The organism is Pseudomonas serbica, from assembly GCF_028823535.1.
Classification (GTDB): domain Bacteria; phylum Pseudomonadota; class Gammaproteobacteria; order Pseudomonadales; family Pseudomonadaceae; genus Aquipseudomonas; species Aquipseudomonas serbica.
Genome location: NZ_JAQIYM010000020.1, coordinates 1 through 106796, shown reverse-complemented (window position 1 = coordinate 106796; position 106796 = coordinate 1). Strand labels below are relative to the sequence as shown.

93 protein-coding genes and 3 pseudogenes are annotated in these 106796 nt (G+C 59.9%); 35 read left to right on the top strand and 61 right to left on the bottom strand.

Annotation, left to right across the window (positions count from 1 at the left end; genetic code table 11):
- Positions 1 to 67 precede the first annotated feature (67 nt).
- Entirely contained in the window at positions 68 to 3022 is a 2955-nt protein-coding gene (locus NQL71_RS27060) for an RHS repeat-associated core domain-containing protein (protein WP_274643654.1), read from the top strand.
- Between the two features lie 83 nt (positions 3023 to 3105).
- Here NQL71_RS27060 and NQL71_RS27055 read toward each other — a convergent pair whose 3' ends face one another.
- Both NQL71_RS27055 and NQL71_RS27050 read right to left on the bottom strand, forming a co-directional pair.
- On the bottom strand, positions 3106 to 3855 hold the full coding sequence (locus NQL71_RS27055; RefSeq protein WP_248687101.1) for a response regulator: 750 nt from the start codon (positions 3853 to 3855) through the stop codon (positions 3106 to 3108).
- 51 nt (positions 3856 to 3906) lie between these two features.
- Positions 3907 to 4191, bottom strand: coding sequence for a helix-turn-helix transcriptional regulator (locus NQL71_RS27050; protein WP_274643653.1), 285 nt, complete (start codon positions 4189 to 4191; stop codon positions 3907 to 3909).
- A gap of 344 nt (positions 4192 to 4535) precedes the next feature.
- Between NQL71_RS27050 and NQL71_RS27045 the strand changes: the two genes are divergently transcribed.
- The gene (locus tag NQL71_RS27045) at positions 4536 to 5723 is read left to right on the top strand and encodes a pyridoxal phosphate-dependent aminotransferase (RefSeq protein WP_248687107.1); all 1188 of its coding nucleotides are present in this window, start codon (positions 4536 to 4538) and stop codon (positions 5721 to 5723) included.
- Positions 5724 to 5849: 126 nt separating this feature from the next.
- On the opposite strand, the gene NQL71_RS27040 is transcribed toward NQL71_RS27045, so the two are convergent.
- The 7 genes and pseudogenes from NQL71_RS27040 to NQL71_RS27015 form a co-directional block, all read right to left on the bottom strand.
- Positions 5850 to 6827, bottom strand: a complete 978-nt coding sequence (locus tag NQL71_RS27040; RefSeq protein ID WP_274643652.1) for an NAD(P)-dependent oxidoreductase — start codon at positions 6825 to 6827, stop codon at positions 5850 to 5852.
- Between the two features lie 13 nt (positions 6828 to 6840).
- A complete protein-coding gene (locus NQL71_RS27035) occupies positions 6841 to 8136 on the bottom strand; it encodes an MFS transporter (RefSeq protein ID WP_274643651.1) in 1296 nt (431 codons plus the stop codon).
- A gap of 96 nt (positions 8137 to 8232) precedes the next feature.
- Positions 8233 to 9219, bottom strand: a complete 987-nt coding sequence (locus NQL71_RS27030) for a sugar kinase (RefSeq protein WP_274643650.1) — start codon at positions 9217 to 9219, stop codon at positions 8233 to 8235.
- Positions 9212 to 9994 (bottom strand): sugar phosphate isomerase/epimerase family protein, encoded by a 783-nt coding sequence (locus tag NQL71_RS27025; protein WP_274643649.1) that lies wholly within the window; start codon positions 9992 to 9994, stop codon positions 9212 to 9214. The genes NQL71_RS27030 and NQL71_RS27025 overlap by 8 nt, the downstream gene beginning before the upstream one ends.
- A 167-nt stretch (positions 9995 to 10161) precedes the next feature.
- On the bottom strand, positions 10162 to 11190 hold the full coding sequence (locus tag NQL71_RS27020) for a LacI family DNA-binding transcriptional regulator (protein WP_274643648.1): 1029 nt from the start codon (positions 11188 to 11190) through the stop codon (positions 10162 to 10164).
- 128 nt (positions 11191 to 11318) lie between these two features.
- Positions 11319 to 11410: pseudogene (locus NQL71_RS36890) on the bottom strand (AraC family transcriptional regulator); the annotation flags it as partial.
- Between the two features lie 76 nt (positions 11411 to 11486).
- On the bottom strand, positions 11487 to 12128 hold the full coding sequence (locus NQL71_RS27015; RefSeq protein ID WP_248687098.1) for a DUF1345 domain-containing protein: 642 nt from the start codon (positions 12126 to 12128) through the stop codon (positions 11487 to 11489).
- Positions 12129 to 12354: 226 nt separating this feature from the next.
- Between NQL71_RS27015 and NQL71_RS27010 the strand changes: the two genes are divergently transcribed.
- On the top strand, positions 12355 to 14616 hold the full coding sequence (locus NQL71_RS27010) for a fibronectin type III domain-containing protein (protein WP_248687097.1): 2262 nt from the start codon (positions 12355 to 12357) through the stop codon (positions 14614 to 14616).
- 79 nt (positions 14617 to 14695) lie between these two features.
- Here NQL71_RS27010 and NQL71_RS27005 read toward each other — a convergent pair whose 3' ends face one another.
- Positions 14696 to 17794 (bottom strand): multidrug efflux RND transporter permease subunit, encoded by a 3099-nt coding sequence (locus NQL71_RS27005; RefSeq protein WP_274643647.1) that lies wholly within the window; start codon positions 17792 to 17794, stop codon positions 14696 to 14698.
- A 14-nt stretch (positions 17795 to 17808) separates the two neighbouring features.
- Complete coding sequence (locus tag NQL71_RS27000) at positions 17809 to 18966, bottom strand: efflux RND transporter periplasmic adaptor subunit (protein WP_274643646.1); 1158 nt, start codon at positions 18964 to 18966, stop codon at positions 17809 to 17811.
- 292 nt (positions 18967 to 19258) lie between these two features.
- Between NQL71_RS27000 and NQL71_RS26995 the strand changes: the two genes are divergently transcribed.
- From NQL71_RS26995 to NQL71_RS26985, 3 genes are all read left to right on the top strand, one after another.
- Entirely contained in the window at positions 19259 to 19960 is a 702-nt protein-coding gene (locus NQL71_RS26995) for a response regulator (protein ID WP_046820048.1), read from the top strand.
- A 4-nt stretch (positions 19961 to 19964) separates the two neighbouring features.
- Positions 19965 to 21263 carry an ATP-binding protein gene (locus NQL71_RS26990; RefSeq protein ID WP_248687095.1) on the top strand — a complete coding sequence of 433 codons (1299 nt, stop codon included), beginning with the start codon at positions 19965 to 19967 and terminating at the stop codon, positions 21261 to 21263.
- 111 nt (positions 21264 to 21374) lie between these two features.
- Positions 21375 to 21653 (top strand): hypothetical protein, encoded by a 279-nt coding sequence (locus NQL71_RS26985; RefSeq protein WP_046820047.1) that lies wholly within the window; start codon positions 21375 to 21377, stop codon positions 21651 to 21653.
- A 14-nt stretch (positions 21654 to 21667) separates the two neighbouring features.
- Here the strand turns inward: NQL71_RS26985 and NQL71_RS26980 are convergent, their stop codons facing one another.
- From NQL71_RS26980 to NQL71_RS26945, 8 genes are all read right to left on the bottom strand, one after another.
- A complete protein-coding gene (locus NQL71_RS26980; protein WP_274643645.1) occupies positions 21668 to 22429 on the bottom strand; it encodes an anti-sigma factor family protein in 762 nt (253 codons plus the stop codon).
- On the bottom strand, positions 22426 to 22911 hold the full coding sequence (locus tag NQL71_RS26975) for an RNA polymerase sigma factor (protein ID WP_080957121.1): 486 nt from the start codon (positions 22909 to 22911) through the stop codon (positions 22426 to 22428). Before NQL71_RS26975 ends, NQL71_RS26980 begins: the two co-directional genes overlap by 4 nt.
- A 65-nt stretch (positions 22912 to 22976) precedes the next feature.
- Complete coding sequence (locus NQL71_RS26970) at positions 22977 to 23510, bottom strand: tetratricopeptide repeat protein (protein WP_046820045.1); 534 nt, start codon at positions 23508 to 23510, stop codon at positions 22977 to 22979.
- 160 nt (positions 23511 to 23670) lie between these two features.
- Positions 23671 to 24624, bottom strand: coding sequence for a D-2-hydroxyacid dehydrogenase family protein (locus NQL71_RS26965; RefSeq protein WP_166619524.1), 954 nt, complete (start codon positions 24622 to 24624; stop codon positions 23671 to 23673).
- Positions 24625 to 24637: 13 nt separating this feature from the next.
- On the bottom strand, positions 24638 to 25660 hold the full coding sequence (locus NQL71_RS26960) for an alpha/beta fold hydrolase (RefSeq protein ID WP_166619523.1): 1023 nt from the start codon (positions 25658 to 25660) through the stop codon (positions 24638 to 24640).
- Positions 25661 to 25742: 82 nt separating this feature from the next.
- Positions 25743 to 26177, bottom strand: coding sequence for a YqaA family protein (locus NQL71_RS26955; RefSeq protein ID WP_046820267.1), 435 nt, complete (start codon positions 26175 to 26177; stop codon positions 25743 to 25745).
- Positions 26177 to 26623, bottom strand: a complete 447-nt coding sequence (locus NQL71_RS26950; protein WP_046820043.1) for a DUF411 domain-containing protein — start codon at positions 26621 to 26623, stop codon at positions 26177 to 26179. Before NQL71_RS26950 ends, NQL71_RS26955 begins: the two co-directional genes overlap by 1 nt.
- A 212-nt stretch (positions 26624 to 26835) precedes the next feature.
- Positions 26836 to 26973, bottom strand: coding sequence for a hypothetical protein (locus NQL71_RS26945; protein WP_162837849.1), 138 nt, complete (start codon positions 26971 to 26973; stop codon positions 26836 to 26838).
- 156 nt (positions 26974 to 27129) lie between these two features.
- On the opposite strand from NQL71_RS26945, the gene NQL71_RS26940 reads away from it, so the two are divergent.
- Entirely contained in the window at positions 27130 to 27318 is a 189-nt protein-coding gene (locus NQL71_RS26940) for a hypothetical protein (protein ID WP_046820042.1), read from the top strand.
- A 22-nt stretch (positions 27319 to 27340) separates the two neighbouring features.
- Here NQL71_RS26940 and NQL71_RS26935 read toward each other — a convergent pair whose 3' ends face one another.
- Positions 27341 to 27712: a fe2+ zn2+ uptake regulation protein gene (locus NQL71_RS26935; RefSeq protein WP_046820041.1), complete on the bottom strand. Its 372-nt coding sequence runs from the start codon at positions 27710 to 27712 to the stop codon at positions 27341 to 27343.
- Positions 27713 to 27975: 263 nt separating this feature from the next.
- Here NQL71_RS26935 and pvdQ point away from each other — a divergent pair, with 263 nt between their 5' ends.
- Positions 27976 to 30321 carry a bifunctional acylase PvdQ gene (gene pvdQ / locus NQL71_RS26930; RefSeq protein ID WP_274643644.1) on the top strand — a complete coding sequence of 782 codons (2346 nt, stop codon included), beginning with the start codon at positions 27976 to 27978 and terminating at the stop codon, positions 30319 to 30321.
- Positions 30322 to 30376: 55 nt separating this feature from the next.
- Here pvdQ and NQL71_RS26925 read toward each other — a convergent pair whose 3' ends face one another.
- Both NQL71_RS26925 and NQL71_RS26920 read right to left on the bottom strand, forming a co-directional pair.
- Entirely contained in the window at positions 30377 to 31378 is a 1002-nt protein-coding gene (locus NQL71_RS26925) for a FecR family protein (RefSeq protein WP_274643643.1), read from the bottom strand.
- A 96-nt stretch (positions 31379 to 31474) separates the two neighbouring features.
- Complete coding sequence (locus tag NQL71_RS26920) at positions 31475 to 36310, bottom strand: M35 family metalloendopeptidase (protein ID WP_274643642.1); 4836 nt, start codon at positions 36308 to 36310, stop codon at positions 31475 to 31477.
- Positions 36311 to 36507: 197 nt separating this feature from the next.
- On the opposite strand from NQL71_RS26920, the gene NQL71_RS26915 reads away from it, so the two are divergent.
- Positions 36508 to 37548 carry an Ldh family oxidoreductase gene (locus tag NQL71_RS26915; RefSeq protein ID WP_274643641.1) on the top strand — a complete coding sequence of 347 codons (1041 nt, stop codon included), beginning with the start codon at positions 36508 to 36510 and terminating at the stop codon, positions 37546 to 37548.
- Positions 37549 to 37606: 58 nt separating this feature from the next.
- Here NQL71_RS26915 and NQL71_RS26910 read toward each other — a convergent pair whose 3' ends face one another.
- Positions 37607 to 37924 carry an ElaB/YgaM/YqjD family protein gene (locus NQL71_RS26910; protein ID WP_046820036.1) on the bottom strand — a complete coding sequence of 106 codons (318 nt, stop codon included), beginning with the start codon at positions 37922 to 37924 and terminating at the stop codon, positions 37607 to 37609.
- A 163-nt stretch (positions 37925 to 38087) separates the two neighbouring features.
- Between NQL71_RS26910 and NQL71_RS26905 the strand changes: the two genes are divergently transcribed.
- A complete protein-coding gene (locus tag NQL71_RS26905) occupies positions 38088 to 38339 on the top strand; it encodes a hypothetical protein (protein WP_008061409.1) in 252 nt (83 codons plus the stop codon).
- A 275-nt stretch (positions 38340 to 38614) separates the two neighbouring features.
- Here the strand turns inward: NQL71_RS26905 and NQL71_RS26900 are convergent, their stop codons facing one another.
- Positions 38615 to 39523, bottom strand: coding sequence for a LysR family transcriptional regulator (locus tag NQL71_RS26900; RefSeq protein WP_046820035.1), 909 nt, complete (start codon positions 39521 to 39523; stop codon positions 38615 to 38617).
- A gap of 84 nt (positions 39524 to 39607) precedes the next feature.
- Here NQL71_RS26900 and NQL71_RS26895 point away from each other — a divergent pair, with 84 nt between their 5' ends.
- Positions 39608 to 40531 carry a carbon-nitrogen hydrolase family protein gene (locus tag NQL71_RS26895; RefSeq protein WP_166619518.1) on the top strand — a complete coding sequence of 308 codons (924 nt, stop codon included), beginning with the start codon at positions 39608 to 39610 and terminating at the stop codon, positions 40529 to 40531.
- A gap of 80 nt (positions 40532 to 40611) precedes the next feature.
- Here NQL71_RS26895 and NQL71_RS26890 read toward each other — a convergent pair whose 3' ends face one another.
- Entirely contained in the window at positions 40612 to 42069 is a 1458-nt protein-coding gene (locus NQL71_RS26890) for a nucleobase:cation symporter-2 family protein (protein WP_274643640.1), read from the bottom strand.
- A gap of 92 nt (positions 42070 to 42161) precedes the next feature.
- Positions 42162 to 43055, bottom strand: a complete 894-nt coding sequence (locus tag NQL71_RS26885; RefSeq protein WP_274643639.1) for a LysR family transcriptional regulator — start codon at positions 43053 to 43055, stop codon at positions 42162 to 42164.
- A 101-nt stretch (positions 43056 to 43156) separates the two neighbouring features.
- Between NQL71_RS26885 and NQL71_RS26880 the strand changes: the two genes are divergently transcribed.
- Together NQL71_RS26880 and speB are read left to right on the top strand one after the other, a co-directional pair.
- Positions 43157 to 44248 carry an extracellular solute-binding protein gene (locus NQL71_RS26880; protein WP_274643638.1) on the top strand — a complete coding sequence of 364 codons (1092 nt, stop codon included), beginning with the start codon at positions 43157 to 43159 and terminating at the stop codon, positions 44246 to 44248.
- Between the two features lie 13 nt (positions 44249 to 44261).
- Positions 44262 to 45221: an agmatinase gene (gene speB, locus NQL71_RS26875; protein WP_248687085.1), complete on the top strand. Its 960-nt coding sequence runs from the start codon at positions 44262 to 44264 to the stop codon at positions 45219 to 45221.
- A gap of 110 nt (positions 45222 to 45331) precedes the next feature.
- Here speB and NQL71_RS26870 read toward each other — a convergent pair whose 3' ends face one another.
- Positions 45332 to 46384, bottom strand: a complete 1053-nt coding sequence (locus NQL71_RS26870; RefSeq protein ID WP_046820029.1) for an aldo/keto reductase — start codon at positions 46382 to 46384, stop codon at positions 45332 to 45334.
- Between the two features lie 168 nt (positions 46385 to 46552).
- Here NQL71_RS26870 and zapE point away from each other — a divergent pair, with 168 nt between their 5' ends.
- From zapE to NQL71_RS26855, 3 genes are all read left to right on the top strand, one after another.
- Complete coding sequence (gene zapE, locus NQL71_RS26865) at positions 46553 to 47671, top strand: cell division protein ZapE (RefSeq protein ID WP_274643637.1); 1119 nt, start codon at positions 46553 to 46555, stop codon at positions 47669 to 47671.
- Between the two features lie 18 nt (positions 47672 to 47689).
- Positions 47690 to 48271, top strand: a complete 582-nt coding sequence (locus NQL71_RS26860) for a DinB family protein (protein ID WP_274643636.1) — start codon at positions 47690 to 47692, stop codon at positions 48269 to 48271.
- A gap of 144 nt (positions 48272 to 48415) precedes the next feature.
- The gene (locus tag NQL71_RS26855) at positions 48416 to 48907 is read left to right on the top strand and encodes a GNAT family N-acetyltransferase (RefSeq protein ID WP_046820026.1); all 492 of its coding nucleotides are present in this window, start codon (positions 48416 to 48418) and stop codon (positions 48905 to 48907) included.
- A gap of 148 nt (positions 48908 to 49055) precedes the next feature.
- On the opposite strand, the gene NQL71_RS26850 is transcribed toward NQL71_RS26855, so the two are convergent.
- From NQL71_RS26850 to NQL71_RS26835, 4 genes are all read right to left on the bottom strand, one after another.
- Entirely contained in the window at positions 49056 to 49274 is a 219-nt protein-coding gene (locus NQL71_RS26850) for a hypothetical protein (protein WP_046820025.1), read from the bottom strand.
- Between the two features lie 106 nt (positions 49275 to 49380).
- Positions 49381 to 51621, bottom strand: a complete 2241-nt coding sequence (locus tag NQL71_RS26845) for a TonB-dependent siderophore receptor (protein ID WP_274643635.1) — start codon at positions 51619 to 51621, stop codon at positions 49381 to 49383.
- 159 nt (positions 51622 to 51780) lie between these two features.
- The gene (locus NQL71_RS26840; protein WP_046820023.1) at positions 51781 to 53526 is read right to left on the bottom strand and encodes a phosphoethanolamine transferase CptA; all 1746 of its coding nucleotides are present in this window, start codon (positions 53524 to 53526) and stop codon (positions 51781 to 51783) included.
- A gap of 199 nt (positions 53527 to 53725) precedes the next feature.
- Positions 53726 to 53902 carry a DUF6026 family protein gene (locus tag NQL71_RS26835; RefSeq protein WP_162837848.1) on the bottom strand — a complete coding sequence of 59 codons (177 nt, stop codon included), beginning with the start codon at positions 53900 to 53902 and terminating at the stop codon, positions 53726 to 53728.
- A gap of 274 nt (positions 53903 to 54176) precedes the next feature.
- Here NQL71_RS26835 and gnd point away from each other — a divergent pair, with 274 nt between their 5' ends.
- Complete coding sequence (gene gnd, locus NQL71_RS26830; RefSeq protein WP_077183308.1) at positions 54177 to 55157, top strand: phosphogluconate dehydrogenase (NAD(+)-dependent, decarboxylating); 981 nt, start codon at positions 54177 to 54179, stop codon at positions 55155 to 55157.
- Complete coding sequence (zwf, locus tag NQL71_RS26825) at positions 55154 to 56677, top strand: glucose-6-phosphate dehydrogenase (RefSeq protein ID WP_046820021.1); 1524 nt, start codon at positions 55154 to 55156, stop codon at positions 56675 to 56677. The genes gnd and zwf overlap by 4 nt, the downstream gene beginning before the upstream one ends.
- A 119-nt stretch (positions 56678 to 56796) precedes the next feature.
- On the opposite strand, the gene nhaB is transcribed toward zwf, so the two are convergent.
- From nhaB to NQL71_RS26810, 3 genes are all read right to left on the bottom strand, one after another.
- On the bottom strand, positions 56797 to 58299 hold the full coding sequence (gene nhaB / locus NQL71_RS26820; RefSeq protein WP_077183309.1) for a sodium/proton antiporter NhaB: 1503 nt from the start codon (positions 58297 to 58299) through the stop codon (positions 56797 to 56799).
- 78 nt (positions 58300 to 58377) lie between these two features.
- A complete protein-coding gene (locus NQL71_RS26815) occupies positions 58378 to 59667 on the bottom strand; it encodes a hypothetical protein (protein ID WP_274643634.1) in 1290 nt (429 codons plus the stop codon).
- A gap of 283 nt (positions 59668 to 59950) precedes the next feature.
- Positions 59951 to 60217 carry a hypothetical protein gene (locus NQL71_RS26810; protein WP_166619508.1) on the bottom strand — a complete coding sequence of 89 codons (267 nt, stop codon included), beginning with the start codon at positions 60215 to 60217 and terminating at the stop codon, positions 59951 to 59953.
- A 342-nt stretch (positions 60218 to 60559) separates the two neighbouring features.
- On the opposite strand from NQL71_RS26810, the gene NQL71_RS26805 reads away from it, so the two are divergent.
- On the top strand, positions 60560 to 61885 hold the full coding sequence (locus tag NQL71_RS26805; RefSeq protein WP_046820017.1) for a sigma-54 dependent transcriptional regulator: 1326 nt from the start codon (positions 60560 to 60562) through the stop codon (positions 61883 to 61885).
- Between the two features lie 57 nt (positions 61886 to 61942).
- Here the strand turns inward: NQL71_RS26805 and fapF are convergent, their stop codons facing one another.
- The 8 genes from fapF to pnuC form a co-directional block, all read right to left on the bottom strand.
- Positions 61943 to 63223, bottom strand: a complete 1281-nt coding sequence (gene fapF / locus NQL71_RS26800) for a fibril amyloid transporter FapF (protein ID WP_274643633.1) — start codon at positions 63221 to 63223, stop codon at positions 61943 to 61945.
- Between the two features lie 46 nt (positions 63224 to 63269).
- Positions 63270 to 64016, bottom strand: a complete 747-nt coding sequence (gene fapE, locus NQL71_RS26795) for a fibril amyloid subunit FapE (protein WP_274643632.1) — start codon at positions 64014 to 64016, stop codon at positions 63270 to 63272.
- 48 nt (positions 64017 to 64064) lie between these two features.
- Positions 64065 to 64745: a fibril amyloid maturation endopeptidase FapD gene (gene fapD, locus NQL71_RS26790; protein WP_046820014.1), complete on the bottom strand. Its 681-nt coding sequence runs from the start codon at positions 64743 to 64745 to the stop codon at positions 64065 to 64067.
- A gap of 61 nt (positions 64746 to 64806) precedes the next feature.
- The gene (gene fapC / locus NQL71_RS26785) at positions 64807 to 66321 is read right to left on the bottom strand and encodes an amyloid-like fimbrin subunit FapC (protein WP_077183313.1); all 1515 of its coding nucleotides are present in this window, start codon (positions 66319 to 66321) and stop codon (positions 64807 to 64809) included.
- 51 nt (positions 66322 to 66372) lie between these two features.
- Positions 66373 to 66945, bottom strand: coding sequence for a fibril amyloid subunit FapB (gene fapB / locus NQL71_RS26780; RefSeq protein WP_046820012.1), 573 nt, complete (start codon positions 66943 to 66945; stop codon positions 66373 to 66375).
- 1 nt (position 66946) lies between these two features.
- Positions 66947 to 67384 (bottom strand): functional amyloid chaperone FapA, encoded by a 438-nt coding sequence (gene fapA, locus NQL71_RS26775; protein WP_080957113.1) that lies wholly within the window; start codon positions 67382 to 67384, stop codon positions 66947 to 66949.
- Between the two features lie 332 nt (positions 67385 to 67716).
- Positions 67717 to 68241 (bottom strand): AAA family ATPase, encoded by a 525-nt coding sequence (locus tag NQL71_RS26770; RefSeq protein WP_046820010.1) that lies wholly within the window; start codon positions 68239 to 68241, stop codon positions 67717 to 67719.
- Positions 68238 to 68801, bottom strand: a complete 564-nt coding sequence (gene pnuC, locus NQL71_RS26765; protein WP_046820009.1) for a nicotinamide riboside transporter PnuC — start codon at positions 68799 to 68801, stop codon at positions 68238 to 68240. Before pnuC ends, NQL71_RS26770 begins: the two co-directional genes overlap by 4 nt.
- A 276-nt stretch (positions 68802 to 69077) precedes the next feature.
- Between pnuC and NQL71_RS26760 the strand changes: the two genes are divergently transcribed.
- Complete coding sequence (locus NQL71_RS26760) at positions 69078 to 69908, top strand: undecaprenyl-diphosphate phosphatase (protein WP_046820008.1); 831 nt, start codon at positions 69078 to 69080, stop codon at positions 69906 to 69908.
- Positions 69905 to 70333, top strand: coding sequence for a DUF1294 domain-containing protein (locus NQL71_RS26755; RefSeq protein ID WP_046820007.1), 429 nt, complete (start codon positions 69905 to 69907; stop codon positions 70331 to 70333). Before NQL71_RS26760 ends, NQL71_RS26755 begins: the two co-directional genes overlap by 4 nt.
- Here NQL71_RS26755 and NQL71_RS26750 read toward each other — a convergent pair whose 3' ends face one another.
- Entirely contained in the window at positions 70334 to 70693 is a 360-nt protein-coding gene (locus NQL71_RS26750; RefSeq protein WP_274643631.1) for an MmcQ/YjbR family DNA-binding protein, read from the bottom strand.
- Positions 70690 to 71598, bottom strand: coding sequence for a LysR substrate-binding domain-containing protein (locus NQL71_RS26745; protein WP_274643630.1), 909 nt, complete (start codon positions 71596 to 71598; stop codon positions 70690 to 70692). Before NQL71_RS26745 ends, NQL71_RS26750 begins: the two co-directional genes overlap by 4 nt.
- Positions 71599 to 71727: 129 nt before the next feature.
- Between NQL71_RS26745 and NQL71_RS26740 the strand changes: the two genes are divergently transcribed.
- Together NQL71_RS26740 and NQL71_RS26735 are read left to right on the top strand one after the other, a co-directional pair.
- The gene (locus tag NQL71_RS26740; RefSeq protein ID WP_046820004.1) at positions 71728 to 72339 is read left to right on the top strand and encodes an FMN-dependent NADH-azoreductase; all 612 of its coding nucleotides are present in this window, start codon (positions 71728 to 71730) and stop codon (positions 72337 to 72339) included.
- 181 nt (positions 72340 to 72520) lie between these two features.
- Positions 72521 to 73558, top strand: a complete 1038-nt coding sequence (locus tag NQL71_RS26735; protein WP_166619502.1) for an alpha/beta hydrolase family protein — start codon at positions 72521 to 72523, stop codon at positions 73556 to 73558.
- Between the two features lie 24 nt (positions 73559 to 73582).
- Here NQL71_RS26735 and NQL71_RS26730 read toward each other — a convergent pair whose 3' ends face one another.
- Together NQL71_RS26730 and NQL71_RS26725 are read right to left on the bottom strand one after the other, a co-directional pair.
- Entirely contained in the window at positions 73583 to 74770 is a 1188-nt protein-coding gene (locus tag NQL71_RS26730; protein WP_166619501.1) for an MFS transporter, read from the bottom strand.
- Positions 74771 to 75049: 279 nt separating this feature from the next.
- Positions 75050 to 76636, bottom strand: a complete 1587-nt coding sequence (locus NQL71_RS26725) for an ABC-F family ATPase (protein WP_274643629.1) — start codon at positions 76634 to 76636, stop codon at positions 75050 to 75052.
- Between the two features lie 491 nt (positions 76637 to 77127).
- Between NQL71_RS26725 and lpxO the strand changes: the two genes are divergently transcribed.
- Complete coding sequence (gene lpxO / locus NQL71_RS26720; protein WP_046820000.1) at positions 77128 to 78027, top strand: lipid A hydroxylase LpxO; 900 nt, start codon at positions 77128 to 77130, stop codon at positions 78025 to 78027.
- A 90-nt stretch (positions 78028 to 78117) separates the two neighbouring features.
- Here the strand turns inward: lpxO and ku are convergent, their stop codons facing one another.
- A complete protein-coding gene (gene ku / locus NQL71_RS26715; protein ID WP_166619500.1) occupies positions 78118 to 78978 on the bottom strand; it encodes a non-homologous end joining protein Ku in 861 nt (286 codons plus the stop codon).
- A gap of 197 nt (positions 78979 to 79175) precedes the next feature.
- On the opposite strand from ku, the gene NQL71_RS26710 reads away from it, so the two are divergent.
- The 3 genes from NQL71_RS26710 to ilvA all read left to right on the top strand — a co-directional run bounded on the left by NQL71_RS26710 (position 79176) and on the right by ilvA (position 81969).
- A complete protein-coding gene (locus tag NQL71_RS26710; protein WP_046819998.1) occupies positions 79176 to 79502 on the top strand; it encodes a hypothetical protein in 327 nt (108 codons plus the stop codon).
- Positions 79503 to 79547: 45 nt separating this feature from the next.
- Positions 79548 to 80696, top strand: a complete 1149-nt coding sequence (locus tag NQL71_RS26705) for a PQQ-dependent sugar dehydrogenase (protein WP_274643628.1) — start codon at positions 79548 to 79550, stop codon at positions 80694 to 80696.
- A 259-nt stretch (positions 80697 to 80955) separates the two neighbouring features.
- Positions 80956 to 81969 carry a threonine ammonia-lyase, biosynthetic gene (gene ilvA, locus NQL71_RS26700; RefSeq protein ID WP_274643627.1) on the top strand — a complete coding sequence of 338 codons (1014 nt, stop codon included), beginning with the start codon at positions 80956 to 80958 and terminating at the stop codon, positions 81967 to 81969.
- Positions 81970 to 82012: 43 nt separating this feature from the next.
- On the opposite strand, the gene eco is transcribed toward ilvA, so the two are convergent.
- The gene (gene eco / locus NQL71_RS26695; RefSeq protein WP_274643626.1) at positions 82013 to 82495 is read right to left on the bottom strand and encodes a serine protease inhibitor ecotin; all 483 of its coding nucleotides are present in this window, start codon (positions 82493 to 82495) and stop codon (positions 82013 to 82015) included.
- A 301-nt stretch (positions 82496 to 82796) separates the two neighbouring features.
- On the opposite strand from eco, the gene NQL71_RS26690 reads away from it, so the two are divergent.
- Complete coding sequence (locus NQL71_RS26690) at positions 82797 to 83069, top strand: DUF1652 domain-containing protein (protein WP_046819995.1); 273 nt, start codon at positions 82797 to 82799, stop codon at positions 83067 to 83069.
- Positions 83070 to 83174: 105 nt separating this feature from the next.
- On the opposite strand, the gene NQL71_RS26685 is transcribed toward NQL71_RS26690, so the two are convergent.
- Positions 83175 to 83447, bottom strand: a complete 273-nt coding sequence (locus NQL71_RS26685; RefSeq protein ID WP_274643625.1) for a DUF2790 domain-containing protein — start codon at positions 83445 to 83447, stop codon at positions 83175 to 83177.
- A 343-nt stretch (positions 83448 to 83790) separates the two neighbouring features.
- Between NQL71_RS26685 and NQL71_RS26680 the strand changes: the two genes are divergently transcribed.
- Positions 83791 to 85092 (top strand): OprD family porin, encoded by a 1302-nt coding sequence (locus NQL71_RS26680; RefSeq protein WP_274643624.1) that lies wholly within the window; start codon positions 83791 to 83793, stop codon positions 85090 to 85092.
- A 45-nt stretch (positions 85093 to 85137) separates the two neighbouring features.
- Here the strand turns inward: NQL71_RS26680 and NQL71_RS26675 are convergent, their stop codons facing one another.
- From NQL71_RS26675 to NQL71_RS26630, 10 genes are all read right to left on the bottom strand, one after another.
- Positions 85138 to 86082 (bottom strand): carbohydrate kinase family protein, encoded by a 945-nt coding sequence (locus tag NQL71_RS26675; protein WP_274643623.1) that lies wholly within the window; start codon positions 86080 to 86082, stop codon positions 85138 to 85140.
- 13 nt (positions 86083 to 86095) lie between these two features.
- A complete protein-coding gene (xylB, locus tag NQL71_RS26670) occupies positions 86096 to 87592 on the bottom strand; it encodes a xylulokinase (RefSeq protein ID WP_248687063.1) in 1497 nt (498 codons plus the stop codon).
- Positions 87593 to 87748: 156 nt separating this feature from the next.
- On the bottom strand, positions 87749 to 89221 hold the full coding sequence (locus NQL71_RS26665) for a mannitol dehydrogenase family protein (protein ID WP_274643622.1): 1473 nt from the start codon (positions 89219 to 89221) through the stop codon (positions 87749 to 87751).
- A 15-nt stretch (positions 89222 to 89236) separates the two neighbouring features.
- Positions 89237 to 90340, bottom strand: coding sequence for an ABC transporter ATP-binding protein (locus NQL71_RS26660; RefSeq protein WP_077183874.1), 1104 nt, complete (start codon positions 90338 to 90340; stop codon positions 89237 to 89239).
- A 65-nt stretch (positions 90341 to 90405) separates the two neighbouring features.
- Positions 90406 to 91236, bottom strand: a complete 831-nt coding sequence (locus tag NQL71_RS26655) for a carbohydrate ABC transporter permease (protein ID WP_274643621.1) — start codon at positions 91234 to 91236, stop codon at positions 90406 to 90408.
- A gap of 10 nt (positions 91237 to 91246) precedes the next feature.
- Positions 91247 to 92146, bottom strand: a complete 900-nt coding sequence (locus NQL71_RS26650; RefSeq protein WP_235431896.1) for a carbohydrate ABC transporter permease — start codon at positions 92144 to 92146, stop codon at positions 91247 to 91249.
- A 168-nt stretch (positions 92147 to 92314) separates the two neighbouring features.
- The gene (locus NQL71_RS26645; protein WP_046819987.1) at positions 92315 to 93625 is read right to left on the bottom strand and encodes an ABC transporter substrate-binding protein; all 1311 of its coding nucleotides are present in this window, start codon (positions 93623 to 93625) and stop codon (positions 92315 to 92317) included.
- Positions 93626 to 93871: 246 nt separating this feature from the next.
- Entirely contained in the window at positions 93872 to 94777 is a 906-nt protein-coding gene (locus NQL71_RS26640) for an AraC family transcriptional regulator (RefSeq protein ID WP_248687061.1), read from the bottom strand.
- 86 nt (positions 94778 to 94863) lie between these two features.
- Positions 94864 to 96165 carry a glycosyltransferase gene (locus NQL71_RS26635; RefSeq protein WP_166619490.1) on the bottom strand — a complete coding sequence of 434 codons (1302 nt, stop codon included), beginning with the start codon at positions 96163 to 96165 and terminating at the stop codon, positions 94864 to 94866.
- A 72-nt stretch (positions 96166 to 96237) separates the two neighbouring features.
- Complete coding sequence (locus tag NQL71_RS26630) at positions 96238 to 96603, bottom strand: response regulator (protein ID WP_046819984.1); 366 nt, start codon at positions 96601 to 96603, stop codon at positions 96238 to 96240.
- A 260-nt stretch (positions 96604 to 96863) separates the two neighbouring features.
- On the opposite strand from NQL71_RS26630, the pseudogene NQL71_RS36885 reads away from it, so the two are divergent.
- The 6 genes and pseudogenes from NQL71_RS36885 to NQL71_RS26605 form a co-directional block, all read left to right on the top strand.
- A pseudogene (locus NQL71_RS36885) lies at positions 96864 to 99060 on the top strand (CHASE3 domain-containing protein); the annotation flags it as partial.
- A 65-nt stretch (positions 99061 to 99125) separates the two neighbouring features.
- Positions 99126 to 100352, top strand: a pseudogene (locus NQL71_RS36880) (response regulator); the annotation flags it as partial.
- Complete coding sequence (locus NQL71_RS26620; protein ID WP_248687057.1) at positions 100353 to 101186, top strand: CheR family methyltransferase; 834 nt, start codon at positions 100353 to 100355, stop codon at positions 101184 to 101186.
- Complete coding sequence (locus NQL71_RS26615) at positions 101183 to 101776, top strand: chemotaxis protein CheB (protein WP_046819981.1); 594 nt, start codon at positions 101183 to 101185, stop codon at positions 101774 to 101776. The genes NQL71_RS26620 and NQL71_RS26615 overlap by 4 nt, the downstream gene beginning before the upstream one ends.
- On the top strand, positions 101770 to 102951 hold the full coding sequence (locus tag NQL71_RS26610) for a hybrid sensor histidine kinase/response regulator (RefSeq protein ID WP_046819980.1): 1182 nt from the start codon (positions 101770 to 101772) through the stop codon (positions 102949 to 102951). The genes NQL71_RS26615 and NQL71_RS26610 overlap by 7 nt, the downstream gene beginning before the upstream one ends.
- Positions 102952 to 103028: 77 nt before the next feature.
- Positions 103029 to 103406, top strand: a complete 378-nt coding sequence (locus NQL71_RS26605) for a response regulator (RefSeq protein WP_046819979.1) — start codon at positions 103029 to 103031, stop codon at positions 103404 to 103406.
- A 97-nt stretch (positions 103407 to 103503) separates the two neighbouring features.
- Here NQL71_RS26605 and NQL71_RS26600 read toward each other — a convergent pair whose 3' ends face one another.
- Together NQL71_RS26600 and NQL71_RS26595 are read right to left on the bottom strand one after the other, a co-directional pair.
- A complete protein-coding gene (locus tag NQL71_RS26600) occupies positions 103504 to 105174 on the bottom strand; it encodes an ATP-binding protein (RefSeq protein ID WP_274643619.1) in 1671 nt (556 codons plus the stop codon).
- Positions 105171 to 106673, bottom strand: coding sequence for an ATPase domain-containing protein (locus tag NQL71_RS26595; RefSeq protein WP_248687055.1), 1503 nt, complete (start codon positions 106671 to 106673; stop codon positions 105171 to 105173). Before NQL71_RS26595 ends, NQL71_RS26600 begins: the two co-directional genes overlap by 4 nt.
- Between the last annotated feature and the right edge of the window lie 123 nt (positions 106674 to 106796).

Here is a 106796-nt window from a genome sequence, read left to right as displayed (position 1 = left end):
CCAGGGCAAGACCACGACGACCGACTATGTGTACAACCTGGCCAGTCATGCCCGTACGGGAGAGTCGGTGCTCAATACGGTCAGCACGCTGCGGGGTTTCAATCGCGAAACAAAGTTAGTCACCCAGCAGAATTCGCTGTTCCATGCCGCACCGCTAAGCACCCTCGATGACAACGATGTGGAAATTGCTTACGAGTATGACCTGCTGGGTCGGGTGATCAAGGAGACCGTGGCGCCGAATTCTGAACAATACAAAGCCAGCCGCACTTATAGCTACGTACTCACCGGAGGCGGGGCTGAGCAACCCATTCAATACGCTATCGACGTCAAAGGCGTTGAAACCAGAACCTGGCTGGACGGGTTAAACCGGGTGGTCAAAGAAGAGCGGCGGGACGCTGACGCGCTAGGGGGCGATTCGCAAGCGTACCGGGAGACGTACCGAGCGATATACAACAACCGTCAGCAGATGATCAGCGAAACCGTTACTGACTGGGAGCGCGAGAAAGACGTGCCATTGACCAGCCGGTTCAACTACGACGATTGGGGCGAGCAACGCAGTGTCATTCGGCCCGATGGTGTCGAGGAACACGAGGTCAGCGACCCGATCAGGCTGACCGTCACGCAATGGCTCGACGGCATGGGTAAAACTGTGACCAGGAACAACCTGTTCGAAAAGCCGGAAAATGTCAGTCGTTACCAGGCGGGTGTTGATCCGGACGCTGCAGATGCTCGGCCATACAGCGAGCACGAGTTCCATTATGACGGTTTAGGTCGCACTGCCGAGGAATTCGATGCGGTGGGCAACTGGACACGTTATGAATACGATGCGTTCGACCGTATGACAAAAACCGTACTGCCCGACGAGAATGCGGTGGAACGCGAATACGCCGTACATAGTAGCGAAGACCTACCAATCAAGATCAGCGTCAACGGCAATGTGCTGGGGGAGCAGGAGTTCGATGGGCTTGATCGCATGACTGTGTCGATTACCGGTGGCCGTAAAAGCGTCTACGCCTTCGATCCGGGGCAGCGCCAGCCCAAAAGCGTCACGCGTCCCAGTGGTGTTGATACCCACTATGTCTATCGGCCAGAGCTAGGCGAGGAGCCGGAGCAGCGGATAGCCGTGGAGAGCACTGCGGACTACACCTATGACGGCCAAAACGCCCGCTTGATCATGACTGAAGAAATCGACGAAGCGGGGATTACTCATAGCCTTGTCCGTGAGTATTTCAGCACCGGTGAATTGAAACTCGAAGAACGCGGGCAGACCGGTGAAAAGCCTCTTTGCATGTATTACGAATACAGCCGACAAGCTAGGTTGATCAGTTACACCGATGTGCTTGGCAACACTCAAACGTACGATTACGACGATCATGCCCGCTTGATTGCCACGCAATTGGGCAGCACGCGATCAACCTTTGTCTACAACGAGTTGGGGCAACTCCAGACAATCGAAACGATTGACGGCCAGCAGAGGCTGAAGATCGACCTTGAGTACGATGATTTCGGCCGTGAGGTACTGCGTAAGTTCGACCTTGGAAATCAGATCTTCCAGAGGTTGAGCCAAGCGTATGATGAAGTGGACCGGCTCACCCGGCGAGTCCTGACGCAAGGTACGAAAACTGTTTTGCGTGACGAATCCTACCAGTATGACGTGCGTGGACGCCTGGTCGCTTACACCTGTTCCGGAAGCCAGCCACCCGTAGATCCCTATGGCAAAGTGATCCAGAGCCAGTTGTTCAGCTTTGATGCGCAAGACAATATTGACTTCCTGGAGACCCGCTTCGAGGGGGGGACGCATTCAATCTTTTTTGAGTATTTCAACGTGGAAGACCCCTGTCAGCTGACGGGGCTTACCAACCAACTGACTCCTGCAGAGCCTGACAATCCGAACTATCCAGAGCGGATCGATTTTACCCACGATGCCGACGGCAACCTGTTGCTGGATGAATTCGGGCGCCTGTTGGGTTACGACAGCCTGGGTCGTTTGATCACCGTCAGTGAATTGTCCGGGGAAAAGGCCATTGACTATAGCTATGACACGTTGGACGCTCTCAGCGGCAGCAGTTCCGGTAGCGGGAACGAACGACGTTTTTACCGCAATGGTGAGCTGGCGAACCAGATCCAGGGTGACGACAGCAGCACCTTCCTGCGTGGCGAAGGAGTTGTGCTCGCCGAGCACCAGGCAGGTGCTGGCCCAAAGTCCCTACTGCTGGCCAGTGATGACAAGAACAGCGTCTTATCCGAGGTCACTCGGGACGGGGCCGAGGATATCGCTTACTCGCCGTATGGTCACTGTCCTGATGACCTGGGAGGGAGCAGCCGGTTGGGTTACAACGGTGAGCTGAAGGATATGCAAACCGGTTGGTATTTGCTCGGGAATGGATATCGGGCGTTCAATCCGCTGTTGATGAGGTTTCACAGCCCGGACAGTTGGAGTCCGTTTGGGGAAGGGGGGGTGAATACGTATATGTATTGCTTGGGGAATCCGATTAAGCATACAGATCCGACAGGGCACGGTGTGGGAGGCTCATTCCTGAGATTTTTCGGAATCGCGACAAAAGCTAATAAAGTCGCACAAACTCAAGCAAGTGAGGCTGTTGCAAATATTGCGAAGGAAGCCCAACAAAATGCTAAACCATTGGTTTTAAATGCTGTCGACACGCGACCAATGCGCAACATATCCACCGCAGGTAAAACTGTTACAGTGAAAACTCTGGAGCATAATCTGATTGCGAAATCAAACCGTGAGATACAAGTCTTGCAGGATAAAGTTACGCACAATAACAAATGGTTGATGGAAGTTAATTTAGGCGAGCGCTTGGCCAAGCCCAAACAAGTGAGCGCTGTGGTAGCGCAGAATGCGGGGTTTAAAACTTCGCAGCAAGCTATTAAGGCCGCGGCACTAAAAGAGGTTAACGATCGCCCTCCAACATTTGACACCGCAACAGCACGATCCGCAGAGCCACCCACCTATAAAAAGGCTACCAATATTCGTAAAAACAATCGCAAACCAAAGTAACGTTAAATGTAGCATTGTTGTTTCTCACAAAACCTGTCGGCACTGCATTACTGTGTAATGTAGTGCCGAACTACGGCTCTCGATCAGCCCCCTAACCCACTCACTCGCGCAAACTCCACCAACCCACCGTCATGGTCAAGCCCCAACTTGTCCATGGCGGTGCGTTTTTGCCTGCTGATGGTTTTTTCGCTGCGATTCAGTTGTGCGGCGATCTGCCGGCCGGACAACCCTTGCACAAACAACCGCACCACCTCCAGCTCCCGTTCGGAAAGACTCACCAGGGGCGCTGCCGCGCTATTGGAGGGTAGTGCCTGAGCATTCAGAATCCCGGCAAAGGTCGGGCACAGGTAGAGCCGTCCATTGCTGACGATTTGCACTGCCCGTTTCAGTTCACTCATAGGGCTGCGTTTGTCGAACAGTCCACGAACGCCGGTGTTGAGCAACGCCTGCAGCAGGGAAGGGTTGCGCAGCATGGTCATGACAATCAGTGGGATGTGCGCGAAGTGGCGTTTCAGATAGCCCATCAACGCCAGGCCATCGGGAAAGCGCCCATAAGGCATTGAGTAGTCGCTGATCAGCAAGTCGCATGGGGTGCACTCCATGTACCTGATCAGCTCGTCGGCGTTTTGGGCTGTGGCGACTATCGTGTTTGTCGGGCGGGAAGGAAGGGACAGGGTCATTTCGGCGCCCATCAATACCACAGGGTGATCGTCGGCAAGAATGATGCGTAGCGTGTTGTCCGGGCGGTGCCTGTACGACACGGGCGCATCGATACAGGCACTTTCGCAAGGGGGATAAAGCCATTCAGTTTGAGGCGTCTGATCCAGATTCATGAATTGTCTCCACAGGGTCGATGCCACGCTGACCTCTGTGCAGATGCTGGTTCAAGGCAGTTGAATCAACCCCAGATCCAGCGCCATGACTAAGGCGACCCAGCGTGACCTCACGCCGAATTTTCGGCGGATATTGCAAAAGTGGTAGTTCACACCAGCCTCGGTGCAGCTGACGATCTGGCCGATTTCCCAAGAGGACTTGCCAGCGGCACTCCACTGCAAGACTTCTTTTTCCCGCGTCGTGAGTTTTATCCCGGGAGGCTTTTCACTTTCCTGGGGTTGAAAACTGACCTGAGCGGGGGTTGAGCGACCTGACACGGTAGTGGTGCGGTACATAATTGAATCTCCCATTCATCATCATTGACGGCGTGGGCGCGGCAGAATCTTCCTACTTCTAAAAGGCATGGTTCGCGCGGCCGTCCTTCAGGCACCTGGTTTCAGGGCTGGAGGCTCGGGTTCCTTATAGCGCGAATCAATTCACTTGGAACCTGTCACAAATTACAGGTAGGGAACTTTAATCAGGCGCTGAGGAAACGGCTGTCAGCTAGGCGGCCCAATGTTTGTAGGAGATATCTCTGAATTTCTGTTGCCAAATCCGTTCGTCGATTTGAAAGCGGTGCTGGCGCGTTGGGTGAATTGAGATAGGGTTGACTCAGGAACTCGCGCGACTGGAGAACTACATGCGCTATTCAGGCTTGACCCAACGCATCGCCGGTGAAGGCGCCGCGGCCTGGCAGATTCATAACCGTGCGCTGGAAATGCGCGAACAGGGCGTCGACGTACTGCTGCTATCGGTCGGCGACCCGGATTTCGATACACCCAAACCCATCGTTCAGGCGGCCATCAACAGTTTGCTGGCCGGCGACACCCATTATTCGCAAGTGCGGGGTAGTCGGGGCTTGCGCGACAGCATTGCCTTGCGTCACCGGCGTCGAAGCGGCCAGGTGGTGGATGCCGACCACGTGATCGTGATGCCCGGCGCGCAATGCGCAGTGTATTCGGTCGCGCAGTGCCTGCTCGATCCAGGGGACGAAGTGCTCGTCGCCGAGCCGATGTACGTGACCTATGAAGGGGTGTTTGGCGCTTGCGGGGCGACGGTGGTGCCGGTGCCGGTGCGTCCGGAGAACGGCTTTCGGGTCGATCCGGCGGACGTGGCGGCCCGCATCACCCCCAAGACCCGCGCGCTTTTGCTTAACAGCCCGAACAACCCCTCCGGTGCCAGTTTGTCGCTGATGATCTGGCAGGAACTGGCGTTGCTGTGTCTGCGTCACGACCTGTGGCTGATCAGCGATGAGGTCTACGGCGATCTGCTGTACGAAGGCGAACACATCAGCCCGGCGAGTCTGCCGGGCATGGCCGAGCGCACCGCGACCATCGACAGCCTGTCCAAATCCCACGCCATGACCGGTTGGCGAGTGGGGTGGGTGATCGGGCCAAAACGCTTGAACGATCATCTGGAGCATCTCTCGTTGAGCATGCTGTTTGGCATTCCGGAGTTCGTGCAAAAGGCTGCGCAACTGGCGCTTGAGAAAGACCTGCCGGAGGTTGCGTTGATGCGCGAAGAGTATCGCCAGCGTCGCGACCTGGTGTGTGCGAGCCTCAGGCACTGCCCGGGTATCCGGGCCATTCGGCCGGATGGCGGGATGTTCGTGATGGTCGACGTGCGCCAGACCGGGTTGACCGCCCAGCATTTCGCCGAGCGGTTGCTGGAAGGCTATGGGGTGTCGGTGCTGGCGGGGGAGGCGTTTGGGCCGAGTGCGGCGGGGCATATCCGCATCGGCTTGGTGGTGGACCAGCGCAAGCTGGCGGACGCCTGTAGGCGCATAGCGCTGTGTGCGATGGACCTTCTGGAAGCGCGGCGAGCCTGAGAAACTTTCCGTGTTTGTGCTGGCCCTTCGCGAGCAAGCCCGCTCCCACAAGGGATCTGTGAACGCCTCAGATCTCGTGTGGGAGCGGGCTTGCTCGCGAAGGCTGCCTGACAGGCGCCAATTATGTCAGCCCCTCCACGCCGCGCCATTCACCAGGTTCTTCGGACGTTCACCCGCCAGCGCCGCCAGCAGATTGTCCACTGCACACCGGGCCATGGCCTCCCGCGTCTCATGGGTCGCCGAGCCCATGTGTGGCGTGGCCACCACGTTGTTCATCTGCAACAACGGCGAGTCGAGGTTCAGCGGTTCGCGTTCGAACACATCCAGCCCCGCCGCACGAATCTGTCCGGCACGCAGTGCCTCGATCAGCGCCGCTTCGTCGACTACTTTGCCCCGGGAGATGTTGATGAAGAGGGTTTCGGGACGCATCTGCGCAAACTGATCCGCGCCGATCAGGCCTTCGGTTTCGGCAGTCAACGGCAAGGTCAAGCAGACGAAATCGGCTTGCTGCAACAGGTCCGGCAGGCTGCGGTATTGCGCGTTGAACCGCTGCTCCACCGCAGGTTTCGGCGAGTGGCTGTGGTAGATCACCGGCATGCCAAAGCCGAAGTGACCGCGCTGGGCCAGTGCTTCACCGATGCGCCCCATGCCGATGATGCCCAGGGTCTTGCCGTGCACATCGCTGCCGAAATGAGCGGGACCGATGTTGCGGGTCCATTGCCCGGCACGAACCATGTTGGCCAGTTCCACCACACGCCGCGCAGTCGCCAGGATTAGCGCAAAACCCGTATCGGCAGTGGTTTCGGTCAGCACGTCCGGCGTGTTGCTGAGCAGGATGCGCCGTTCGGTCAGGTAGTCGATGTCGTAGTTGTCGACGCCCACCGAGACGCTGGCGATGGCTTCCAGGTTCGGTGCCAGGTCCAGCAGTCCGGCGTCCAGCTTGAGGCTGGCCCCCAGCAAGCCGTGCGCGCGGGGCAGGGCCTCGCGCAGACGGGCCAGGCCTTCGGCGTCGAGGCTTTCGATCAGCGTCACGTCGGCCTGCTCGTGCAAGCGGGCCATCAGCAGTGGCGAGAGTTTCTTGTACAGAACAACCTGCTTTTTCATTGTCGTCATCCAATCAGGAATGGGCAGCGGTGCGCGTCAAGGCGACCGTGGGACGCTCCCGGTCGCTGGCGCCGGGCTTGAGGAAAATCGTCAGCACGACCGAGAGCATCAACGCACCGCTCATCAATAGATAAGAGGCGCCCGGCGAACCGGTGGAGCTGTTCAGGTAGCCGACCAGATAAGAGCCGCCGAACGAACCCAGCGCGCCCATGCTGTTGATCAGCGCCATGGCGCCACCGGCTACGTTGGCCGGGAGGATTTCCGGAATGATGGCGAAGAAAGGGCCGTACGGCGCGTACATGCAGGCGCCGGCGATCACCAGCAAGGTGTAGGACCACCAGAAATGCTCGGCGCCCAGGGCGTAGGATCCATAAAACGCAAACGAGGCGATCAGCAGAGGCGGCCAGACGAAGCGCTTGCGTTTTTGCAGTTTGTCCGAGCCCCAGGACACCAGCAGCATGCCGATCACCGCCGCCAGGTAGGGCAGCGCCGACAACCAGCCGGCCTCGACCATGTCCATCTGCGCGCCAGCCTTGAGGATCGATGGCAACCACAGCACGAAGCCATAGACACCGATGCTCCAGCAGAAAAACTGCAGGGCCAGGATGATCACTTTCGGTGAGCGGAAGGCTTCGGCGTAGTTCTTCACGGCCTTGATGCCGACCTGTTCGGCGGCCAGCGCGCTTTCCAGGTCCTGTTTTTCCTGGTCGTTGAGCCACTTGGCCTGGGACGGGCGATCATCGGCCAGGCGCCACCAGATAAATGCCCAAAGTACGGCCGGCAAGCCTTCGATGATGAACATCCAGCGCCAGCTGTAATGCTGCACCAGGTAGCCCGAGACCACCGACATCCACAGCATGGTCACCGGGTTGCCGAGGATCAGGAAGGTGTTGGCCCGTGAGCGTTCGGCACGGGTGAACCAGTGACACAGGTAGATCAGCATCGCCGGCATCACCGCGGCTTCGACCACGCCGAGCATGAAGCGGATGACGATCAGCCAGTAGGCGTTGGAGACGATCCCGGTCAGGGTCGCCAGGCTGCCCCAGAGGATCAGGCTGACGAAAATCAGTTTCTTCACGCTGTGCTTCTGCGCGTAGATCGCCCCCGGCACCTGGAAGAAAAAATAACCGAGGAAGAACAGTGCGCCGAGCATCGACGACAGGCCCGGGGTGATCATCAGGTCGGCGGCCATGCCGGAGGCGGCGGCGAAGCCGTAGTTGGCCCGATCCAGATACGCCAGGCTGTAGGTGATGAACACGATGGGCATGATGTACCACCAGCGGCGGGTGGCGAGCGTTGCGGTTTTCATGGTGATGCTCCTGAGCTTGTTGTTTTTGTCGCAGCAGGTAACGGATGGATCTTCAGTGACTGTTCGGGCCCGTTCGCGAGCGGGCCCACATTGGATTTAGGTCCGACACAAATTCCCTGTGGGAGCGAGCCTGCTCGCGAAGGCGGTCTCAAATTCGGCGGACATTTCGGCTCGGGTCGGCAACCCCTCCATATCCCCACGGCTCTGCACCGCCCGGCTGCCAATCCAGTTGGCGCGCTGCACGGCGTCGGCAAAGCTGTGGTTTTCCAGGAGGGCGCTGATCATGCCGACGGCAAAGCCATCGCCTGCACCCACGGTGTCGACCACCGTCTGCACCGGTACGCCGGCGACGAAACCTTGATCGAGATGTGTGCGGTAGTAGGCGCCATGAGGGCCGAGCTTGATCGCCACGGCTTCGGCGCCCTGGTCGAGATAGAACGCGGCGATGTCGGCCGGGTCTTCGAAACCGGTCAACAGCCGACCTTCGCTCAGCCCCGGCAGCACCCAGTGGGCGAGGGCGGCGAGGCGGTTGATTTCGCTGATCATCTGCCGCTCGCTGGCCCACAGGCTCGGGCGCAGGTTCGGATCGAACGACACGCTGCGCCCGGCCTGGCGCATGCGGCTCATCAGCTCGAACGACATCTGCCGCGCGGTTTCCGATAGCGCCGGAGGAATGCCGGTGGCGTGCAGGTGACGGGCCTTGAGCAATTCAGGCACGATCGAATGGGGCGAGAGGTGACTGGCCGCCGAACCGCGCCGAAAGTATTCGACCGCCGGGTCGCTGCCGTCTTCAGTGCGGGACTTGAGTTGGAAACCGGTGGGATGCGCGGCGTCGATGTCGACGTGGCGGCAATCCAGGCCTTCCTGCTCAAGCGTGTCGATGACGAACCGACCCAGCGAATCGGCACCAACCCGACTCAGCCATGCCACCTTGAACCCGAGCCGCGACAAGCCGATGGCGACGTTGCTGTCGGCTCCTGCGATACGTTTGTGAAAAGCGCCGACGCTGGCCAGGTCGCCGGCCTGTTCGGCGACGAACATCGCCATGGTTTCACCGAACGACAGAATATCGATCTCAGACATGAGCACTCTCCACTCGCGATTGGCCCAAGTGGGCGAGGGCCGTGACATGTTCGGTGGTCAGTTGCACCAGGTCGTCGCCCTGCAACGGATATTCCGCCGCGCGCATAACGCCTTGGGCCATGTGCCGCAGCAGCTGTTCCCACTGATGCAGGTCGCTGGCGGCCGGTGCAATCGCGACCAGTTTGCCGTCGGCGCGGCGCGTCACCGCTTTGCAGTGCACGTAGCCGACATGCCGACCGAGCAAGCGCGCGGCACTGGCAGGTGACTGGTCCTGCCAGTGCCAGTTGCCGATGTCGAAGGTCATCTTGATCGGCAGCTTGTGCTGTTCGACTTCATTGAAAAAACGCTGGAAGGGTTCGATGCGGCCGCCCTGCAGGGTCTGGTCGTTCTCTACCAACAACTGCACGGCGCTCTGCGCGAGTGTGCGGCTCAAGGCCAGCAGGTCACTGTTGTCGGTGAAGTAACCCAGCGACACTTTCAGCCATTTGGCGCCGAACGCCTGGGCGCGTTGCAGCGCGGTGATCAGGTCAGGATTGGGTTTCGACTGGCCGGCCAGCCACAATTCCATCGGCGAGGAGTACACGCTTTCAAGGCCCCGGGCCTGAGCGGCGTCAGCCAGTTGAGCGGGGTCTTCGACGGTCAGCAATTCTTCACGCCATTCAATGCGCGTGGCGCCGGCGGTGGCCAGTATCTCGATGAAACTGCCCTGGCCGCGCTGGCGCACAAGGTCGGCGCCGTAGCTGGACAGGCTGATGGAAACGGCGGGTTTATTCATTGTTATTTACCTCTGAAACCGGTTTCATTTTTGTTCAAAAAAATGGCTGTAATTGTTGTGGTGCTCTTGAGGGCCCCTTCGCGGGCAAGCCTCGCTCCTACAGAATTCACGTCGTTTCAAAATGTGCGCATGACGTGTAGGAGCGAGGCTTGCCCGCGAAGGCGTCCTCACGCTGAAACACGCCGTGTTGTCGACCCCCGCACCACCAACCGCGCCGAAAAATCCAGCGTCCGCACCGGCCCGTCATCCCCGCGCAAACGCTTGAGCAAACACTCAAACGCGCTGGCGCCAATCTCGGTGGTCGGTTGGGCGAGGGCGGTGATGCCGCTGCCCACCAGCGGGTACCAATCGAGGTCATCGAGGGCGATCAGGCCGACATCCTCGAACAGGTTGCAGGTGAGTTCGCGCAATGAGTGAGTGCTGGCCAGCGCCGCAATGCCGTTCGCGCAAAACAGCGCTTTCGGGCCGGGGCCAGGTGTGTCGAGGAAGTTTTTCAGATTCGCCGTCAGGTCGCTGCCGGTTTCAATGATTGCCCCGCGAAGCGACGGCCGCTGCTCGATCTGAGCCTTGAAACTGCTGACCCGCTCGATCCGCGAACTGGTGCCGTCAAACGGCTCGGTCACCAGCAACACATCGCGATAGCCGCGCTGTTCAAGGTGATTGAGGGCGATGTCGATGGCCTGCGGGTTGTTCAGTCCGACCATATCGCTTTCAAGCTGCTCGACCTTGCGATCCACCAGCACCAGGGGCATTTCCCGGTGCAGCTCAAGCAGTTCGTCACGATGATGGCCAAGGGTGTTCACGATCAGGCCTTCGATGTTGTACGAGCGCAGCAGGGCCAGGTGCTGGCGTTCCTGCTCGTCGTCGCGGTCGGTGTTGCACACCACCAGGCTGTAGCCGTGCTGACGGCAGGCGGTTTCCACCCCGTGCATCACGGCAATCGAATAAGGGTTGCGGATATCGGCCACCAGCATGCCGATCAGGCGAGTGCGCCCGCGTTTCAGGCCGCGGGCCATCTGGTTCGGGCGATAACCCAATTCGGCAATCGCCTGCTCGATGCGCTGGGCAATGGCATCGGAGAGCAACGCGCGGTCATCGCCGATGAATCGCGACACACTGGCCTTGGAGACCTTGGCGTGTTCGGCCACGTCGAGCATGGTCACGCGGCTGCGCTGGGCGGCGGAGAAGTCGTTCACGGTCTGAAACCTTCTTATTGGATTTATTAGGTCAAGTGCCTGGCACTGAAACCGGTTTCAGAAGACACCAAAAACCAATCCGCCGTCAAGTCCCTGTGATGATTCGGACCGACGGGTGGCGTTTAAGTCAGCAAGAACACTTTGTCCGGCGTGCTCTGATGCCGGGCTCGGCGACAGTTGAGTTGTGCTGCACCGCTTGCCAGTGCGGATCGTAAGCATGGCTGCACCTGCGAGGCGGACTGCCGGATTATTTAACGCCCTTGGCGAGGGCGATGGCTAGAAGGTTTGTGCACGGGTCAGTTGAACAACCCCGCCGCAATGTTGATCGAAAACCCGAGGATCGCCGTGTTGAACAGAAAACCGATCAGCGACTGCGCCAACACGATCTTGCGCAAATTCCGAGTCGCCACACCGACATCGGACGTCTGCACCGCCACGCTGATGGTGAACGAGAAATACAGGAAGTCCCAGTAATTGGGGGTTGTGAGCCCTTCAGCAAAACGCAGGGCCTGGTCTTTGCCGTCCCAGGTGTAGAACAGGCGGGCGTAGTGCACGCTGAAAATGACTCCGATCAGCAGCCATGAACCGATGACCGTCAGTGCGGTGAATGCGTAATGCAGCAGTTTGCGAGAGGTTTCCAGGTCCTTGGTGCCGGCCAGTTCGAGGGTGATGGTTGCCAGGCTGGCAATCGCCGCAATGCACACCACGAACAGCACCAGTCCGGCGTTTTCATCTTCGATTTCGGCGATACGTTTCACGTCCGGTGCTTTGGACCGTGCAGTGAGCCAGAGCATCAATACCAGATACATCCAGACCCCGGTATTCCAGCCAATGAGGATTTTGCTGATGATTGAATCGGCCGGAGCCAGAATGCCCACCGCGACACCGAGGGTGGCGGCGGCGGACAGGCGAGGGTGGGTGCGGGCGAGGAAGGGCATGAAGGCTCGATGGGTCAGGGCTTTGCAAACACCTTAGCTCAAGGCCGGCCGAGCTGACCACAATGCTCAGGCCAACAGTAGTCTCAGGAGGCGTGCCACTTTGCGGAAGGCGGCGAGCATAAGCATAAAAACAGCGGTGCGCCACTAACAGTCCTGCTAGTGGTGCTGCAGACGCGAACACCCTTTAATGAAAAACCTGAAGGGCTTTAGAGGAAGGAGTTCGCGGATGAATGCTCATGAAAACCCATCGCGGCTGTCGATGAGTCAATCGTTCAGCGCCATTGAAGAAGTACTGGACTGTCGCAATCTGGCGACCGCTCCCATCATTCAAATGGCGCCTGACCCTAGATTAGTTGCCGGGAACGCCGTGTGGCTGACCTGCACGGGGACCGGGATGGATCAAGGTGAGTCAACGCTGCAACTGCTGAGCGCGTTCATCCTGGGTGCCACAGAGCAATGCCAGGGGTTGCAGCAGGAACTCTCACTGGATTATTTGCAGAACCTGAAGCACGAGTCTGAGCTGACGGTCACCTTGTCGATCTCTGGAGAGGGAGGATCGTCCGTTATTGATCAGATGACGATTCAGGTTCTGACATCGCCTGGGGCTGGAATGGCACTCCCCTATCAACCGGGCGCTCTGAAAGTGACGGACGCTTCAGAGACGGGCATCCAGATCGCCTGGCTCAATAATCTTCCAGGACAGCCGACTGGAAATCGGGTGAAATGGGGGCTTGAGCTGAGCGAGCACACTACCATCGGCGTGAAAGACTTGCCGTTAGCTCAATCAAGAATCTGGATCGAAGGGCTTGTTCCTGAGACTAAATATTACTTCTTCGTATACCACACCAACGCTGAGGGGGAATCAATTCCCGCGACGATCAGCTGGACGACCCACGCCGCCACTTCTCCCCCCGACAGCCCTACGAATCTGAACGCCGTACCAACCAAAAGTACGATGGCACTGACCTGGTCCGGTCCTGCCAATGCCACCGGTTACAAAATCGATTACGGCGTTGCGCCCAGCGGCGCAGCGACCCCTACCACCTCGCTCACTCCTGTCTGCACGATCAGTGGTCTGGTATCCAATACCAATTATTACTTCGACGTTCGCTCGTCTAACAGCAAGGGCGATTCGTCCCCCACACGCATCATTAAACAGACGTTGCAGGTTCCTGAGGCGCCTGCTGGTCTGCGCGCAACGCCCGCCGTTACCACGATGGATCTGACATGGTCGCGTCCCTCGGGGACTATCGAGCATTACATTCGCTATGGCGTCGAACCGAACGGCGCGATTCAGACTCTGAAGACACCAGACATCCGCCATACGCTGGAAGGTCTTACAAAAAACACGCTGTACTTTGTGGAGGTGACCGCTGCCAATTACAACGGCGAATCATTGCCGGCACGGATCACGCAAAAGACCCAAGACGGGCCGGCCATACCGTCCAAGCCGGGGAGTGTGCGCGCCGATGTCACCTACGACAAGGTTCGTCTCGTTTGGGTCGCTTCAGCGCAAAAAGCCAGCTATGAAATCACCTACGGCCTGCTCGATAAATACCCTGAAATTATTGGGCGGCAGACAACTGAGTATTTAACGGATGTCATCAGGTATCTAGCCCCTGATACCCGTTACTTCATCGAGGTTCGCGCCTTCAACGTCAGTGGCCATTCATCTCCCTCACAGACCCAGGCCCTAATCGGTCCCGACATGACGCAACCTCGTGGTTTGCGCAATCCCGGCGCAACGTTCTGCGAGGCATTGCTGACCTGGGAAGCGCCAGTGGACGTCTCCTATCTGACTGGCTACGAAATCACCTGCCCGGGGCTGGCATCTGCACAAACCACTGCGCTCCAACACGTGGCCACTGGTCTGGTCCCCGAGAAGGACTATGTGTTCAAGATTCAGCCCCTCAGGCAGGCAGGCCCCGCCCCGGCGTTAACGGCATCGATGAATGTTGTGACCCACGATCGAGTGCGTCCAACCCGGCCGCAAGCGCTCAAGGTCACACCGTCAACGCCCGGCACTGCAACGCTGAGCTGGCGCGCCGCTGAAGACAATGTGGGCGTGATCGGTTATGAAGTCCGGCGCAATGCAGGGAGTTGGGCTGCGGTGAGCGGAACCAGCCTGGTTGTCACCGATTTGATAGAAGGCATCCGCGATACGTTCGAGGTGCGCGCTACCGATGCCGCAGGAAACCGTTCCTTGGTTGCCGTCGTCAAAGCGGGTGTAAGCGCCAGTGAGCCTCTTGACCTTCGGATTACGGCAAACTGGAATCGCACAGTCGCCATTGCCTGGGATGCACCCATTGGCCACATACCGCTCGGCTATAGCGTCCGGATTCTAGGGAAAACAACGGATATCCAACAAACGTCTCACACCGTGTTCAACATGATTGTCGGCCTGCCAGTACAAATCTGGGTTCAAACCAGGCTTTCTGTTGGAGACGTTTCGGAATGGGTTCACATTTGGGTTACGCCAAAAGTGTAGTGCTGAAAGCCATTGCAAGGGGCCACAACAAGATCTTGCGCATGCGCCCATTGATGGCATGCGCAAGATCCGGCGCCTGTCAGGTATCTTTATGCCGCTTGCGCACCAGCTTCATCACCACCACAAAAAACACCGGCACAAACACCACGGCCAGGGTCGCCGTGATCATCCCGCCAATCACCCCCGTGCCGATCGCTTGCTGGCTCGCCGAACTGGCGCCGGTGGCAATCGCCAGCGGCACCACGCCGAGGATGAACGCCAGGGACGTCATGACAATCGGCCGCAGTCGCAAGCGTGCGGCTTGCAGGGTGGCGTCGAGCAGGTCATGACCTTCGTCGTACAGGCTCTTGGCAAACTCGATGATCAGGATCGCGTTCTTCGCCGACAGGCCGATGATGGTGATCAGCCCGACCTTGAAGAACACATCGTTGGGCATCCCGCGCAAGGTCACTGCCAGTACCGCGCCGAGCACCCCGAGCGGCACCACCAGCAGCACCGAGGTCGGGATCGACCAACTCTCGTACAGCGCCGCCAGGCACAGGAACACGATCAACAGCGACAAGCCGAGCAGGATCGGCGCCTGGCTGCCGGACAAACGTTCCTGCAACGACAGTCCGGTCCATTCCTGGCCCAGTCCCGCCGGGCCTTGCGCCACCAGCCGTTCGATTTCCGCCATGGCTTGTCCGGTGCTGTGGCCGGGCGTCGGTTCGCCGGAAATGCTGATCGCCGGGTAACCGTTGTAACGGGTCAACTGCGCCGGGCCCTGGGTCCATTTGGCCTGGACGAAGGCGGACAACGGCACCATTTGCCCGGTGTTGTTGCGCACGTGCATCTTCAACAGATCGGCCACCTGACTGCGCTGGTCGCCCTCGGCCTGCACCACCACGCGCTGCATCCGCCCTTGATTGGGAAAGTCGTTGATGTAGGCCGAACCGACGGCGGTGGACAGCACGCTGCCAATGTCGGCAAAGGACACGCCCAGCGCATTCGCCTGCTTGCGGTCGACGATCAACTGGACCTGCGGCGCTTCGGCCAGGGCGCTTTCGCGCACGTTCATCAGGATCGGGCTTTTCTCGGCGGCGGCGAGCAATTCGCTGCGTGCCTGCATCAACGTGGCGTGTCCGAGGCCGCCGCGATCCTGCAGGCGAAACTCGAAACCACTGGACGTGCCCAGGCCGTCCACGGGGGGTGGCAGTATGGCGAAGGCCATGGCGTCCTTGATCTGACTGAGGGCGACGTTGGCGCGGTCGGCGATGGACGTTGCCGTGTCGTCGCTGCCGCGTTCAGACCAGTCCTTGAGCGTGGTAAAGGCCAGCGCCGCGTTCTGGCCGCTGCCGGAAAAGCTGAAACCGAGAATCACCGTGCTGTCACCCACCCCGGGCTCGGTGGCGTTGTGCGCTTCGATCTGCTCGACCACCTGCACCGTGCGGTTCTTGCTTGCGCCCGGTGGCAGTTGAATGTCGGTGATGGTGTAGCCTTGGTCTTCCACCGGCAGGAACGAGGAGGGCAGGCGGCTGAAGCAAATGCCCAGGCCAATCAGCAACACGCCGTAGATCAGCAGGTAACGCCCGCTACGCTTCAGTGCATAGGCGACCCAGCCCTGATAACGCTCGGTGAGTTGCTCGAAACGGCGATTGAACCAGCCGAAGAACCCGGTCTTCTCGTGATGCTCGCCCTTGGCGATTGGCTTGAGCAAGGTCGCGCACAGCGCCGGGGTCAAGGTCAGGGCCAGGAACGCCGAGAACAGGATCGAGGTGGCCATCGACAGTGAGAACTGCCGGTAGATCACTCCGACCGAGCCTTGCATGAACGCCATCGGGATGAACACCGCCACCAGCACCAGGGTGATGCCAATGATCGCCCCGGTGATCTGCTTCATCGCCTTGCGGGTCGCTTCCTTGGGCGACAGGCCTTCGCTGGCCATGATCCGCTCGACGTTCTCGACCACCACGATGGCGTCATCCACCAGGATGCCGATCGCCAGCACCATGCCGAACATGGTCAGCACGTTGATCGAGAACCCCAGCGCCAACATCGTGGCGAAGGTGCCCATCAGCGCTACCGGCACGACCAGGGTCGGAATCAGCGTGTAGCGGATGTTCTGCAGGAACAGAAACATCACCGCGAACACCAGCAACATCGCCTCGCCAAGGGTGTAGACCACCTTGGTGATAGAGACCTTGACGAAGGGCGAGGTGTCGTAGGGGATCTTGTATTCCACACCGGCGGGGAAGTAGCGCGACAGCTCATCCATTTTCGCCCGCACCCGCGTCGCGGTGCTCAGGGCGTTGGCGCCCGGTGCCAATTGCACACCGACGGCGGTGGACGGCTTGCCATTGAGACGCGTGGAAAACTGGTAGTCCTGGCTGCCGATCTCGACCCTGGCGACATCGCCGATGCGCACAGTGGAACCGTCTGGATTGGCCTTCAGGACGATGTCGGCAAATTCCGACGGCGTCGACAGCTGGCCCTTGACCAGAATGGTCGCGGTGATTTCCTGGGTGGTGCGGCTCGGCAGGTCGCCGATGCTGCCGGCCGAGACCTGGGCGTTTTGCGCGACGATGGCCGCGTTGACATCGGCCGGGGTCAGGTTGAAGCCGATCAGTTTCTGCGGGTCGATCCAGATCCGCATTGCCCGCTCCGCACCGTACAGCTGCGCCTTGCCGACGCCGTCGAGGCGCTTGATCTCGTTCATCACGTTGCGCGCCAGGTAGTCGCTGAGCGCCACGTCGTCGAGCTTGCCGTCACTGGACGTGAGGGTAATCAGCAGCAGGAAACCGGCGGAGACTTTTTCCACCTGCAAGCCCTGTTGGTTCACCGCTTGCGGCAGACGCGACTCGACAACCTTGAGGCGGTTCTGCACGTCCACCTGGGCCATTTCCGGGTCGGTGCCGGGCTGGAAGGTGGCCTTGATCGTGGCGCTGCCGAGGCTGCTTTGCGATTCGAAATACAACAGATGGTCGGCTCCGTTGAGTTCTTCCTCGATCAGGCTGACCACGCTTTCATCCACCGTCTGCGCGGAAGCGCCGGGGTACAGGGCATAGATTTCGATCTGCGGTGGTGCGACGTCGGGGTATTGCGCCACTGGCAACTGAGGAATGGACAGCGCACCGGCCAACAGAATGAACAGGGCAACCACCCAGGCGAACACCGGGCGGTCGATAAAGAACTGCGGCATAAAAAGCGTCCTGCTTACTGACCCGAGACCTGGGCGAGTGGAAGAGGGGTGTCATCGATCTGCACGGTCTCGCCGGGGCGGGCGTGTTGCAGGCCTTCGATGACGATGCGGTCGCCCGGCTTCAGGCCACCGGTGACGATCCAGCGGTCGCCCTGCACGGCGCCCAGTTCCACCTGTTGCAGGCCCACGCGCTGCTCGGCGTCAAGCGACAACACTTGCGCGATGCCAGCGCTGTCACGCTGGATGGCCCGTTGTGGCACGCTGATGCCTTGCTGGTTCACCCCTTGCTCAAGGCGTACGCGCACGAAGCTGCCGGGGAGCAGGTCGAGATCGGGATTGGGAAATTCGCTGCGCAGGATGATCTGGCCGGTGCCCGGATCGACCGTGATGTCAGTGAACAGCAGCTTGCCCGGCAATGGGTACACACTGCCGTCGTCCTGTATCAGCGTGGCCTTGACCTGGTCCTGGCCGACCGGTTGTAACTGCCCGGAACGGAATGAGCGGCGCAGGTCGTTGAGTTCACGGGTCGATTGAGTGAGGTCGGCGTGGATCGGGTTCAACTGCTGGATCAACGCCAGTGGGGTGGTTTCATTCTGGCCCACCAGTGCGCCTTCGGTGACGAGGGCACGGCCGATGCGCCCGGAAATCGGCGCGGTGACGGTGGCATAACCAAGGTTCAGTTTCGCCCGCTCGACGGCGGCTTTGCTGGCGGCGACATCGGCAGCGGTCTGCCGCGTGGCGGCCCGGGCGTTGTCGTAGTCCTGGCCACTGATGGCGTTGCCTTCGATCAACTGGGCGTAACGCTGTTCCTGCAGCCTGGCCTGGAACGCATTGGCCTCGGCCTTGCGCAGCACGGCCTGGGCGCTGTCGAGGTCGGCCTTGAACGGCGCCGGGTCGATGCGGAACAGCACATCGCCTTTTTTCACGTCGCTGCCTTCGCGAAAGGCTCGCTGCAACACCACACCGGCCACACGGGCACGGACTTCGGCAATGCGCGGCGCGGCAATCCGCCCGCTCAGTTCGCTGCTGATCGCCAGCGGGCCAGCCTCGATGGTTTCGATCCGGACGGTGGCCGGCGGTGCCTGTTCTTCGGCGTTCGAGGCGCTGTCGCATGCGCTCAGCGTCGCCGCCAGTGCCACAAGGCTGAGCCCGGCAAGCAGATTCTTTGACATGAATGACCCCAATAATGACCCCCAGCATCCTACTGGGCGACGGCGAGGGTAGCGGTGAAGCTTTGTTGGTGCTGTGTGAAATTGTGTAAGGGTTTTACTTGGGGGCAGGTGAGGGCGTATATCCTGAGCATCTTGAATTTTATTGCGACTGTCCCGGCCTCTTCGCGGGCAGGCCCGCTCCCACAGGGTTGCGCTGTGAACACAAATTTTGTGAACGCCATCGGCCACTGTAGGAGCGGGCTTGCCCGCGAAGAGGCCGGAACATTCGCCACAGCACTTTCTGGAAACACCCATGCCCAACATCCTCCTGGTCGAAGACGACACCGCACTCGCCGAACTGATTGCCAGCTACCTGGAACGCAACGGTTACTCCGTCAGCGTGATCAGCCGCGGCGACCAGGTGCGCGAGCGTGCGCGGCTCAATCCGCCGGACCTGGTCATCCTCGACCTGATGCTGCCCGGTCTCGATGGCCTGCAGGTGTGCCGCTTTCTGCGCGCCGATTCGGCGACCTTGCCGATCCTGATGCTCACGGCCCGCGACGACAGCCACGACCAGGTGCTGGGCCTGGAAATGGGCGCCGACGACTACGTCACCAAACCTTGCGAACCCCGGGTGCTGCTGGCCCGGGTGCGCACCTTGCTGCGGCGCAGCAGCCTCAGCGAGCCACTGGCGGTCAATGACCGTATCCTCATGGGCAATCTGTGCATCGACCTGTCCGAACGCACGGTGACCTGGCGCGGACAACCGGTGGAGTTGTCCAGCGGCGAATACAACCTGCTGGTGGTGCTGGCCCGGCATGCCGGTGAAGTGCTGAGCCGCGACCAGATCCTGCAACGCCTGCGCGGCATCGAATTCAACGGCACCGACCGTTCGGTGGACGTGGCGATCTCCAAGTTGCGGCGCAAGTTCGATGACAACGCTGGCGAAGCGCGCAAGATCAAGACCGTGTGGGGCAAGGGCTACCTGTTCAGCCGTTCCGAGTGGGAATGCTGAGACGATGTTCAGGATCCTCTTTCGCCTGTACCTGGTGACCATCGTCTCTTTCAGTGCCGCCATCTACCTGGTGCCGGACCTGGTGATCAAGGTTTTCCACGAGCGCTTCCTCACCTACAACCTCGACTATTCCCGAGGGCTGCAAACCCTGATGGTCAAGCAGTTCAAGGCCGTCCCGACCGAACAATGGCCGGCATTGGCCGCGGAAATGGACAAGGAGTTCCAGCCGCTGCACATCGTGCTCAGCGGCAACGACGATGCCGGGTTTTCCCTTGAGGAACAACAGCGTTTGCGACGCGGCGAAAACGTCGTTCGCATTGGCGACTGGGGCTGGCGCACCTTGGCCGTGGCGCCGCTGAACGAACACACGGTGGTGCAAATGGTCGTGCCGCCGGACCCGATGGACGTCAGCCTGTTGTACTGGAGCATCAACGTGCTTATAGGCGCGACCATGCTAGCGTGCCTGTTGCTGTGGCTGCGCCCGCACTGGCGTGACCTGGAACGCCTGAAGAGCGCGGCGGAACGCTTCGGCAAGGGTCATTTGAGCGAGCGCACACAGATTGCCCCCAGCTCCAACATCGGCGGCCTGGCCAACGTCTTCGACACCATGGCCGGCGACATCGAGAACCTGCTGAACCAGCAAAGGGACTTGCTCAACGCGGTTTCCCACGAACTGCGTACCCCCCTGACACGCCTGGATTTCGGCCTGGCCCTGGCCCTGTCCGATGACCTGCCGGCGACCAGCCGCGAGCGCTTGCAGGGGTTGGTCGATCACATTCGCGAACTCGATGAACTGGTGCTGGAGTTGCTGTCCTACAGCCGCCTGCAAAACCCGGCGCGGGTGCCGGAGCAGGTCGAGGTGTCGCTGGATGAATTCATCGACAGCATCCTGGGCAGCATCGATGACGAACAAGCCCCGGACATCGTCATCGACGTGCTGCTGCACGGCCAGCTCGAACGCTTCAGCCTCGACCCGCGCCTGACTGCCCGCGCCCTGCAGAACCTGCTGCGCAATGCCATGCGCTATTGCGAAAAGCGCATCCAGATCGGTGTGCAGGTGTGCCCCAAGGGCTGTGAAATCTGGGTGGATGACGACGGCATCGGCATCCCGGATGACGAGCGTGAGCGGATTTTCGAGCCGTTCTACCGACTCGATCGCAGCCGGGATCGGGCCACCGGTGGGTTTGGCCTGGGGCTGGCCATCAGTCGCCGGGCGCTGGAGGCGCAGGGTGGGACGTTGACGGTCGAGTCATCACCGTTGGGCGGGGCGCGGTTTCGGTTAAGGTTACCGACGCCGGGTTGATTACGACCAACGGTTGGTTCATCTGTCAAATCTGACAGTAGCCACAGTCGCCGCTTGCGCGTTTCATGGGCCTTGGCACTCAGGATTGACGGCAGGTCAGGAGAGTTAGCAATGGGCGAGCCAATCACAAGAACAATTGGGCAGGGCACCATCGACGCGATCAGGGAAGTCAGGGTCGACACGACATCAACCTCTTTCGCCCTGGTCCTTCCAGATGACGGGTTCGCTTCCAGGTTGGCGATCCGTATTGGTCCCCATGCCACAGCAGATGGAGAGGACTTTTTCCTGGTGGGCGACAAAGTCAGGTACACCGTGCTGAAGGGGGCGGGGGAAGCGTTTCCCAAGGCGCAAGACCTCGTGAAACTGCAAACGCTGCCGCGCTCTGTGTAGGCGCTGGCGCAGGGTCAGGCGTTCAATCGGGTGCGTAACTGTTTGGCCATGTCTTCAAGGTCGGCCATCGAGTTACGCCCGATCAACATCCACGCATGTTCCCGATCTGCCCAGTAGACAATGTTCATCCCGTGCCGACGTTCCTGGGCGAAATGGCGGCTGCCGCTGTTGGAGCGTGTGATGCACAGCGCCATCGGCCCGTGAACCGGATCCAGGTAGCTGATCTGGGCGATGGCCACGCCATCGTATTCAAGGATTTGCGCGCGTTTGAATTCGGCGCGTGGAAGGGCCAGTTTTGCAGGTACAAGACTGAGGCCCAGCCGAGCATCGATGGTCTGCAGTTGCGTCCGTTGCGTCGCTTCGTCAGTGGGCAAATGGTCGAGGGTTTCCGGTACGTACAGCACCATGTAATCCGCCACCAGTCCGCGCCAACTGTGGCTTTGCTGACTGCTTTGCCAGCCGAGGAACAAACGGTCCGCGACCACGCCGCCTGCCACCAGCCCGGCCGCTGCCGCCAGGAACCAGCGCCGGCTGTGCGTTGGGCGGGCAGGCACGGGCAAGGTGTCGAGCATGGCCTGCAGGCGATCCACCGGTGCCTGCTTTGCCAACTCGTCATAGGCGTCCTTGAACGGCAGATTGCTGCGGGCCAACCATTGCAGGCGCAGGCCAAGCATCGGGTCCTGGACGAGGGCCGCGTCGATGTGGGCGCGTTGTTCGGCGTCGAGCTGGTTGTCCAGGTAGGCCACCAATTGCTCATCCGAGGGTATCGCGTTCATCGACGTTCTCCGGTTGAAGGGTTGGGCACCGTGTGCAGTGGCGGATATTCGGCGAGTTTCGCCCGCGCGGTGGCCAGCCGGCTCATCACGGTGCCAATGGGTACTTGCAGGACTTCGGCAACTTCGCGGTAGGACAAACCCTCGACGTAGGTGAGAAATACCGTTTCGCGCTGGGCTTCGGGCAGCGCGTCGACGCGGCGGATGACCTGCGCCGCCAATACATGAGTCTGCGCTGCATATTCGCCGTCAAACGACAGGGCGCTATCGGGCTCGACAAGTCCCTGGCCCTGATGCACCCGACGGGTCCGGATTTCATTCAGCCAGATCGAATGCAGAATGCTCATCAGCCAGCGGTCCATACGGGTGCCCGGGGTAAATTGTCCGGCACGTTCGAGCGCGCGCACGCACGTTGCCTGCACCAGGTCTTCGGCGACGTGCCGTTGTCGCGACAACAGCAGGCCATAGCGCCACAAACGCGCCAGATGCTGGCCCAGTTCTGCCCTTATTTCCTGAATGCTGGCGATAGAGACCTCCGTGCGCCCGGTTGTCAGGTTTGCGACGAGTTGTCGATGGCTTCGGCCAGGTCCTGGTATTCCTCGCAGGTCGTGTTGCCGCAAATCGACTTGATCTGTTGCAGTTGCTCCTGGGCGAGGTCCAGCCGGCCTTTGACCACGTACGCTTCACCGAGGTATTCGCGGACTTTGGCGTACTGGGGGTCGAGCTTGACCGATTGCAGGTAGTAACCGATACCTTCGTCGGTGCGCCCCAGTTTACGCGTGGCATAACCACGATAGTTCAAGGCTTTGGCGGTGTTGGGTTCCTTGAGCGTATCGAGCAGGGCCAGGGCTTCTTCGTAACGCCCGTCCTTGGCCAGTTGATAGGCGTAATCGGTACGGTCGACGTCCGGCAGGAGCATGCTGGTTTGCTTGACGCACTTTTGCGCCTTGCTGTCGAACACCTGCCCTCGAGGGCACTGCGGTTTGGCGGGGGTATCTTCCTCGCCGTTGGCCCACGCCAGGGAACTGGACAGCACGACGGCAAGCACCAACGGGGCAGTAACAATCGAGAGGCGGCGATTCATGGGCAATGCTCCACAGATCATCAGGGGCGGGACATGGGACGGGCCATAGCCAGTGAGACGGGCTGATGACCCTTCAAGCGAACCATAAACACCTCAGCGCAAACATTTATTCATTTTTCCTGGCGGTTTTTCCACGCAAAGCTCAAGTCGCGCGGCGCTATCAGCTCAGCAGGCGAATCGGTTTTCCCGCCGACCAGGCGTGAATGTCCTCGATCATTTGCGAAAAGAACAGATGGTAGTTTTGCTGACTGACGTAGCCGACATGGGGCGTTGCCAGCACGTTGTCCAGGGTCCTGAACGGATGATGCTCTGCCAGCGGCTCCTGCTCGAACACATCCAGCGCCGCTCCACCCAGGCGCTGTTTCTGCAGGGCCTTGATCAGCGCGGCTTCATCGACAATCGGCCCGCGCGCGGTATTGACCAGTAGCGCGGTGGGTTTCATCCAGGCCAGCGCCTGGGCGTCCACCAGGCCACGACTGCGGTCACTGAGCACCAGGTGCACCGAGAGCACGTCGGCCTGCTCGAACAGCGCCTGTTTGCTGACGAAGGTCACACCGGCTTCGGCGGCGCGTTCGGCGGTCAGGTTTTCGCTCCAGGCGATGACCCGCATGCCGAACGCCTGGCCAAACCGGGCAACCTGCTGACCGATGCTGCCCAGTCCCAGGATCGCCAGGGTCTTGCCGTGCAGGTCGCCCCCCAGGCCTTGCTGCCACTTACCCGCGCGCAAGGCGTTGGCTTCGACCACCAGGTTGCGGGTGGCGGCCATGATCAGTGCCCAGGTCAGTTCCGGAGCGGCGTGCTTGTAGCTGTCAGTGCCACTGACCTGGATGCCGAGCGCCGCAGCGGCCTTCAAGTCGATCGCGGCATTGCGCATGCCGCCAGTCACCAGCAATTTGAGCTGGGGCAGGCGGCGCAGCAGGTCCTCATCGAAACGGGTGCGCTCGCGCATCACGCAGATCACGGCATACTTGTTCAGACGCGCCGCCAGGGTCGCGTTGTCGGCAGGGTAGTCATGGATGAAATCCACTTCACCGATGGCCTCCAGCACGGACCAGTCCAGCACATCGCGGGCCACGTCCTGCCAGTCATCGATTACCGCAATCTGCACTGCCATCAGCATTACCTCGTCAACGAACGGGATGGGTCTTGTTCAGCCAGCCGAGCAACGCCTGGTGAAACTGGGCAGGCTCTTCCATCTGCGGGGCGTGGCCCATGCCGGGGAATTCCACCAGTGTCGAACGGGCGATCCGTTTCGCCACCTGTTTGCCCAGTACGTCGTAGTGGCCGAGTTTTGCCTTGACCTCGGGCGACGCGATATCACCGCCGATGGCGGTGGTGTCGGACGTGCCGATCAGCAACAGGGTCGGCATCTTCAGGTTCTCGAATTCGTAGTACACCGGCTGGGTGAAGATCATGTCGTAGATCAGCGCCGAATTCCAGGCGACCTGCGTATGCCCCGGGCCTTTGTTCAAGCCGGCGAGCATGTCCACCCAGCGGTCGAACTCGGGTTTCCAGCGGCCACCGTAATAGGTGGCGCGCTCGTAGTTGCGGATACCCTCGGCACTGAGCTTCAGTTCGCGCTCGTACCACTGGTCCACCGTGCGATAGGGAACCCCGAGGGCCTTCCAGTCTTCCAGGCCGATCGGGTTGACCAGCGCAAGCTGCTCGACCTGTTCGGGATATTGCAGCGCGTAGCGGGTGGCGAGCATGCCGCCAGTGGAGTGCCCCAGCAGGGTGGCTTTCTGCACGCCCAAGGCCTTGAGCAGTTGCTGGGTGTTACTCGCCAGTTGCTGGAAGGTGTATTGATAGTTGTCCGGTTTGCTCGAGGTGCAGAAACCGATCTGGTCCGGGGCAATCACCCGGTAGCCGGCATCGCTGAGGGCCTTGATCGAGGTTTCCCAGGTGGCGCCGCAGAAGTTCTTGCCGTGCATCAGCACGACGCTGCGCCCGTTGGCCTTGCCATGGGCGGCGACATCCATGTAGCCCATCTGCAGGGATTGGCCCTGGGACTGGAAGGCAAAATGCTTGACGGTGTAGGGGTATTCGAAGCCCTGCAATTGGGGGCCGTAGGCCGGGCCTTCGGCGGCCATGGCGGGCAGTGCGGCGGTCAGCAGCAGGGCGGACAGCCAGCTTGAGCGGGTAAGGGGCATGGTGGACTCCGTTGAAAATCCGCCGATGCTGGATCGGCACGAATAGGGCGACATTAAACAGGCAATCGTCGCGGCACTTGGTTCAACCCATCCACCCCAGTGTGGCCAGCGCCAGCACGCCATAACGAGCGCCCTTGGCCAGGGTCACGATCAGCAGGAAGCGTCCCAGGGGTTCGCGCATGACGCCGGCCACCAGGGTCAGTGGATCCCCGATCACCGGTAGCCAGCTGAGCAGCAGCGACCAGTGGCCGTAACGTTGATAGTGTCGGCGGGCTTGTTCCAGGTGTTTGGGGCTGACCGGAAACCAGCGCCGGTCACGGAAGCGTTCGATGGCGCGCCCCAGCCACCAGTTGACCAGCGAACCGAGCACGTTACCCAGGGTGGCGACTGCCAGCAGCGACCACAGCCAGTAGCGATCGCTGAGGATCAGCCCTACCAGCACGGCTTCGGACTGCAGGGGCAGCAAGGTCGCGGCGCCGAACGCCGCCAGGAACAAGCCGATATAGGCGCCGAAAATCAATGGGCGGGGTAGTCCGCCACCACCACATCGGTGCCGTCCTTTTTCAGGCCGATCACTTGATAGGCATCGCTCATGCCGTCCATTTCCATGCCCGGCGAGCCCATGGGCATGCCCGGGGCGGCCACGCCCAGCAGGTCATTGCGCTTGCTCAGGGCCAGCACCTGGTCGGCCGGCACATGGCCTTCGACGAATTTGCCGTTGATCAAAGCGGTGTGGCATGACGCCAGGCGCGGTGGCACGCCGTGTTGTTGCTTGAATGTGCTCATGTTGCTTTCGACGTGGTCCTCGACCTTGAAGCCATTGGCCTCCAGATGGCTGATCCATTTCTTGCAGCAACCGCAATTGGCATCCCGGTGGACCTCGATCGGGATCAGGTCGGCGGCCTGGGCCAGGGAGGAAATGAACAGGGCGCCCAAGGCAGCCAGACGTAGAGGGGTTCGCATGTCGACGGGGTCTCGGATTGCAGGCAAAGGAATACATTCTGACGTTTTTTTGCCGGCGGATATTCAAGGTTTGTTTCGAAGTGCTACAGGATTTGGATAAAAAATACGTTGTAGGAGCCCGGCTGGCCGGCGAAGGCGCCCGAAAGGTTCATGCACGCTTCAAACACGCCTTCGCCGGCAAGCCGGCTCCTACAGATTGATTGGAGTGCTTGTTAGCGATGCGGGTAATACCCAGGTCCACCCCCGTCGTAATGGCGATCATGGTGTCCGCCGCCATGGGGCAGGAAGATGCAACCGCCAAGGGAGAGCAGGGCCAGCAGGGGAATCAGCAAGGTGATTCGACGTAACATGGTAAATCCTCATGGTTATCGCCGTGATAAAGCTAAAAATCTTCATCGGCTGTAACATGAGACCCCGTTTGCACGCGTCCATCCCCGCAACAAGGTAGGGGCTTGGCATGCAGGCGGATACAAAGCAGATACATTTTTCAGGTTCAGGAATTGCCAATGACTCAGTCGCAACGTTTGAAATACTCGATTCTGATCTCCCTCGTGGTACTGGGGACCATGTTCGGCCTTTCGTATTTGCAGAACACCGGCGTCATCAGCGAAAAACTCTTCCAGTACATCGCCATTGGCGTGGCGGTGGTCGTGGTGGTCATCAACGGCGTGATGCGTCGCAAGGTCAAGACCTGAGCGGCACCCCGGGCTGGGCGGGTCAGTCGGCGTGCAGCAAGGCGACGGCGCGAGGGTGGAGGCTGTAGCTCTTGTCCGGATTGAGGACAATCACGCCTTCGCTGCACAGGCGTTTCAACACTTCGCGCACGCTCAGGAACGACAGGGGAATATCCAGTTCCAGCAACTGGGTGTGCACGCCGCGCACACCCAGGCTGCGCTCGTTCTCGGCGGCCGAGAGCAAGGCGTCGATGACTTTCAGACGAATCAGACTGGTTCGCAGGCCAAAGCTCTTGAGCAAAATGCGGATCCGCTCGTTGCCGTGGCGCTCGGTACGCTGGTCGAAAACACCGACCCCAAGGGAAGTGCCCTTTGGCGCGTTGCTACCGTCCGTTGGCAGTTGCGAGTTGTACATTGCGAAAACTCCTTTTGCAGAGCCTGATCGGAAAAAAATGGGCGCTCTTACCCAGCAAGACGTATGAGCGTCACAAATCATGAAGACTTGAATGTAGAAATTTCGTCATCATTGCGTGATCGCTATGTAAGTTGCCGCTGCAACCCGGTACGGGGCCGCCATCGCGTTGCCTAAATTTTTTTCGTTTGCTTCGTCCCTAACAGGATGCGCAGTGCGCGTCAGTACGCACAACTGTGACCCTCGTTTTTCGATCAGGAGCGAATGTGATTATTTCCAGCCAGTTGACCAGGTTGAGCCTGGCGGGTGTGTTTCTGGGGCTGAGTCTTGCGGCGAATGCGCGCAGTCAGCTTGAGCACGCCAGTGCCGATATCCGCCGGACCAGCTTTGGTGTGCCGCATATTCGCGCCGACAACGAGCGTGGGCTCGGTTACGGCATCGGTTATGCCTATGCTCAGGATAACCTGTGTTTGCTGGCCAATGAGATCACCACGGTGAACGGTCAACGCTCGCGGTTTTTCGGCCCGGATCAGTTCACGGTAGAGGCGCGGGAAAACCGCGTCAGCGATCTATTTTTCAATTGGTTGAACTCGCCGCAGGCCGTCGACACCTTCTGGCAGGCGCAAACCCCTGAAGTGCGCGAGCTGGTTGAAGGTTATGTGGCCGGTTACAACCGTTCCCTGGCCGAGCGTCGGGCCCGGGGGCTGGCGCAGCAATGTCAGGGCGACTGGGTGCGGGACATCACAGCCATGGACCTGGTCAAGCTGACCCGTCGCCTGTTGGTCGAAGGGGGTGTGGGGCAGTTTGCCGAAGCGCTCGCGGGTGCCGCACCACCGGCTGCGGTCGCTGGGAATGGCGGCAATCAAACAGCGTTTCAACTGGCCGACCTGCGTATGCAGCGTTTTGCCCTGGATCGCGGCAGCAACGCCGTGGCGGTGGGCAGCGATCGTTCCTTCAATGGCCGCGGCATGTTGCTGGCCAATCCGCATTTCCCTTGGGTCGGCGCAATGCGCTTCTACCAGATGCACCTGACTATCCCTGGCAAGCTGGATGTGATGGGTGCCGCGTTGCCTGGTTTGCCGCTGATCAACATCGGGTTCAACCAGCACCTGGCCTGGACCCACACGGTGGATTCGTCCAAACATTTCACCCTCTATCGCCTGCAGCTGGACCCCAAGGATCCGACCCGCTATTTGCTCGACGGCAAGTCCCTGCCAATGACCAAGCAAACCCTGACAGTTGATGCCAGGCAAGCGGATGGGTCGGTCAAGGCCGTTTCCCATGTGGTCTACAGCTCACAGTTCGGCCCGATCGTACAGTGGCCTGGCAAGCTCGATTGGGACCAGCAGTTTGCCTACAGCCTGAGTGACGCCAACCTGGACAATGATCGGGTGCTGCAACAGTGGTACGCGATGAATCGTGCCGGCAGCCTCAAGGAATTCCAGGCCTCGGTGCATAAAATCCAGGGCATCCCGTGGGTCAACACGCTGGCAGCGGACGACCAGGGCCAAACGCTGTACATGAACCTGTCGGTCGTGCCGAACGTGAATGCTGCGAAGCTGGCCCAGTGCAGCGATCCGCGGATCGGCCTGCAGATGATCGTCCTCGATGGCTCCAACAGCGCCTGTGCCTGGGACATAGACCCGCAGGCCGCGCAGCCGGGTATCTTTGCGGCGCAGCACTTGCCGCAACTGCTGCGCAAGGACTTCGTGCAGCACGCCAACGATTCGGCGTGGATGGTCAACCCTGCGCAACCGCTGACCGGCTTCTCGCCGTTGATCAGCCAGGACGGCCAGCCTTTGGGCCTGCGCTCGCGTTTTGCCCTGGATCGCCTGGGCACGCTGGCCAAGGCCGGTCCGCTCGCAGCGGCAGATTTGCAGCACATGGTGATGGACGACCAGGTGTACCTGGCGGCACAAGTGATGCCCGACCTGTTGCAGTTCTGCGCGGCAGACCTGGGTACCGATGGAAAAAAACTGGCACCGCTGTGTGCCAGTCTCAAGGCCTGGGACCGCAAGGCCAATCTCGACAGCGGCCTTGGCTTCGTGCACTTCCAGAATGTCATGGAGGCTTTGGAGCAGGCACCCGATGTCTGGCGCGTGGCATTCGATCCTCTGGACCCGCAACATACCCCGCGCGGCCTGGCGATCGACAGTCCCCAGGTGGCGCAAGCGTTGCGCCAGGCCATGTTGGCCTCGAGCGAGCAGGTCAAGGCGTCAGGGCTCAAGCAGGACAGCCGCTGGGGTGATATCCAGGTGGTCAGCAGCGGTGGCCGGCAGACGCCGATTCACGGCGGGCCGGGCACGCTGGGGGTGTACAACGCCATTCAGAGTGTGCCCCGGACCGATGGCAAGCGCGAAGTGGTCAGTGGTACCAGTTATCTGCAGGTGGTGACCTTCGATGAAAAAGGCCCGCAGGCCAAGGGGCTCTTGGCGTTTTCCCTGTCCAGTGACCCGGCGTCGAAATACGCCCTGGACCAGACGCTGGCGTTTTCGCAAAAGCAATTGAGTGTGTTGCCGTTCACCGAGCAACAGATCAGGTCCGATCCGCAATACCAGGCGCAGACGATCCGCGAGCAGGATGAAAAGCCGGGGAAGGTGGCCGCGAAATAAAATCGCTGGTGCATGAGAACCAAAAGAAGGCCGCACCCCGCCAGGGTGGTGGCCTTCAGCTTTTCGGCGGTTGCTGCGGGATGGAATTGAGGACCGGGTTGCCGTCTTTGTTGCGGGTCAGGTAGACCGGCAGCACCCTGGGCAGGGACGCCACCAGGGTATTGAGCTCCCGGATGTTGTAGATGCCGCCGATGCGGATCGCGCCAGTACCGTTGTCGGCCACCTGTACCGGCGTTTGCAGATAACGATTGATCAGCGGCAGCGCTTCGCTCAGCGCCAGGTCATCGAGTACCAGTTTGCCATTGAGCCAGGCCAGGGAATTGTCGTTGTCATAGGTCTGATTGATGCGCGGAATCAGGTCGCCATGGCGAAAGCTGGCCTGCATGGCCGGGTCCAGCCGTAGACCGTCTCCCGGCAGGTCATCGTTGCTGCTGACCAGAACGGAGCCTTCGACCAGGTTCACTTTCACCTGGTCTTCATACATCCAGACGTTGAATCGGGTCCCGGTTACCCGGATCTTGCCTTCGGCGGCCTTGACGATGAAAGGGTGGCTGGCGTCGTGACTGACGTTGAAGAAGGCCTCGCCTTTTTTCAGGGTGACTCGACGCTGGTCCTTGTAGTGACTGTACGTCAGCTCACTGCCCAGGTTCAGTTCGACCTTGCTGCCGTCTTTGAGGGTGACCTGCCGTACGTTGTCGGTTGCCGCGTAATGTTCGTATGAGTCGGGCAACCACCCCATGTTCCACCCGCTGTAGGCTGCCAGCGGCAACGCCAGCGCGCACAAGGCGGCGGCCATGCCGAAGGTTCGCCAGGGGGATTGCGGCTTGGCCCGAACCAGTGGCGCGACCATTTGCGGACGCGGCAGGTCGCCAGCCACTTCCCAGATTTCCAGCATGGCTTCGTATTCGACCGCATGCAGCGGATGAACGTCCAGCCACTGTTCGAATGCCTGCCGCTCCTGGACCGTGCAGTCAGGGGCATGCAGGCGCATGCACCAATGCGCTGCGGCATCGGTGATGGCGTCAAATTGGGCTGGTGAGAGAGGGCTGTCGGTCATTGACTCATCCTGATTTCGCGCATTCTAACCCGAGCGAAGTCTGCGCGAACATCCGTCATGGCAATTACCCATCAATCTGTGTTTTTTTCTCCCGGCTCATGGGGTCGTGACGTGTAATTGCCGGCCCAGATGGCAGATCAGCCAGGCCACACTGTCGGCGTTTGCAAGTTGCACGGCCAGCCTGGTCAGGGCGTTTTTCTTGAAGACAGTGCGGGCGCCACTCAGGTTTTCTGCACCGGTCTCGGACAGGACTCGCAGCGCTGCGGGGGCTGTGGCATCCATATCAGCCCGTTCGCCCGTATCCGGATCGTAGGTCATGAACAATTCGGTATACGGTGTTTTTGTCGAGAGGGCGGTGTCCTGCAGTTTGCTCAATTCGTTCTTCATATCGCTGGCGGTGGCGCTGGCTGAGCCAATCAGGTCGACAAAGGGCCTGCTCGCATCGAGATAGGCAATGTCTTCGGTTTCACAGGCAATGTGCGAAAGCTCATGGACAAGGGTCGATGCCCTGGCGTGTGCGCTGATTGGAAAAGCCGTGTCGGTGAGATGCGGTTTGTAGAGATCGAATTGGGGGGCAAAGAAGCGCTCAGCCAGGTAAATTTTCCGCTTTGCGTCCCTTGGAACCGTGAAGGCGAAGGTACCGTCCGGATCGGTGATCACTCTGCCCAACGCAAAACGCCGGGAGTCCTCTTTCCTGAGTGTGGGATCCAGCAGGGCCGTGAAAATCTCGCCGACGACTTTTTCAAGCATCTCTATATGCTTGGGTAACACCTGCGACACATCGATAAAGTCCTTGACCAGCCGATGCACAGGTGTGTCCGTACTACCGGACGTCTTGAGCAATTGCAGGTTGCGAAAGCTGTTCCAGGTATAGGTCGTCGCCAGGTCCAGGGCTTCTTGTATCTCGCGCGCCTTTTGCGGGTATCGACGACGGATTGCGGGCATGCCATTGGCGTCGACGTTCATGCCATCCCACACCGAAACCAGGGTCTCCAGTCGCCTGAGCAAGCCGAAACGGGGTTTCGTGTCCTGAGCCACAAGCCACTGTCTCGATGCCGCCAGGCGCAGCTTGGGACCAGGGGTTTGCTGGGGCCCAATGCGCCACTGGACCTTGCCCTGGGTGACCGGGTAGACCTTTCCGGCCACCGGCGCATAGTGGTTTTTTGTGGTTGGATGCTGGTAGAGGTGAAGCTTTGAGTCGAATGTCAGCGATCCCAGGTCGACATCGTGGCTTTCGTAACGCTTCAGGTGCGTGCGTTCGGTGGCGGTGATGTCGATGTCTTGCCATTGGGTCGCGGTTTTGGGCTTGACAGGTGGAGTGGCGCCGGAGGGCGAAGGCGCCGTGACCTCGGGTTCCAGCGACTGGCGCAACGTAGCGAGTTCTGCGATGCCGCTGATGAACTCGGTTAAAGCCTTGCCCCAGTGGTGGGTTTGCAGGTCTTCGGCCGATTGCTTGATGTCGCGGTAGCTGCGCCACACCGTCAAGGGGTAGGCGAGCCTGCCCATGCAAAACGTAGATGCCGCTTGCAGATCTTCGCCCATGACCTGTTTGATGGTTGCCCATTCGCTTTGCTTTTTGTCTTCGGCCTGACAACCGAGCAATCGCCCCAGTAACGCGACATTGTCCTTGAGCAAGTGTTTGAGCAGGTTGCCCTTGATCGGACGCGAAGCCAGCGTCAAGCCATCGGCTGGAGTGGCTTTGGGGGCGGGTTCGGAACTGGCGGCACGTCGTTGACGGGGTGCCAGATGGCTTTCCAGCAGCGTCCGGTCAGTTTGTGGCAGATTCGTTAGTAGCCAGTCGAACAATGCCCCGCGGGTCTTGAGTTCTGCCAGCAGTTGCTGTTCGTTTTCATATTCCTTGAGCCCGTGCCGGGGGCTGTGCGGCGCCAGTAAAACCTGACGCGAGGAGTCGCTGGCGCTTGAGCCGATCAGGTAGACGCCTGGCACGGTGGTTGTCTGGCCTTTGCTCAGGCCCATGAATTCGAGCGGGCGAATCATGGCGTGTGCACCATCGACGGCGGCACGGGCAATGGCGTCGGGCATGTCCATCACTTGCCGCACCAGATCAAACGCAGATTCGCTGAGGCGCTCCTGCATTTTCTCGCAGTGGGCGTAATGCATCAGTTGCCACGGCACTTGTCTGAAGAAGCGTTTCCTGCGTTCGGCGTTCGCCGGGGTGTCGGCAAGGGACACTGTGATTTTTCTCTGTTGACGCTTGCCCGCATCCAGATTTTTTATCAGGTCCTTGATGTAGCGTTCGTCCATCTTTTGGGGAATGACCGTTGAATCGAGCGACACGGCAGTCAAATGGATTTGCTCGAGATCCGTGAGGTGTGTAAGGGCAAAATCGGTCAGGGTCTGGGTGCTGGCCGCAATCATGGGTCGAGCGTTGACGTGAATCTGGATCTTGTCCGGATCGATGTTGAAGGTGTCGGCCTTGAGCTGTTGTTCAAGCGCCACGCGCGCTGTTCCCCGCAGCGAATCCGTGCCCGTGAGGTAGTCCTGATCGTCTTTGACATTGTTGAGGTATTGTTGGAGCAATTCGCCGTGTAACCGCAGATCCTTGATCGATGCCTGGCCCAGCCATGCGGGCAGTCTTTGCCGGGTGGTCAGGGATCGGGCGATGTCCATCGCACGGTGCAGGCCTGTCAGTGGTTGGCGCAACGCAACGAGACTCAGGAGACTGGCCTTTGATGCGGCGTCATTTAGCGTAGCCAGGGCACTGACCACGCACGTCTGGTCCAGGTGCACATGGTTTTTCTGCACTTCATCGAGAAAGTTCCCGTCGATGCGCTGCGGCGGCGCGAGCGTGTAGTGCTTGCCAGGATGTCGCTCGCCGCGGCCGAGGTTCTCCAAGAGGGTCAAGCGCTGGCAGTGATCACTGAGTCGTCGAGCCAGCTCGCTCAACAGTGCCGGCAGCGCCTTGAAGACTTCGTACCCGAACGCTGGCGTCCACAATATCGTCTTGCCGGAATGCGCCGGGTCCAGGCCACCACGCTCGGTCAGGACAAAACAACTGGCCAGTTTCAACGGGGCTGTGGCGTCGCTTGCCTTTAACGCCAGGGAAAATACGTCCGGTAAAAAGCCGTTCAATGCCGCGCGGTGCAAGCGCACGGGGGTATCGAGCAGCGTTTTGATGATGGTCTGTTCCGTCTCGCCCAAAGTGCGGTCGACGGCCCGTAGCTTAAGCTCACTGCGCAAGGCGATGGACAGGGTATTGCTGAAACTTGATTTAAGCTCGGCCAGTGACGGGTCGACAATGTGCTGCGCCTCGGTAACCGTTTCAGTTGTCGCCGCGATGGCGGGGTAATTGTCGAGGCGTTGGCGAAGGGCCTGTGCAACGCTATCGAGCGATGCCAGTTGCTCTTTCGCCGACTCGGCGCGCACCGTGGCCGGTTGTGCATTCCAGCGCAGATCGGCGTGGGTACTCCAGCGTCCTGAGGCGTTGGCAGCCAGCAATCGATCGTCGATCAAACCCCTGACATCGAGGGTCTTGTCGAGCAAGGCATGGGGATTGAGTGTGCCTTCGCTTGCACGGTACAGACTCAACGCGTAGCTCAGGTTCTGCCGTTGCTTGGCGAGAATGTCAGCCATCAGTTGTTCGAACACCGGACCTCGGACCGGTTCTCCGGTGATGACGCGCTCTTGCGGATCCTGCGCAAGGAAGAGGCCACGCTCGTCCAGCGACATGACATTGAGTTGCGCGTCTTCGTGTCCCTGGCTTTGCAGCATCTGCAGCACGATCTTCTTCACCGCGGCCAGATCAGTTGTCGCCTCGATGCCTCTGGATTGCGTATAGAGAAAACCCAGGGTGTCGCTGCTGCCGATCATCAAGCTCGAGGCTAGTTCCACATAGGGTTTGAACGGCGCACTGACCCGCACTTTTTCAATGCGCAGCGAAGGGGACGTGACGGGCGCGTTGTCGAGATTGGCCAGCTGTGCATATTCCTGCGTCGTGACGACGCCGTTTTGGCGCTGGAGCAAAAGCTTCACCTCATAGGTGTCCTGCATGCCCTCGGTAAAAAGCGTCAGCGGCGATAGCTGACCGCTGACAGGGGTGTTCCAGAATGATTCGAGCAAGGCTTCGAGGTGAGGTGTAAGGCTTTGCGCGATTTCTTGAATCACGCTTTCCCACGCCTGATTATCGGCATCACTGCTCACCGCGAGTTCTGGATGGGCGAACACTCGCGAGTCGCCAGCGGGCCATTGGTTGGTCAGGTAGACGTGCAGGAGTGCATCGCTCAGCGAGATAGAGGAAATGATGTGCTGATGCTCGGCGCCATCGACAGGGTCCGTCCTGACAAAGCTTTTCAGGCGGGTCAGGCGTTGGTCCAGGTTTGGAAAGGATTGGCGCAAGCTGATCTTGAGCAATTCGTCGAGCATCGATTGCAAATGTGGCAACTTGACCAGGGCCCCGATCATCGAATCGATATTATGTTGCTGGTTCAGGTCGAGGATGCGTTCCTGATCCTGGAACACTGCACCGTCGATATCTTGCGTGGAAATTTGCGCTTCGCTCGCCGCCAACACAGTGGCGCGTTGCTCGATGGAGAGAAAGCGCAGCAGTTCAAGCTTGCCGGTGTGATGTGCCAACCACTGCTTCAGCGTGTTTTGCAGGTCGTCCATGCCCGTGAATTTGATCAGGCCTTTGTACGGTGTATAGAGCGTGACTTCGCCATCGTCGGGGCGGCTCATGGCAAAGGCGCCGGCCAATGGAATATCGTCCTTGCCGGCCAGGCTCAGGAGCAAGCGTTTGACGTGCATGGGACTGGTTGCGCCTACGCGAGCTGAATCGGTGGCCAGGTAAACGTTGTTCAACCAGTTCAGGTCAGCCATCGTCATGCCCAGGGCTTTCTCGCGATCACCGGGCTGCCTGGCTTTGGATGCAAGTAGTGCCTCGTCGAAAAAATAAGGCAATGGGGCGCCAATCATGGTTTTTCCTCAATGGGGCTGCGAGCAGCGCTCGCAGGTGTCGGATCGAGTAAAAACAGTACGGCTGGCGCAACGCCCAGGTGCGGTACATATTGCTTGGCGGCCCATTTCGCAGTTGACAGGTTGCTCGCCCCGCGTTGTTATTCGGCGGTCTACCTACGCTGTTGCCCCCTCCAATAATTAGTCTGGAGCTTCAGATGTCCGCGCCACACGATCCTGTATCGACTGTTGTCTCGCAAAACCTGTCCCTCGATGAGCTGACGGCATTGCTTGAGCAGATATTCCTGCGCCATGGCACTTCAGGCGACGTCGCCCGGGTGCTGGCGCAAAACTGCGCCGGCGCCGAACGCGATGGTGCCCACAGCCATGGCGTGTTCCGCATTCCCGGTTATGTCTCGACCCTGCAAAGCGGCTGGGTCAATGGCCAGGCCGTGCCAGTGGTCGAGGATGTGGCGAGCGGGTTTGTCCGGGTCGATGCCGGTAACGGATTTGCCCAACCGGCCCTGGCGGCCGCGCGCCCGCTGCTGGTGGAGAAGGCCCGTAGCGCCGGTATCGCGGTGCTGGCGATCCGTAACTCCCATCACTTCGCCGCCTTGTGGCCGGACGTCGAGCCCTTCGCCTATGAGGGGTTGGTCGCGCTCAGCGTGGTCAACAGCATGACGTGCGTGGTGCCCCACGGCGCCGATCGACCGCTGTTCGGCACCAACCCGATTGCCTTCGCCGCCCCCCGAGCCGACGGCAATCCAATCGTCTTCGACCTGGCCACCAGCGCCATTGCCCATGGCGATGTGCAGATTGCCGCACGCAAGGGCGAGCGGTTGCCGCCGGGCATGGGCGTCGACAGCCTCGGTCAACCGACCCAGGACCCCAAGGCGATTCTCGAGGGGGGCGCATTGCTGCCGTTCGGCGGGCATAAGGGCTCGGCGCTGTCGATGATGGTGGAGTTGCTCGCGGCGGCGCTGACGGGGGGGAATTTTTCGTTCGAGTTCGACTGGAAAAACCATCCGGGCGCCAAGACGCCCTGGACTGGCCAGTTACTGATCGTGATTGACCCGAGCAAGGCGGCCGGGCAGGGTTTTGCGCAACGCAGCGAGGAGCTGGTGCGGCAGATGCATGGTGTGGGGCTCAAGCGCTTGCCGGGCGATCGGCGCCACATTCAACGCGCCAAGTCGCAGGCCGACGGCATTGCGCTGGAGGCCTCGGAGTTGGCGAACTTGCGGGCGCTGGCCGGTCTCTGACACGTAAGGCAGGAAGCATGGCCCCTGTAGGCGCCAGCGCCTACAGGGGCACAGCGGGTCAGCGGCGCGCCAGCAGCATGCCAACCACTAGCCCGAATCCGGCAGAAACCGCCACGGTTTGCCATGGGTGGCCACCGATGTAGTTTTCGGTGGCATCGACAGCGGGAATGGCCCGCTGCCGAACGTTGGTGACCGAGTCCCGGGCTTGTTGCAGCTTCAGGGCAATTTGCCCACGTAGCGTTTCTGCTTCCTCACCGACCAGTGAGGCGCTGCTCTTGAGCAATTTTTCAGACTCTTCGATCAGGGACTGAAGTTCGCTGAAGGCTTGATCCTTGATTTGATCTTCGGCGGCTTGCAGGGCGGTTTTGCGGGCCATTGAAGTACTCCTTGCGGTGATTGGACAGTGAACAGTGGAGTGCCTGGCGATTGAAAAAGTTGCAGGGATTTTGCCCGGAGGCTCAATCCGCCAGAAAAACCACAGCAGGACGATTCTTTCTACAGTGTAAGATGTCGCCAATTTACACAGCAGGAAAATTCCCATGAGTTTCAATCTGGCCGACAAACCCCTCGCCGAGCGCGCCGCGCTGGAAGATGAGAAATCCCGTCTGTTCGAGCTCTGGCAAAACAATCTGGGTAAAGCCAAGGGCGAAGCCGCACGCCTGTTCGGAGAACGCGCCAAGCGCAAAGGCAAATGGGCCGAATGGGTCCGCGCCGAATTGGACGGCATGTCGCCCCCTGAGTTTTCGAACATGGTGCGCAGCGAAGTCAATCGCTTGATGGCGGCCAAATAATCTCCCACGCTCGACCTCGTTGTTTGGTGTTACGCGCTCCCTGTAGGAGCTGGCTTGCCAGCGAATAGGCCTTGTAGGAGCTGGCTTGCCAGCGAATAGGCCTTGTAGGAGCTGGCTTGCCAGCGAATAGGCCTTGTAGGAGCTGGCTTGCCAGCGAATAGGCCTTGTAGGAGCTGGCTTCCCAGCGAATAGGCCTTGTAGGAGCTGGCTTGCCAGCGAATAGGCCCGAAAGACTAGCGTAATCCTCAAGGCCGCCTTCGCCGGCAAGCCGGCTCCTACAGGAAGCAGGCAACAATCGCTTCGCGCACCTTCATGACCACTGGATCGACCTGAGTGCCGGTACGCCAACCCATCTCAATCGGGTAGCGCGGCAACGCCAAGGGGCAGGGCAATAGCGCCAGGCCGCTGAGCGCGGCAATGCTCCTGGCCGCATGCGCCGGGATGGTCGCCACCGCCAGGCTGCCCTTGAGCAAATGCGGTAACGCCGCAAAGTGGGTGGTCGAGGCACAGACCCGTCGACTCAAGCCCAGCGCCGCCAACCCTTCATCGGTGATCCCGATAAAGCCGCCTGAAGACACCAGGATGTGTTCCCGTGCGACGAACTCCTCGAGACTGATGCTTTGTTGTCCATCAACCAGGCTGAGCGGGTCTGCCAGGCACAGATAATCGCCTTGCCCCAGCACCTGGCGGCTGAGCAGGCGCTCGGCAAATCCACCGGCGGTGATCGCCAGGTCGATGCTGCGGTCCATCAGCGCCTGGGCGACGATTTGGCTGTGGGTCTGACGAAAAATCAGCCGCAGCCGGGGGGCGCACCGGGCAATTTCCTCGATCAGGCGCCGACCGTAGGCGATCTCGAAGTCATCCGAAAGCCCCAGGGTCACGGAGCGGCCGTCGTATTGGTTGGCCGTCGGATCGACCATTGCCAGGCTCTGCCGGCATTTGTTCAGGGCCTCGCTGAGCACCGGCTTCAACTGGTTGGCCCGCAGCGTTGGCGCCAGACCGCGGCCGGTGCGCACGAACAACTGATCGCCATACACCTCGCGCAAGCGCCGCAATGCCGCACTGACGGCCGATTGCGTCACCCCCAGGCGCAGTGCCGCGCGGCTGGCACTGGATTCCTCGTGCAGGGCTTCGAATACCTTGAGCAGGTTGAGATCGAGGGTGGCGATATTCATGGGATTCATATCATTCAGCAGTGAGTTGGGCTTTATTCATGATCCGATGAGGTTCGAGAATGAGCAACACCTGATGCCAATGGAGTCACCGCAATGCCCAAGTCAATCGTTGCCGCCCTGCAGATCGGAGCCTTGCCCGGTGGCAAGGCCGATACCCTCGAACTGCTCTTGTCGTACGAAAATGCAATCGTCGAATCCGGCGCCGCGCTGGTAGTGATGCCCGAGGCGTTGCTGGGCGGTTATCCCAAGGGGGAAGGGTTCGGCACTCAACTGGGGTATCGCTTGCCACAGGGGCGCGAGGCCTTCGCCCGCTATTTTGCCAACGCCATCGACGTGCCCGGCGTGGAAACCGAAGCACTGGCCGGGCTGTCGGCGCGCACCGGGGCCAATCTGGTGATCGGCGTGATCGAACGGGCTGGCAGTACCCTGTACTGCACCGCGCTGTATTTCGACCCCCAGGCTGGCTTGATCGCCAGGCACCGCAAGCTGATGCCAACCGGCACCGAGCGGCTGATCTGGGGCATGGGCGACGGGTCCACCTTGCCCGTGCTCGACAGCCAGGTCGGGCGGCTCGGTGCGTTGGTGTGTTGGGAAAACATGATGCCGCTGTTGCGCACTGCGATGTACGCCAAAGGCGTGGAGGTGTGGTGTGCGCCGACCGTGGATGAGCGCGAGATGTGGCAGGTGAGCATGCGCCATATTGCCCATGAGGGACGCTGCTTCGTGGTCAGCGCGTGCCAGGTACAGGATTCGCCGCAAGCCCTGGGGCTGGAGATCGCCAATTGGCCGGTGGACCGGCCACTGATAGCCGGTGGTAGCGTGATCGTCGGGCCGATGGGGGATATCCTGGCCGGGCCGCTAAGGGATGGGCCGGGTCTGCTTTGCGCGGAAATCGACACCGACGATCTGGTCCGCGCGCGCTACGATTACGATGTGGTCGGGCATTACGCGCGGCCGGACGTGTTCGAGTTGACCGTGGATGAGCGGGCCAAGCCTGGCGTTCGTTTCACCACATAATCCCCTGGCTCGCTCCCACCGGGATTTGCGTCACGAAACGCCGGGCGCCGAACAAGCCGGCGCCCAGTGTGCGAAGTGGTCTACTGTGCGACAGCTGCCTTTGCTGCGGGCTCAGCCTTGGGTGCAACCTCGGGGTTCTCCATGACTTGGAGAATCGACGCTTCCGGATCGAAATCGTCCTCTTCCAGTTCGATGAATTCCTCGGGCAGGAAGATATTCAGCACGATAGCGCACAGTGCACCCACGGTGATCGGCGATTCGAAAATGTTGTGCAGCGCCTTGGGCAGCTCGCGCAACACTTCCGGCACGGCCGCCACACCCAGGCCCATGCCGATGGAAATCGCCACGATCAACATGTTGCGACGATGCAGTCCGGCTTCGGCGAGGATCTTTATCCCGGCCACGGCGACGGTGCCGAACATCACCAGCTCCGCACCGCCGAGCACCGGTTTTGGCATCAGCTGCAACACCGCGCCGATCATCGGGAAGAGCCCGAGCACGACCAACAGCCCGGCAATGAAAAATGCCACGTAACGGCTGGCCACGCCGGTCAGCTGGATCACGCCGTTGTTCTGCGCGAAGGTCACCATCGGCATGCTGTTGAACACCGCCGCCATGGCCGAGTTGAGGCCGTCGGCCAACAGGCCGGACTTGATCCGGCGAATGTACACCGGGCCTTTGACCGGTTGACGGGAAATCATCGAGTTGGCGGTCAGGTCACCGGCGGCTTCCAACGGCGACACCAGGAAAATCACCGCCACCGGGACGAACGCGACCCAGTCGAAGGCAAAGCCATACTTGAACGGTACCGGCACGCTCATCAGGGGCACGGCGGGCAGGCTGGCGAAATCGACGTGGCCCATCAGCCAGGCGGCGACGTAGCCGAGGGTCAGGCCGATGACAATCGCCCCCAGGCGCAGAAACGGTACGTCTACCCGGTTCAATACCACGATGGTTGCGAGTACCAGCGCGGCCAGGCCCAGGTGACTGGCCGCGCCGAGGTCGGGGGCGCCGAAGCCGCCGGCGATGTCGGTCATGGCGACCTTGATCAACGACAGGCCCATCAGGGTGATGATGGTGCCGGTCACGACCGGGGTGATCAGCATCCGCAGCTTGCCGATGAACTGGCTCAAGACCACTTCGATGAAGGCGGCGAAGAAGCACACGCCGAAGATCGTCGAGAGGATTTCATCGGTGCCGCCGCCCCTGGCCTTGACCATGAAGCCGGCACTGAGGATCACGCTGATGAACGAGAAGCTGGTGCCTTGCAGGCACAGCAGGCCCGAACCTACCGGACCGAAGCGCCGCGCCTGGACGAAAGTGCCGAGGCCGGAGACGAACAGCGCCATGCTGATCAGGTAGGGGATTTCACTCTGCAGGCCCAGCGCACTGCCCATGATCAGCGTCGGGGTGATGATGCCGACGAAGCTGGCGAGCACGTGTTGCAGGGCGGCGAACACGGTGGCGGTCAGGTGCGGGCGGTCGTCGAGGCCGTAGATCAGGTCGTTGTGGCGCAGGTTTTTTTCTGGGGAAGTCATGGTTTGCGTGCCGGAAGGCGGGGCCGGGTCAGAAAATGGAGGCGCAGGATGCCAGAACGATCAAGCCACGGCAAAAAACAGATCAAAAGATCTTAGGCAAACGCTGCGAGCAGGTCCTCTTCAAACGCCTTCTGCGCATCCCCCGGCACTTGCGCACGATGGCGAGCCAAATGAAACGCCACCTCGAAACTCAAGCCAGCGCGCCGCACCGGCCGCAGCAGACCCTTGTCTTCCCAGCTGCGGGCAAAGTGACTGGGCAAATACCCGACATGCTTGCCGGACAGAATGAAGGCGAGGGTACCTTCGACCTGCTCCGCGCGTGCCGAACACAGCTTTCCTTGAAAGGGTTCGTCGCTGCGCAGGAAGCGGTAGGGGTGATCGACCCGGTCGCACGCTTGCAGTGCCTCATCATCCGGCGCCTCATCGGTGAACAGCGGATGACCCGGGGCGCAATACAGGTGCTGGGTTTCGCTGAACAGCTCGTGGTAATCGAACGCGCTTTGTATCTGCGAGAAATAACCGATGGCCAGGTCCAGTCGCTGCTGCAGCAGCAAACGCTCCATGTCGCCGGGCATGGCGCTCATCAACTCGATGCGCACCGATTCGTCGCGCTCGCGAAAGCGCCGGATCGCTTCGGCCACTCGCTGCAGCACCGATTGATCCAGCGCTTCGGACAGACCCAGGCGCACCTCGCCGATCAGGCGCCCGACCACGCCGTTGGATTGATGACGGAACGCTTCGATGGATTGGAACAGGCAGCGCGTCGCGCTGAGCAACTGTTCGCCTTTGGGCGTGATCCGGAATCCGCCCTTGCCACGGCTGCACAAGCGGTAGCCGAGTCGGGTCTCCAGTCTGGCCATCTGTTGGCTGATGCTCGACTGGCTCAGCCCCAGTTCACCCTGGGCTGCGCTGAAGCCGCCGCACTCGACGACGCTGACAAACAGACGCAGCAGTTGCAGGTCCAGATCATGCAATTGACCCAGCATCACACATTACTCCTGGATAATGTCAGCGTAACAATCTTTATATTTTACCAATGTAACCGAGGACGCATCCTGCAGCCACTTCCCCCGGTCAGGTGATCGTCATGGTTTCTGTGTTCAAGATGTGTGTCCCCATGCTGTTCCTTGGCATGGCCGCCGCGGCCCAGGCGGAGGACAAAGTGGTCAACCTCTACAGCTGGGCCGACTACGTGGCCCCCGAAACCCTGCAGCGCTTTGAGCGCGAGACCGGTATTCACGTGCGCTACGATACCTTCGATGCGCCGGAAGTCCTGGAAACCAAGCTGCTCACCGGCGGTAGCGGCTATGACGTGGTGGTGCCGTCCTCCAGCGTCCTGGCCCGTGGCCTGGCCGCCGGTGCGTTGCAAGCCATTGCCCACGAAGGCCTGAAGGGCTACGCCAACCTTGATCCGGACCTGCTGGAAAAACTCGCCGCCGTCGATCCCGGCAACCAGTTTGGCGTGCCTTACACTTGGGGCACCCTGGGGCTGGGGATGAATGTCGCAGCAGTGCAGCATCGCCTGCCGAACGTACCGCTCAACAGCCTGGACCTGCTGTTCAAACCGGAATATGCCAGCAAGCTCAAGGACTGCGGCATCGCGATCATTGATTCGCCGCAAGAGGTGATCGGCCTGGCGTTGCACTATCTGGGCAAGGATCCGTACAGCACGCAAAAAGACGATCTCGAAGCGGCCCAGGCGTTGTTGCAGCAATTGCAGCCTTCGGTGCTGTACGTCGCCAGCGGCCGGCAGATCAACGACCTGGCCAACGGCAGCGTGTGCCTGGCGCTGGCCTACAACGGCGACGCCAGCATGGCCGCCGATCAGGCGCGCAAAGCCGGCAAGCCCTATGAAATCGCCTATCGGATTCCCAAGGAAGGCACCCTGGTGTGGCAGGACAACCTGGCGATCCCCAAGGACGCCCCGCACCCCGAAGCCGCGCGCCAGTTCATCGAGTTCATGTTGCGCCCCGAATCCGTCGCCGTGCTGACCAACACTCTGTTCTTCGCCACCGCCAACCAGGCCGCGACGCCGTTGGTCGACGAGGCGGTGCGCACCGACCCGGACATCTATCCACCCGCCGGCGTTCGTGAGCGCTTGTACGCCGACCGCAGCATGAGCCTCAAGGACATGCGTCAGCGTACCCGCGTGTGGACCACCTTCCGTAGCCGCCAATAACAAGGAACCTCAAATGGACGTCCCCGTTCAAAACGATCAGGCCATCACCCGTGCCAGCCTTTATGGCACCGCCGCCGAAAGCACCTACGCCGGCATCACCAGTTTCATGCGTCGACGCTACAGCCGCGACTTGCGCGGTGTCGACGTAGCGGTCAGCGGCGTGCCGTTCGACACCGCGACCAGCAACCGCCCCGGCGCCCGCTTCGGTCCACGGGGGATTCGCGCCGCTTCCACCGGGATCGCCTGGGAACGCCACTGGCCGTGGACCTTCGATCCCTTCGATCACCTGGCGGTGGTCGACTTCGGCGATTGCGACTTCGACTACGGTTCGCCGCAGTCGACGCCGGAAACGATCGAAGCCCACGCCGAGCACATCCTCAATGCTGGTAGTGCGATGCTGACCTTCGGCGGCGATCACTTCATCACCTATCCGTTGCTCAAGGCCCATGCGCGCAAGCACGGTGCGTTGTCGCTGATTCACTTCGACGCCCACAGCGATACCTGGCCGGACGAGGAGGGCAAGCGTATCGACCACGGCACCATGTTCTGGCATGCGGCCAAAGAAGGGTTGGTCGATCCGTCGCGTTCGGTGCAGATCGGCTTGCGCACCACCAACGACGATCACCAGGGTTTTGCGGTGCTGGACGCGCGGCAGGTGCACCGGCGTGGCGTCGACGCGATTGTCGAAGCGATTCGCGCCCGGGTCGGTGACCACCCGGTGTACCTGACGTTCGACATCGACTGCCTCGACCCGGCCTTTGCACCGGGCACCGGAACGCCAGTGTGCGGCGGCTTGAGCACGGTGCAGGCATTGGAAATCCTTGGGGGCTTGCGCGGGATAAACCTGGTGGGGATGGATGTGGTGGAAGTGGCGCCGGCCTATGACAATGCGGACATCACCTCATTGGCGGCGGCGACGCTGGCGATGGAAATGCTGTGCCTGTATGCGGCCAAACACAAGGTCGACCAGTAACGCGCACCCCTTGTAGGAGCTGGCTTGCCAGCGAAGGCGGCGCCACAGTCAACATCGTGGTGTCAGACAGGCCCTCTTCGCTGGCAAGCCAGCTCCTACAGGTAACGGGGTCAGGCGACCGGGATTTTCGGCAGATCCAGGGTCACCCCCCCGCTGAAGCGCGCAAACGACCCGCTGATGGATTCATGGGGCACGCCTTTGGGCACGTCGCTGACTCCATCGAGCCGTGCCAACTGCCCGGCATCCAGCTCCACATTCAAAGCCCCCAGGGTCGCATCCAGCTGCTCACGGGTACGCGAGCCCAGGATTGGAATCAGCGTCGTGGTCGAGCGCCGGGCCTGTGCGCGCAGCCAGGCAATGGCCACGTGGGTCGGACTCACACCCAGTTCCGCGGCGACGGCCAGGAGGGTGTCGAGCAGGGCGGTTTCCCGAGCGCTTTTTTCGGCGTGAACCAGCATCCCCAGTTTGCTCGCGCGGTTGTCGCCGTCGCCTGTGCGGTACTTGCCGGTGAGGAAGCCGCCACCCAAGGGCGACCACAGGGTCGCGGCCAGCCCCAGGGCTTCAGCCATGGGCAGTTGTTCACGTTCGGCGGTGCGTTCGGCCAGGCTGTACTCGACCTGGATCGCCGCAATCGGGGCAAAACCGCGCACTTCGGCCAGCAGGTCGGCGCGGGCGATGCGCCACGCGGGAAAGTTCGACAGCCCGGCGTAATGGATCTTGCCGGCCCGGACCAGATCATCGAAACCACGGAGGATCTCATCCATCGGCGTCACGCCGTCGCTCATGTGCGCCCAGAACAGGTCCAGGTGATCGGTTTTCAGCCGTTTCAGGCTCTCTTCAACGGCGCGAACCATGTTCTTGCGGTTGTTGCCAGTGTGGGAAATGCCGGCGTCCGGCGTCGTGCCCAGCGTGTATTTAGTGGCGATGACCAGGCGATCGCGTTCCGCGGCGATGAATTCGCTGAGCATGGCTTCCGACTGGCCAGCCTGGTAACCGTTGGCGGTGTCGATGAAATTGCCGCCGGCCGCCAGGTAGCCATCAAAAATGCCCTTGGCTTCCTCGCGTTCGGCACCATGACCCCAGCCGGTACCAAAGTTGCCGGCACCCAGCGCCAGTTCAGAAACCCGCAAGCCGGTTTTTCGGCCGAATACTTTGTAATGCATGGGAAGACTCCTGGAGGAACGTCTGTTGAACATAAATTATGTTCGTCATGTATTAAATATGATGCGAATAATATATTCCGTCAAGACACTTTTTCGCTGCACGGAATAGCGCAGGCATGGCACGAAATTTCACAGAAGCCGGCGTCGACGGATGGCATACTGCCGCGCATGAAAATCGACTCTCCCCTCAGTGCCTGGCAGCACGCGATCGAACAGAAGGGTTTCGTCCAGGACGAGGCCCAGGAACATGCTGTCTGGGCTTTGCAAAAGTGCCATGAAGCGCTGCATGAAGGCCGCAGGCCGATCAAGGGCGTCTACCTCTGGGGCCCTGTCGGGCGTGGCAAGACCTGGTTGATGGACCAGTTCTATCAACACCTGCGGGTGCCGGCCAGGCGTCAGCACTTTCATCATTTCATGGGATGGGTGCACCAACGCTCATTTCAGCTGACCGGTACTGCCGACCCGTTGCAGGCCTTGGCCCGCGAACTGAGCGAAGAAGTGCGGGTGCTGTGCTTTGACGAGCTGTTCGTCAATGACATCGGCGACGCGATCATTCTCGGACGCCTGTTCCAGGTGATGTTCGAACAGGGCGTGGTGGTGGTCTGCACCTCAAACCTTCCCCCAGACCAGCTGTACGCCGACGGCTTCAACCGCGACCGCTTCCTGCCGGCGATCGCCGCGATCAAACAGCATATGTCGGTGATCGCGGTGGACGGTGGGGAAGACCATCGCCTGCATCCGGGGCAGGGCTTGCAACGTTATTGGGTGGCCGCGCCGGGCCAGCCCAGCGCGCTGGACGAGGTTTTCCGGATGCTGACCGTTGGCCAAGCGGTTTCCAGCGAGCCGATCAAGGTCGGTTATCGTACGCTGCCGGTGGTCCAGGCCAGCCAGGGTGTGCTCTGGTGCCGTTACGCCGACCTCTGTGAGCAGCCCTTTGCAGCGATGGATTTCATGGCCCTGTGCGACACCTTCAGCGCTATTCTTGTAGGTGATGTGCCCAGCCTCAGCGCACAAAAACGTCCGGGGCGTATTGCCCGGGGCACTGAGGACGGGGTCGAGCGTGTGGTGGCAGGTGATCGCGAGTTGCCGCAGTTGTCGGTGCACGACGACGGGGTACGGCGTTTCATCGCGCTGGTGGATGAGTGCTACGACCGCAAGGTGCCGCTGTACCTCGAAGCCCAGGTGCCCATGGACTCGCTCTACACCGAGGGCTACCTGGAATTTCCGTTCCGCCGCACCCTCAGCCGCCTGCAGGAAATGCAACTGCAACGTTTTGCCGAGGCGTGAAGTCCAGGAGGCGTGAAGATGAATCAACCTCTGTCGCACCATTTGCTCACCATGGCTTACCAGAACGCCTGGGCCAATCACCGACTGGCCAAGGCCTGGAGTCAGTTGAGCGAAGATGAGCTGGCGGCACCCCGGGTCAGTTTTTTTCCCAGTCTCGGCGCCACCCTCAACCACATCCTGACCTGTGACTGGTTCTACGTGGATGCCCTTGAGCGCGAATTGCGCGGTGATGATCCCCATCCCGATTGCCTCGTGTTCTTCCAGGCGGACGAGCCCTTTACCCATGCTATCGATCTCAAGCGCGAACAGGCGCAAGTCGACCGGCGCCTGATTGCCTATTGCGAGCAAATGCGCGATGCCGACCTGGGCAAGATCGTGACCATCGCCCGGGACACGCCGCAATACGACAGCCGCCTGCGCCTGCTGTCGCATCTTTTCGAGCACCAGATCCATCATCGCGGGCAGGTCCACGCGATGCTCAGCGGCACTTCGGTCATGCCGCCGCAGCTGGACGAGTTTTTCTGCGCTGGGGAGTCGCACCTGCGGGCGGAAGATTTTGCCGAGCTGGGATGGACTGAGGCGTTGATTTGGGGGCATTAGGATCAAAAGATCGCAGCCTGCGGCCGCGCCTTGAAAGGCTGCGATCTTTTGAACTTCAGGCTTGTCGCCACAACCGCGCTCGCGATATGTTCGCCACGCCTTCCAGCGCGAACAACGCACTGGGGCAAGTCATCGAGGATGGAAATGGATTCCGCAGAAATTCTTGTGCTTCAAGCCCGCTACACCAATGCGCTGCATGCCGAGGCGATTGGCCTGGTCTTGAACAGTTACGCCGAAGATCCAATGGGCGGTGGGCACTCCCTGCCAGCCACCGTACTGGAAAATCTGCCGGGTGAGTTGGCCAAGCGCCCCCATGCATTCAGCGTGCTGGCGTTTGTCGGCGGCGAGCCGGCCGGGCTGGTCAATTGCTTTGAAGGGTTTTCGACCTTTGCCTGCCGGCCATTGGTCAACGTGCATGACGTGGCGGTGGTGCCGAAGTTTCGCGGTCTGGGGCTGAGCCAGCGAATGCTGCACAAGGTCGAGGACATCGCCCGTCAGCGCGGCTGCTGCAAGATCACCCTGGAGGTGCTGGAAGGCAATGCGGTGGCGCAGGCCTCCTACGACAAGTTCGGTTTTGCCCCGGGCGAGTTCGATCCGGCCCACGGGCGCATGATGTTCTGGATCAAGCCTCTGTAATCCTGACGGTCATTGTGCGGGAGCGAGCTTGCTCGCGAAAAACTCAAGGACACGAGGGGTACCTGGTGCCCCTCGTTATCGTTGATGACCATCGTCGGAACGCCGCCCGGAGCAAGCTTGCTCCTGCAGACGGGCAGGCAGGCAGAGGTCAATCTTTCGGCCGATAGGACTCGGTCATCTGTGCGGTTTGATCGTCTGGCACCCGCAGCTCTTTCGCCTGGCCTGGGGTGATATTGCCCAGCGCCACTTGCTGGTTGTAGTGCAAGGTTTCGTAGTAGTAGCGCATGCGTTCGGCCCCGCCTTCGGCAAAGGCGCTGGTGGAGCCTAACGTCATCAGGATTGCGAGGATCAAGGTGGATCTTTTCATGGTGTGCCTCCCACTTGCAGATGTCGGATGCCGTTCGTCCATGAGTCGATGAATCAAAGTCGAGCGATCATTATCCGCCGATTCCGTTAAATGGGAATTAATACCTCTAGAGCTTCCAGTCGAGGCTCAGGGTCACCGTGCGCGGGTCACCCCAATACACACCGTTGTAGAACCCGACGTTGTCGTAGTACTTCTTGTCGAGCAGGTTGTTGACGTTCAACGACGCCGACAGGTGCCGGTCGAATTCGTAGCGCGACATCAGGTTGACCACGGTGTAGGCCTCCTGCTGGATGTCCGTGCGTTCGCTGATCAGGCTGCCATCGGCGCGGCGTCCAACCGGGCGATTGGCGCTGCGGTAGATGTCGCTCTGCCAGTTCACCGCGGCGCCCACTGTCAGCGCCTGCCACTCCCCGGGCAGGTGCCAGGCCGTCGAGAAGCGCAGCATGTTCAACGGCTGAACCGTGTTGGTCCGTTGTTTTTCACCGTCGACCGAATGGGTGTAGGTGTAACCGGCGGTCATGTTCCAGCCCTCCAGGACTTCGCCTGACAATTCGGCTTCGAAGCCTTGCACCTTGTTGCCTTTACCGCTGGATTTGTAGAACTCCTCGCCGGTCACCGGATCCGGTGGTACCGCGTCGTCCAGTTCCGCGACGTTGTCCTGCTTGCTCCAGAACAACGCGGTGGCCATGTTCAAGCGTTCTTCCAGCAGGCCGCCCTTGAGGCCCAGTTCATAGTTACTGCCGACCACCGGTTCGAGGTATTTGCGATTGCTGTCGCGGTTGGACTGCGGTTTGAAAATGTCGGTGTAGCTGACATAGACGGTGTACTCCGGGGTGAGGTCGTACAGCAGGCCGGCGTAAGGCGTCCACATATCGTTGTGTTCTTGACTGCTGTGATCGACCGCGCTCAATTGCAGGTTGGCGTCGTAGCTGTTGGTGGTGCTCGACGCTTTCCAGCTGCCATAGCGGCTGCCGATTACCGCATGCAGTTCATCGGTCAGGGTCAGGCGCGTGGCCAGGTAACCGGCTTTTTGCCGAGTGCTGTCTTTTGCGCCTGTCAGGCCGGTATCGGTGTCGCTGAACTTGGCGATGTTGCCCATGTATTTCCAGTCGGGGATGATTTCGTAATCCGCCGCCCTCGGGCCAACCACCAGGTAAGGCGAGTCTTCGCGACGCTCAGCCTCGCCATAACCGACCATCAATTGGTGTTCTCGACCGAACAGCGAGTAGGGGCCTGAGACGTTGAAGTCATAAGCCTTCATCTTTTGCGTGCCGAGCATGTGCCCAAGGTAGGCGGTCATGCCGCTGCGATCGGCATTCGGGAAACCGCCACCGCCGTAATAGATCTTGCCGTCGGTGTCGCTTTCGCGGTGGGTATACGCCGCCTTGAACTGCCAGCCGCCGCCCAGTTGATGATCGAGGTTGGCAAACGCGGTCTTGTCCTTGAGTGGCCAGGAGCTCCAGGAGGTGGCCATGTTAGTCGAGCGCCCGAGGTTGGCCTTGCTGCCGTCAGAGTTCCAGTACGGCACCGTGCCCCACGACGTGCCTTGCACATGTTTGTTCTGATAGTCGTAGCCCACCGCCAGGAGGGTGTCGTCGGTCAGGTCGGCTTCGAGCACCCCGTACCCGACTTCCCGTTGCTGCTGGTATTTGTCCCGGTAGGAGTCGCTGTCGCGGTAGGCCACCACCCCACGACCGCGCAGTCGCCCGTCGAAAGCCAGCGGGCCGCCGACGTCCAGGTAGCTGTAGTAGTCGTCATAGGTGCCGCCGCTGACGCCGCTCCTGGCTTCCCATTGTGCGGTCGGTCGCTTGCGCACCATGTTGATGGTCGCCGAGGGATCGCCGGCACCGGTGGTCAAGCCCGTCGCACCGCGGACTACCTCGATGCGGTCATAGATGATGGTGTCGGAATCGGACTTCATGTAGCTGAAGGTATTGAGCATGCCATCGATCTGGAAATTATTGATCGTGTAGCCGCGCGAGGAATAGCTGACCCGGTCAGAGTCGTTGTGCTGGACCACAATGCCGGTGGTCTGGCTCATCGCTTCGGACAGGCTGCCGAGTTTGAAGTCGTCCATCTGCTGGCGCGTGACCACGGATACCGATTGCGGTGTTTCCTTGATCGACAGGGGCAGCCGGGTAGCCGTACTCATGGAACCGGTGGTGTAGGAGTCGGTATTTTCGGTGGTGCTACCCAGGCTCTGGGCGGTGACGTTGGTCGCTCCGAGCATGAGGGTTGGCGCCAGGGGCGCAGTCTCGGTATCGGCTTCAGCGAGCAGGTCCGGGCTCAGTGCGGCACCGCACAAGCCCAGGGTAAAAGTCATGGAACGGGTGATAGGCGCGAACATCGCGGCCGACTCCTTGTCGTCGAGGGAAAAATCCGTTGATTCAAAGACGAAGGAGAAGGGGGGGATTTAGGGGTAAACGAGAATTATTATTATTTTAGAGGTGTTTCCTACAGCGAAGAACAACGGTGGGAGCGAGCAAGCCCGCTCCCACAGGTTCTATTACTTTTGCACGACTTCGTGCACGGCTGGCGCCGCTTTAGGCTTGATCAGGCTGAAGTCGATCAATGGTCGCTGTTGACGCTCGTAAGGGTTGCCGATCAGCAAGGGGCGTGGCTTGAAGCTGTCACTGACCAGGCTCTTGCTGCGATCGAGTTCATCGAAGCTCAGGCCTGCCAGGTCTGCCCAGGTATGAATCAGGTGTGAGCTGCTGTAGGGGCGCCCCAAGTCCGCGGCGAAGTTCCAGTCGTGACTTTCGCGCCATTTGGGCGAGGCCCACGCCATGAACGGGATGGTGTACATCGGCGCTGTCGGCTTGCTCTCGTTGCGTCCCAGGGTGCCGTGTCCAGGGGAGTCGAAGACGTCTTCGCCGTGGTCGGAGAGGTACAGCAAAAAGCCGTTCGGATCAGACTTGGCGTAGTCCTTGATCAGGCTCGACACCACGAAGTCGTTGTACAGCACGGCGTTGTCATAGCTGTTGTACGTCGGCAGTTGATCGTCACGTACACCGGCTGGAACACCATTGCGGTCCTTGAACTTGTCGAAGGTCGAAGGGTAGCGGTACTGGTAGCTCATGTGCGTGCCGAGCAGATGCACCACGATCAGCTTGCGCGGTGCCGCGTCGGCCAGGGCCTTGTTGAACGGCTCGATCACGTCACCATCGTACTGGGCGGCATTCTGATTGCGGTTGTTGTTGAGGTACACCTGTTCGTCGGCCTGCTCGGAGAAGGTCGTGAGCATGGTGTTGCGCTTGGTCATGGTCTGCTGGTTGGTGATCCAGAACGTCTTGTAGCCGGCCTGTTTCATCATGGCGACCAATGACGGCGTGGACAGGTACAGCTCGGGGCTTTCTTCGTCGGCGAAGGTCAGCACCTGTTGCAGCGCCTCGATGGTGTAGGGGCGCGGCGTGATGACGTTATCGAAGACCGTCAGTTGATCCTTGAGCTTGTCCAGCTCAGGGGTGGTTTGCCGTGGGTACCCGTACAGGCTCATGCGCTGACGGTTGGTCGACTCGCCGATCACCAGCACCAGGGTGGCCGGCTGGTTGGCCGTCGAATCCTTGAAGTTATGCAGCGGCGCCACCTTACTCGCGCTGTGCAACATGTCCTGCATGCCGGCCAGGGTATCGAGGTAGCGATGATAAGCCACGGCCATCTGCCACGGCACCGCCGGCTCGATGCGGGTTTCGAATTTCTCGAAGCCCTCGGCGAAGCTGCCGGTACGCATCGTCTGCTTGACCAGCGGATAACCGACCACGGCAACCAGGATGGCGGCGGCTGCCACCAGGGCCTTGGTGCGCGGCAGGTACACCGGGCGCAAGCGGGTCCACAGGAAATAGCCCACTGCAGTGTGCGCGAGGAAGGCCGGTACCATCCACCAGGCAAAGTACTGGGTCATGTACTCGCCGGCTTCGGACACGTTCGATTCGAACATGATGAAGATGACGCTTTGGGAAAATTCCTGCTGATAGATGAAGAAGTAACCGAGGCTGGCCATCGAGCACGCCCACAGCACCACACCGATCACGGCGGCCATCACCCGGGTTTGCCGGGGAAACAGCAGCATCGGCGCCAGCCAGATGGCACTCATCACGAACGCCTGGCGAAAGCCGGTGAAACCGGAGGTGCCGGTCAGCTGGATCAAGAGTTGGGTGATGCCGGAGAAATACCAGAAGAACAGGAATAGCCAGAGAAGTCCTGCCCAATCGAAACCTTTCGCAGACGTATCGCTGCGTTTAAACCAAGTCATTCAGCGCTCCAGCCAGTCAATCACTACCACCGCCAAGCCACGCAGCCACCAAGACAACAGCGGCCGCGCACAGTCCAGGCGGCGCACATTGCGCCGGAGTATCAACAGGCGAATGTGAAAATTTCGTGAGTTACCGCAGGTAAGGAGGGGGTGGTGCGTCGGAAGCAGTGCAATGCTGCTTCCGGTTTCGGCGAGGAGGTCAGGCGTGCGGTGCCCGTTGGGGCAGTGGCAAGGGCTGCTGGCCCTGGATCAGCAAGCGCAGTTGCGCCAGCTCCTGTTTCAACTGGTCGCGCTCGTCTTTCAACTGACGCAATTCCTCGCGACGGATAGTGACGTAAAGGGTTTGTGCTGGCAGTGCGGTGTGTACTGTGCCCATTGCTCACCTCGCAAATGGCGTGTCTCAACTGTAGGGTTGCCCGCCGAAATCGGTGGCTGATCTACTATCGGCGCCAATTTTGATTTCTTTTGCCCCCAAAGGGAACTTTTTTATTTTTCATGGTCGTTGTGTCTTTGGCACGATTCCCGACGTTATCCATCAGGATCGGGCACAATGCCCGGAAACTTCATGCCAACGCTCTGGACTAACCTCATGAGTCGCGTTGGGCTATAACCTTTGACACACTTTTATTTGTAGTAGGGAGCATCAGTACATGCAACTCGGGATTATTGGACTGGGCCGCATGGGCGGCAATATTGCGCGGCGCCTGATGCTCAACGGACATAGCACCGTTGTGTACGACCGCAATACCGCCTTCGTCGACACCTTGAGTGCAGAGGGCGCCACGGGCGTTGCCGATTTGCCGGCCCTGGTCGCTGGCCTGGCCAAGCCACGAGCGGTGTGGGTCATGCTGCCGGCAGGCGCACCGACCGAAGACACCATCGACAACCTGAGCACCTTGCTCGAAGCCGGCGATACCATCATCGACGGTGGCAACACCTTCTATAAGGACGATATTCGCCGGGCCAAGACCCTCGCGGAAAAAGGCCTGCACTACATCGACGTCGGCACCTCCGGTGGCGTCTGGGGCCTGGAACGCGGCTATTGCATGATGATCGGCGGCGATACCGAGACCGTCACACGTCTCGATCCGCTGTTCAAGTCCCTGGCGCCGGGCATGGGTGACATTCCGCGCACCAAGGACCGCAAATCCGATGACGATCGGGCCGAGCACGGCTACATCCACGCTGGTCCCGCCGGTGCCGGGCATTTCGTCAAGATGATTCACAACGGTATCGAGTACGGCATGATGCAGGCCTTTGCCGAAGGCTTCGACATCCTGAAAACCAAGTCCAGCGACATCCTGCCGCCAGAGCAGCGTTTCGACCTTAACGTTGCCGACATCGCCGAAGTCTGGCGTCGTGGCAGCGTGGTGTCCTCGTGGTTGCTCGACTTGACCGCCGACGCCCTGGCCAGCGATCCCAAACTCGACGGTTTTTCCGGTTCCGTAGCGGACAGCGGTGAGGGTCAGTGGACTATCGAAGCCGCCATGGAACAAGCCGTGCCGGTGCCAGTGCTGTCGAACTCGCTGTTCTCTCGTTACCGCTCGCGCGGCCAGGGCACCTTTGGTGACAAAGTCCTCTCGGCCCAGCGCTTCGGCTTCGGCGGCCACGTGGAGACAGCGAAAAAATGACCCATGGGATCCGCAGCAAATCCAAGACTGAACCCGCGCCACCCACCACGCTGTTCCTGTTCGGCGCCCACGGTGATCTGGTCAAGCGCCTGCTGATGCCGGCGCTGTACAACCTCAAGCGCGACGGTTTACTCGGGGATGGCCTGCGGATCATCGGCGTTGACCACAACGCCATCAGCGATGAAGGCTTCGCGAAGAAACTCGAAGACTTCATTCGCAGTGAGGTGGCCGGCAAAGTCGGCAAGGGCGATCAGTCCCTTGACCCGGATGTGTGGGCCAGACTCGCCAAGGGCATCAGCTACGTCCAGGGCGATTTCCTGGACGACAGCACTTATCACGCGCTGGCGGCGAAAATCGCCGACAGCGGTACAGGCAACGCGGTGTTCTACCTGGCCACCGCGCCACGCTTTTTCAGTGAAGTGGCGCGCCGTCTCGGCGCGTCCGGTTTGCTCGAAGAAAGTGCCGAGGCGTTCCGAAGAGTGGTGATCGAAAAGCCCTTCGGTTCCGACCTGCAAACGGCCGAGGCCTTGAACGCCTGCTTGCTCAAGGTCATGACGGAAAAGCAGATCTACCGGATCGATCACTATCTGGGCAAGGAGACCGTGCAGAACATTCTGGTCAGCCGGTTCTCCAACAGCCTGTTCGAAGCGTTCTGGAACAACCATTACATCGACCACGTGCAGATAACTGCCGCCGAGACCGTCGGCGTGGAAACCCGTGGCAGCTTTTACGAACACACCGGCGCCCTGCGGGACATGGTGCCCAATCATCTGTTCCAGTTGCTGGCAATGGTGGCCATGGAGCCACCGGCCGCGTTTGGCGCCGATGCGGTTCGCGGCGAGAAAGCCAAGGTGGTCGGCGCGATTCGTCCCTGGTCGGCGGAAGAAGCTCGGGCCAATTCCGTTCGCGGCCAGTACACCGCTGGCCAGATCAATGGCAAGCCACTGCCCGGTTATCGCCAGGAAGAGAAGGTGGCGCCCGACAGCAACACCGAAACCTATGTCGCGCTCAAGGTCATGATCGACAACTGGCGCTGGGTCGGCGTGCCGTTCTACCTGCGCACGGGCAAGCGCATGAGCGTGCGCGACACCGAGATCGTCATCTGCTTCAAGCCAGCGCCTTATGCGCAGTTCCGCGATACCGAAGTGGATGAGCTGGCGCCGACGTACCTGCGGATCCAGATTCAGCCCAACGAGGGCATGTGGTTCGACCTGCTGGCCAAGCGGCCCGGCCAGGCCCTGAAGATGGACAACATCGAACTGGGGTTTGCCTACAAGGACTTCTTCGAAATGCAGCCGTCCACCGGCTATGAAACCCTGATCTACGACTGTCTGACCGGAGACCAGACGCTGTTCCAGCGCGCCGACAACATCGAGAACGGCTGGCGTGCCGTGCAGCCATTCCTGGACGCCTGGCAGCAGGATTCCAGCGTGCAGGGCTACGCTGCGGGTGAAGACGGACCGCAGGCCGCCAAAGAGCTGCTGGCACGCGACGGTCGCGTGTGGCACGGGCTTGGATGAGTGACGTGTCGCCACGTTGAACCGCGTTATCGTTCTTCGCGGGCAAGGCTCGCTCCTACAGGTCAATGTGATCATCTGTAGGCGCGTGGCTTGCCCGCGAAGGCGTCAGGCCTGCCAGCTTAAAGCCAGAAACTAACCGCGTACCAACCCAGAGTCCCCATCACCACCGTATACGGCAATGCCATCCACACCATCCGCCCATACGACAGGCGAATCAGCGGTGCAATCGACGATGTCAGCAGGAACAGGAACGCCGCCTGGCCATTGGGCGTCGCTACGCTGGGCAAGTTGGTGCCAGTGTTGATCGCAATCGCCAGGGTCTCGAAATGCTCGCGACTCATGTGTCCGGAGACGAAGGCCTGTTTCACTTCGGTGATGTAGATGGTCGCTACGAACACGTTGTCGCTGATGGCCGAAAGCAGGCCGTTGGCGATGTACAACATGCCCGGTTGTTGATCGGCGGGCAGGGCCAGTACCCAATGGATCAGCGGCGTGAACAACTGTTGATCGTGGATCACTGCCACCACGGCGAAGAACACCACCAGCAGCGCCGTGAACGGCATGGCGTCCTTGAATGCAGTGCCCAGGCGGTGCTCGTCGGTAATGCCGGTGAACGCGGTGATCAGCACGATCACCATCAGCCCGATCAGGCCCACTTCCGCCACGTGAAAGGCCAGCCCGGCAATCAGGATCAGGGCGGCCACGCCTTGCACGAGCAACGCTGCGCGCTGACGCGCGGTGCGCTCGGCATTGTCCTGGGCGGCGTAACTGGCCAGCACGGTGCGTACGTTGTCCGGCAGCAATGTACCGTAGCCAAACCAGCGCAGTTTTTCCAACAGGACGCAGGTGACCAGGCCCGCGACCAGCACCGGCAAGGAAACGGGCGCGACTTTCTGGAAGAATTCGGCGAAGTGCCAGCCCATCTCATGGCCAATCAACAGGTTCTGCGGCTCGCCCACCAGGGTGCACACGCCACCCAGCGCCGTGCCCACGGCACCGTGCATCAACAGGCTGCGCAAAAACGCGCGGAACTGCTCAAGGTCAGCGTGGTGCAGGGTAGGCAGGTGTTGGTCATCGCTGTATTCGCTGTCCTGGCGCGGATCGCTACCCGAAGCGACGCGGTGGTACACCGAGTAAAAGCCGACGGCGGCACTGATGATCACCGCGGTCACGGTCAGGGCATCGAGAAACGCCGAGAGGAACGCCGACAAAAAGCAGAACATCAGCGCCAGCAGGGCCTTGCTGCGCACACCGAGCAGCAGGCGCGAGAACAGGAACAGCAACAGGTCTTTCATGAAATAGATACCTGCCACCATGAACATCAGCAGCAGGATCACCGGGAAGTTGTGCAGCAACTCGTCATAGAGCGCCTTGGGTGTGGTCATTTCGAGCAGCAACGCTTCGACCAGCAGCAAGCCGCCGGGCATCAGCGGATAACACTTGAGGGCCATGGCCAGGGTGAAAATGAACTCCAGCACCAGCAACCAGCCAGCCACCACCGGCCCTGCGGTCCATAACACCAGGGCGTTGAGAATCAGGAAACCGACAATGCAGGCCTTGTACCAGCGCGGTGAGTTGCCGAGAAAATTGTGCGCGAACGCCTGGACCATCGAGCCGGACATCGGCTACTCCTTGTATTAAGAAGCGCGCAACTTGCCGTAAGCCGCAAAGAAGATCAAGCGTAGGAGAAATCCGTCGAATTACACCCGGTAGCGTGCGACGATCGCCCGGTAATTGCCGTCCAGCGAATAGCCACCTACAAGGACGTTACCATCGTCCTGCACGGCGACTGACGTGGCCGTGTCGAGGCTGCGGCCCAGGCGGGTGCGCACCCATCCGCTGGCGTTACCAAAATCGCCATCAAGTTGCCCGCCTGGCTGGTATCGACCCAATATAAAGTCGGCTTCGACGCCGCCAATGGTGGCGCCGACGGTCATTACGCTGCCGTCCGGTTGTACTTGGGCGGCGGTCCATTGGCAGCCGCTGTGGCCGATTTCCAGCAATTGCGCCTGTCCGCCATTGCAGTGATGGTCCGGGCGACCATTAAGGTGCAGTTTCAGGGCCAGACAGCGCATGGGGTCGCGGCTGCTGCCAACACAGAGTATGTCGCCATTGTCCTGCTGGACGATCTGACTGACCTGGGCACCGTGGCCGTTCGCCGAGAAGCTCATGAAGCCATCCAGGGCAAAGCTGTTGTCGAGGCTGCCATCGGCGTGATACCTGGCCACCAGGCCTTCTTGCGGGAAATTGATCGATCCACCCACCAGGATGCGACCGTCGTGTTGCACTGTCACGTTGCTGAGCCAGGTATTCATCAGCAGGTGCCTGACCATCACGAAGCCACGGCCATTGAAGGCGCTGTCCAATGAGCCATCGTTATTCAGCCGTATCAGCATGGCGGCATGATCGGCCAGCTCGAAGTGATGGTTGGCCACCAGCAGTATTCGACCGTCCTCCTGCACGTCGACACTGCAAGCCTCAGCGCCCGGTACGCCCGGGGGCAGCCAGACATCACGCATGCCCCGGGACAAATTACCTGGCAGACGCACCACACAGCGGCCATTGTCGCCAAAACGCTGGACCGGTTGGCCTTGCGGGTCAAACAGCGCCAGGGCGGGGAGCGTGCGGTGTTCGCTTTCATATTGCAGGCCGGCGATCAGGATGTTGCCGTCGGCCAGCACCCGCACCTTGCCGCCCATTGCCTCAAAGCCCTGTTCGAATTGCCCGATGACGCTGCCCTGCTTGCCAAAGGCCAGATCCGCCGAGCCGTCCTTCAGCAAACGCGCCAGGCCAAAGCGGCTGCCGCCAGGCATGGTGACCTTTGCCGCCACCAGCAGTCGCCCCTGCGAATCGATCGCGATGTCGTTGGCCAGGCTTGAACTGCTGCCGAAGAAATACACCTGGGTGGTGCCTTTGGCAGCGAAGGTAGGGTCAAGCTTTCCTGCATCAGGAACTGTTGCGGGGAAAGCCAAAGCGGACTGGATTGACATGCACGCATCTCCTTGCGAGTCGTCCTGATCCAGAAGTTGGGGTGGCGACTATCAAGAGATTATTCAATCCCTGAATGATTAAATGCACAACTGTCAGAAGTAACAGGTGGAGGGTCGTTGTGTGCCACAACAGTGACTTTTCGAACCAAAGACTAGCCAGCAAAGAATCCAGGACGCGTCGAAGTTCATGTAAGGAGCCGTCTTAAGTGTACCTGGCATGCAAAAAACGCCAACTTAGGACAAGGGCAGGGCGCGGATTACCCCGGAGTAATCCGCAACACAATTACTGTGGCATCGACCACGATTGCAGTGTGTAGCCTTCTTCGCTCAGTTCGGCGCGGGCTTGTTCCAGCAGGCTTTCAAGCTGCGCTGGATCGCTGTAGGCGCTGCTCGGGATCTGCTTGCGTCCAATGCTGTTACTGGTGCGATCGATAACGGTCAGTGTCAGTTCGCCATTCCCGTCCTGCGGGGCCCAGGCTACGCATTTGAATGGTTGAAATGCACGGTCGGCAATCAGAAGAGCTTCGTTGACACGGAGCGGGGCGTTCATAGGTCGTCTCTCTATAGGCCCAATCAAGTCAGTGGCCGTCGGTTGGGCTTACCGTTCGGCTGGTACTTGTACTGATGCCCGCAACCGGGGTTCGGGTCACACTCAATCAAAAGAAATTTCAACTTTCTTTTATATCCGCGTCAATCGGGGGTGCGTTGAAAGCTCAATGAAAGAAAAGAAACCTCAGGTCGCTGGAAAAACCTGTTTCTTATAACTCATTGCGCAGTACGCCTATAGTCAATCGGTACAAGCGCCTGTCAAATTCTTGCTAATGTTACAGCCAGGTCCGCCAAATGACTGTTTTTAATAAAAAATCCTAAAATTTGGCGTCAAGGAAATCACATGAACGAAGCGCCTGCGTCAAGACGTTTATTAGTGGTGGATCCCTGCGACGACTGCCATCGCCTGTTGCCGGGATTACGTTCCGTGGGTTGGGATGTTGACAGCTGCTCGCTGGACAACGCCGCCGATCGGAGCTGTGACGTGGGCCTGTTACGACTGCAGCCCTTTCACCTTGAACATCCGGATACGGTCAAGGAAGTGATCAGCCGCAGCGGTACCGAGTGGATCGCCGTGCTCAATCAGGATGTCCTGCGACTCCAGAACGTCGGGGACTTTGTCTGCGAGTGGTTTTTCGATTTTCATACCTTGCCGTTTGACGTCTCCAGGGTCCAGGTCACGCTGGGCCGGGCCTTCGGCATGGCGCGCCTGCGCGGGCAGGGCACGGTTCACATCGACCAGCCCGAACACGAGCTGCTGGGCGACAGCAAGCCTATACGCGAATTGCGCAAGCTTTTAAGCAAGCTGGCGCCCACCGAGTCGCCAGTGTTGATTCGTGGCGAAAGCGGCACAGGCAAGGAACTGGTAGCCCGCACGCTGCATCGGCAATCCTTGCGCCACAGCAAACCCTTTGTCGCGATCAATTGCGGGGCGATTCCCGAGCACCTGATCCAGTCCGAACTGTTCGGCCACGAGAAGGGGGCCTTTACAGGCGCCCATCAGCGCAAGATCGGGCGGATCGAAGCGGCCAACGGTGGCACACTGTTTCTCGACGAGATCGGTGATCTGCCCCTGGAGCTGCAGGCGAGCCTGTTGCGGTTTCTCCAGGAAAAACACATCGAGCGGGTGGGCGGCAGTCAGCCGATTCCGGTGGATGTGCGGGTGTTGGCGGCAACCCACGTGGATCTTGAAGCGGCGATCGAGAAGAAAAGCTTTCGCGAAGATCTGTATTACCGCCTGAACGTATTGCAGGTCGCGACTTCGCCCCTGCGAGAGCGCAATGGCGACCTGTCAATGCTGGCCAACCATTTTTCCCATTTCTACAGCCATGAAACCGGCCGCCGTCCGCGCAGTTTCAGTGAAGACGCCCTGATTGCCATGGGCAAACATGACTGGCCGGGCAATGTTCGTGAACTGGCCAACCGGGTCCGTCGCGGCCTGGTCCTGGCCGAAGGCAGGCAGATCGAAGCGCGCGACCTGGGGCTGATCAGCCATCATGCCATCGCCGCGCCGATGGGCACGCTGGAAGACTACAAGCACCGGGCAGAGCGTCAGGCCTTGTGTGATGTGCTTAACCGCCACAGCGACAACCTGAGCATTGCCGCCAAGGTGTTGGGCATCTCCAGGCCGACCTTCTACCGTTTGTTGCACAAGCATCAGATCCGCTAACCGCCACATCAACAAAGCCCCGTTGCGATGAAAGTCGCAACGGGGCTTTGTCGTGGATCAGAAGTAGTACGGGAATTTCAGGCTGAAGGAGAAGTCCGGCGAGTCGTCGGTCAGGCCGATGGCCAGGTTGGGCACGATTGTCAGGTTGTCGGAGGCTGCCAGGGTCATGCCGATGTTGAAGTTGGCCGAGTTGTAGTCGCTGTTGGAAATCGATTGCCATTCGCCGCCGTCCGGCTTGATCTTGCTCTTGCGGGCGAACTGGTCGGTGAAGGAGAACGACATACTCATCTTCTCGTTCAAGGCGAACGCAATACCGGCGCCGACCTGCCAGGAATTGCCCAGTTTCACGTCCCCGGGCACCTTGGTGTTGACCGTAGGGCTGATGTCGCTGAAAGAGTCCTCCATGTTGTAGGTGTAGGCCAGGCTGCCGAACAGCACGGCCGGGTCGAAGGTCTTGACCAGCGAGATACCCGGGGTGATCGCCCAGACGCCGTTGCCGGTCGGCAAGTCCTCGGGGACCGCGAGGTTGTCGTTGCCCGGAACCTCCACCAGCTTGATACCGTAGGGATCATCCCCGGTCGGCGCCTTGAGGCGCAGGGTCACCACCGCGTCGGGCAGGTTGACCGATTCATCGAGGAACTTGTAGGCAACGCCAACGTTGATATCGCCGATGGTGGGGTCGCGGGTAACGGTTTCGTCTGAAACCCCATTGGCGGCGCCACCGGCGCCACCGGATGAATAGGTGGATTCGCGATACACCACGGGGACGTTGATGTCGAACTGCCAGCGTTGCGCCATGTTATAGCGGGCGGTCAGGTCGAGGGTCCAGTTATCCGCCTTGATGCGGTCGAGGTTGATGTTGCCGAGGAAAATCGAGTCCAGGGCGAGGAAGCCGTTGAGCGTCAACGCACGGGTATCGTAGTGGGTGTAGGTCAGGCCGGTTTCCACGCTGAACTTGCCGCCACCGAAGAAGCCGCTGGCTTCGTCGTACAGGTTGGACACGCTCTGTGCCGGTTCCGAGTCGTCCTTGAGCGACTGCCCGTAGGAACTGCCCGTGGTGCCAGGTGCGCCGGCAGCTACCGTCTGGCCACCTTTGGGCGTTTCGGCGGGAGATTTGGTCAAGCGTTTGGGAGCGGGTGTCGCCGGTGCCTCTTCGACTTGTCGAACGCGCTGCTCGAGGACCATCAGCGCGTTCTGTTGTGCTTCGTAACGCTGTTTCAGCTCCATGAGTTCTTGTTTTAGTGCTTCGACCTGGGGGTCCGGTGCTGCGTAAAGCAATGAAGCCGGGGCCAGGCTACTCAAACAGACGATAGCTCTGATCGTTAACATTCGATGCATGGGTTAGCCGTCCCTTCTGACTACATTTGATGAGACTCAGCGTAGATCAGAATCCTTGAGTGCGAAGACCTTTGAGTTGGTCGAGGTTGCCGTTCAGGGAGCCAGCGGTCGCCGCGTTGTCACGCAGCACGATATTCAAGGACGTGAGGTTCCTGACCTGGTTGCTGCTGCCGAGCAACGTCGTGTTCTGCATCAAGCCCCCCTGGGCCAGGCGCTGCACGGTACTGCCCTGGTTGTTGCTGGCCAGGATGTTGAGTTGCACCCCCGTACCGCTCGAGGAAACGCTGAGCGAGCCCGCGCCATTGGCACCGACCAGCGTCGAGCCCGCGGCCAGGGCCTGGCCTTGCGGTTGCGAGGCTGGCGCCTGGTTGGCCTTGGAGACGTTGATGTCCACATTGTTGTAGGCACTGTTGTTGTCGCCGGCAGCCCGCACGACCTGGGTGACGCCTTCGGTGCTGTTGAGGCCGGCGCCACCGGTGACACTGCCGGTGCCGGCGCTTTGACTATGGGCCGAGCCATAGCCTTTTTCGTCGATCATCGTCACGTAGAACTGTGGCTTGATGGTCGATTGCTGAATTTGCATCGAGGACGTCGCGCCGATCACTTCACCATTGGCATTTTGCCAGGTGCTGGTCATGGCAATGCCAAAACTGATGATCCGCCCCGGCATCACATAACGACCGCGCAGGCTGGCCAGTTCATGGTCGTTCAGTTCGATGGGTTTCAATAGTTCCGCATGGGTCGGCAGGCTGGCGGCCAGGCAAACCACGACCAGCCAGATTGGAGTCTTCATTGGATACTCCCGGAGCTTCGTGCTCGTTATTTTTTATAAAAAGCGTTATTAGAAGAAGTCGCTCTGGATAAATCCGAAATCCATCAAATCTGCGTCCTGCACCGGGCTGAAGGCGTTGACGCGGTTCTTGGCGGACAGTGGCAGTGGCGGGTCGAGCAATGCATTGGTCTTGTCGTAGCCTTGGCCGATGACGGCAAAGATGATGCCGTTCCAGCCTTTGACAAAGTCATCGACCTTGTAGCGTTTATGCCCCAGGACCGGGTCTCCGATGTATACCCAGCCGTTCTGGACCCTTTGCATGACCACAAAATGCTTGTAGCCACGGATGTCCAGGAGCACCACCACCGGGATCTTGATATCGCTCAGGGTTTCCGTCGCTACCCGGTAGCCACGGGCGCGCATGCCGATACTTTCCACGTAGCGCTTCATGTCGAGCATGGAGAAGCCCTGGACGCGGACCAGATCCTGGTCGGAGTGTGACAGCATGCCTTCGATGATCTGTTCTTCGTCTACGTCCAGCCAATAGGCCTGGCGCAAGATGGTCGCCAGCGCTGCGGCGCCGCAACTGAAGTCGGTTTTCTGTTGCACCAGGTCGGCAAATTTGCGCTCGCGTACGCTCTGGATCGGCTTGTACACCAACCCTCCGCCCGGCAGGACGGACAGCGGCAGTTGTGCCGCCTCGATCACACTGGCCACGCAAAGCAAAAATGCCAAGGCGATAATGCGCATGGTAGGACGCCTTCTGGTCGGGTTGAAAAAGGCCCCCGGAAGGGGGCCTCCACAGACAGCATTAGAACGATTGGTTGGAGATGGCCAACGAGTTGCTTTGTTGGTTGCCCACACCTGCCGCCACGTTGACGCCCAGGTTGCCGCTGCCGCCGTTCACCGAACCGCTCAAGGTTGCAGTGTTGGTTACAGGGTTGGCCCAGCCAGTTGGAGTCAGCACTTGATAAGAGTAGGTGTTGCTCAAATCATAAGAGCTGCTTTCACTGAAGCTTTTCGCTTTGTCGTACGCAGATTCGGACGACTTGCTGCCCGATTTGTCGTACGAGGACGCGGTCGACTTCTCGTACGAGCTATCGAACGATTTGTCGAACGCCGATTCGCGAGACTTATCGTACGAAGATTCGTGCGAACGGTCATACGAAGAGTCGCGCGAATGGTCATACGAGGAATCGCGCGAACGGTCATACGAGGAATCGCGCGTTACGTCGAACGACTTGTTAACCGCTACGTCAAGCGTTGCATCAAGCGAAGCGTTAAGCGATGCGTCGGAACTGCTGCTGCGGGTGCGATCACCAAAGCCAAAATTGACGGTGGTGGAATTCGAAGCCGCTGCAGAAGCGTCCAGCGTTGCGCCCAGGGAGGCATTCAGAGAAGCACTCGAAGAGCCGCTTGCACTGGCGCTGTTGGAACCGCTTGCAGTACTGCTGTGGGAACCGCTGGCATTGCTGCTGTTGGAACCGCTTGAAGCGCTGCTGTTGGAACCACTGGCACTGCTGCTGTTGGAACCGCTGATATCAGCACTGAACGAACCACTGGCGTCGGAGCTCCTGGATCCGGCTGCAGCCCAGCTCGAAGAGTTGCTTTGACTGCCGCTGGCTTCGAAGGACTTGTCGCGAGAGAAACTACCGGTGGCGGTTTTGGTAACCGTAATGGTATCTACGCGATAGGTCCGGTCAGCGGTGTTGTTCACTGTCAGGCCAGGACCGTCTTGATTGGCGGAGGCGGTGGCTCTTGCGCTACCGAGTGGAGCATTGGTATTGGCAATGGCCATGGTGTTTTTCTGTTGGTTCAGATCGCCACCAGCAATGTTGATACCCACGTTACCGCTGCTGCCGTCGGCGGATCCACTCATCACGGCAGAGTTGGTTACGCCGAAGTTGTCGACGCGGTTACGGTTGCTGGTTTGCCTTACGTCAGCGGTGGCAGTGGCCATGCCGAACACAAAGCTGTTATCGATCGCGGCATTGTCGGAGGCTGCGTTGGCGATGGCAGCGGCGTTGTCTTGCTGGTTGCCGGAACCTGCCGCCACGTTGACGCCGACGTTGCCGCTTGCGCCTGCGGCCGAACTGCTCATCTCGGCCGAGTTTTCTACCCCTTCATTCCAGATGCGGTTGCCGGTACTGCTTTGTCTATCGCGCGCGTCGGCAGTCGCGCTGATAGGGACCATTTTTGCAGGAGGGGTGTGGTGGCCACCATTGTGATGGTTACCACGCCTATCGTTTTGCCCAGCTTGTACAGCAACAGCCATGACCGCAGCAATTGCGAAAACCAGAGGCTTTAATGCCATCGAAGGTTTCATGGTGATTCTCCGTACTTATTTTAGGTTAAGTGTTGTTTTTACCTATTTGGGTCAATCCACGACCCGTACGCTCAGGGTATTGGCCATTCGGTTTCCCACCCCGGCGCTCTGATTCACCTGAATCACCCCACGGCTACCGGTGAAAGCCTGGTCACTGGTAGTGACCTGGCGATAGCCGGGTGCAGAGTCAGATGGATCGGAGTTGTAGAGCAGCGTCACGTTCTGTTGCATGAGGACGCTGTCGTCGATACTTTGCGGCTGCTCACTGGTGCTTATGCGCAGCGCATTGGCTTGCTGGTTGCTGGCACCCGCACTCTGGTTGACGCCCAATGCGCCATTGCCATGGCTGAAGGAGTCGCCTTGAATGCTGGCGTGGGCATCGATCCTGGGATCGACAATGGTGCGCAACCGTTGGCGAATATCCGTGGTCGCGCTGGCGTCACGGCCAATGGCGAAGGCCCTGGCGTTCGCCTGTTGCTGCAAATCGCCGGCCGCCTGGTTGACCCCGACGTTGCCTTGGTACTGCGCGCCCGAATTGTCGATGGTGGCGTTATCGATGACGGGGGATTGGGCGAAGGTCGAAGCACTGCAAAACATGGCGATCATCAGCAGCGTACGATTCATCTCAACGGTCTCCCGTCAGGATTCTGAGGGCGCCCAGGCCCTGCTGGACGTTGGAGTTGACCATGTTGGCAATGCCGCTGCCGGAATTGCCCGACCGCCCGGCGGGGAGGTTGGAAAGCTGGTTCTGAGTGCTGATGTTGCCGCCCAGGTTATTGGTGTTTTGCGTGACCATGCGCGAGATGCCTGCACCACTGGCGACACCGGCAAAGTCACCGTCGCTCAACTCGTTGGTTTGAGCGAGGATCTGCCTGGACGGGTTGGCGTTGACAGTCGTGGGGTTGGGATCGGGAACGAGCGGCGGAATCGTTGCATTGCGCACCTGGACATCGCGCTTGATGATGATAATGCCGTTATCCGCTTGAACAGGCAGGCAGGCCATTGAGCTCAGTGCACATCCGACCAGCAGGAGACTTTGGATGTTGTTATGAAATTTCCCCACGGCGGCAATTCCTTCTGTAAGTGGAACGCTGGCCCTTATCAGCGTTGCGAAGGAAGAGAGCAGAAGCTGTGCCGGTTTTTGTTTTTCTTTTGATAACAGTGGCTTGGCTTTAATTGTTGAGGTGATGAAAAACACTTTGTAAAGTCACTGAGACAGGAACGCGCAAAAGTGCCGTCTTTGCTGGCGGCATTGCTTGCTGAGGGCGTTTAAGGCAAGTTGTATCAGTGGCTTAACAATTTCTGGTAAAAATGCTCAAACCGCTTTAGCTCGCGGTTTTGCGTCGGGAAGGGTGTTTCAGGAGTGGACATTTTCGGCAGGGCGGGGCCGTCCCGTCAGGCGTTGAGCAAGCGAGTTACAGCTTCGAATGCCGCGTCCCTACGCTGTTTCCAGTCACCTTGTACCAGCTGGTAAGGCTGTTTATGCAGGTCAAGCCACTGGCGGCTGGCCTGGAAAAACGCCTGGCGCTCTGCCAGGTTCGGTTGGCAACGCTGCCCGTCGTCATGCCAAGCCACGGTTTCCGGGCTTAACAGCAGATGCAGGTCATAGTGCCGTTCCCGCAGTGCCTGCTCGATCCACACCGGGCAAGCGCCAAACAAGGTACGGCTCCACAGGATATTGCTTAACAGGTGCGTATCGAGGATCAACAGGGGCGGCTGTTGGGCCCGGGCCTGATCTTCCCAAGACAGCTGGCCAACTGCTATTGGCGTGATGTCTTCGTAGCAGGTTACTCGGGCTTCCTTTTCGATAAAATGCCGGACGTACTCGCCGACCAATATGCCGCCGAAGTTGGCGTGAATCTCGTTCGAAATCCAGCTTTTACCGCTCGATTCAGGTCCTGCCAATACCAACACCTTCATGGGCAAAGCACCGGATCGCTGCGCCATGTGCGCCAGCCTTGAATGGCCAGCAAGGTGAACAGGCCATACAGGGCAGCGGTCAGGTACATTCCTTTATAGAGGAAGAGGCCGACGAACACGCAGTCAAGGACGATCCACAGCGGCCAGCACTGCAGGCGCTTTTGCGCCATCCACCATTGCGCCACCAGGCTGAAGGCCGTGAGGGCGGCATCTAGCCAGGGTTGCGCAGCGTCGGTCCAGTGCGCCATGGCGGCGCCCAGCAATAGACTGCCGAGCGCGCCGATAGCCAGTCCCAACGCCACCGCGGGCGCCTCCAGCCGGCTGACTTCGCGCCCATGATGTGCCTGGCCTGCGCGGGTCCACTGCCACCAGCCGTAAAGCTGCAGAGCGGCATAGATCACTTGCAGCAACATGTCCGAATACAGCTTGACCTCGTAAAAGATCCAGCTGTAGATCAGCACCATGACCAGGCCGATCGGCCAGCACCAGGGGTTCTGTTTGACCGTCAACCAGACGGCAATGACGCCGAGGGTGGCGGCAAACAGTTCAAGCCCGGACATGCAGGTTCCTTGGGAAAATCGAAGAGGGGGCGGATTGTAACCGGATTATGGCGAACAGGCTTGCCTCGGTACCAACGACGCCGCAGCGCAAATCGAACCAGTCTGCTAGCATTTCGTCCCCGCACGCAAAAACCTGAAATCCAACTGATTTTTCACGAAACGCTTAACGTTTTTTGCGTAGGCTTGCGCACGCGGGACTTAACGACGCTGATTACAGTAAACGGCAATAAATAAATGAATGGGGCATGCGTCGACGCATAGCCTTTTGGGGGATTGATGGATCTTTGGACGGCCTTTCAGGCTTTGATTCTTGGCGTTGTAGAAGGGCTGACGGAGTTCTTGCCCATTTCCAGTACCGGACACCAGATTATTGTCGCCGACTTGCTCGACTTCGGTGGCGAGCGGGCCATGGCGTTCAACATCATTATCCAGCTCGGCGCCATCCTGGCGGTGGTCTGGGAATTTCGCCGCAAGATCTTCGACGTGGTCGTCGGCTTGCCGACGCAGCCCAGTGCCCGGCGCTTTACCGCCAACCTGCTGATTGCTTTCTTTCCAGCGGTGATATTGGGGGTGATTTTCGCCGATCTGATTCACCACTACCTGTTCAACCCGATCACCGTGGCCACGGCATTGGTGGTGGGCGGGATCATCATGTTGTGGGCGGAAAAGCGTCAGCATGAAGTGCATGCCGAAAGTGTCGATGACATGACCTGGAAAGATGCTTTGAAAGTTGGCCTGGCCCAGTGCCTGGCGATGATTCCAGGCACCTCGCGCTCCGGCTCGACGATCATTGGCGGCTTGTTGTTCGGCCTGTCGCGCAAGACTGCTACCGAGTTTTCCTTTTTCCTGGCCATGCCGACCATGGTCGGCGCGGCGGTGTACTCGGGCTACAAGTACCGCGACCTGTTCGTGCCGGCTGACCTACCGGTGTTTGCCCTCGGCTTCGTTACGGCGTTCATTTTCGCGATGATCGCGGTCAGGGGCTTGCTCAAGTTCATCGCCAGCCACAGCTATGCGGCGTTCGCCTGGTACCGTATTGCCTTCGGCCTGCTGATCCTCGCGACCTGGCAGTTCGGTTGGGTCGACTGGACCGCCGTCAAGCCATGAACGAAACCAGCGCGCGCAACAACGTCGGACGCCAAACCGGCGCGGGTATCCGCCATCGGCGCCTGAAACTGCTGGTGTTCGTGATGTTGTGCGCGCTGCCGTTGTCCGGTTCGATGTCGTTGTGGCTGCACGGGGTTTCGTTGATTCCCCTGGCGGCCTACGGCATTGTCAGCGTGCTGGCGTTCCTGCTGTACTGGCGCGACAAGCACAAGGCGCGCGCCGATCAATGGCGTATCCCGGAAAACGTCCTGCATGCGCTTGAGTTCGCTGGCGGCTGGCCGGGCGCCTTGCTCGCGCAGCAAGTGTTTCGGCACAAGACGCGCAAGCTGTCCTTTCAACTGGTGTTCTGGATCATCGTGCTACTGCATCAGGTGTTCTGGATCGACCGGTTGTTCCTCGGTGCGCAGCTGTTCACCCTGTTCTGATCAGAGCAACAGCCCCACTTGGGTGCGCTTGGGCAGTCTACCGACTACAAGCTGATGGGAGCGCCGCAGCAAGCCTTGCAGTTCCTCGGCGCCAAGCGGGTAGGGCGTGGCCATGATGATCCATTGGGCCCGCGCCAGATAAGGCGCCGGATGAATGCCCAGGCGGTCGCAGTGACCGAGAAACAGGTCCTTGTCGACCTTGAACGCCAACGAATCGCCGCGCAGGTTCTGCAAGGCGAACATCTTGTTTCCGGCAATCGAAAACACCCGCACGCCACCCCATTTGTAGTCTTCCCGGGCACCCGGCAATGCCAGGCAAAAAGCCGCCACGTCGGCCTCGCTCATGCGTCCTGCCTTCATATCAATCGATCCCCACAGGCATTGAATGTTTCGATCAGATGGTCGAGCCAGGCGCGCACGGCCGGCATCACCCCGCGTCGATGGGGGTAGACGGCCTGCAGCCAGCCCCCGGGCAACGTCCATTCGGGCAGTAACTGTACCAGTGAGCCGTTGGCCAGTTCCTGCTCGCAATACATCATAGGCAACATGGTAAAACCCTGGCCGGCGAGGGTGCAGGTCTTGCGCACGATGAAGTCGTCGATACCCAGTCGTGCTTCAAGGGCCAGTTCGTGTTTCTTGCCCTGGCGATCGACCAGGCCAATGTGCACCAGGCGATCGGGTTCGAGGGCGCCGAGTACGGGCAGGTTTTTCAGGTCATCGGGGTGATTGATGTCCAGTCCCTGGAGGAACGCGGGGCTGGCGACCATGAGCATTTGCGCCTGACGCAGACGGCGGGTCACCAGCAGCGGGTCTTCATCGCCCGGCTCGCGTACGCGCAAGGCGACGTCCACGCCTTCGGTCACCAGGTCGACGCGGCGATTGACCAGCATCACCTCCAGCTGTACTTGCGGGTACTTCTCCAGGAAGTTGCTGATCACCCCCGGCAGCATTTCATGGGCCAGGCCGACCGGGGAAGAAACCCGCAAACGCCCCCGAGGCTCGCTGGACATGCTGGCCACGGCTTCGTCAGCCATTTCCGCTTCCAGCAACATGGCCTGGCAGTGGCGCAGATAACGTTCGCCGACGGCGGTGAGTTTCAGCTGGCGCGTGGTGCGTTGCAGGAGCCGTGCGCCGAGGCGCTCTTCAAGCTCGGCAATGCGCCGTGACAGTCGCGACTTGGGAATCCCCAGCAAACGCCCGGCGGCCGCGAAGCCACCGGCCTCCACGACTTTGGCGAAGTAATAGAGGTCGTTCAGGTCTTGCATGGGTGTGCCCTCAATCGTTCCATCAGTGGGACAAACTATCGCATTGTTGCAGACTAATCAGCTATTGGTTTCGTCTGTAGGATTGTTTCCATCAGATCGCTTCTGGCGATCCTCACTTGGAGTTCCCACATGAAACTGCTGCATATCGATTCGAGCATTCTTGGTGACAACTCGGCTTCCCGTCTGTTGAGCGGCGAAGTCGTCAAAGCCTGGCAAGCCGCTGAGCCGTCCGCCGTGGTGACTTACCGCGACCTGGCTGCCGACGCCATCAGCCACTTTTCCTCGACGACTCTGGTTGCAGCTGGAACCACCGCTGAGCTGCGCGACGCCGCCCAACAGCACGAAGCCGAGCTGAGCGCATCGACCCTGGCTGAGTTCCTCGCCGCCGATGCCGTGGTCATTGCCGCGCCCATGTACAACTTCACTATCCCGACCCAATTGAAAGCCTGGATCGACCGCATCGCCGTTGCCGGCCAGACATTCCGCTACACCGAAGCCGGCCCTGAAGGCCTGTGCGGCGGCAAGAAAGTTGTAATCGTCTCGACTTCCGGTGGCCTGCATGCCGGTCAGGCAACTGGTGTGGCCCACGAGGATTACTTGAAGGTGCTGTTCGGTTTCATTGGCATCACCGACATCGAATTCGTTCGCGCCCACGGTCTTGCCTACGGTGATGAAGTACGCGGCAAAGCCATGAGCGATGCCCAGGCGCAAATCAGCGAGCAACTGTTCGCCGCCGCGTAAGGCCTGCATAAAGACCCGCCAGCGCTGCAGGCAATTCCCAAAAAACTCTGTATTCTGATCACGCAAGTGATAGATACAGAGTTTTTTGTTTCTGTCTGTTGCAAGCTGCTGTTGCAATTCTGGCCTGAGTTATGCAGTCGAGGCTTAACGTCTCCGTTCCGGTAGCAAGGTGGGGCATCCCATGGTGCGTCTTTGTGCAGCATTGCTGATCTGTCTGCTCGCCAGCCTGAATTCAGTGCACGCCGCGCCTGCGCCGCATCCGCATTGGAGCGTCGGCTTTCATGAAATGAGCTTTCTCGATCCGCTCGATCTGCAACCGATGCGCGCCATTGCCTTCTATCCCTCGAGCGCAAAGGAACACTCCAGCACGCTTGAGGGCTACAGCGTCGAAGCTGGGGAAGACACCAAAGTGGCCATCGGCCGCTTTCCGATGTTGATGCTGTCCCATGGCAACACCGGCACTCCGCTGGCCCTGCACGACCTGGCCACGTCGCTGGCTCGCAAGGGGTTTGTGGTGGTGGCGGTGATTCATCCGGGTGACAACTCCAGGGACCACAGCCGTCTGGGTACCTTGAGCAATCTTTACGGACGACCGATCCAGATTTCCGAAGCCATTACCGCGACGCTGGGCGATCCCATGCTCGCACCCTTCGTCAACGCCGAACAGGTTGGGGTCATCGGTTATTCGGCAGGGGGCGAGACAGCGTTGATACTGTCTGGCGCGACCCCGGACCTGGACCGTTTGCGCCGTTATTGCCAGGAACGTCCCGACGACCATGATGCCTGCAATACCCAGGGTGAACTGATCGTCGACCGCGATGATTTGCAACCGGTGGCCGACCCGCGGGTCCATGCATTGCTGCTGATGGCGCCGCTGAGCCTGAAGTTTGGCCGTCATACCCTGGCCGATGTGCATGTTCCGGTCCTGCTTTACAGCGGCGATGGCGACAAGCTGGTGGCCCCCGACAAGAATGCATCGGCCCTTGCGCGCAAGCTGCCCGTCGCCCCCGACTTCAAGCTGCTCGCCGGGGCCGGGCACTTCGTATTCATGGCACCGTGCAATGACGAACAGATCGTCATCACGCCGGCCCTGTGCACCGATGCCGAGGGGGTCGATCGCGCCGATATTCATCGTAACTTGATCGCCGAAGCCGGGCGCTTCTTCTCTCGTACCTTGGGCAAGCCCACGCGCGCTGGGATGCAGACCGCCGATCAATGAACATCGCACCCAGCCCTGTAGGAGTCAGGTCATTGCGCGGTGTTTGAGAAGCAGTGTCAGGCCCAGCGCACACACCGACAACAACGCCGCACTGAAGAAGATCCACGCGTACCCCAGGTTCAACGCCACCGCGCCCATCAATGGACCGGCGATTGCCAGCGCCAGGTCAAAAAACACCGCATAAGCGCTCAGGCCCGCGCCGCGACTGGAATTGGGCACCTGCTTGATCGCCTCGACGCCCAGGGCTGGATACACCAGCGACAAACCGAAACCGGTCAGGCCGGCACCGATCAAGGCATAACCGGTCGAAGGCGCCAACCACAACAGCACCAGGCCAATGGTTTCGATGGACATGCAGGCAACGGCGCAAGTGAAACCGCCAAAACGGCTGATGCTGGAAATGAACAGCAATCGGGCCAGGATGAAGCACATCCCGAACACCGTCAGGCAATACGCAGCGCCGCTCCAGCCACGATTGACGTAATAAAGCGTGATGAAGGTGGTGAGGGTGCCGTAGCCGATCGAAGCCAGGCTCAGGCTGGCACCGAAGGGTGCGATCCGCCCGAACACCGCCCAGAACGGCAGTCGCTCACCGCGCACCACCGGCACCGACGGTTTGTTGCGAATCAGCAGCAAAGCCAACAGCGCCAGCGCCGACAGGGCGATACCCAGGCTGGCAAACCCCAGTTGACCGACCATCACCACCCCCAGTGGCGCCCCGATGGCAATCGCGCCATAAGAGGCGATGCCGTTCCATGAGATCGAGCGCGCGGTGTGTTCGGCGCCTACCTGGCCCATGCACCAACTGATGGTGCCGACTCCGATCAGCCCTTGGGCGATGCCCAACAACAAGCGTCCGGCGATCAGGACCAGCAGGCTGATCAATGGGAAGCCTTGCAGCAAGGTCGACAACAAGGTCAGCCCGCCGCTCAAGACGATCCCCGCCAGGCCATAGATGATTGCGCGCTTGGTGCCGATGTTGTCGGACATGCGCCCGGCCATGGGCCGGCTGAGGAGGGTGGCCAGATATTGCGAGCCAATGGTCAGCCCGGCGACAACGGCGCTGAACCCCAATTGTTCATGGACATACCCCGGCAGCACCGCAATCGGCAGGCCGATGCAGAGGAAGGCGACGAAGGTATAGAAAACGATGGAAACGATCTGCAAGGTGATCGCCATGGAGCTTTGCGGTGGCTGTTCTTGCGCAGACATGGGGGCTCGTTCGCGGGCAGCGGTGGGAGAGCTTCATGATGGCGTGGCCGTGGGATAAAAGGAAGCAGGCTAACTAATTTGCATGGATATTCTCTTCGTTCCTGAAGGCCTCATCGCGAGCAGGCTCGCTCCCACAGGGGAAAGCGTTCCAAATGTGGGAGCGAGCCTGCTCGCGATGGTCTCGACACCACAGAAAATCATGAGCCGGAATGCAAAAAGCCCCGTCACAAAGGACAGGGCTTTAAGTTGCAGCTTGCAGCTAAAAACTAATAGCAGTTTTTAGAACACCACACCCTGGCTACGCAGGTAATCGTCATAGGTGCCGCTGAAGTCGGTCACGCCGTTCGGGCTCAACTCGATGATGCGGGTAGCCAGGGACGACACGAATTCTCGGTCGTGGCTGACGAAGATCAGCGTGCCCGGGTAGTTTTCCAGCGCCAGGTTCAGTGCCTCGATGGATTCCATGTCCAGGTGGTTGGTCGGTTCGTCCATCACCAGCACGTTCGGCTTCTGCAGGATCAGCTTGCCGAACAGCATGCGACCTTGCTCACCACCGGAGATGACCTTGACCGACTTGAGGATCTCGTCGTTGGAAAACAGCATGCGGCCCAAGGTACCGCGAATCATCTGCTCGCCCTGGGTCCACTGACCCATCCAGTCGAACAGGGTCACGTCGTCTTCGAAGTCGTGCGCATGATCCTGAGCGTAGTAGCCCAACTCAGCGGCGTCGGTCCACTTGACGCTACCGGCATCCGGGGTCAGTTCGTTGACCAGGGTGCGCAACAGGGTGGTCTTGCCGATCCCGTTCGGGCCGATGATCGCCACGCGTTCGCCGGCTTCAACCTGGAAGCTGAAATCCTTGAACAGCGTCTTGCCGTCGAAGCCTTTGGCCATGCGCTCGACGATGACCGCCTGGCGGTGCAGCTTCTTGTTTTGCTCGAAACGGATAAACGGACTCACGCGGCTCGAAGGCTTGACCTCGGCCAGCTGGATTTTGTCGATCGCCTTGGCGCGGGAAGTAGCCTGCTTGGCTTTCGAGGCGTTGGCCGAGAAGCGGCTGACGAAAGACTGCAGTTCCGAAATCTGGGCTTTCTTCTTGGCGTTGTCCGACAGCAGTTGCTCGCGGGACTGGGTCGCCACGGTCATGTACTCATCGTAGTTGCCCGGGAACAGGCGCAGCTCGCCGTAATCCAGGTCAGCCATGTGGGTGCATACGCTGTTCAGGAAGTGACGGTCGTGAGAGATGATGATCATCAAGCTGGAACGCTGGGTCAGAACGTTTTCCAGCCAGCGGATGGTGTTGATATCCAGGTGGTTGGTCGGCTCGTCGAGCAGCAGCACTTCCGGATCGGAAAACAGCGCCTGGGCCAGCAATACGCGCAGTTTCCAGCCTGGGGAAACTTCGCTCATCGGGCCGAAATGCTGCTCGATGCCAATACCCAGGCCGAGCAACAGTTCGCCAGCACGGGACTCCGCGGTGTAACCGTCCATTTCGGCGAATTCGGTTTCCAGCTCGGCCACGGCCATGCCATCTTCTTCGGTCATTTCTGGCAGCGAGTAGATGCGATCGCGTTCGGCCTTGACCCTCCACAGCTCTTCGTGACCCATGATCACGGTGTCGATTACGGTGAATTCTTCGTAGGCGAACTGGTCCTGGCGCAATTTACCCAGGCGCACATTCGGTTCCAGCATGACCTGGCCGCCGGAGGGATCAAGGTCGCTACCGAGGATTTTCATGAAGGTCGACTTGCCGCAACCGTTGGCGCCGATCAGGCCGTAGCGGTTGCCCGCGCCGAATTTGACCGACACGTTTTCGAATAGCGGCTTGGCGCCGAACTGCATCGTGATGTTAGCTGTAGAAATCAAAGGTTTTTCCTGCGAAGCATTCAGAGTAGCTAGGGTTGCGGCAGTACCGAATCAGTACCCGTTTCCGTCATTCGGATCACGGGAAATGCATCCCGGTCAGAAGCGGAAGATCCATCTGGCAATAAGTGGACAGCAGCATGTGGAGCGCTTGGCCCGAGTCGACGTGCGCTGAGGCCGGGATCATCCCGTCATCAACCAAGGGGGGCGCGTAAAGTTTGGCGGCGATTGTACTGGTCTGGCTCTTTAAACGATAGGGCAATAAGGCCGCACCGACGCATTGTCTGCATCAACGGACAGATTTTCACATTTGCAGGCTAACAATTGATTAAAGACGATGGCTAAAATGCCGTCTTTCATTTGATGCCAAACGTTGGCATCGGCTCAAGGACGGGTCACCCGGCCCGCTGACTGGTTTTCAGACGCTGCACAAGCTCCACAGGCCGTTAGTGCCAGGGGCGCAGTTTGTTCACCTCTGACGTGTGACGATTTCCGTGAAACTCATCATTGCTGCTGTCTATGTAGTCTCCATCGCCTATGTCCACCTGCGCGGTCGCGTACGCCACAAGCTGGCGCGCCAACTGAGCGACCACTCGACGTTCCTGGCGCCGATCAATTGCTTCCTTTATCTGTTCTCGAAGATCCCCAACAAGCCGTTTCTCAACCCGGCGGACTTTCCCGACCTGACGCCGCTGCAGACCCACTGGGCAGAAATTCGCGCCGAAGGCCAGAACCTGCTGAAAGCGGGGGAGATCAAGCGCTCCAACGATTACGACGACGTCGGCTTCAACTCCTTCTTCAAGACCGGCTGGAAGCGTTTTTACCTGAAGTGGTACGGCGACAGTCACCCCTCGGCCATGAAACTCTGCCCGCGCACCACCGAACTGGTGCAGGGTATCGGCTCGATCAAGGCGGCGATGTTTGCCGAGCTGCCGCCGGGCTCGAAACTGGTTCGCCATCGCGATCCGTATGCCGGTTCCTACCGGTACCACCTGGGCCTGGAAACGCCCAATGACGCCGGTTGCTACATCAACGTCGATGGCGAGAACTATCACTGGCGCGATGGTGAAGCGGTGATATTCGACGAGACATTCATTCATTACGCGCAAAACACCACCGAGCAGAATCGCATCATCCTGTTCTGCGATGTCGAGCGCCCGATGAAATACCGCTGGGCGGCCGCGTTCAATAGCTGGTTCAGCCGCAACGTGATGTCGGCTGCCGGTGCGCCGAACGAGGCGGGCGACAGGACCGGGGGCATCAACCGGCTGTTCGGCAGGATCTACAAGGTTCGCCTGCACGGCAAGGCGCTGAAAAAGCGCAATCGCAAGCTGTATTACCTGCAGAAGTGGGCGTTTTTTGGTGGGTTGCTGGCGATTTTTGTCCTGGTCTGAGTACGCCTTCGCTGGCAAGCCAGTTCCTACGGGACTTGCGATCGTCACAAACCTGTAGGTGCCAGCGATGGGGTCTGAGCATTCAACCCATCACTTGCTGACTTTCTTCCTCGCGGCCGGTTTGGTCGTCGACTTAGGCTTGGCAGGCGCCTTGGTCGCCGCCTTGCCCCCCAAACTACGTTTGAGCAACTCGGTCAAATCAATAACATCAGCAGTCTTGCGCTCCTCTTCACCCGTGGCCGTTTCAACATCCTCGATCTTGCCTTCATGGGCTTTCTTGTCCACCAGGGCCATGATCTTGTCTTCGAATTCGTCCCGGTAATCGTCCGGCGACCAATCGACACTCATGTCCTGCACCAGGCGCTTGGCCATGTCCAGTTCGCCCTTGGACAGCTCGGCCTTGGTCACGTCGGGGCCCAGTGCCAGTTCGTCCAGGCTGCGGACCTCCGCCGGCCAGCGCAGTTTTACAAGGACCATGGCCGACTCCAGCGGCATCACGGCCGCCAGGTACTGGCGGGTGTGCAGCACCACGCGGGCCAGCGCAACTTTGTGGGTCTTGGTCAGGGTTTCGCGCAACAGGGCATAGACCTTGCCACCGCGTTTATCCGGCGCCAGGTAGTAGGGCGTGTCGATGTTCTGCAGCGGGATCTGCTCGCTGTCGACAAAGGCGAAGATATCGATGGTCTGGGTCGACAGGGGATGGGCCGAGCGGATCTCTTCTTCACTGAGCACCACATAGCGACCTTTTTCATACTGCACACCTTTGACGATGTGCTCTTTGGTGACTTCCTTGCCGGTCACCTTGTTGACGCGCTTATAACCCACCGGGTCCATGCTGCGGCTGTCCAGCCAGTCGAAATCCACCCCTTGGGAGGACGTCGCCGAGACCAGCGCCACGGGAATATGCACCAGCCCGAAACTGATCGCGCCTTTCCAGATTGCCCGTGCCATGGTGGTCTTCCCCGAAAGTGATGTTCAGGTGACCTTGGACCTCGCGCAAAAGTTTCAGCGGCCTGCGGTCCGGTCCTGGCCGTGCTTCAACTTCGTGTTACATCTTGCGTGGAAGGTTTGGGTTAACAAATCCGAACCTCAGGCGTAGCGTGCTATCGAAGACTCTATTCATCACGCACACGTCGAGAGGCTTGCCCATGAACCGATACGTAACTGGCCTTTTCGTGCTGGCATTGGGCGGCGTACTCGGTCATGCGGCCCAGGCAGGCATCGCGTTGCAAGTGGCGCAAAACCTTCCGGGCAGCACCAACAACAACCCCTACAACAGCCCGATCCGCCGTGCCAATCCGAACAGCATGCAGGGTACGCAGCCCAGTGCCCCGGCCATTCGCGGACCGAACACTGTGCCGGTACCACGCACGCCCACCCTCGACAATGGCGGCATAGGCAATCGCTATCCACAGGGCTCGGCCCCCGCCAGCGCGCCGAAGTTCATCCCTAATCCAGCGCCGCGCAGTCCCTGAATTTCAGGACAACTGTCCTGTATCCCATGACAAAAGGAATCGTGCATGTTGCATAAAACCCTCCTGGCCGCTTTCTGTGCCAGCACCTTGTTAGCCTTCAGCGCCCCAGCCCTGGCGGCGACTCAGGATATGCAAAGCGAACAGGGCACCCTTGAGGTCAAGCCGATCGCCACAGGACTGGAGCACCCCTGGGCATTGGCTTTTCTACCGGACAGCCATGGAATGTTGGTCACTGAGCGCCCGGGCAACCTGCGGGTGGTAACGGCCGAAGGCAAATTGTCTGCGCCGCTCAACGGCGTGCCCAAGGTCTGGTCCAAGGGGCAGGGCGGCTTGCTGGATGTGGCACTGTCACCCGACTTCAGGCAAGACCGGTTGATCTACCTGTCGTATGCCGAAGGTGGTGGTCAGGGTGGCAAGGCCGGTACCGCGGTCGGTCGCGGGCGGCTGTCCGAGGACCTGACGACGCTGAAGGATTTCCGGGTGATTTTCCGCCAGGAGCCCAAACTCTCGGTCGGCAACCATTTTGGATCGCGGCTTGTCTTCGACCGCGACGGCTATCTGTTCGTAACCCTGGGGGAAAACAACGACCGGCCCACTGCCCAGGACCTCGACAAGTTGCAGGGCAAGGTCGTCAGGATCTACCCGGACGGCAAGGTGCCCGACGACAACCCCTTCGTCGGGCAGGCCGGCGTGCGCCCGGAAATATGGGCCTTCGGCGTGCGTAACCCGCAAGGCGCGGCGCTCAACCCCTGGACCGGCACGCTCTGGGAAAACGAACACGGGCCACAGGGCGGTGATGAGGTCAACATCATCGAACGCGGCAAGAACTACGGTTGGCCGTTGGCCACCCACGGCATCAATTACTCGGGCCAGCCGATCCCGGAAGCCAACGGCAAGACCGCCGAAGGCACCGTCGGGCCGCACCATGTCTGGGAGAAGTCCCCTGGTTTGAGCGGCCTGGCATTCTACGACGGTGATCGCTTCAAGGCCTGGCAACACAACGCGTTCATTGGCGCGCTGGTCACCCGGGAGCTGATTCGGCTGAAATTCGACGGCGACAAGGTGGTTCATGAAGAACGCTTGCTGGGCGAACTCGACAAGCGTATCCGCGATGTGCGGCAGGGGCCGGATGGGTATTTGTATGTCTTGACCGATGAGGCGGATGGAGGGTTGTACAGGGTCGGATTGAAGTAAAGTGCATTGCTCGCATTCGACCGAGATCAAATGTGTACGAGATTGGCTCGCGATGGCTATCGCGGATTCGAACCATTGACTTGCCACCAACGCCCGGCTATTTTCCAGGCATGACTTCCACCGTATTGCGCTGCCAGCCAAGCATTATTACCGCCATTCCTTATTTGGCGGGCTAGCTCACGACTGCAGCACCCAACCCGCCCAAGAGGCGGGTTTTCATTTTCTGTCTCAGGGCTCTGATCAATGTCAGGAGACGATCATGACCTGTGTGCCCGCCCAACAAAATCTGCTTGAACATTACGTCAGGAAAATCCTTGCCGCGCCGGTCTATGAACTGGCGGTGCGCACCCCCTTGCAACCCTCGCCGGCGCTGTCTGTGGCCTTGGGCAATCAAATCCTGCTCAAACGCGAAGATCTGCAACCGACTTTTTCGTTCAAGATCCGTGGTGCCTACAACAAGCTGGTACAACTGAGCCCTGATCAACAGGCGCGAGGCGTAGTGACGGCTTCGGCGGGCAATCACGCCCAGGGCGTGGCGTTGGCGGCGCGTGAACTGGGCATTGAAGCGACGATAGTGATGCCCGCCAGCACGCCGGAGTTGAAGGTGCTCGGGGTGCGCAGCCGTGGCGCGGATGCGCGGCTGCACGGCGCGAGTTTTCCCTTTGCCCTGGCCTATGCGCTGGATCTGGCGGAACAAACCGGGAAGACCTTTGTATCGCCCTTCGACGACCCCGATGTGATTGCGGGACAGGGCACCGTGGCCATGGAGATCCTGCGTCAGCACCAGGGCCCGCTGGATGCGATCTTTGTACCGGTGGGCGGCGGCGGTCTGATCGCCGGCATCGCGGCGTACGTCAAATACCTGCGGCCGCAAGTGCGCATCATCGGCGTCGAGTCGGAACATTCCGCTTGCTTGCAGGCGGCACTGGAGGCGGATCAGCGCGTCATCCTGGCCAGCGTCGGAACTTTCGCCGATGGGGTAGCGGTCGCACAGATCGGCTCCCATGGTTTTGAGGTGTGCCGGTTTTGCGTCGATGAGGTGCTGACCGTCAGCAACGACGAACTGTGTGCTGCCATCAAGAATATCTATGACGATACTCGCTCGATCGCCGAACCTTCCGGTGCATTGGCGGTGGCTGGAATCAAGAAGTACGTGGCGAAAAACAATGTCCGTGGCCAAACCTTCGTGGCTATCGAGTCGGGTGCCAATATCAATTTCGACAGTTTGCGCCATGTCGCCGAGCGCGCCGCTTTATACGGCACCCCGGCATAGAACCTGTCGGCGGGTAACCGAAGGCTACAAATCCGTTAAACGGTTATTCCGCGACGGCTTTCTCGACCTTGTTCGACGCCGACCAGATCCGGTAGCGCACCTCAATATCCTTTGGCACGTAGAGCACGATCGGCAGTTTGCTGTTGTAGCGCAGCAGGAAACCGTCGCCCACCACCGGTACGAAATCCTGGGTGCTCTTGCCATCGGGGCAGGCCATGAGTGTGCTCATGGGGCCGATGACTTTTTCCAGGCGGTAGAACGGATAACCCCAACCTTCGAGGTTCTTCTCTTCGAGAATGCCGCCCAGGCGTTGGCGATTGCAATCGACAGCCAGGGTCTTGCCGGCCAGGATCTCGACCTGGAAATTGTCTTCACGGGCTTGCGGGGCGAGGTGAATGACCTGGCGGGTGAAACCACTGTCGGGTTTCGGAAAGGGTGCGACGTCTTCGAGTTTTGCTGCCTGGGCGATGCTGGACAACGTGATAGCAATCAGCCCGACGGTGGTACTGATGGTCGATGAACCCATGATGCCTCCTTGCGAATGTGAGGGGTGAGCGGATACTGGATCGGCTTGGCCGCCATTCTCGGCGGCGTCAGGGGCCAATGCAAATTCTTCGACCCTGCGTGCAAATTGCAGGGCCGCCGGACGCCCTTTTTGCAGTTTGCACGACCGATTTTACGAGACCTTACAATAAGCCCTTGATTTACCGATGAGCTGCACAGCGAAATTCAAGGCATGTTTTATGCTGTAGCTGTTCTTAAGCTGACCGGGTTTCATATGAGTCAGCGTCGATAGTTAATTGGCAGTCTCACAACGGAGGGTCGCCATGTTTCTTTCTGCCCTGGAACTTCGCAACATCATTGAAAGCAGTTTTCTACCAAAACGCTGCCAATGCACGCTATCGCCGGACTTGTCCATGACGGTAAAAGTCTTTGCCGATGGTGAAACCGATCAACTCGATCTATTAAAAACCGGAATCGACGCCCAACAACTCAATGGCTGTCGGGAGATCAACGAACTGATAGCTGTCTTACGTTCCGATCTTCAGAACCACTACACGGAACCCGGGCACAGCCAAGGGATGCGCAAAGCGCTTTAGGTTGTTGATTGAGTTTTTGCCGATTTGCGCCGGGTCTGGAAAACGCCAGGCCCAGCGCCTGGCGTTCCCCACCACTACCGCAGGGTGCAAATTCATCCTTCTCCATCAGTTCTGATAACTGCAAGCGTCAGAAAGTTTTCGGTAGGCGATTTCTGCAGGTTGGCCCGATTGTGAGTCAATGTACTTCATCGTCGCCGTAATCACTTCGCAGTCCAGGGTGGAAGGTTCGGTCAGCGCAATCACTTTACCCACATGCAACGGCATACCATAGTGATAGGACGGCAAGTTTTGCGTGGAGGCGGGATCATGGGCCTGTGCAAAGCCGGCCGATGGGACACAGACAAGGGCGATTGAAACGAGCAGGGCGCGCGAGTTCATGAGGCAATCTCCAGTGCAGTCGCAAGTGAGCTCGACGTATCGTCGAACCTGCCGCACTGGGCGTCAGAGGACTCTGAGGGCGTGCGGTCCAGTAGAGTGTTGGACTGCGCGATTAAGCATTGGTTAACTCTCATGAACGCCGCCTGTCGTATTGCCACTACCGTTCGGCGTGAAAAATACAGTCATTTTTCAGACTAAAGTCGTCTGCAGTGCGGTAAAGCCCTCTGCCATCATTGTCGTTCACCCCGCGTTTCACTTCAGCCCGGTCTATCACCTGACCGGATGAAGGCTATTTATGGCTGATTGCGCCTTGGCGCAAACGCTGCATTGTTGGAGCTTTTTAATGCGTCCCCCTTTTACGAACATCCGCGCGCGCCAGTCACTCGGCTTCGGCGCCCTGGTCCTGTGCGCCGGTTTTACCGGTTCGGCACAAGCGAGCGGCTTCATCGACGACACCTCGGCGAAAATCGAATCACGTACGGTTTATTTCAATCGCGACTTTCGTGACGGGCACAGCTCCAACGAGCAGGGCGCGTCCAAACGCGAAGAGTCGGCCCAGGGCTTTATTCTCAATCTGCAATCGGGGTACACCGAAGGCACAGTCGGTTTTGGCGTCGATGCTTTGGGCATGGCGGGGTTCAAGCTCGATTCCAGTCCCGACAGCAGCAACAGCGGCCTGTTGCCCTCCAGCGGCAGTAACCCGCGGGGTTCGGCGGACGAATACACCAAGCTCGGCTTGACCGCCAAGGTACGTGTCTCGCAGAGCGTGTTGAAGTACGGGGCATTACTGCCGGATGTGCCGCTGCTCAAGTACAACGACGGCCGTTTGCTGCCGACGATGTTCAATGGCGCAATGCTTACCTCCAGGGAAGTCAAGGACCTGAATTTCATGGCCGCGCGCCTGGACAAGTACACGGCCCGGGATTCCACCGACTCCCAGGACATCCGCGTGCACTGCAAGAACAAGCGCTATGCCTGCAACATCACTGCCGATCATTTCGACATGTACGGCTTCGATTACAAGATCAACGATCGGCTGACTGGCCAGTATCACTACGCCGAACTGGAAGACATCTACCGCCAGCATTTCCTCGGCCTGCTGGCCAATCAACCGCTGGGTGGCGGTGTACTCAAGGCCGACCTGCGCTTGCTCAAGAGTGCCGACAGCGGCGATGCCCGCGCCGGCTCCATCGACAACCGTGCCCTGAGTACCATGCTCGCTTACGCCATCAGCGGCCATACCTTCAGCGCTGGCTGGCAGCGGATGAACGGCGACAACTCGATGCCCTACCTGGATGGCAGCAATCCATATCTGGTCAATTACGTGCAGGTCAACGACTTCGCTGCGGCGCAGGAGCGCTCATGGCAGTTGCGTTACGACTATGACTTCAAGGCCATCGGCCTCAACGGCCTGACGTTCCTGACCCGCTATGTGAATGGTGATCACATTCTGGTGCCGGGCAGCGATCAGGAAGGCAAGGAGTGGGAGCGAGACAGCGAGCTCAAATACGTGGTGCAGAGCGGGACGTTCAAGGATGTCAGCCTGCGGTTGCGCAATGCGACGTATCGCAGCAATTACGCGCAATACGCCCGGGATGTGGATGAGACGCGGTTGATCCTCAGCTACAACTTCTCGGTCCTTTGACCTTCACGACTGAGGGTTCCCACGCAGAGCGTGGGAACCCTCGATTCAGGGCAAAACCAGTTGGTGGCGATAGGGTAGGTCCGGGCCGGTCTTGCCGCACGTCAGTGCCGCTGCTTGTACCGCGAACTTCACCATAGCGTCGATCTGCGGGCGACTCAAATGTCGCACTCCCTCAATCGAATCCAGCCGCTGCTCGGTCAGCCAGCTGATCAGCGCAGCCTGGAAGGTATCGCCGGCGCCCACGGTGTCGGCGATGTCTACCGTACAGGCCGGCACCGACCACGAACCGTGGACCCGACTGAACACCGTCGCCCCTTCGCCACCACGGGTCAGGAACACCAGCTGACAGCGGTGTTGCAACCATCCCTCAATCACTTGCTCCGGGTCCTGCTCGGGGTACAGAAGGCGCAAATCCTCATCGCTAACCTTGATCAGGTCGGCATGTCCGACCAGGTTGGCCACCCGAGAACGCCACAGCTCGATGTTCGGCTCGGGGTTCAGCCGCACGTTCGGATCAAGGCTGATCAGGCGCTTACCGCTTTCCCGGCGCACCAGTTCCAGCAACGTGTCGGCAATCGGTTGCACCACTAGCGAAAACGAACCAATGTGCAGGCCGCGCACCTCAGGCCCTAAGGGCGGCAAGTGCTCGGGTTTGAGTTGTCTATCCGCGCAGCCTTCGCCGCGGAAACTGTAGTGCGGCGAGCCATTGGCCCCCAGCGCGACCATCGCCAGGGTGGTCGGTGCGGCAAAATCCACCAGATAGTCTATGCATACCCCTTCGTCCTCCAGTACCTGGAGCAAGCGGCGGCCGAGGTAGTCGGTGGACAACCCGGCAAACAACGCGGCCTCCACGCCCAATCGGCGCAAACCCACTGCCACGTTGAATGGCGAACCGCCGGCAATTGCCTTGAAATTCACTTTTGAAGCCAGGCCGCTGACGTCGCTTTCACTGAAGAAATCGAACAGCGCTTCGCCACATACCAAATACATAGTTGATCGCTCTTTAAAGGGTTGCGACATGCCGTTGATAGCGTTCATAGGCCAACCGCGTGGCCGCCACGTTTTCTGCGATCGGCCAGGTTTCACTGGCCGAATCGAGCTTCACACAGCGTTCGCACAGATCCGCCAGGCTGTCCTCATGCCCGTTTGCCCAGGACTTGCACCACGCCGCCTGAATCGCCGCGCCAAGGGCTGCGGCTTCACTCTGCTCGGGGCAGACGACTTTCATGTTCATGGTGTCGGCGACGATCTGCCGCCACGCCGCACTTTTCGACCCGCCACCGATCAGGCAAATGCGCAGGCTTTGTAAGCCATTGTGGTGCAGCAGGTCCAGCCCGTAGCGCAATCCGAAGGTCGTGCCCTCGACAACGGCGCGACACAGGTTGGCCCGGGTCAGGTTGTCCATGGTCAGTCCCAGCAGGCTTGCAGTGGCGTGGGGCAGGGCGGGCACACGTTCGCCGTTGAGGAACGGCAGCATGCTCACGCCTTCGGCACCGATGGGAGCCTGGGCAACGAGAGCGTTGAAATCGTCGATATCCAGTGCGAGCAGCTCGCGGATAACCGCTGTTGCATTGGTCAGGTTCATGGTGCAGATCAACGGCAGCCAACCGCCGCTGGAGGAACAAAACGTAGCGACAGCTGCATCCGCGCTGACCTTCGGTTGCTCGGCGAAAGCGTACACCGTGCCGGACGAGCCGAGGCTCATGGTGATCGCCCCAGGCTTGATGTTGCCGGTGCCGATGGCGCCCATCATGTTGTCGCCACCGCCGCTGGACACCAGTGCCTGCGGGTTGATGCCCAGGTGTTTGGCGATGCCCGGCAGCAGCGTGCCGACCGCTTGATGGGCATCGATCAGTTCCGGCAACGCCGCTTGCAGACGCCCGGTAGGGTCGATGTCACACAGCAACTGCACATCCCACCGACGGGTGCGCACATTGAAATAGCCGGTGCCCGAGGCGTCGCCATACTCGCTGCAATGGCGGCCGGTGAGCCAGAAGTTAAGGTAGTCGTGGGGCAGCAGGATGTGCGCGATTCGGGCAAACAGATCGGGGTGCTGTTCTTTCGTCCAGAGCAGCTTTGAAACCGTGTAGCCCGGCGCAATCACCACGCCGAGGCGTTCCAGCGAACCTTTTTCTCCGCCCAGATGATTGAGCAGGCGATCGTTCTGCGCGGTGGTTTCGGTGTCGCACCAGAGCTTGGCCGGGCGCAGGACCTGGCCTTGATCGTCGAGCAGGACCAGGCCATGTTGCTGGGCCGAAACGCCAAGGCCGAGGATGTCCTGGCCGTCGATGTCCGCCGCCAGCAACGCACGACGGGTGGCGAGGGTGAGCGCACCCAGCCATTGCGCGGTGTCTTGTTCCCGGCGGCCGTTGGCGCCGCTGATGAGCTTGTGCGCGGCGGCACCCTGGCCCAGCACCTGGCCGCTGTGCGCATCGAGGATGATGGCCTTGGTGCCCTGGGTGCCGCAGTCGATACCGAGGAATAATCGTTGGTTTGCCATGGCAGATCCTTGGATCGTCAGGTAGATATCAGTGATCCCGATCGCGAGCGGCTCGCTCCCACAGGCGATCTTGCGCGCACACAAATGACCCAAACCACAGGAGCCAATGTGGGAGCGAGCCTGCTCGCGATGACGGCAGTCAGTTCACCGCTGAACTCAAGCCAGGATCCGCTCCAAAGTCCGCGATACCCCATCCTCGCGCAAACTGTTGCAACACCACTCAAACGCCGCGACAAATTCCGCTGAGCGAGGAATCGCCGTGCCAAAAATCTCCTCAACCCCCAGCAACCGCTGGGTCAGCAACCCATCATCCGCCACCAGCGCCTGACAGAACGCCGCCCGCGGATCCGCAATGGCATAGGTATCGCCATTCTCATCCACACCCTTCAGATACAAGGCCCACGCTGCCACCACCAGCGCCGCTCGCCGGGTGTCCCGGCCATCGGCGAGCAGGCGGTTAATGGTCGGTACGGTGAATTTGGGAAACTTCGACGAACCGTCCGAGCACACGCGCTCCAGTTGGTCGGCAATCGCCTGGTTGGAAAAGCGCGCCACCAGGGTGTTTTTGTACTCGGTCAGGTCGATTCCGGGCACCGGCGAGAGCTGCGGTGTCACGTCCAGGTCCATGTAGGCGCGCATGTAGCGCACAAACAGCGGGTCGTTCATGGTTTCGTGGACGAAGCGGTAACCCTTGAGAACACCGAGATAAGTCAGGGCCAGGTGACTGCCATTGAGCAGTTTGATCTTCATCTCTTCATAAGGCGTGACGTCGTCGGTGAACTGCACGCCGACCTTTTCCCAGGCCGGGCGGCCATTGACGAACTTGTCCTCCAGCACCCACTGCACGAACGGTTCGCACACCACTGGCCAGGCATCGTCCACGCCATGCCTGTCAGCCAGTTGCAGGCGATGTTCGGTGCTGGTCATTGGCGTGATGCGGTCGACCATGGCATTGGGGAAGCTCACATTGCGCTCGATCCAGTCCCGCAGGTCGACATCGCGCAGGGCGGCGAACGCCAGCAGGGCCTTGCGGGTCACCGCGCCGTTGTGTGGCAGGTTATCGCAGGACATCAAGGTGAACGCCGGCGTGCCTGCCGCGCGGCGTTTGGCCAGGGCGGCGCAGAGGAAACCGAACACGGTTTTCGGTACGTTGGGGTTCGCCAGATCGTGCTGGACTTGCGGCAGGTGGGCCATGAACTCGCCGTTGCTGTCATCGATGCAGTAACCACCCTCGGTGATGGTCAGCGAAACGATGCGGATCCCGGGGCTGGCGAGTTTGTCGATCAGCGCCTGGGCATCGTCTTCGGCCAGCAGCATGTCGCGGATGGCACCGATGACGCGCACTTGGGTGTCCTCGCTGTCACCGAGCTCGAACAGGGTGAACAGGTAGTCCTGCGCTCGCAGATCATCCCGGGCGCGGCGATCTTCGCCGCGCAAGCCGACGCCACAAATGGCCCAGTCCAGGCCTTCGCCCTTGTTCATCAACGCATCGGTGTAATACGCCTGGTGGGCGCGGTGGAAACCGCCGACGCCAATGTGCGCGATGCCCTGGCGGGTGTCGCTCAGGGCGTAGGCGGGCACGGTAACCTCGGGTGCGAGGTGGTGCAGGCTGTGTTTATCGAGTTTCATCGCAGGCTCTCTGAATCAGGCAGCGACGCGCAACGGGCGGGCAAGTGCCACGCCGTCGGCATCGAATAAATGGCAGTGATTGGCGTCCAGGTGCAGGCTCAGGGTCTCGCCGTAGCGGCTGGCCAGGTCGCCGCGAACACGCATCGTCAAGGCTTCGCCGGACGCGGTCCGCACATGGCAGAAAGTGTCGCTGCCCAGGCGTTCGCTGACGTCGGCGGTGACTTGCAGCGTGCAGTCGCCAGGTGTGGCCAGCTCCAGATGTTCCGGGCGAATACCCAGGGTGACGGCGCCGCCGACGCTCAGGTTGGCGCCGCTCAGCGGCAGGCTGATGCGGGTGCCGGCGTCCAGCTGCACTTCGCAGCCCTGGCCGTCGATCCGGTTGACCTGGCCTTTGAGAAAGCCCATTTTCGGTGTGCCGAGAAAGCCTGCGACAAACAGGTTGGCCGGTTGGTGATAGAGGTCCAGCGGTGAACCGACCTGCTCGATTTTGCCGCCATTGAGCACGACGACCTTGTCGGCCATGGTCATCGCCTCGACCTGGTCATGGGTCACGTAGATCATCGTCGCTTGCAGCTCTTTGTGCAGGCGCAGCAACTCAAGACGCATCTGTACCCGCAGTGCGGCGTCGAGGTTGGACAACGGTTCGTCGAACAGGAAGATCTTGGGATTGCGCACGATCGCCCGGCCAATCGCTACCCGCTGGCGCTGGCCGCCGGACAGCTGCTTGGGCTTGCGATCGAGCATGGGGCCGAGTTCAAGGATACGCGCCGCTTCGCCGACTTTTTTCTCGACCTCGGCTTTCGGCACCCCGGCCAGGTCGAGGGCAAACGACATGTTCTTGCGCACGCTCATGTGCGGGTACAGGGCGTAGGTCTGGAACACCATCGCCAGGTCGCGCTTGGCCGGACTGACTTCGGTGATGTCGCGGCCGTCGAGTTCGAGGGTGCCGCCGCTGACTTCCTCCAGCCCCGCGATCAGACGCAGCAGGGTGGATTTTCCGCATCCCGATGGGCCGACAAACACCACGAACTCCCTGTCGTTCACTTGCAGGTCGATGCCCTTGATGATGGAGAAGCCTTCGAAGCCTTTTTGCAGATTCTTGATTTTCAGGTTGGCCATGATCATGGGCCTCCGGTTAAATTTTCAGGTTGAATCCGTTTTTCTGTAGGGGCCGGCCAATCGCGTTATTTCACGGCGCCAAACGACAGGCCGCGCACCAGTTGTTTCTGGCTGATCCAGCCGAAGATCAGGATCGGCGCGCAGGCCAGGGTCGACACCGCCGACAACTTGGCCCAGAACAACCCCTCAGGGCTTGAGTACGAGGCGATCAATGCGGTCAGTGGCGCGGCGTTGGATGAGGTCAGGTTCAGTGACCAGAACGCCTCGTTCCAGCACAGGATCAGCGACAGCAGCACGGTCGAGGCCAGGCCGCCCTTGGCGATCGGCAGCAGCACCCGGACCATCTCCTGCCACAAGGTGGCGCCATCCAGGCGGGCAGCTTCGAGGATGTCCTTGGGAATGTCCTTGAAGTAGGTGTAAACCATCCAGACCACGATCGGCAGGTTGATCAGGGTGTAGATGACGATCAACGCGATCCGTGTATCGAGCAGGCCGAAGCTCTTGGCCAGCAGGTAGATCGGCATCAGCACCCCCACCGGCGGCAGCATCTTGGTGGAGAGCATCCACAGCAGCGTGCCCTTGGTGCGCTGGGTTTCGTAGAAAGCCATGGAGTAGGCTGCGGGCACCGCGATCAGCAGGCACAGGGCCGTGGCGCTGAAGGAAATCACCACCGAGTTCCAGGCGAAACTGAAGTAGTCGCTGCGCTCATTGATATGCAGGTAGTTCTCCAGCGTCGGGGCGAAGATGAACTGTGGTGGTGTGGCGAAGGCATCGATTTCGGTTTTGAAACTGGTCAGCACCATCCAGAAAATCGGGAAGAAGATCAGGATCGCGATGGCCCAGGCCAGGGTGCCCAGCAGCAGGCTTTGCAGGCGACGGGATTGTTGAAGGGGCATGGCGCGGGCCTCAGGCTTTGTCAGTCAGGTTTTTGCCGATCATGCGCACCAGCACGATGGCCGCGATGTTGGCGATCACTACCGCAATCAAGCCGCCCGCGGACGCCATGCCAACGTCGAACTGCACCAGCGCCTGGTTGTAGATCAGGTAGGCGAGGTTGGTCGAGGCGTAGCCGGGGCCGCCGTTGGTGGTGGTGAAGATTTCGGCGAACACCGAGAGCAGGAAGATGGTTTCGATCATCACCACCACCGCAATCGGTCGCGCCAGGTGCGGCAGGGTCAGGTGCCAGAAGATCGCGATGGGCCCGGCGCCATCGAGGCGTGCGGCTTCCTTCTGCTCCTGGTCCAGGGACTGCATCGCCGTCATCAGGATCAGGATCGCGAAGGGCAACCATTGCCAGGAGACAATGATGATGATCGACAGCAGCGGGTAGTGCGCCAGCCAGTCCACTGGCTGCGCGCCAAACAGCTTCCAGACGAAGGCGAGAATCCCCGACACCGGATGGAAAATCAGGTTCTTCCAGATCAGTGCGCCGACCGTGGGCATGATGAAGAACGGCGAGATCAGCATGACCCTGACCATGCCGCGACCGAGAAACTCGCTGGCCTCCAGCAGCGCACTGATCAATACGCCAAATACCACACTGATCAGCAGCACACTGCCCACCAGCAACAGCGTGTTGGTGGCACCGGGCATGAAACCCGAATCGGTCAGGAAGTAGGTGAAGTTTTCCAGCCCGACGAATTCGTTTTCACCCGGATTGAGCAGGTTGTAGCGAATCAGCGAAAAGTACAGGGTCATGCCCAGCGGCACGATCATCCACAACAGCAGCAACGCTACCGAAGGGCTGACCAGGAACCAGCCTGGGTTGCTCAACCGGCTTTTGCGCTGCGGTTGGGGGATGTCCATGTGAGCTTTGGCAGTAGATGTATTCATGGTGATCACAACCGATTAATGACAGGCATATGAAGATCAACGGTGGGAGCTTGCTCGCGAAGAGGCCGGTACATCCGCTACATCTCCTGCGACTGAAACTCCGCTTTCGCGAGCAAGCCCGCTCCCACATTGAATACGGGGTTATTTGGGATACCCGGCGCGCTTCATCTCGCGTTCAGTGGTTTGCTGGGCCGCTGCCAGCGCCTGGTCAACCGTGGTCTGGCCGATCAGCGCCGCCGAGAAGGCTTTGCCGACCTGGGTGCCAATGCCCTGGAACTCCGGGATGGTCACCAACTGGATGCCGATGTAAGGCACCGGTTTGAGCGTCGGCTTGCTCGGGTCCGCCGCCTTGAGCGATTCCAGCGTGACCTTGGCAAACGGCGCGGCGTTCATGTAGGCCTCGCTGTAAGTGGAGGCCCGGGTGCCTGGCGGCACGTTGGCGATGCCGTCTTTTTCCGCGACCAGGGCGCTGTATTCCCTGGACGTGGCCCAGGCACTGAAGGTTTTCGCCGCCTCCTTGGCCTTGGAGCTGGTCGGGATCGCCAATGCCCAGGAGTACAACCAGGCCGAGCCTTTGTCGGTGACCTCATGGGGCGCATAGGTGAAACCGACGTGGTCGCTGACCTTGCTCTGGGTCTTGTCGGTGACGAACGAGCCGGCGACGCTGGCATCAACCCAGATCGCGCACTTGCCGCTGTTGAACAGCGCCAGGTTTTCGTTGAAGCCGTTGCTCGAGGCGCCCGGCGGGCCAGACTTCTTCATGGTCTCGACATAGAAGTTCAGCGCGTTTTTCCACTCCGGTCCGGTGAATTCAGGCTGCCACTGCTCATTGAACCAGCGGGCGCCATAGGCGTTGGCGACGGTGGTGATCAACGCCATGTTTTCGCCCCAGCCTGCCTTGCCCCGCAGGCAGATGCCGTACTGTTCTTTATCCTTGTTGGTGAGTTTGTCGGCGAACTCGGCGATCTGGGTCCAGGTCGGGCGCTCGGGCATGGTCAGGCCGGCGTCCTTGAACAGGTCGGTGCGGTAATAGGTGATCGAGCTTTCGGCGTAGAACGGCAGGGCATACAGCGAGCCCTTCACCGACAAGCCTTCACGCACCGCCGGGAACACGTCGTCGAGTGCGTAAGTGGCGGGCAAGTCCTTCATCGGCTCCAGCCAACCCTTGGCGCCCCACAGTGCGGCTTCGTACATGCCGATGGTCAGCACGTCGAACTGCCCGCCTTGCGTGGCGATGTCGGTGGTCAGGCGCTGACGCAGGACGTTTTCCTCGAGCACCACCCAATTGAGTTTGATCTGCGGATGCTCGGCCTCGAAGGTTTTCGAGAGTTTTTGCATGCGAATCATGTCGCTGTTATTGACGGTGGCGATGGTCAGGGTCTGGGCGCCAACACTGACGCTGCTGAGGGTCAGGCAGGTGAGGGCAAGCAGGGCTTTTACCGAAGGTTGCATCGTGCACTCCTTTTCTGCGCCGGGTGGGCGACAGAAGGACAGTTATTGTTTTTGTGTCTTCCGAGGGCTGGAAGAATGTGCAGCGATTACAGCCTTGAATGGCGGGCGAGACAAATCATCCATCGCACTTGGATTGATACTATTTTGCACTCGGCCTTAGGGGTGTAGACGCAAGGAAGGGCTTTCAGCACTGGGATTCGTACAGGTCGTTGAGGTGAAATGCAGCACCTGAGGGAATCCCGGGTGTCAGCCCAGGTTCTGCTCGGTCAGCCGCTGCACCACCAACCGCCGGTAATGCGACGGAGTCATGCCCTTCAGCTGCTGAAAACGCCGGTTGAAGTTGGAAATATTGTTGAAGCCCGATTCGAAGCAGACCTCGGTCACCGGTTTGTCGCCGTCGGCCAGCAGCTCACAGGATTTGCTGATGCGCAGGCGATTGACGAACTCGATGAAGCAGCGCCCGGTGGCCTGCTTGAACACGCGGCTGAAGTAGGTCGGTTTCATGCCCAGGTGCCCGGCGACTTCCTCCAGCGGCAACTCGCGGGCGTAGTGGGCAAAGATGTAGTCCACCGCGCGGTTGGTGCGGTCGATGCTGTGCTCGTCGGCCAGTTGTGGCGTGGTCGCGCCGGACAGCAACTGGTAATCGTCGCAAGCCCCCAGCAACTCAAGCAGGATGAAAAAATGCCCAAGGCGGGTCACGCCCTGGGTGTCGGCGATGCGCTGCATCAGCTCCATTGCCTTGCCGATGGTGTGCTTGCAGCGAAACTCGATGCCGTACTGCGCGCGCTCGAGCAGCGGTGCCAGGGTCTTGAGCTCGGCAAACACCTGATAGCCGCTGTCGAACAATTCGTCCGTGAAGTTGACCAGCATGTCGCGCTTGGGCACCACTTCATCCTCCGCCACCTGGCTGATCCAGTTGTGGGGCAAGTTAGGGCCGGTCAGGAACAGGGTTTGCGGATGGAAGTTGCCGATATAGTCGCCAATGAACACCTTGCCCGAACTGGCGACGATCAAGTGCAGCTCGTACTCCTTGTGAAAATGCCAGCGCACCAGGGGGCAGGGGAATCCGTGCTGGCGATAGATGATGGACAACCCGTCATGGTCGTCCATCAGTTCATAGGAAGGATCGGTAACGCGGGTAGCTCGGCTCATGTCGGGACGCTTTTATTGTTATCGCAGGTCGATCATGCCTCTTTCGCGAGCGAATATGCCAGTTGCTGCGCTTGTCGATTGTCTTGTCAGCTATCTGCCCCGTGGCGATGCTTGGCTTCGATCCATTGCGCCATGTATCGGGTACTTTTGTGTTGATGATGGCGCAGCATGCTGCCGGTAAAGTTGTCTCTCCTGATGGCAACCAGGTGTCGGCGGCACTCCTCGAGCCGAGCTATCAGTGCCGGACCATGGTCATGTGGCTGATAGCGGCTCGCCAGCAGGTCCAGCCCCCGGGCCTGGGCATCGAGCCACTGGGCCTTGTCCTGGTAAAGCTGCACGGCACAGTCGGCAAAGGACCTGGCTGTGCGGGTGATCGCCCCTGGCCATGGCTCGTCTGCGTGCATGGCTTCTGCACCGACGGGCGTGGTGACGTTCGGCGTGCCACAGAGCATGGCATCGACAATCTTGCCTTTGATGCCCGCGCCAAAGCGCAACGGTGCCATGCACACCCGTGCCGCCGACATCACTTGCAAGGCGTCCTCAGCCCAGTTCATTACATGAAAACCCTGTGCCGCGTTGTGCAGCGCGGTGGCCTTGGGCGGTGTGTAGGCGCCGTAGATGTGCAGTTGAGCCGCAGGTAGCTGCTGGCGAATCATTGGCCAGATAGTGGTTTTGAGCCAGAGCACTGCATCCCAGTTGGGGGCATGGCGAAAATTGCCGATGTGCAGAAAGTGCGCCCGGTCTTCGAACGGCACAGGCGCATGGGTGGGCAAGTCCACCATCAGCGGGCACCAATGCAGGAGGCTGCGCGGTAGCTTGAAGTGTTCGACCAGTAACTCGATCTCCACCTCGGAAATCATCAGGTTCAAGTCGCAACGATAGATCGCGGCGATTTCCCGCTGGGCCAGGTCGGTCTCGGCCATGAACTCGAACTCCTCGCGCAACGCTGGCGCGAACAGATCGTTGAAGTCATTGTTGTCGTCACTGGCCTTCAAGCGCTTCTTCAGTCGCTGATGCCGCGCGTCGCGCAGGCTCTGCAGGTCGGAGGTCTCGAGTACCCGCAGTGCATCGGGGCAGTGTTGTTCCACTCGCCAACCGAACTGTTCTTCCATCATGAAGCGATCGAACAGCACGATATCCGGGGCCAATTCGCTGATGAACCGGTCGAAACTGCTGTTGTTCAGCTCGATCGGTACTTCACGGATGCCCATTGCCGTCAGGTCGGCTTTATGCTCGCCGCTGCGGGCCGGACTGCTGAAGGTGACGTGCCAGCCTTGCTGCAGGAAACTTTCGAGGATTTGCATCATATGCCCGCCGGCCGCCGAAGAGCGGGGCTCGGGCCAGACGTAACCAATGACCAGGACGTTGGTTGCGCGGGGCTGACTCATGAACGGGGATTCCTTGCAACGGGCACAAAGCTTGAGGAGATAAAGGGAGCCGGCAATCAAGTCCGGCCGAGGTCAGGTATTTTGGAGGATGTCTTTGACCTTGTCGCGCAACTGATCGATGGAGAACGGTTTGCCGATCACTTGCATCCCTTCGGGCACTTCGATGCTTTCGGCATACCCACTGGCGAACAGGATAGGCAGAGTGGGGCGCACGTTGCGCGCTTCTTTGGCCAGCTCGCGGCCGTCCATGACCGGCAGGCCGACATCGGTCATCATCAGGTCAATGTGCTGGTTCGAGTCCTTGATAATTTCCAGCGCCTGTTCGCTGCCATCGGCCTCAAGGACTTTGAACTCCAGCTCCTCCAACACGTCGACAATCAACATGCGCACGATGGCATCGTCTTCGACGACAAGGATAGTGGGAGCGTTGGCGTTCATGATGGCGGTCTCAGAAGGGTGGATGGGCTTTTCGGCCGATCGAAATCGCCGGCTCTATTGCATGAGTAAGTGTCGCGTCCCGACAAGTTCCCGATACGCTATAAAAAGAATGCGGCACGCGTGAGTGCGAAGGATAACCGCTGCGTTGGCGCGACTGCAGATGAATGTGCACTTTGCGGCAAAAGTCGGAAGAAAATTCGATCATTACGTCAGTTTTGGGGCAAACTCCTTGGTTTTCATCCGTTCAACAAGGCTTAACTATGACCTCTGAGTCTTCGGTTGACGAGCAGCGATTTCGTAAGCTCCTGAGCCGCAACATCAGCCTGCCGCTTGGCGTCGGCGCCATCAGTGCGGTTTTCTTCGTGTCGCTGATCACTTATCTGCTGTCGACGATCCAGTGGGTCGAGCACACCGACCGAGTGATCAATAACGCCAATGAGGCGGTCAAGCTGACGGTCGACCTGGAAACCGGCATGCGCGGTTTCCTGCTCACCAGCGATGAAAAGTTTCTCGAACCCTATGAAACGGCCAAGCCGCGCATCGAGGTCGTGCTCAGGACCTTGCTTGAGCTGACTGCCGACAACCCGGTCCAGACTGACCGCTTGCACAGGCTGGAGTCCTTGCAGCGGGAGTGGGGCAGTTACGCGCAATCCATGATCGAACTGCAGCGCGTCAACGGTGACTACCGCGGGGCGGTCAAGGCCGGCAAAGGCAAGCGCCTGACCGATGAGATCCGCAAGCAGTACGAAGACGTGATCGACATGGAGCAACAGCTGCGCGCTACGCGCAACGAGGAAGTGCGCCGCACCACGATCTGGAGTATCACGCTTTATCTGCTGTTCATTGCCGGGATCAGCGCATTGCTGGCGTACATCGGTCGCCGCGACTTGCTCAACCTGTCGCAAAGCTATGCAGCGACCCTGGCGGCGCAACAGGCCAGTGCCCTGCGGCTGGAACAACAGGCCTGGCTGCGCAACGGTCAGACCCAGCTGGCCGAGCAAGTGCTGGGCCAGCTGTCGCTGAACTTGCTGGGGCGAAACATCCTGCAATTCTGCGCGCAGTACCTGGGCAGTGCCGTGGCGGCCATTTATGTGCGCGAAGAACACGGTGGCCTGCGCCGCGTGGCGTCCTATGGTTTGTCCCGGGAACAGCAGGCGCGAGAGCAGCAGATCTACAGCGACGAAGGGATTGTCGGCCAGGTGGCGCAACAGGGCCGGCTGATTCGTCTGGACGCTGTGCCAAGCGACTATTTCAAGGTCAGTTCCGGCCTTGGCGAAGGATTGCCGCACAGTGTGCTGGTGGTGCCGACCAGCGACGACGACCGCATCAACGGCGTCATCGAACTGGGCTTCCTGCGCCCGCTGACCGACCGTGACATCGACCTGCTGGAGCTCATCGCCGGCAATATCGGTACTTCCATCGAGGCCGCGCGTTATCGCCAGCGCCTGCAGGAGGTATTGGCCGAGACCCAGCAACTCAACGAAGAGCTGCAGGTCCAGCAGGAAGAGCTCAAGACTGCCAACGAAGAACTGGAAGAGCAGTCGCGGATTCTCAAGGAATCCCAGGCGCATCTGGAGACCCAGCAGGTCGAGCTGGAACAGACCAACGAACAACTTGCCGAACAGGCGCAGGTGCTGGCCGAACAACGTGACGCCATGGACCTGAAGAATACCGAGCTCAATCAAGCCCAGGCCCAGCTCGAAGAGCGCGCCGTAGAACTGCAGCGTTCGAGCAAGTACAAGTCCGAATTCCTCGCCAACATGTCCCACGAACTGCGCACGCCGTTGAACAGTTCGCTGATCCTGGCCAAGCTGTTGGCGGAAAACCAGCAGGAAAACCTGAGTGCCGAGCAGGTCAAGTTCGCCGAATCGATCTACTCGGCCGGCAATGATTTGCTCAATCTGATCAACGACATTCTCGACATTTCCAAGGTCGAAGCCGGCAAACTCGAAATACGTCCGGAAAACACCAGCGTTGCGCGCCTGGTGGATGGCTTGCGGGGGATGTTCCAGCCCCTGGCGGCGGACAAGCAACTGGATTTTCAGGTCGAGTTGCAGGACGGTGCGCCATCGATGATGTATACCGACCGCCAGCGCGTGGAGCAGATCATCAAGAATCTGCTCTCCAACGCCGTGAAGTTCACCGAGCAAGGCCGTGTCAGCCTGACCGTGACTTCGGCGCCGGATCACGGCATTGCCTTTATCGTCAGCGATTCGGGGATCGGCATTGCCGAGGATCAACAGGAAAGCATTTTCGAAGCCTTTCGCCAGGCCGATGGCACCACCAATCGTCGTTACGGCGGGACGGGCCTGGGCCTGTCGATTTCCCGCGACCTGGCCGCGCTGCTCGGCGGCTCGATCAACGTCGCCAGCACGCCGGGGCAGGGCAGTGCGTTCAGCCTTATCCTGCCGCTGCAATACGCCGAGCCAGGCATGGATCCCGTCGAGCCGTTGCGCGGCTTACCGGCCCTTGCACCCAACCGGATTGCGCCTGTCGTGACAGCGCCTGAGTTGGTCCAGGAGATCGCGCGTTTCGCCGATGACCGTCTCAAGGCACCCTTCGATGCGCGCTGTATCCTGGTGGTGGAGGACGAGCCGAACTTTGCGCACATCCTCTATGACCTCGCCCATGAACTGGGTTACCAGTGCCTGGTGGCCCACGGCGCCGACGAAGGCTACGACCTGGCCAGGCAATTCGTGCCGGACGCCATCCTGCTGGACATGCGCCTGCCGGATCACTCCGGGCTGACCGTGCTGCAACGCCTGAAGGAACATGCCGAAACCCGGCATATTCCGGTGCATGTGATTTCGGTTGAAGACCGGGTCGAAGCGGCGATGCACATGGGGGCCATCGGTTATGCGGTCAAGCCGACCACCCGCGAAGAACTCAAGGAAGTGTTCGCGCGCCTGGAAGCCAAGCTGACCCAGAAGGTCAAGCGCGTGTTGCTGGTCGAAGACGATGATCTGCAACGCGACAGTATTTCCTTGCTGATCGGCGATGAAGACATCGAAATCACCGCCGTCGGCCTGGCGCAGGATGCCCTGGCCCTGCTGCGCACCACCGTGTTCGATTGCATGATCATCGACCTCAAGCTGCCGGACATGCTCGGCAATGACCTGCTCAAGCGCATGTCCACCGAGGACATCTGCTCGTTCCCGCCGGTCATTGTCTATACCGGGCGCAACCTGACCCGGGACGAAGAGGCGGAACTGCGCAAGTATTCGCGCTCGATCATCATCAAGGGCGCGCGTTCACCCGAGCGCCTGCTGGACGAGGTGACACTTTTTCTGCACAAAGTCGAATCGCGGTTGTCCCATGACCGGCAGAAGATGCTCAAGACCGCCCGCAGCCGTGACAAGGTATTCGAGGGGCGCAAGGTATTGCTGGTGGACGACGATGTGCGCAACATCTTTGCCCTCACCAGCGCACTGGAGCAAAAGGGCGCCGTCGTGGTCATCGGCCGCAATGGTCGTGAAGCGATCGAGCGATTGAATGAATTTGAAGACATCGATCTGGTGTTGATGGACGTGATGATGCCGGAGATGGATGGCTTTGAAGCCACTACCTTGATCCGCAAGGAGCCGCGCTGGCGCAAGTTGCCGATCATCGCGGTGACGGCCAAGGCCATGAAGGACGATCAGGAGCGCTGCCTGCAGGCCGGCGCCAACGATTACCTGGCCAAGCCCATCGACCTGGACCGCCTGTTCTCGCTGATTCGCGTGTGGTTACCGAAGATGGAACGCATTTAAGTGGAGCGCAATTTTTCAGGGGAGCTAAGCAGCGAAATCGAATTGCGCTTGTTGATCGAGGCGATCTACCTCAAGTACAGCTACGATTTTCGCGATTACTCCGGCGCATCGATCAAGCGTCGGGTGGCGCACGCTTTGAGCCAGTTCGAGTGCAACACCATCTCGGCGTTGCAGGAAAAGGTCCTGCACGACCCGACGGCGTTCATGCAACTGCTGCAATTGCTGACGATCCCGGTCAGTGAAATGTTTCGCGACCCTTCGCATTTCCTGGCGATCCGCCGGGAGGTGGTGCCGCTGCTCAAGACCTACCCGTCGATCAAGATCTGGATCGCCGGGTGCAGCACCGGTGAAGAAGTCTATTCGATGGCCATCCTGCTGCGCGAAGAGGGCTTGCTCGAGCGCACCATCATCTACGCCACCGACATCAATCCACGCTCGCTGGAAAAGGCCAAGCAGGGGATTTTCTCCATGGAGAATGTCCGCGCCTACACTTCCAACTACCAGCAGGCGGGGGGCAAGTGCTCCTTCGCCGACTACTACACTGCGGCGTATGGCTACGCGATATTCGATAAGTCGTTGTGCGAAAACGTCACCTTCGCCGACCACAGCCTGGCAACGGACAGTGTATTTTCAGAAACTCAGTTAATTTCATGTCGTAATGTATTGATTTACTTCAATAAAAAACTGCAGGATCGCGCTTTCGGGTTGTTTCATGAGTCGCTATGCCACCGTGGCTTCCTGGCGCTGGGCAGCAAAGAAACCCCGGATTTTTCGGCCTTCGGCAACCAGTTCGAGCCGCTGGTCAAACAAGAACGGATTTATCGCAAAACATGAACAGCGAAACGGGTGTCGCTACCATAGAAGCCATTGTGATCGGTGCCTCGGCCGGCGGGGTAGAGGCGCTGTTCAACATCCTCGGTCCGCTGCGCGAGGGTTTCGTGCTGCCGATCATCGTGGTCCTGCACCTGCCGGACGAGCGCCGCAGCCAGCTGGCGGAAGTCTTCGCCCGGCGCGTGGCGCTGCCGGTCCTCGAAGCGCTGGACAAGACCCCGGTCGAACCCGGAACCCTGTATTTCGCCGCTCCCGGGTATCACTTGTCGGTCGAACAGGACCGCAGTTTTTCCCTGAGCCAGGAAGACCGTGTACACCATTCGCGGCCAGCCATCGACTACCTGTTCGAATCGGCTGCCGATGCCTACGGCCCGACCCTGGCCGCCGTGTTGCTGACCGGCGCCAATCAGGATGGCGCGCGGGGTTTGTCCCAGGTCAAGCAGCGTGGCGGGCTGACCATCGTCCAGGACCCGGACGACGCCCAGGTCGCGACCATGCCCCAGGCGGCGCTGGATACGCTGCAACCCGATCACATACTCCCCATACACGGCATCGGCCGTTTGCTTGTCGAGCTGGAAAGAATCGCATGCTAAGAAATATTCAGGCCAAATTGCTGATCGTCGATGATCTGCCGGAGAATCTGCTGGCACTTGAAGCGCTGATCTCCCGTGAAGACCGTCTGGTCTACAAGGCACTGTCTGCCGATGAAGCCTTGTCGCTGCTGTTGCAACACGAGTTCGCCATGGCCATCCTCGATGTGCAGATGCCAGGCATGAATGGCTTCGAGCTGGCCGAGTTGATGCGCGGTACGGAAAAGACCAAGAACATTCCGATCGTGTTCGTCAGCGCTGCCGGTCGTGAGCTGAACTATGCATTCAAGGGCTATGAAAGCGGCGCCGTGGATTTCCTCCACAAGCCCCTGGATATCCAGGCGGTCAAGAGCAAGGTCAATGTCTTTGTCGACCTCTACCGCCAGAGCAAGGCCATGAAGCAACAGGTCGAAGCGCTGGAGCAGAGCCGCCGCGAGCAGGAAGCGCTGCTCAAGCAGTTGCAGAGTACACAGCGGGAACTGGAGCAGGCGGTGCGCATGCGCGATGACTTCATGTCAATCGTTGCCCATGAAGTTCGCACGCCGCTCAATGGCCTGATTCTCGAGACCCAGTTGCGCAAGATGCACCTGGCCCGGGACAACGCCGCGGCGTTTACCCTGGACAAGATGCACGCCATGGTCGATCGCGACGAACGGCAGATCAAGAGTCTGATCCGCCTGATCGAAGACATGCTCGATGTCTCGCGCATTCGCACCGGCAAATTGTCGATTCGCCCCACACACTTTGATCTGGCAGCGCTGGTTCGCGGTTTGCTGCAGAATTTTGCCCCGCAGATCGAGGCCGCAGAAGCGTCGGTCAGCCTGGAGGCCGAGCAACCGGTGCTGGGCGATTGGGATGAATTTCGCATTGAACAGGTCATTTCCAACCTGCTGACCAACGCCTTGCGTTATGGCGCCAAGAGTCCGATCACCGTGAAGGTGTACAGTGAGAACCGTGAGGCCCGGGTGGAAGTCCGTGATCACGGAATAGGCATCAGTGAAGAGAACCAGCAAAGGATTTTCCAGCAATTCGAGCGCGTCTCGGCCAACCATGTCGTTGCCGGACTGGGACTGGGGTTATTTATTTCCGAACAGATAGTCACCGCCCATGGCGGTACCATCACCGTCGAAAGCCGGATTGGCGAAGGCGCCCTGTTTCGCGTTTGTCTGCCGCTGTAGGAAAACAGCCAGATAAACGCAACCTCTGATCGACCCCACGGTCGTATCAGCAGCTATTGACCGAACAAAGGCTTCCCATGAGTGAAGATGCACAAGATGTAGTCCTCGTCGTCGAGGACGATCCCTCTATCCTGATGGTGCTCTCGGCCTACCTGTCGGGGGAGGGCTATCGGGTCCTGCAGGCCGAGAACGGCGAGCAGGCCTTCGAGATCCTCGCCAGCAAGCCGCACCTGGACATGATGATCACCGACTTCCGCCTGCCGGGCGGAATCTCCGGCGTGCAGATCGCCGAGCCCGCGGTGAAGCTGCGACCTGAACTCAAGGTGATTTTTATCAGCGGCTACCCGCAGGAAATCCGAGAGACGGATAGCCCTATTACCCGTACGGCGCCGATTCTGGCCAAGCCATTCGATCTGGATGTGTTACAGGAAATGATGCAGGACATGCTCTCCTGACCACCCTGCAGGAGCTGCCTAAGGCTGCGAAAAAGCAAGATCAAAAGATCGCAGCCCTCGGCCAGCGCCTACACAAAGGTGGTGGTGGGCAGCGGGGTCAGGCGCGAATCATCTCCTGCACCTTGGCCGTCAACAGGTCGAAGGTGAAGGGCTTGGTGATCATCTGCATGCCCGGATCGAGAAAGCCGCCGCGCACCGCCGCGTGCTCGGCATAGCCGGTGATGAACAGCACCCTCAGGTCCGGCCGCAGCTGCCGGCCGATTTCTGCCAGTTGCCGACCGTTCATCCCGGGAAGACCGACGTCGCTGATCAGCAGGTCGATGCGCTGGGTCGAGTCGAGGATCGGCATCGCCGTGTCGGCATCACAAGCCTCGACAAAGGCATAGCCCAGATCACCCAGTACGTTGCTGACCAACAGCCGTACCGCCGGATCGTCCTCGACGATCAACACGGTCTCGCCGTTTTGCGCGTAGGGGGCATGTTCGACGTCGATTGGATTGTCCTGGGGCAGGTCACCGCCAAAACGCGGCAGATACAGGTTCACCGTGGTGCCTTCGCCGACTTCGCTCTGAATGGCGACATGGCCGCCCGACTGTTTGCTGAAGCCGTAGATCATCGATAAGCCCAGGCCAGTGCCCTGGCCGATGGGTTTAGTGGTAAAGAACGGGTCAAAGGCTCGGTTGATTGTGCTCTGCTGCATGCCGCAACCATTGTCGGTGACGCTCAATACCACGTAGTCGCCGGGCTTGAGGTTGCCGTGGGGTTTGGTGAACTCGGCGTCCAGGTGCCGGTTGGAGGTCTGCACCAACAGTTTTCCGCCATCGGGCATGGCGTCGCGGGCATTGATCACCAGGTTGAGCAGGGCGCTCTCCAGTTGATTGGGGTCGGCTTCGGCGACCCACAGCTGCTCATCCAACTGCATGTCCAAGTGAATGCTTTCGTTGATGCTGCGCTGCAAGAGCTCGCCCATGGACACCACCAGGGTATTCATCTGCACGGGCTTGGAGTCGAGCGACTGGCGCCGGGAAAACGCCAGCAGCCGGTGGGTCAGGCTTGCCGCACGATTGGCCGAGGTCACGCCAAGGTCGATCAGGCTGTCCAGATCCTCTGTACGCCCCCGGGCGAGGCGTCGGCGCAACAATTCCAGGCTGCCGATGATGCCGGTCAGCATGTTGTTGAAGTCGTGGGCGATGCCGCCGGTAAGTTGGCCGACCGCTTCCATTTTTTGCGACTGGCGCAGGACTTCTTCGTTGTGGCGCAGTTGTGCGGTGCGCTCTTCAACCTGCTGCTCCAAAGTCTCGAGGGTGTTTTGCAGGCGCAGTTCACTTTGGCTCAAATCCACCAGCCGGTCCCTGGCTTCATACTGTCGTCGGCGACCGCGCAGGGCGGCGCCGACCAGGCTGATCAAGGTTTCCGGGTGGAAGGGGCGTTCGAGGAACGTGACATTGCCCAAGAGGGGGCCAAAGCGTGACGCCGGATTCTGTTCCGGGCCACCATGGTGGGTCAGCAAGACGATCGGCAGATCGGACCATGCCGGCTGTTGTTCGATCAGCCCGAGCAGCGGTTCCAGATCGCTGCGCAGCAAGGCTTCCGAAGACATGAGCAACAAGCCGGCGCCTTTCTCCAGCTCCTGGCAAAGTCCCGGCAGGTCGGCACTGACGACACCGCCGAACCCCGCTTCATTGAGCAGCATCAAGGCTATCTGGCTGTCACGTCCCAGGGGCGCAAGAATGATCGCACGCTCGGACGTCGCTTCATTGACAATCACGGGCTTTCATCCCCGAGCAGGGGATTGCTCGCGCCCAGGTAGGTCGGGACACCGCGCAATACACCCTGGAAGGTTTCCAGCGGCTCGCCGATGGTCATGCCGGTGGCGCTGATCTTGTATTCACGGATGGTCGATTCATGGCTACCGGTGCGTTTCTTGATGATTGAAATGGCCCGCCGTACCTTGCCCAGGGCTTCGAAATAGCGCAATAGAATGACCGTGTCGGCCAGGTAGGTGATGTCCACCGGAGCCTGCATGTCACCGACCAGTCCGTGCTGGGCAACCGTCATGAAGGTTGCCGCCCCTTTGCGATTGAGGTACAGCAGCAGCTCGTGCATGTGCAGCACCAGGGCGTTTTCTTCCGGCATTGCCGCTTGATAGCCGTTGATACTGTCGATTACCACGGTCTTGATGTCGCTGTCGTCGACGCAGCGCCGAACCCGATGGGAAAATTCTCCGGGGGAGAGTTCGGCGGCATCCACTTGCTCGATCAGCAAATTGCCGCTGTCCTGCAAGACTTTCAAGTCGATGCCGATGTTCTTCATGCGTGCGAACAGCAGGCCAAGCTCTTCATCGAAGATGAACAGGGCCGCTTTCTCGCCTCGGGACACGGCAGCGGCGGCGAAAATCATCGAGATCAGCGACTTGCCCGTGCCGGCCGGGCCGAGGATGAGGGTGCTCGAGCCTGTCTCGATACCACCGCCGAGCAGCGCATCCATTTCACGAATGCCGCTGGTCAGCTGTTGCCTGAGGTAATCCCCACGATGCTCGGCGGCTACCAGACGGGGGAACACGTGTACGCCGTCGCCCATGATGGTGAAATCATGATAACCGCCGCGGTATTTCTGCCCACGGTATTTCACCACGCGAACACGTCGGCGCTCGGCGCCATAGTTGGGTGTCAGTTCCTCAAGGCGAATCACCCCGTGGGCCACGCTGTGCACGGTCTTGTCCAGGGATTCGGTGGTCAGGTCATCGAGCAGCAGCACCGTGGCCTCGTAGCGTACGAAGTAGTGCTTGATGGCGAGGATCTGCCGCCGGTAACGCAGCGAGCTTTGCGCCAGCAGACGAATCTCGGAGAGGCTGTCGAGCACCACGCGGGTAGGCCGGACGCGCTCGACCACTTCAAAAATCTGTTTGGTGGCCTCACCCAGTTCCAGGTCCGAGGAATACAGCAGCGATTGCTGGTGCTCGGCAGTCAGGAGGCTTTCGGGGGGCGTCAGTTCGAATATATGGACGTTATCGTCCAGCTCCCAACCATGGGAGCGCGCACCCTGGCGCAATTCGCGTTCGGTTTCGGACAGGGTGATGTACAACGAGCGCTCACCGGCTTGGGCACCGGCCAACAAAAAGTGCAAGGCGACCGTGGTTTTGCCGGTACCGGGTTCACCCTCAAGCAAAAACACATGGCCGCGGGACAGGCCGCCATCGAGGATGTCATCAAGACCATCGATCCCTGTGGCGGCTTTTACGCTGATCAACTCGTTGGATGTAGACAAAAAATGCCCTCTCATGACTAGGGGAAGCGAGGCAGCACGTAAAGCATAGCGGGCTACCTGTTCACTTGACCTTTGGCCGCATTGAGCGTTCAACTTTTTGTATGGAGATGGCGTTGGGTGTAC

Coding starts and splice junctions, on each gene's coding strand:
- NQL71_RS27055 (WP_248687101.1), bottom strand. CDS start 3,855: ATGAATCTGGATCAGACGCCTCAAACTGAATGGCTTTATCCCCCTTGC.
- NQL71_RS27050 (WP_274643653.1), bottom strand. CDS start 4,191: ATGTACCGCACCACTACCGTGTCAGGTCGCTCAACCCCCGCTCAGGTC.
- NQL71_RS27045 (WP_248687107.1), top strand. CDS start 4,536: ATGCGCTATTCAGGCTTGACCCAACGCATCGCCGGTGAAGGCGCCGCG.
- NQL71_RS27040 (WP_274643652.1), bottom strand. CDS start 6,827: ATGAAAAAGCAGGTTGTTCTGTACAAGAAACTCTCGCCACTGCTGATG.
- NQL71_RS27035 (WP_274643651.1), bottom strand. CDS start 8,136: ATGAAAACCGCAACGCTCGCCACCCGCCGCTGGTGGTACATCATGCCC.
- NQL71_RS27030 (WP_274643650.1), bottom strand. CDS start 9,219: ATGTCTGAGATCGATATTCTGTCGTTCGGTGAAACCATGGCGATGTTC.
- NQL71_RS27025 (WP_274643649.1), bottom strand. CDS start 9,994: ATGAATAAACCCGCCGTTTCCATCAGCCTGTCCAGCTACGGCGCCGAC.
- NQL71_RS27015 (WP_248687098.1), bottom strand. CDS start 12,128: ATGCCCTTCCTCGCCCGCACCCACCCTCGCCTGTCCGCCGCCGCCACC.
- NQL71_RS27010 (WP_248687097.1), top strand. CDS start 12,355: ATGAATGCTCATGAAAACCCATCGCGGCTGTCGATGAGTCAATCGTTC.
- NQL71_RS27005 (WP_274643647.1), bottom strand. CDS start 17,794: ATGCCGCAGTTCTTTATCGACCGCCCGGTGTTCGCCTGGGTGGTTGCC.
- NQL71_RS27000 (WP_274643646.1), bottom strand. CDS start 18,966: ATGTCAAAGAATCTGCTTGCCGGGCTCAGCCTTGTGGCACTGGCGGCG.
- NQL71_RS26995 (WP_046820048.1), top strand. CDS start 19,259: ATGCCCAACATCCTCCTGGTCGAAGACGACACCGCACTCGCCGAACTG.
- NQL71_RS26990 (WP_248687095.1), top strand. CDS start 19,965: ATGTTCAGGATCCTCTTTCGCCTGTACCTGGTGACCATCGTCTCTTTC.
- NQL71_RS26985 (WP_046820047.1), top strand. CDS start 21,375: ATGGGCGAGCCAATCACAAGAACAATTGGGCAGGGCACCATCGACGCG.
- NQL71_RS26980 (WP_274643645.1), bottom strand. CDS start 22,429: ATGAACGCGATACCCTCGGATGAGCAATTGGTGGCCTACCTGGACAAC.
- NQL71_RS26970 (WP_046820045.1), bottom strand. CDS start 23,510: ATGAATCGCCGCCTCTCGATTGTTACTGCCCCGTTGGTGCTTGCCGTC.
- NQL71_RS26965 (WP_166619524.1), bottom strand. CDS start 24,624: ATGGCAGTGCAGATTGCGGTAATCGATGACTGGCAGGACGTGGCCCGC.
- NQL71_RS26960 (WP_166619523.1), bottom strand. CDS start 25,660: ATGCCCCTTACCCGCTCAAGCTGGCTGTCCGCCCTGCTGCTGACCGCC.
- NQL71_RS26950 (WP_046820043.1), bottom strand. CDS start 26,623: ATGCGAACCCCTCTACGTCTGGCTGCCTTGGGCGCCCTGTTCATTTCC.
- NQL71_RS26945 (WP_162837849.1), bottom strand. CDS start 26,973: ATGTTACGTCGAATCACCTTGCTGATTCCCCTGCTGGCCCTGCTCTCC.
- NQL71_RS26940 (WP_046820042.1), top strand. CDS start 27,130: ATGACTCAGTCGCAACGTTTGAAATACTCGATTCTGATCTCCCTCGTG.
- NQL71_RS26935 (WP_046820041.1), bottom strand. CDS start 27,712: ATGTACAACTCGCAACTGCCAACGGACGGTAGCAACGCGCCAAAGGGC.
- NQL71_RS26925 (WP_274643643.1), bottom strand. CDS start 31,378: ATGACCGACAGCCCTCTCTCACCAGCCCAATTTGACGCCATCACCGAT.
- NQL71_RS26920 (WP_274643642.1), bottom strand. CDS start 36,310: ATGATTGGCGCCCCATTGCCTTATTTTTTCGACGAGGCACTACTTGCA.
- NQL71_RS26915 (WP_274643641.1), top strand. CDS start 36,508: ATGTCCGCGCCACACGATCCTGTATCGACTGTTGTCTCGCAAAACCTG.
- NQL71_RS26910 (WP_046820036.1), bottom strand. CDS start 37,924: ATGGCCCGCAAAACCGCCCTGCAAGCCGCCGAAGATCAAATCAAGGAT.
- NQL71_RS26905 (WP_008061409.1), top strand. CDS start 38,088: ATGAGTTTCAATCTGGCCGACAAACCCCTCGCCGAGCGCGCCGCGCTG.
- NQL71_RS26900 (WP_046820035.1), bottom strand. CDS start 39,523: ATGAATCCCATGAATATCGCCACCCTCGATCTCAACCTGCTCAAGGTA.
- NQL71_RS26895 (WP_166619518.1), top strand. CDS start 39,608: ATGCCCAAGTCAATCGTTGCCGCCCTGCAGATCGGAGCCTTGCCCGGT.
- NQL71_RS26890 (WP_274643640.1), bottom strand. CDS start 42,069: ATGACTTCCCCAGAAAAAAACCTGCGCCACAACGACCTGATCTACGGC.
- NQL71_RS26885 (WP_274643639.1), bottom strand. CDS start 43,055: ATGCTGGGTCAATTGCATGATCTGGACCTGCAACTGCTGCGTCTGTTT.
- NQL71_RS26880 (WP_274643638.1), top strand. CDS start 43,157: ATGGTTTCTGTGTTCAAGATGTGTGTCCCCATGCTGTTCCTTGGCATG.
- speB (WP_248687085.1), top strand. CDS start 44,262: ATGGACGTCCCCGTTCAAAACGATCAGGCCATCACCCGTGCCAGCCTT.
- NQL71_RS26870 (WP_046820029.1), bottom strand. CDS start 46,384: ATGCATTACAAAGTATTCGGCCGAAAAACCGGCTTGCGGGTTTCTGAA.
- zapE (WP_274643637.1), top strand. CDS start 46,553: ATGAAAATCGACTCTCCCCTCAGTGCCTGGCAGCACGCGATCGAACAG.
- NQL71_RS26860 (WP_274643636.1), top strand. CDS start 47,690: ATGAATCAACCTCTGTCGCACCATTTGCTCACCATGGCTTACCAGAAC.
- NQL71_RS26855 (WP_046820026.1), top strand. CDS start 48,416: ATGGATTCCGCAGAAATTCTTGTGCTTCAAGCCCGCTACACCAATGCG.
- NQL71_RS26850 (WP_046820025.1), bottom strand. CDS start 49,274: ATGAAAAGATCCACCTTGATCCTCGCAATCCTGATGACGTTAGGCTCC.
- NQL71_RS26845 (WP_274643635.1), bottom strand. CDS start 51,621: ATGTTCGCGCCTATCACCCGTTCCATGACTTTTACCCTGGGCTTGTGC.
- NQL71_RS26840 (WP_046820023.1), bottom strand. CDS start 53,526: ATGACTTGGTTTAAACGCAGCGATACGTCTGCGAAAGGTTTCGATTGG.
- NQL71_RS26835 (WP_162837848.1), bottom strand. CDS start 53,902: ATGGGCACAGTACACACCGCACTGCCAGCACAAACCCTTTACGTCACT.
- gnd (WP_077183308.1), top strand. CDS start 54,177: ATGCAACTCGGGATTATTGGACTGGGCCGCATGGGCGGCAATATTGCG.
- zwf (WP_046820021.1), top strand. CDS start 55,154: ATGACCCATGGGATCCGCAGCAAATCCAAGACTGAACCCGCGCCACCC.
- nhaB (WP_077183309.1), bottom strand. CDS start 58,299: ATGTCCGGCTCGATGGTCCAGGCGTTCGCGCACAATTTTCTCGGCAAC.
- NQL71_RS26815 (WP_274643634.1), bottom strand. CDS start 59,667: ATGTCAATCCAGTCCGCTTTGGCTTTCCCCGCAACAGTTCCTGATGCA.
- NQL71_RS26810 (WP_166619508.1), bottom strand. CDS start 60,217: ATGAACGCCCCGCTCCGTGTCAACGAAGCTCTTCTGATTGCCGACCGT.
- NQL71_RS26805 (WP_046820017.1), top strand. CDS start 60,560: ATGAACGAAGCGCCTGCGTCAAGACGTTTATTAGTGGTGGATCCCTGC.
- fapF (WP_274643633.1), bottom strand. CDS start 63,223: ATGCATCGAATGTTAACGATCAGAGCTATCGTCTGTTTGAGTAGCCTG.
- fapE (WP_274643632.1), bottom strand. CDS start 64,016: ATGAAGACTCCAATCTGGCTGGTCGTGGTTTGCCTGGCCGCCAGCCTG.
- fapD (WP_046820014.1), bottom strand. CDS start 64,745: ATGCGCATTATCGCCTTGGCATTTTTGCTTTGCGTGGCCAGTGTGATC.
- fapC (WP_077183313.1), bottom strand. CDS start 66,321: ATGAAACCTTCGATGGCATTAAAGCCTCTGGTTTTCGCAATTGCTGCG.
- fapB (WP_046820012.1), bottom strand. CDS start 66,945: ATGAATCGTACGCTGCTGATGATCGCCATGTTTTGCAGTGCTTCGACC.
- NQL71_RS26770 (WP_046820010.1), bottom strand. CDS start 68,241: ATGAAGGTGTTGGTATTGGCAGGACCTGAATCGAGCGGTAAAAGCTGG.
- pnuC (WP_046820009.1), bottom strand. CDS start 68,801: ATGTCCGGGCTTGAACTGTTTGCCGCCACCCTCGGCGTCATTGCCGTC.
- NQL71_RS26760 (WP_046820008.1), top strand. CDS start 69,078: ATGGATCTTTGGACGGCCTTTCAGGCTTTGATTCTTGGCGTTGTAGAA.
- NQL71_RS26755 (WP_046820007.1), top strand. CDS start 69,905: ATGAACGAAACCAGCGCGCGCAACAACGTCGGACGCCAAACCGGCGCG.
- NQL71_RS26750 (WP_274643631.1), bottom strand. CDS start 70,693: ATGAAGGCAGGACGCATGAGCGAGGCCGACGTGGCGGCTTTTTGCCTG.
- NQL71_RS26745 (WP_274643630.1), bottom strand. CDS start 71,598: ATGCAAGACCTGAACGACCTCTATTACTTCGCCAAAGTCGTGGAGGCC.
- NQL71_RS26740 (WP_046820004.1), top strand. CDS start 71,728: ATGAAACTGCTGCATATCGATTCGAGCATTCTTGGTGACAACTCGGCT.
- NQL71_RS26735 (WP_166619502.1), top strand. CDS start 72,521: ATGGTGCGTCTTTGTGCAGCATTGCTGATCTGTCTGCTCGCCAGCCTG.
- NQL71_RS26730 (WP_166619501.1), bottom strand. CDS start 74,770: ATGTCTGCGCAAGAACAGCCACCGCAAAGCTCCATGGCGATCACCTTG.
- ku (WP_166619500.1), bottom strand. CDS start 78,978: ATGGCACGGGCAATCTGGAAAGGCGCGATCAGTTTCGGGCTGGTGCAT.
- NQL71_RS26710 (WP_046819998.1), top strand. CDS start 79,176: ATGAACCGATACGTAACTGGCCTTTTCGTGCTGGCATTGGGCGGCGTA.
- NQL71_RS26705 (WP_274643628.1), top strand. CDS start 79,548: ATGTTGCATAAAACCCTCCTGGCCGCTTTCTGTGCCAGCACCTTGTTA.
- ilvA (WP_274643627.1), top strand. CDS start 80,956: ATGACCTGTGTGCCCGCCCAACAAAATCTGCTTGAACATTACGTCAGG.
- eco (WP_274643626.1), bottom strand. CDS start 82,495: ATGGGTTCATCGACCATCAGTACCACCGTCGGGCTGATTGCTATCACG.
- NQL71_RS26690 (WP_046819995.1), top strand. CDS start 82,797: ATGTTTCTTTCTGCCCTGGAACTTCGCAACATCATTGAAAGCAGTTTT.
- NQL71_RS26685 (WP_274643625.1), bottom strand. CDS start 83,447: ATGAACTCGCGCGCCCTGCTCGTTTCAATCGCCCTTGTCTGTGTCCCA.
- NQL71_RS26680 (WP_274643624.1), top strand. CDS start 83,791: ATGCGTCCCCCTTTTACGAACATCCGCGCGCGCCAGTCACTCGGCTTC.
- NQL71_RS26675 (WP_274643623.1), bottom strand. CDS start 86,082: ATGTATTTGGTATGTGGCGAAGCGCTGTTCGATTTCTTCAGTGAAAGC.
- xylB (WP_248687063.1), bottom strand. CDS start 87,592: ATGGCAAACCAACGATTATTCCTCGGTATCGACTGCGGCACCCAGGGC.
- NQL71_RS26665 (WP_274643622.1), bottom strand. CDS start 89,221: ATGAAACTCGATAAACACAGCCTGCACCACCTCGCACCCGAGGTTACC.
- NQL71_RS26660 (WP_077183874.1), bottom strand. CDS start 90,340: ATGGCCAACCTGAAAATCAAGAATCTGCAAAAAGGCTTCGAAGGCTTC.
- NQL71_RS26655 (WP_274643621.1), bottom strand. CDS start 91,236: ATGCCCCTTCAACAATCCCGTCGCCTGCAAAGCCTGCTGCTGGGCACC.
- NQL71_RS26650 (WP_235431896.1), bottom strand. CDS start 92,146: ATGGACATCCCCCAACCGCAGCGCAAAAGCCGGTTGAGCAACCCAGGC.
- NQL71_RS26645 (WP_046819987.1), bottom strand. CDS start 93,625: ATGCAACCTTCGGTAAAAGCCCTGCTTGCCCTCACCTGCCTGACCCTC.
- NQL71_RS26640 (WP_248687061.1), bottom strand. CDS start 94,777: ATGAGCCGAGCTACCCGCGTTACCGATCCTTCCTATGAACTGATGGAC.
- NQL71_RS26635 (WP_166619490.1), bottom strand. CDS start 96,165: ATGAGTCAGCCCCGCGCAACCAACGTCCTGGTCATTGGTTACGTCTGG.
- NQL71_RS26630 (WP_046819984.1), bottom strand. CDS start 96,603: ATGAACGCCAACGCTCCCACTATCCTTGTCGTCGAAGACGATGCCATC.
- NQL71_RS26615 (WP_046819981.1), top strand. CDS start 101,183: ATGAACAGCGAAACGGGTGTCGCTACCATAGAAGCCATTGTGATCGGT.
- NQL71_RS26610 (WP_046819980.1), top strand. CDS start 101,770: ATGCTAAGAAATATTCAGGCCAAATTGCTGATCGTCGATGATCTGCCG.
- NQL71_RS26605 (WP_046819979.1), top strand. CDS start 103,029: ATGAGTGAAGATGCACAAGATGTAGTCCTCGTCGTCGAGGACGATCCC.